Source organism: Jiangella endophytica, assembly GCF_003427025.1.
GTDB classification, from domain to species: domain Bacteria; phylum Actinomycetota; class Actinomycetes; order Jiangellales; family Jiangellaceae; genus Jiangella; species Jiangella endophytica.
In genome coordinates this window covers 1-113786 of the sequence record NZ_QVAI01000003.1, presented here as the reverse complement: position 1 = coordinate 113786, position 113786 = coordinate 1, and the positions used below count along the sequence as shown (strand labels likewise).

108 protein-coding genes and 3 pseudogenes (1 of these 111 running past the window's edge) are annotated in these 113786 nt (G+C 73.2%); 33 read left to right on the top strand and 78 right to left on the bottom strand.

Features of this window, described 5'->3' with window-relative positions; translation table 11 throughout:
* Both DZA62_RS07530 and DZA62_RS07525 read right to left on the bottom strand, forming a co-directional pair.
* A protein-coding gene (locus DZA62_RS07530) for a M55 family metallopeptidase (RefSeq protein ID WP_116948261.1) crosses the window boundary here: on the bottom strand, positions 1-296 show its 5' portion. Its footprint begins 541 nt before the window's first position; the window shows 296 of its 837 coding nt (coding positions 1-296); its start codon is at positions 294-296; its stop codon lies off the left edge, out of view.
* A 6-nt stretch (positions 297-302) separates the two neighbouring features.
* On the bottom strand, positions 303-863 hold the full coding sequence (locus DZA62_RS07525) for a MarR family winged helix-turn-helix transcriptional regulator (protein ID WP_116948260.1): 561 nt from the start codon (positions 861-863) through the stop codon (positions 303-305).
* A 33-nt stretch (positions 864-896) separates the two neighbouring features.
* Between DZA62_RS07525 and DZA62_RS07520 the strand changes: the two genes are divergently transcribed.
* Positions 897-1631 (top strand): SDR family oxidoreductase, encoded by a 735-nt coding sequence (locus tag DZA62_RS07520; protein WP_116948259.1) that lies wholly within the window; start codon positions 897-899, stop codon positions 1629-1631.
* Positions 1632-1745: 114 nt separating this feature from the next.
* Here the strand turns inward: DZA62_RS07520 and DZA62_RS07515 are convergent, their stop codons facing one another.
* The 7 genes from DZA62_RS07515 to rpsB form a co-directional block, all read right to left on the bottom strand.
* Positions 1746-2882, bottom strand: a complete 1137-nt coding sequence (locus tag DZA62_RS07515) for a DivIVA domain-containing protein (protein ID WP_157987534.1) — start codon at positions 2880-2882, stop codon at positions 1746-1748.
* A 128-nt stretch (positions 2883-3010) separates the two neighbouring features.
* Positions 3011-4132: a 23S rRNA (adenine(2503)-C(2))-methyltransferase RlmN gene (gene rlmN / locus DZA62_RS07510; protein WP_116948596.1), complete on the bottom strand. Its 1122-nt coding sequence runs from the start codon at positions 4130-4132 to the stop codon at positions 3011-3013.
* Positions 4133-4359: 227 nt separating this feature from the next.
* On the bottom strand, positions 4360-5205 hold the full coding sequence (locus DZA62_RS07505; RefSeq protein WP_116948257.1) for a phosphatidate cytidylyltransferase: 846 nt from the start codon (positions 5203-5205) through the stop codon (positions 4360-4362).
* Between the two features lie 26 nt (positions 5206-5231).
* On the bottom strand, positions 5232-5789 hold the full coding sequence (frr, locus tag DZA62_RS07500; RefSeq protein WP_116948595.1) for a ribosome recycling factor: 558 nt from the start codon (positions 5787-5789) through the stop codon (positions 5232-5234).
* A 63-nt stretch (positions 5790-5852) separates the two neighbouring features.
* The gene (pyrH, locus tag DZA62_RS07495) at positions 5853-6656 is read right to left on the bottom strand and encodes a UMP kinase (protein WP_269813855.1); all 804 of its coding nucleotides are present in this window, start codon (positions 6654-6656) and stop codon (positions 5853-5855) included.
* A 52-nt stretch (positions 6657-6708) separates the two neighbouring features.
* Positions 6709-7533, bottom strand: coding sequence for a translation elongation factor Ts (gene tsf / locus DZA62_RS07490; protein ID WP_116948255.1), 825 nt, complete (start codon positions 7531-7533; stop codon positions 6709-6711).
* 81 nt (positions 7534-7614) lie between these two features.
* Entirely contained in the window at positions 7615-8619 is a 1005-nt protein-coding gene (rpsB, locus tag DZA62_RS07485; protein WP_116948254.1) for a 30S ribosomal protein S2, read from the bottom strand.
* An 870-nt stretch (positions 8620-9489) separates the two neighbouring features.
* On the opposite strand from rpsB, the gene DZA62_RS07480 reads away from it, so the two are divergent.
* A complete protein-coding gene (locus tag DZA62_RS07480) occupies positions 9490-10107 on the top strand; it encodes a hypothetical protein (RefSeq protein WP_116948253.1) in 618 nt (205 codons plus the stop codon).
* On the opposite strand, the gene DZA62_RS07475 is transcribed toward DZA62_RS07480, so the two are convergent.
* From DZA62_RS07475 to DZA62_RS07455, 5 genes are read right to left on the bottom strand one after another with little or no spacing between them, the layout of a single operon-like run.
* Complete coding sequence (locus DZA62_RS07475; RefSeq protein WP_116948252.1) at positions 10094-11050, bottom strand: ABC transporter ATP-binding protein; 957 nt, start codon at positions 11048-11050, stop codon at positions 10094-10096. The genes DZA62_RS07480 and DZA62_RS07475 overlap by 14 nt on opposite strands.
* Positions 11047-12045: an ABC transporter ATP-binding protein gene (locus DZA62_RS07470; RefSeq protein WP_116948251.1), complete on the bottom strand. Its 999-nt coding sequence runs from the start codon at positions 12043-12045 to the stop codon at positions 11047-11049. Before DZA62_RS07470 ends, DZA62_RS07475 begins: the two co-directional genes overlap by 4 nt.
* A complete protein-coding gene (locus tag DZA62_RS07465; RefSeq protein ID WP_116948250.1) occupies positions 12042-12905 on the bottom strand; it encodes an ABC transporter permease in 864 nt (287 codons plus the stop codon). Before DZA62_RS07465 ends, DZA62_RS07470 begins: the two co-directional genes overlap by 4 nt.
* Positions 12902-13855 (bottom strand): ABC transporter permease, encoded by a 954-nt coding sequence (locus DZA62_RS07460; RefSeq protein ID WP_116948249.1) that lies wholly within the window; start codon positions 13853-13855, stop codon positions 12902-12904. The genes DZA62_RS07465 and DZA62_RS07460 overlap by 4 nt, the downstream gene beginning before the upstream one ends.
* Positions 13852-15429, bottom strand: coding sequence for an ABC transporter substrate-binding protein (locus DZA62_RS07455; protein WP_116948248.1), 1578 nt, complete (start codon positions 15427-15429; stop codon positions 13852-13854). Before DZA62_RS07455 ends, DZA62_RS07460 begins: the two co-directional genes overlap by 4 nt.
* Positions 15430-15699: 270 nt before the next feature.
* Here DZA62_RS07455 and DZA62_RS07450 point away from each other — a divergent pair, with 270 nt between their 5' ends.
* From DZA62_RS07450 to DZA62_RS07440, 4 genes are all read left to right on the top strand, one after another.
* A complete protein-coding gene (locus tag DZA62_RS07450) occupies positions 15700-16734 on the top strand; it encodes a peptidoglycan DD-metalloendopeptidase family protein (RefSeq protein ID WP_116948247.1) in 1035 nt (344 codons plus the stop codon).
* Positions 16731-16958, top strand: coding sequence for a hypothetical protein (locus tag DZA62_RS35560; protein ID WP_157987533.1), 228 nt, complete (start codon positions 16731-16733; stop codon positions 16956-16958). Before DZA62_RS07450 ends, DZA62_RS35560 begins: the two co-directional genes overlap by 4 nt.
* A 5-nt stretch (positions 16959-16963) precedes the next feature.
* Positions 16964-17236, top strand: coding sequence for a hypothetical protein (locus DZA62_RS07445; protein WP_116948594.1), 273 nt, complete (start codon positions 16964-16966; stop codon positions 17234-17236).
* 157 nt (positions 17237-17393) lie between these two features.
* Entirely contained in the window at positions 17394-18686 is a 1293-nt protein-coding gene (locus DZA62_RS07440; RefSeq protein WP_116948593.1) for a pyridoxal phosphate-dependent aminotransferase, read from the top strand.
* A 277-nt stretch (positions 18687-18963) separates the two neighbouring features.
* On the opposite strand, the gene DZA62_RS07435 is transcribed toward DZA62_RS07440, so the two are convergent.
* From DZA62_RS07435 to ffh, 18 genes are all read right to left on the bottom strand, one after another.
* Entirely contained in the window at positions 18964-19893 is a 930-nt protein-coding gene (locus DZA62_RS07435; protein WP_116948246.1) for a tyrosine recombinase XerC, read from the bottom strand.
* 252 nt (positions 19894-20145) lie between these two features.
* Positions 20146-20352: a dodecin family protein gene (locus tag DZA62_RS07430; protein ID WP_116948245.1), complete on the bottom strand. Its 207-nt coding sequence runs from the start codon at positions 20350-20352 to the stop codon at positions 20146-20148.
* A gap of 79 nt (positions 20353-20431) precedes the next feature.
* Positions 20432-21607, bottom strand: a complete 1176-nt coding sequence (gene dprA, locus DZA62_RS07425) for a DNA-processing protein DprA (RefSeq protein WP_116948244.1) — start codon at positions 21605-21607, stop codon at positions 20432-20434.
* Positions 21604-23139 carry a YifB family Mg chelatase-like AAA ATPase gene (locus DZA62_RS07420; RefSeq protein ID WP_116948243.1) on the bottom strand — a complete coding sequence of 512 codons (1536 nt, stop codon included), beginning with the start codon at positions 23137-23139 and terminating at the stop codon, positions 21604-21606. Before DZA62_RS07420 ends, dprA begins: the two co-directional genes overlap by 4 nt.
* Positions 23136-23492 (bottom strand): YraN family protein, encoded by a 357-nt coding sequence (locus tag DZA62_RS07415; protein WP_116948242.1) that lies wholly within the window; start codon positions 23490-23492, stop codon positions 23136-23138. Before DZA62_RS07415 ends, DZA62_RS07420 begins: the two co-directional genes overlap by 4 nt.
* A gap of 757 nt (positions 23493-24249) precedes the next feature.
* Positions 24250-24558, bottom strand: coding sequence for a DUF2469 domain-containing protein (locus DZA62_RS07410; protein ID WP_069113938.1), 309 nt, complete (start codon positions 24556-24558; stop codon positions 24250-24252).
* Positions 24555-25244, bottom strand: a complete 690-nt coding sequence (locus DZA62_RS07405; protein ID WP_116948241.1) for a ribonuclease HII — start codon at positions 25242-25244, stop codon at positions 24555-24557. The genes DZA62_RS07410 and DZA62_RS07405 overlap by 4 nt, the downstream gene beginning before the upstream one ends.
* Before the next feature lie 5 nt (positions 25245-25249).
* On the bottom strand, positions 25250-25987 hold the full coding sequence (lepB, locus tag DZA62_RS07400; RefSeq protein ID WP_157987532.1) for a signal peptidase I: 738 nt from the start codon (positions 25985-25987) through the stop codon (positions 25250-25252).
* Positions 25988-26126: 139 nt separating this feature from the next.
* A complete protein-coding gene (rplS, locus tag DZA62_RS07395; protein ID WP_116948239.1) occupies positions 26127-26480 on the bottom strand; it encodes a 50S ribosomal protein L19 in 354 nt (117 codons plus the stop codon).
* 127 nt (positions 26481-26607) lie between these two features.
* A complete protein-coding gene (trmD, locus tag DZA62_RS07390) occupies positions 26608-27390 on the bottom strand; it encodes a tRNA (guanosine(37)-N1)-methyltransferase TrmD (RefSeq protein WP_116948238.1) in 783 nt (260 codons plus the stop codon).
* A gap of 8 nt (positions 27391-27398) precedes the next feature.
* Complete coding sequence (rimM, locus tag DZA62_RS07385) at positions 27399-27908, bottom strand: ribosome maturation factor RimM (protein WP_116948237.1); 510 nt, start codon at positions 27906-27908, stop codon at positions 27399-27401.
* Positions 27909-27915: 7 nt separating this feature from the next.
* A complete protein-coding gene (locus tag DZA62_RS07380) occupies positions 27916-28155 on the bottom strand; it encodes an RNA-binding protein (RefSeq protein ID WP_092618113.1) in 240 nt (79 codons plus the stop codon).
* Positions 28155-28754 carry a 30S ribosomal protein S16 gene (gene rpsP / locus DZA62_RS07375; protein WP_116948236.1) on the bottom strand — a complete coding sequence of 200 codons (600 nt, stop codon included), beginning with the start codon at positions 28752-28754 and terminating at the stop codon, positions 28155-28157. The genes DZA62_RS07380 and rpsP overlap by 1 nt, the downstream gene beginning before the upstream one ends.
* Positions 28755-28919: 165 nt before the next feature.
* On the bottom strand, positions 28920-30140 hold the full coding sequence (locus tag DZA62_RS07370; protein WP_116948235.1) for an MFS transporter: 1221 nt from the start codon (positions 30138-30140) through the stop codon (positions 28920-28922).
* A 4-nt stretch (positions 30141-30144) separates the two neighbouring features.
* Positions 30145-30345, bottom strand: a complete 201-nt coding sequence (locus DZA62_RS07365) for a hypothetical protein (RefSeq protein ID WP_116948234.1) — start codon at positions 30343-30345, stop codon at positions 30145-30147.
* A 9-nt stretch (positions 30346-30354) separates the two neighbouring features.
* Positions 30355-30969, bottom strand: coding sequence for a winged helix-turn-helix domain-containing protein (locus DZA62_RS07360; RefSeq protein ID WP_116948233.1), 615 nt, complete (start codon positions 30967-30969; stop codon positions 30355-30357).
* 308 nt (positions 30970-31277) lie between these two features.
* Complete coding sequence (locus DZA62_RS07355) at positions 31278-32369, bottom strand: amidohydrolase family protein (protein WP_232827295.1); 1092 nt, start codon at positions 32367-32369, stop codon at positions 31278-31280.
* A complete protein-coding gene (gene ffh / locus DZA62_RS07350; RefSeq protein WP_116948232.1) occupies positions 32366-33976 on the bottom strand; it encodes a signal recognition particle protein in 1611 nt (536 codons plus the stop codon). Before ffh ends, DZA62_RS07355 begins: the two co-directional genes overlap by 4 nt.
* A gap of 95 nt (positions 33977-34071) precedes the next feature.
* Between ffh and DZA62_RS07345 the strand changes: the two genes are divergently transcribed.
* Genes DZA62_RS07345 through DZA62_RS07335 form a run of 3 tightly spaced genes read left to right on the top strand, consistent with a single transcriptional unit; the run spans position 34072 to position 36114 of the window.
* Positions 34072-34698 (top strand): GNAT family N-acetyltransferase, encoded by a 627-nt coding sequence (locus DZA62_RS07345; RefSeq protein WP_116948231.1) that lies wholly within the window; start codon positions 34072-34074, stop codon positions 34696-34698.
* Positions 34679-35527: an alpha/beta hydrolase gene (locus tag DZA62_RS07340; RefSeq protein ID WP_116948230.1), complete on the top strand. Its 849-nt coding sequence runs from the start codon at positions 34679-34681 to the stop codon at positions 35525-35527. The genes DZA62_RS07345 and DZA62_RS07340 overlap by 20 nt, the downstream gene beginning before the upstream one ends.
* Positions 35524-36114 (top strand): histidine phosphatase family protein, encoded by a 591-nt coding sequence (locus DZA62_RS07335; protein WP_116948229.1) that lies wholly within the window; start codon positions 35524-35526, stop codon positions 36112-36114. The genes DZA62_RS07340 and DZA62_RS07335 overlap by 4 nt, the downstream gene beginning before the upstream one ends.
* A gap of 316 nt (positions 36115-36430) precedes the next feature.
* Here the strand turns inward: DZA62_RS07335 and DZA62_RS07325 are convergent, their stop codons facing one another.
* The 4 genes from DZA62_RS07325 to DZA62_RS07310 form a co-directional block, all read right to left on the bottom strand.
* The gene (locus DZA62_RS07325; RefSeq protein WP_198663509.1) at positions 36431-37309 is read right to left on the bottom strand and encodes an aminoglycoside phosphotransferase family protein; all 879 of its coding nucleotides are present in this window, start codon (positions 37307-37309) and stop codon (positions 36431-36433) included.
* Positions 37310-37361: 52 nt separating this feature from the next.
* Positions 37362-38198: an ABC transporter permease subunit gene (locus DZA62_RS07320; protein WP_116948591.1), complete on the bottom strand. Its 837-nt coding sequence runs from the start codon at positions 38196-38198 to the stop codon at positions 37362-37364.
* Positions 38199-38203: 5 nt separating this feature from the next.
* Entirely contained in the window at positions 38204-39133 is a 930-nt protein-coding gene (locus DZA62_RS07315) for an ATP-binding cassette domain-containing protein (protein WP_116948227.1), read from the bottom strand.
* A gap of 109 nt (positions 39134-39242) precedes the next feature.
* Positions 39243-40106 carry a glycerophosphodiester phosphodiesterase gene (locus tag DZA62_RS07310; RefSeq protein ID WP_116948226.1) on the bottom strand — a complete coding sequence of 288 codons (864 nt, stop codon included), beginning with the start codon at positions 40104-40106 and terminating at the stop codon, positions 39243-39245.
* Positions 40107-40234: 128 nt separating this feature from the next.
* Here DZA62_RS07310 and DZA62_RS07305 point away from each other — a divergent pair, with 128 nt between their 5' ends.
* Positions 40235-40495, top strand: coding sequence for a hypothetical protein (locus tag DZA62_RS07305; RefSeq protein WP_116948225.1), 261 nt, complete (start codon positions 40235-40237; stop codon positions 40493-40495).
* Between the two features lie 45 nt (positions 40496-40540).
* Here DZA62_RS07305 and DZA62_RS37170 read toward each other — a convergent pair whose 3' ends face one another.
* Positions 40541-44851, bottom strand: a complete 4311-nt coding sequence (locus DZA62_RS37170) for a S8 family serine peptidase (RefSeq protein WP_198663508.1) — start codon at positions 44849-44851, stop codon at positions 40541-40543.
* 129 nt (positions 44852-44980) lie between these two features.
* Here DZA62_RS37170 and DZA62_RS07290 point away from each other — a divergent pair, with 129 nt between their 5' ends.
* Together DZA62_RS07290 and DZA62_RS07285 are read left to right on the top strand one after the other, a co-directional pair.
* Positions 44981-45979, top strand: coding sequence for a helix-turn-helix domain-containing protein (locus DZA62_RS07290; RefSeq protein ID WP_198663507.1), 999 nt, complete (start codon positions 44981-44983; stop codon positions 45977-45979).
* Between the two features lie 42 nt (positions 45980-46021).
* Positions 46022-46630, top strand: a complete 609-nt coding sequence (locus DZA62_RS07285; protein WP_157987530.1) for a DUF3558 family protein — start codon at positions 46022-46024, stop codon at positions 46628-46630.
* A 27-nt stretch (positions 46631-46657) separates the two neighbouring features.
* Here the strand turns inward: DZA62_RS07285 and DZA62_RS07280 are convergent, their stop codons facing one another.
* The 5 genes from DZA62_RS07280 to DZA62_RS07260 all read right to left on the bottom strand — a co-directional run bounded on the left by DZA62_RS07280 (position 46658) and on the right by DZA62_RS07260 (position 57231).
* Complete coding sequence (locus DZA62_RS07280; RefSeq protein ID WP_116948222.1) at positions 46658-47488, bottom strand: MBL fold metallo-hydrolase; 831 nt, start codon at positions 47486-47488, stop codon at positions 46658-46660.
* A gap of 73 nt (positions 47489-47561) precedes the next feature.
* Entirely contained in the window at positions 47562-48194 is a 633-nt protein-coding gene (locus DZA62_RS07275; RefSeq protein ID WP_116948221.1) for an alpha-ketoglutarate-dependent dioxygenase AlkB, read from the bottom strand.
* A gap of 123 nt (positions 48195-48317) precedes the next feature.
* Positions 48318-51107 carry a hypothetical protein gene (locus tag DZA62_RS07270; RefSeq protein ID WP_198663506.1) on the bottom strand — a complete coding sequence of 930 codons (2790 nt, stop codon included), beginning with the start codon at positions 51105-51107 and terminating at the stop codon, positions 48318-48320.
* The gene (locus tag DZA62_RS07265; protein WP_157987529.1) at positions 51107-53923 is read right to left on the bottom strand and encodes a S8 family serine peptidase; all 2817 of its coding nucleotides are present in this window, start codon (positions 53921-53923) and stop codon (positions 51107-51109) included. Before DZA62_RS07265 ends, DZA62_RS07270 begins: the two co-directional genes overlap by 1 nt.
* A gap of 344 nt (positions 53924-54267) precedes the next feature.
* A complete protein-coding gene (locus DZA62_RS07260) occupies positions 54268-57231 on the bottom strand; it encodes a helix-turn-helix transcriptional regulator (RefSeq protein ID WP_198663505.1) in 2964 nt (987 codons plus the stop codon).
* An 89-nt stretch (positions 57232-57320) separates the two neighbouring features.
* Here DZA62_RS07260 and DZA62_RS37525 point away from each other — a divergent pair.
* Positions 57321-57755 (top strand): annotated as a pseudogene (locus DZA62_RS37525) (DoxX family protein); the annotation flags it as partial.
* 76 nt (positions 57756-57831) lie between these two features.
* Here the strand turns inward: DZA62_RS37525 and DZA62_RS07250 are convergent.
* Positions 57832-58453 (bottom strand): annotated as a pseudogene (locus DZA62_RS07250) (dihydrofolate reductase family protein).
* 139 nt (positions 58454-58592) lie between these two features.
* Here DZA62_RS07250 and DZA62_RS07245 point away from each other — a divergent pair.
* The 10 genes from DZA62_RS07245 (at position 58593) to DZA62_RS07200 (ending at position 68157) form a co-directional block, all read left to right on the top strand.
* Positions 58593-59021 (top strand): VOC family protein, encoded by a 429-nt coding sequence (locus tag DZA62_RS07245; protein ID WP_116948217.1) that lies wholly within the window; start codon positions 58593-58595, stop codon positions 59019-59021.
* 33 nt (positions 59022-59054) lie between these two features.
* Positions 59055-59828 carry a cyclase family protein gene (locus tag DZA62_RS07240; RefSeq protein WP_116948590.1) on the top strand — a complete coding sequence of 258 codons (774 nt, stop codon included), beginning with the start codon at positions 59055-59057 and terminating at the stop codon, positions 59826-59828.
* On the top strand, positions 59828-61447 hold the full coding sequence (locus tag DZA62_RS07235; protein ID WP_116948216.1) for a thiamine pyrophosphate-binding protein: 1620 nt from the start codon (positions 59828-59830) through the stop codon (positions 61445-61447). Before DZA62_RS07240 ends, DZA62_RS07235 begins: the two co-directional genes overlap by 1 nt.
* A 148-nt stretch (positions 61448-61595) precedes the next feature.
* The gene (locus tag DZA62_RS07230; RefSeq protein WP_116948215.1) at positions 61596-63158 is read left to right on the top strand and encodes an MFS transporter; all 1563 of its coding nucleotides are present in this window, start codon (positions 61596-61598) and stop codon (positions 63156-63158) included.
* Positions 63145-63732 (top strand): TetR/AcrR family transcriptional regulator, encoded by a 588-nt coding sequence (locus DZA62_RS07225; protein WP_116948214.1) that lies wholly within the window; start codon positions 63145-63147, stop codon positions 63730-63732. The genes DZA62_RS07230 and DZA62_RS07225 overlap by 14 nt, the downstream gene beginning before the upstream one ends.
* On the top strand, positions 63729-65060 hold the full coding sequence (allB, locus tag DZA62_RS07220; RefSeq protein ID WP_116948213.1) for an allantoinase AllB: 1332 nt from the start codon (positions 63729-63731) through the stop codon (positions 65058-65060). The genes DZA62_RS07225 and allB overlap by 4 nt, the downstream gene beginning before the upstream one ends.
* A 17-nt stretch (positions 65061-65077) precedes the next feature.
* Positions 65078-65599, top strand: coding sequence for a 2-oxo-4-hydroxy-4-carboxy-5-ureidoimidazoline decarboxylase (uraD, locus tag DZA62_RS07215; RefSeq protein ID WP_116948212.1), 522 nt, complete (start codon positions 65078-65080; stop codon positions 65597-65599).
* The gene (gene uraH, locus DZA62_RS07210; protein ID WP_116948211.1) at positions 65596-65922 is read left to right on the top strand and encodes a hydroxyisourate hydrolase; all 327 of its coding nucleotides are present in this window, start codon (positions 65596-65598) and stop codon (positions 65920-65922) included. Before uraD ends, uraH begins: the two co-directional genes overlap by 4 nt.
* Position 65923: 1 nt before the next feature.
* Positions 65924-66805 carry a factor-independent urate hydroxylase gene (gene pucL, locus DZA62_RS07205; RefSeq protein WP_116948210.1) on the top strand — a complete coding sequence of 294 codons (882 nt, stop codon included), beginning with the start codon at positions 65924-65926 and terminating at the stop codon, positions 66803-66805.
* A gap of 2 nt (positions 66806-66807) precedes the next feature.
* A complete protein-coding gene (locus DZA62_RS07200) occupies positions 66808-68157 on the top strand; it encodes an 8-oxoguanine deaminase (RefSeq protein WP_408618431.1) in 1350 nt (449 codons plus the stop codon).
* Between the two features lie 7 nt (positions 68158-68164).
* On the opposite strand, the gene DZA62_RS07195 is transcribed toward DZA62_RS07200, so the two are convergent.
* Entirely contained in the window at positions 68165-69397 is a 1233-nt protein-coding gene (locus DZA62_RS07195) for an allantoate amidohydrolase (protein WP_116948208.1), read from the bottom strand.
* The gene (locus DZA62_RS07190) at positions 69394-70314 is read right to left on the bottom strand and encodes a LysR family transcriptional regulator ArgP (protein WP_116948207.1); all 921 of its coding nucleotides are present in this window, start codon (positions 70312-70314) and stop codon (positions 69394-69396) included. Before DZA62_RS07190 ends, DZA62_RS07195 begins: the two co-directional genes overlap by 4 nt.
* Before the next feature lie 50 nt (positions 70315-70364).
* Between DZA62_RS07190 and DZA62_RS07185 the strand changes: the two genes are divergently transcribed.
* The 3 genes from DZA62_RS07185 to DZA62_RS07175 all read left to right on the top strand — a co-directional run bounded on the left by DZA62_RS07185 (position 70365) and on the right by DZA62_RS07175 (position 74655).
* Positions 70365-70964, top strand: a complete 600-nt coding sequence (locus tag DZA62_RS07185) for a LysE/ArgO family amino acid transporter (protein ID WP_116948206.1) — start codon at positions 70365-70367, stop codon at positions 70962-70964.
* Between the two features lie 83 nt (positions 70965-71047).
* Entirely contained in the window at positions 71048-71938 is an 891-nt protein-coding gene (locus DZA62_RS07180) for an FAD binding domain-containing protein (protein ID WP_116948205.1), read from the top strand.
* Positions 71935-74655 carry a molybdopterin-dependent oxidoreductase gene (locus tag DZA62_RS07175; protein ID WP_116948204.1) on the top strand — a complete coding sequence of 907 codons (2721 nt, stop codon included), beginning with the start codon at positions 71935-71937 and terminating at the stop codon, positions 74653-74655. Before DZA62_RS07180 ends, DZA62_RS07175 begins: the two co-directional genes overlap by 4 nt.
* Positions 74656-74969: 314 nt before the next feature.
* Here DZA62_RS07175 and DZA62_RS37520 read toward each other — a convergent pair whose 3' ends face one another.
* The 4 genes and pseudogenes from DZA62_RS37520 to DZA62_RS07160 form a co-directional block, all read right to left on the bottom strand.
* Positions 74970-75251: a glycerophosphodiester phosphodiesterase gene (locus DZA62_RS37520; RefSeq protein ID WP_408618429.1), complete on the bottom strand. Its 282-nt coding sequence runs from the start codon at positions 75249-75251 to the stop codon at positions 74970-74972.
* A 144-nt stretch (positions 75252-75395) separates the two neighbouring features.
* A pseudogene (locus tag DZA62_RS07170) lies at positions 75396-77003 on the bottom strand (glycerophosphodiester phosphodiesterase family protein); the annotation flags it as partial.
* Between the two features lie 62 nt (positions 77004-77065).
* Positions 77066-77743: a response regulator transcription factor gene (locus tag DZA62_RS07165; protein ID WP_116948202.1), complete on the bottom strand. Its 678-nt coding sequence runs from the start codon at positions 77741-77743 to the stop codon at positions 77066-77068.
* Positions 77740-78936, bottom strand: coding sequence for a sensor histidine kinase (locus DZA62_RS07160; RefSeq protein ID WP_116948201.1), 1197 nt, complete (start codon positions 78934-78936; stop codon positions 77740-77742). Before DZA62_RS07160 ends, DZA62_RS07165 begins: the two co-directional genes overlap by 4 nt.
* A 132-nt stretch (positions 78937-79068) precedes the next feature.
* Here DZA62_RS07160 and DZA62_RS07155 point away from each other — a divergent pair, with 132 nt between their 5' ends.
* Positions 79069-81294 (top strand): MMPL family transporter, encoded by a 2226-nt coding sequence (locus DZA62_RS07155; RefSeq protein ID WP_116948200.1) that lies wholly within the window; start codon positions 79069-79071, stop codon positions 81292-81294.
* Positions 81295-81357: 63 nt separating this feature from the next.
* Here the strand turns inward: DZA62_RS07155 and ftsY are convergent, their stop codons facing one another.
* The 14 genes from ftsY to DZA62_RS07085 all read right to left on the bottom strand — a co-directional run bounded on the left by ftsY (position 81358) and on the right by DZA62_RS07085 (position 96305).
* Entirely contained in the window at positions 81358-82542 is a 1185-nt protein-coding gene (ftsY, locus tag DZA62_RS07150; RefSeq protein WP_116948589.1) for a signal recognition particle-docking protein FtsY, read from the bottom strand.
* 76 nt (positions 82543-82618) lie between these two features.
* Positions 82619-83011, bottom strand: a complete 393-nt coding sequence (locus DZA62_RS07145; RefSeq protein WP_198663502.1) for a hypothetical protein — start codon at positions 83009-83011, stop codon at positions 82619-82621.
* Between the two features lie 171 nt (positions 83012-83182).
* Positions 83183-86734: a chromosome segregation protein SMC gene (smc, locus tag DZA62_RS07140; RefSeq protein WP_116948198.1), complete on the bottom strand. Its 3552-nt coding sequence runs from the start codon at positions 86732-86734 to the stop codon at positions 83183-83185.
* Positions 86735-86779: 45 nt separating this feature from the next.
* Entirely contained in the window at positions 86780-86983 is a 204-nt protein-coding gene (locus DZA62_RS37515; RefSeq protein ID WP_116948197.1) for a hypothetical protein, read from the bottom strand.
* A 156-nt stretch (positions 86984-87139) separates the two neighbouring features.
* The gene (mutM, locus tag DZA62_RS07130; RefSeq protein ID WP_116948196.1) at positions 87140-88000 is read right to left on the bottom strand and encodes a bifunctional DNA-formamidopyrimidine glycosylase/DNA-(apurinic or apyrimidinic site) lyase; all 861 of its coding nucleotides are present in this window, start codon (positions 87998-88000) and stop codon (positions 87140-87142) included.
* Complete coding sequence (rnc, locus tag DZA62_RS07125; RefSeq protein ID WP_116948588.1) at positions 87984-88727, bottom strand: ribonuclease III; 744 nt, start codon at positions 88725-88727, stop codon at positions 87984-87986. Before rnc ends, mutM begins: the two co-directional genes overlap by 17 nt.
* Positions 88728-88746: 19 nt before the next feature.
* The gene (rpmF, locus tag DZA62_RS07120; RefSeq protein WP_116948587.1) at positions 88747-88950 is read right to left on the bottom strand and encodes a 50S ribosomal protein L32; all 204 of its coding nucleotides are present in this window, start codon (positions 88948-88950) and stop codon (positions 88747-88749) included.
* 48 nt (positions 88951-88998) lie between these two features.
* Positions 88999-89613 (bottom strand): YceD family protein, encoded by a 615-nt coding sequence (locus DZA62_RS07115; protein ID WP_116948195.1) that lies wholly within the window; start codon positions 89611-89613, stop codon positions 88999-89001.
* Between the two features lie 61 nt (positions 89614-89674).
* Complete coding sequence (locus DZA62_RS07110) at positions 89675-90334, bottom strand: hypothetical protein (protein ID WP_157987528.1); 660 nt, start codon at positions 90332-90334, stop codon at positions 89675-89677.
* Positions 90335-90370: 36 nt separating this feature from the next.
* Positions 90371-90850: a pantetheine-phosphate adenylyltransferase gene (gene coaD, locus DZA62_RS07105; RefSeq protein ID WP_116948193.1), complete on the bottom strand. Its 480-nt coding sequence runs from the start codon at positions 90848-90850 to the stop codon at positions 90371-90373.
* Positions 90851-90868: 18 nt separating this feature from the next.
* Entirely contained in the window at positions 90869-91426 is a 558-nt protein-coding gene (gene rsmD, locus DZA62_RS07100) for a 16S rRNA (guanine(966)-N(2))-methyltransferase RsmD (RefSeq protein ID WP_116948192.1), read from the bottom strand.
* Between the two features lie 28 nt (positions 91427-91454).
* On the bottom strand, positions 91455-92426 hold the full coding sequence (locus DZA62_RS07095; RefSeq protein ID WP_116948191.1) for a magnesium and cobalt transport protein CorA: 972 nt from the start codon (positions 92424-92426) through the stop codon (positions 91455-91457).
* Between the two features lie 85 nt (positions 92427-92511).
* Entirely contained in the window at positions 92512-94692 is a 2181-nt protein-coding gene (recG, locus tag DZA62_RS07090) for an ATP-dependent DNA helicase RecG (RefSeq protein ID WP_116948190.1), read from the bottom strand.
* Positions 94692-96305, bottom strand: a complete 1614-nt coding sequence (locus tag DZA62_RS07085) for a DAK2 domain-containing protein (protein WP_116948189.1) — start codon at positions 96303-96305, stop codon at positions 94692-94694. Before DZA62_RS07085 ends, recG begins: the two co-directional genes overlap by 1 nt.
* A gap of 129 nt (positions 96306-96434) precedes the next feature.
* Here DZA62_RS07085 and rpmB point away from each other — a divergent pair, with 129 nt between their 5' ends.
* Positions 96435-96623, top strand: a complete 189-nt coding sequence (gene rpmB / locus DZA62_RS07080) for a 50S ribosomal protein L28 (protein ID WP_046771409.1) — start codon at positions 96435-96437, stop codon at positions 96621-96623.
* A gap of 65 nt (positions 96624-96688) precedes the next feature.
* Here the strand turns inward: rpmB and DZA62_RS07075 are convergent, their stop codons facing one another.
* The 3 genes from DZA62_RS07075 to DZA62_RS07065 form a co-directional block, all read right to left on the bottom strand.
* Positions 96689-97834, bottom strand: a complete 1146-nt coding sequence (locus tag DZA62_RS07075; RefSeq protein WP_116948188.1) for an RNA polymerase sigma factor — start codon at positions 97832-97834, stop codon at positions 96689-96691.
* Entirely contained in the window at positions 97831-98238 is a 408-nt protein-coding gene (locus DZA62_RS07070; RefSeq protein WP_116948187.1) for a YciI family protein, read from the bottom strand. Before DZA62_RS07070 ends, DZA62_RS07075 begins: the two co-directional genes overlap by 4 nt.
* 76 nt (positions 98239-98314) lie before the next feature.
* Positions 98315-99262, bottom strand: a complete 948-nt coding sequence (locus DZA62_RS07065) for a thiamine-phosphate kinase (RefSeq protein ID WP_116948186.1) — start codon at positions 99260-99262, stop codon at positions 98315-98317.
* 64 nt (positions 99263-99326) lie between these two features.
* Between DZA62_RS07065 and DZA62_RS07060 the strand changes: the two genes are divergently transcribed.
* Genes DZA62_RS07060 through DZA62_RS07050 form a run of 3 tightly spaced genes read left to right on the top strand, consistent with a single transcriptional unit; the run spans position 99327 to position 100555 of the window.
* Positions 99327-99587 carry an Lrp/AsnC family transcriptional regulator gene (locus DZA62_RS07060; RefSeq protein ID WP_116948185.1) on the top strand — a complete coding sequence of 87 codons (261 nt, stop codon included), beginning with the start codon at positions 99327-99329 and terminating at the stop codon, positions 99585-99587.
* Positions 99566-100027: a DUF3515 domain-containing protein gene (locus DZA62_RS07055; RefSeq protein WP_116948184.1), complete on the top strand. Its 462-nt coding sequence runs from the start codon at positions 99566-99568 to the stop codon at positions 100025-100027. The genes DZA62_RS07060 and DZA62_RS07055 overlap by 22 nt, the downstream gene beginning before the upstream one ends.
* Positions 100028-100036: 9 nt before the next feature.
* A complete protein-coding gene (locus DZA62_RS07050; protein ID WP_116948183.1) occupies positions 100037-100555 on the top strand; it encodes a GNAT family N-acetyltransferase in 519 nt (172 codons plus the stop codon).
* A gap of 8 nt (positions 100556-100563) precedes the next feature.
* On the opposite strand, the gene DZA62_RS07045 is transcribed toward DZA62_RS07050, so the two are convergent.
* From DZA62_RS07045 to DZA62_RS07035, 3 genes are read right to left on the bottom strand one after another with little or no spacing between them, the layout of a single operon-like run.
* The gene (locus tag DZA62_RS07045) at positions 100564-101709 is read right to left on the bottom strand and encodes a D-alanine--D-alanine ligase family protein (protein WP_116948182.1); all 1146 of its coding nucleotides are present in this window, start codon (positions 101707-101709) and stop codon (positions 100564-100566) included.
* Positions 101699-102706 (bottom strand): NAD(P)H-dependent glycerol-3-phosphate dehydrogenase, encoded by a 1008-nt coding sequence (locus DZA62_RS07040; RefSeq protein WP_116948181.1) that lies wholly within the window; start codon positions 102704-102706, stop codon positions 101699-101701. The genes DZA62_RS07045 and DZA62_RS07040 overlap by 11 nt, the downstream gene beginning before the upstream one ends.
* Positions 102703-103491: a lysophospholipid acyltransferase family protein gene (locus tag DZA62_RS07035; protein WP_198663500.1), complete on the bottom strand. Its 789-nt coding sequence runs from the start codon at positions 103489-103491 to the stop codon at positions 102703-102705. The genes DZA62_RS07040 and DZA62_RS07035 overlap by 4 nt, the downstream gene beginning before the upstream one ends.
* A gap of 114 nt (positions 103492-103605) precedes the next feature.
* On the opposite strand from DZA62_RS07035, the gene cofC reads away from it, so the two are divergent.
* Positions 103606-104250 (top strand): 2-phospho-L-lactate guanylyltransferase, encoded by a 645-nt coding sequence (cofC, locus tag DZA62_RS07030; protein WP_116948180.1) that lies wholly within the window; start codon positions 103606-103608, stop codon positions 104248-104250.
* Between the two features lie 86 nt (positions 104251-104336).
* On the opposite strand, the gene DZA62_RS07025 is transcribed toward cofC, so the two are convergent.
* The 3 genes from DZA62_RS07025 to leuC all read right to left on the bottom strand — a co-directional run bounded on the left by DZA62_RS07025 (position 104337) and on the right by leuC (position 107496).
* The gene (locus DZA62_RS07025; RefSeq protein WP_116948179.1) at positions 104337-105341 is read right to left on the bottom strand and encodes an HU family DNA-binding protein; all 1005 of its coding nucleotides are present in this window, start codon (positions 105339-105341) and stop codon (positions 104337-104339) included.
* A gap of 130 nt (positions 105342-105471) precedes the next feature.
* Positions 105472-106062 carry a 3-isopropylmalate dehydratase small subunit gene (gene leuD, locus DZA62_RS07020; RefSeq protein WP_116948178.1) on the bottom strand — a complete coding sequence of 197 codons (591 nt, stop codon included), beginning with the start codon at positions 106060-106062 and terminating at the stop codon, positions 105472-105474.
* Positions 106063-106086: 24 nt separating this feature from the next.
* Positions 106087-107496, bottom strand: coding sequence for a 3-isopropylmalate dehydratase large subunit (leuC, locus tag DZA62_RS07015; RefSeq protein ID WP_116948177.1), 1410 nt, complete (start codon positions 107494-107496; stop codon positions 106087-106089).
* A gap of 83 nt (positions 107497-107579) precedes the next feature.
* Here leuC and DZA62_RS07010 point away from each other — a divergent pair, with 83 nt between their 5' ends.
* Positions 107580-108302: an IclR family transcriptional regulator gene (locus tag DZA62_RS07010; RefSeq protein ID WP_046771421.1), complete on the top strand. Its 723-nt coding sequence runs from the start codon at positions 107580-107582 to the stop codon at positions 108300-108302.
* Here DZA62_RS07010 and DZA62_RS07005 read toward each other — a convergent pair.
* From DZA62_RS07005 to DZA62_RS06980, 6 genes are all read right to left on the bottom strand, one after another.
* Positions 108268-109440, bottom strand: a complete 1173-nt coding sequence (locus DZA62_RS07005; RefSeq protein ID WP_116948585.1) for a Cmx/CmrA family chloramphenicol efflux MFS transporter — start codon at positions 109438-109440, stop codon at positions 108268-108270. The two genes, DZA62_RS07010 and DZA62_RS07005, sit on opposite strands and share 35 nt — an antisense overlap.
* Before the next feature lie 242 nt (positions 109441-109682).
* Entirely contained in the window at positions 109683-110444 is a 762-nt protein-coding gene (locus DZA62_RS07000; protein WP_116948176.1) for an SDR family NAD(P)-dependent oxidoreductase, read from the bottom strand.
* A 69-nt stretch (positions 110445-110513) separates the two neighbouring features.
* On the bottom strand, positions 110514-111515 hold the full coding sequence (locus tag DZA62_RS06995; protein ID WP_116948175.1) for a hypothetical protein: 1002 nt from the start codon (positions 111513-111515) through the stop codon (positions 110514-110516).
* Positions 111516-111558: 43 nt separating this feature from the next.
* Positions 111559-112791 carry an MFS transporter gene (locus DZA62_RS06990; RefSeq protein ID WP_198663499.1) on the bottom strand — a complete coding sequence of 411 codons (1233 nt, stop codon included), beginning with the start codon at positions 112789-112791 and terminating at the stop codon, positions 111559-111561.
* An 8-nt stretch (positions 112792-112799) separates the two neighbouring features.
* A complete protein-coding gene (locus DZA62_RS06985; RefSeq protein ID WP_116948583.1) occupies positions 112800-113210 on the bottom strand; it encodes a VOC family protein in 411 nt (136 codons plus the stop codon).
* Between the two features lie 5 nt (positions 113211-113215).
* On the bottom strand, positions 113216-113665 hold the full coding sequence (locus DZA62_RS06980; protein ID WP_116948174.1) for a helix-turn-helix transcriptional regulator: 450 nt from the start codon (positions 113663-113665) through the stop codon (positions 113216-113218).
* Between the last annotated feature and the right edge of the window lie 121 nt (positions 113666-113786).

Sequence of the window (113786 nt, the reverse complement as noted above, 5' to 3'; positions counted from 1 at the left end):
ACGCCGTCGACGTCGCCGCTCTGGATGCCCTCGACCATCGTCAGCGCCTTGTGCCGCCCGGTGATCATGGTCGCGCGCTCGTCCAGCCGCTCCAGCAGCAGGTTGCGCATGGTCGCGTGCGCCTCGTTGACCAGCACCTCGTCGGCGCCGCCGTCGAACAGGCCGGCGATCGCGCCGTTGACGTCGGACGTGAACATCGCCCGGCAGCGCTGCCACTGCTCCGTCCCCGGCTCGACGTCCGCGGGCCAGGTGACGCCCGTGGCCCCCTCCATGTCTGCCGAGATGAGCACCTTCATAGGGGGCTACGGTAGCCGGTCGGTGTGGTCGAGCGGCGGACGGTCCTGCGCACCGAAGCGCCGTGTCAGGTCGCCCAGCAGCGTCTTGAGCAGCTCGGCCAGTGCCGCGCGCTGCGCGTCGTCGAGGCCGTCGAGCAGCGTCTCCTCGTGCCGCAGCAGGTCGGTGACGACGCGCTCGTTCAGCGCGCGCCCGTCGTCGGTGAGCACGACGACGGCCGAGCGGCCGTCGGAGGCGGACCGCTCGCGGCGCACCAGACCGGCCGCCTCGGCCCGGGCGATGCGCTGTGACACCGCGCCCGCGGTGACGAAGCTGCGCTCGGCGATCTGCCCGGGCGTCAGCCGGTACGGCGCTCCGCTGCGCCGCAGCGTGCTGAGCAGGTCGAGCGTCGCGTTGTCGATGCCCAGCCGCTCGAGCGTGCGGCGGCGCTCGTCGGCGAGCAGCTGGCTCAGCCGCCGGATCCGCGTGATGACGCCGATGGAACCGACGGGGACGCCCGGCAGCTCGCGGCGCCAGCCCGCCTGGATGCGGTCCGAGCCGTCGTCGGCCGGTTCGGGGTACTCTGTCATCGGCAGATACTTTAGCACTAAAGGAGTTTCTCGATGAGCACACGCACGATCGTCGTCACCGGCGGCGGCACCGGCATCGGACGGGCCGTGGCCGCGGGCTTCGCGGCCGCCGGCGACACCGTCGTGGTGACCGGCCGCCGGCGCGAGCGGCTCGACGACGCGGTCGCCGAGCTGGGCCCGAAGGCGAGCGCGGTGGACTTCGACGCGGCCGACCCGGCCGCCGTCACCGAGGCCCTCGACCGGCTGCCCGCCACGGTGGACGTCCTGGTCAACGCGGCCGGCGGCAACACCGGCCTGGACCACCCGGCGCCGGAGCCCGGCGACCTGGGCGCCGAGGCGGCCGCCTGGCGGGCCAACTTCGACGCCAACGTGCTGACCGCGGTGCTGGTGACCACCGCACTGCTGCCACGGATGCCGTCCGGCGGGCGGATCATCACGATCGGCTCCATCGCGGCCCGGCGCGGCGGCGGCGACTACGGCGCGGCCAAGGCGGCCGTCGAGGCGTGGACGGCGTCGCTGGCGGCCGGGATCGGGCCACGCGGCCTCACCGTCAACGTCGTCTCCCCCGGCCTCACGGTCGGCACCGAGTTCTTCCGCGGCCGGCTGAGCGACGCGCGGCGCGACCGCCTGGTGAACGAGACCATGACCAAGCGCGAGGGGACGACGCAGGACGTCGCGGCGGCGGTCCAGTACCTGGCCGCACCCGCCGCCGGGCACGTCACCGGCCAGGTGCTGCACGTCAACGGCGGCGCCTACCTCGGGCGCTGAGGGCGTCACGCCGGTGTACCGGTGCGGATGCCGTCGCCGCCCGCCGCTACCGCAGACGGCATCGCCTCCGGTACACCGCTCGGTCGCGTGGGCGGCCTCGTCGTGCCGCGTCTCTCAGGGGGCGACGACCTCGACCTCGAAGCCGTCGTCGTTCTCCATGTAGGCCGCGTAGTGGTGCGGGCCACCGGCGTGCGGGTGGCGGTCGGCGAACATCAGGTGCCAGCCGTAGGCGGGCGCCTCGGACACGATGCGGTCGACCATCCACTGCTCCGGCACCGCCAGCGCCAGGTGGTTGAGGCCCGGCGCCTTGCGGTCGTAGGCGACCCAGCTGAGGTCGGGCGAGCACTCGATGACGACGTACGGGCCGCCGCCGGGCGCCTGCCAGGACCGGCCGTTCTCCCACGCCTGGAACAGCGTCCAGCCCAGCCGCTCGAACAGCCAGCCGAACGAGCGAGTGGCGGCGTCGAGGTCGCGGACCCAGACCTCGATGTGGTGCAGGCCGGTGGACGGCGTGCTGGACGGCGACAGCGAGGACTCTTCGGCAGCCGGCTCGGGCGCGCGCTGGTACTGCTCCTGCTGCGGCGCCGCGGCGGGCACCGGCGTCTGGCCGTAGTTGGTGTCGAGCGCGCGCAGCACGGGGTCGAGCTCGTTCACCGCGGAGTCGGTCAGCGGGTCGTAGGCCTGGGTGTCGTACTGGCTCGTGCCGTGCGACGTCCCGTGCGAGGTGTCGTAGTAGGCCGCCGGGTAGGACGGGTTCGACGGCGGGCCGGCCGGGCCTGGCGGCGGGCCGTAGCCGCCACCGGCGGGCGGCGGCATGACCGGCGGCGCGGCGGGCGGCTGCGCCACCGGCGGCGCGACCGGAGCGGCGCCCATGGCCGGCGCGCCGGCCGGCAGACCGGGCGTCCCCGGCGGGAGTCCGGCGCCGCCCTGCGGCAGCCCGGGACCCTGCGCGTAGGCGTTGGCCGGCACCTGCTGGTGCTGCTGCGACTGCTGCGCGGCCGCCTTGCGGCGCGTGCGCAGCTCCGTCGCGGACGCGTCGAGCCAGTCGTCGACGTCGTCCATGACGTAGCCCTCACGCATGCGGACGACCTTGAACTCCTCGGCCTCGATCTGCTCGGGCGTCACCGCACGCCCCGAGGGCCGCCCATCCAGCGCATCGATCACCAGATCGACGAAGTCGTCGACGGCGTCCAGGTCATAGCCCTCACGCATACGAGTGGTGCGGAACTCAGGCTCACGACTGACGGCCACCAGGTGTCACTCTCCTCCCGAACACAGAACGGCCGGCTTCGGGCGATTCCTCGTGCAGTGAGTCCAGCCAGCTCACTGCACGAGAAGCCGATATCCCCCGAGACCGGCCGAGCAAAGCGCAATGCATACTAATCACCAACGGTAGCCAACTGACCACATGCCCCGTCGATGTCGCTTCCGCGGGTGTCCCGGATGGTCACCGGAACACCCCGTTCCTGCAGCGCGGCGACGAACGCCGCCTCGTGCTCCGGGCGCGACGCGGTCCACTTCGAACCCGGCGTCGGGTTCAGCGGGATCGGGTTGACGTGCACCCAGCCGCGGCCACGCTCGTTGAGCAGCTTCCCGAGCAGGTCACCGCGCCACGCGTGATCGTTGATCTCGCGGATCAACGCGTATTCGATGGACACCCGGCGCCCGGTCTTCTCGAAGTAGGCCCGGGCGGAGTCGAGCGCCTCGCCGACCTTCCAGCGAGTGTTCACCGGCACCAGCTCGTCGCGCAGTTCGTCGTCGGGCGCGTGCAGCGACAGCGCCAGCCGCACGCCGAGGTTCTCGGCGGCCAGCTTGTCGATGGCCGGCACCAGCCCGACGGTGGACACCGTGACGCCGCGCCGGCCGATGCCCAGCCCTGACGGCGCGGGGTCGGTCATGCGGCGCACGGCGGTGACGACGGCCTTGTAGTTGGCCAGCGGCTCGCCCATGCCCATGAAGACGACGTTGGTGACCCGTCCGGTTCCCCCGGCGATCTCGCCGTCGGCCAGCATGCGTTCCGCCGCCACGACCTGTTCGATGATCTCGGCCGCCGACATGTTCCGCGTCAGGCCCTGCTGCCCGGTGGCGCAGAACGGGCAGTTCATGCCGCAGCCGGCCTGGCTCGACACGCACAGCGTGACGCGCGGCCGGTCGCCGGTGTAGCGCATGAGCACGCTCTCGACCAGCGCGCCGTCGAACAGCCGCCACAGCGTCTTGCGGGTGGTGCCGCCGTCGGTCTCGAGGTGGCGCACCGCGGTGGTCAGCGTCGGCAGCATGGTCGCCGCCAGCGTGTCGCGCACGGCCGCAGGGACGTCCGTCATCTGCGCGGGATCGTTGACGTGGCGGGCGAAGTAATGCCGGGAGAGCTGATCGGCCCGGAAGGGCTGCTCACCGAGCTCGGCGACCGCCTGGCGGCGAGCATCGACATCGAGGTCGGCGAGATGGCGGGGCGGCTTGCCACGCCGGGCGGGAACGAGCGTGAGCTCACCGGGTCTGGGCATGATGGCGACCATTGTCCCACGTTCGGTGCCGTGATGACGTATGTCGAGGTCGGGGTCGGCCGATCGGCCGGTGCGGTCACCGGCCGATCAGCCCGGCTCGGGATCCGGCTGGTGCGGCCCGCGGAACAGGCGAGGCACCGGGACGAGGTCGAACCGCCCTGGAGACGCGCCGAACGTGCGCCGGCCGGGCGATCCGCCCCGCGTCGAGTACTGCGAAGCCCTTGCCGTCAGGCCGTGACGACGTACTCGAGCACCAGCCACACCAGCGGCGCCGTCGGCAGCAGGGAGTCGAGGCGATCCATCAGGCCGCCGTGGCCGGGCAGCAGCTGACTCATGTCCTTGATGCCGAGGTCACGCTTGATCAGCGACTCCCCCAGATCGCCCAGCGTGGCGCCGACGACGCCGGTGACGCCGAGCACGACGCCGGTCCACCAGGGCGCGTCGAACGCGTACACCGCCACCGGGACGGCCACGCCGATGCCGAGGATCAGCGAGCCGCCGAACCCCTCCCACGACTTCTTCGGGCTGACGCTCGGCGCCATGGGATGTCGTCCGGCCAGCACGCCGGCCAGCAGGCCGCCGGTGTCGGACGCCACCACGACGACGAGCAGCGCGAACACCCACCAGGCGCCGTCGTCGGGCCGCAGCATGAGCATGGCGAACCCGGCGAGGAACGGCACGTAGACGGTGGTGAAGATGCCCGCCGACACGTCGCGCAGGTAGCCCGGGCGGGGGTCGCCCAGGCGCCAGGCACAGACCGCGGCCACCGTGAGACCGAGGCCCACCAGCAGCGGCGAGCCGCCGCCGAGGTAGGCGCCGACCAGCATGAGCACGGTGCCCAGCACCACCGGGACCACCGGGACCTGGATCGCCCGCCCGCCCAGCGCCGTCGCCAGCTCCCAGACCGCGACGACCATGACGATGACGACGAACCCGGCGAACGCCTGTTCCAGCAGGAACAGCGTACTGAGCACGACCGCGCCCAGGCCGAGCCCGACCAGCGTCGCGGCCCGCAGGTCGCGACCGGCCCGCCCGTGCCGGCGTGACCTGCTGCCCGGCGCTCCGTCCGTCATCACCACGTGTGTACTCGCCGGCACCCTCAGACCTCGAGGAGCTCGGCTTCCTTGTGCTTGAGCAGGTCGTCGATCTGCTCGACGTAGGTCTTCGTCACCGTCTCCAGCTGCTTCTCGGCGCGCACGGCGTCGTCCTCGCCGACCTCGCCGTCGCGGGCCAGCTTGTCGAGCGTCTCCTTGGCGTGGCGGCGCACGCTGCGGATGGACACCTTGGCGCCCTCGGCCTTCTCACGGGCCAGCTTGATGTACTCGCGGCGCCGCTCCTCGGTGAGCACGGGCAGCACGACGCGCAGGAGGTTGCCGTCGTTGGTGGGGTTGACGCCGAGGTCGGAGTCGCGGATGGCCCGCTCGATGGCCCCGAGCGAGCCCTTGTCGTAGGGCTGCACGGTGATCATGCGGGCGTCGGCGACGTGGAACGACGCGAGCTGGTTGACCGGGGTCGGCGCACCGTAGTAGTCGACCACGATCTTGTTGAACAGCGACGGATGGGCCCGGCCGGTGCGGATGGAGGCGAAGTCCTCCTTGCCGACCGATACGGCCTTCTCCATCTTCTCCTCGGCCTCGAGGAGGGTCTCGTCGATCACCACTACTCCTTCGCTTGCTGTGTGGCGACGATCCTAGAGGACCGCCCGGGCGCTGCCGTGCGTTCAGCCCTCGACGACCGTCTCGATGTTCGACGCGACCAAGGTACCGATCCGCTCGCCGCGGATGGCGCGCGCGATGCCGTTCGGCTCGCCGAGCCCGAACACCACGATCGGCAGCTGGTTGTCCATGCACAGGCTGAAGGCGGCGGGGTCGGCGACGTTGAGCCGCTGCCGCAGGACGTCGGCGTAGGTGATGCTGCTGTACTTGCGGGCCGTGGGGTCCTTGCGGGGGTCGGCCTCGTAGACGCCGTCGACGCCGTTCTTGCCCATCAGAAGCCGATCACAGCCGATCTCCAAGGCCCGCTGCGCGGCGACCGTGTCGGTGGTGAAATACGGCATTCCGGCGCCGGCGCCGAAGATGACGACGCGGCCCTTCTCCAGGTGCCGGGCGGCGCGGCGCGGGATGTACGGCTCCGCGACCTGGCCCATGGTGATGGCCGTCTGCACTCGGGTGTCGACGTCGAGGTGCTCGAGGAAGTCCTGCAGCGCCAGGCAGTTCATGACGGTGCCCAGCATGCCCATGTAGTCGCCGCGGGCGCGGTCCATGCCGTGATGCTGCAGCTCGGCGCCGCGGAAGAAGTTGCCGCCGCCGACGACCACGGCGACCTGGACGCCGTCCTTGACGACGACCTCGGCGATCTGGCCGGCGATGCCCTTGACCACCTCGGGGTCGACGCCGACGGCGCCGCCGCCGAAGACCTCGCCGGACAGCTTCAGCAGCACCCGGGTGGGGCGCGGCGCGGCCGGTTGCCCGGCCTCGGGGGCGCCCGAGGCCGGCACCGGTGCGGTTCCGTCTGTCTCCGTCACGGTGCCGGCCTCCTGTGCGTCGAGATGGGCGTGTCCTGGGATCGCCGGGCCGTCAGGCCTCGAGGCGCACGATCCGCTGGACCGTGACGCCGGCGTCGGCCAGCACCGCGCCGACCGACTTCTTCGACTCCTTCACCGACGGCTGGTCGACCAGCACGGTCTCCTTGAAGAAGCCGTTGACCCGGCCCTCGATGATCTTCGGCAGCGCCTGCTCGGGCTTGCCCTCCTCGCGGGCGGTGGCCTCGGCGATGCGACGCTCGTTCTCGACGACGTCCGTGGGGACCTCGTCGCGGGTGGCGTAGGTGGCCTTCAGCGCGACGACCTGCATGGCGGCGTCGCGGGCGGCCTGCTGGGCGCCCTCGGAGCCGTTGGAGGTGTACACGACGAACGAACCCACCTGCGGCGGCAGGTCGGCGGCGCGCTTGTGCAGGTAGGTGGCGAACTCGCCCTCGACGACGGCCACGCCGCCGATCTCGAGCTTCTCGCCCATGACCGCGGCGGCGGCGTCGACGGCCTCGCCGACCTTGCGGCCGTCGGCCAGCGGGGCGCCCAGCAGCGCGTCGACGTCGGCCGGCTTGGCCTCGGCCGCGGCGGCGACGATGTCGGCCGCGAGCTTCTGGAAGTCCTCGTTCTTCGCGACGAAGTCGGTCTCGCAGGCCAGGACGATCATGGCCGGGCCGTTGGCCGCGACCAGGCCGTTGGCCGTGGTGCGCTCGGCGCTGCGCTTGGCGGCCTTGGCCGCACCCTTGATGCGCAGCGTCTCGATGGCCTGGTCGAAGTCGCCGCCGGTCTCCTCCAGCGCCTTCTTCGCGTCCATCATGCCCGCACCGGTGGCATCGCGCAGCCGCTTGACGTCGGCCGCAGTGACGTTCGGCATCCTCACACTTCTCTCTTCATCGTTCGCTGGCGTGGTCTGGGGTTGGCCCGGGCGGAGGTCCGCCCGGGCCGGGGATGATCGTCAGGCCTGCTGAGCGGCCGGCTCCTCGGCCGGAGCCTCGGCCGGCGCCTCAGCCTCGAGGGCCGTCTCGGCCTCGGGGGCCGTCTCGGCCTCCGGGGCCGGCGCGGTCTCAGGAGCCGGCGCGGCCTCGGCGGCCTCGGGAGCCGGCGCGGCCTCGGCGGCCGGAGCCTCGGCCTCGGCAGCAGCGACCTCGGTGGCCGGAGCCTCGGCGGCAGCGGGCGCCTCGGGCTGCGACTGCAGCAGCTCCTTCTCCCACTCGGCCAGCGGCTCGTCGGAGGCCAGCTCGGCGCCCTCGGGGGCCTCGCCACGCTGCCCGGACCGGCCCAGCAGGCCGTCGGCGACGGAGTCGGCGACGACGCGGGTCAGCAGGCTGACCGCGCGGATGGCGTCGTCGTTGCCCGGGATCGGGTAGTCGACCTCGTCGGGGTCGCAGTTGGTGTCGAGGATGGCCACGATCGGGATGCCGAGCTTGCGCGCCTCGTCGACGGCGAGGTGCTCCTTCTTGGTGTCGACGATCCACACCGCGCTGGGCACCTTGGCCATGTTGCGCACGCCGCCGAGGGTGCGCTCGAGCTTGTCCTTCTCACGCTTGCGCATGAGAAGCTCCTTCTTCGTCAGACCGGAGCCGGCGACGTCGTCGAAGTCGAGCTCCTCGAGCTCCTTGAGCCGCTGCAGCCGCTTGTTGACGGTCTGGAAGTTCGTCAGCATGCCGCCCAGCCACCGCTCGGTGACGAAGGGCATGTTGACGCGGGTGGCCTGCTCGCGCACGGCCTCCTGGGCCTGCTTCTTCGTGCCGACGAAGAGCACCGTGCCACCGTGGGCGACGGTCTCCTTGACGAACTCGTAGGCGCGGTCGATGTAGGACAGCGACTGCTGCAGGTCGATGATGTAGATGCCGTTGCGCTCGGTGAAGATGAAGCGCTTCATCTTCGGGTTCCAGCGGCGGGTCTGGTGCCCGAAGTGCACGCCGCTCTCGAGCAGCTGGCGCATGGTGACGACGGCCATGGCCTCGTCCCCTCCTCTCGCGCCGGCGCGATGACTCGCACTCCGGCACGCTCGTTCCGGTTCATCGCGACGGTGGTCGGCCGCCGCGCCTGGTGCCCACCGGCCTACCGCCACCCGCCGTCCGCTTCTTCTCGCGCAGACGTCAGGACCGACGACGAAGACCGTGCTCAGGGCACGCGAATTTGACCCAGGGAAACTGGGCCGCTCACCAGTGTACGGGACGGCGGCCCTCCGCCTCCAATGACCAGCGGATCGGGCCGCCGGTGCTTGCTCATGCCCCCGATGCCGCGCCCACCGTGCCGGTCGCCACGCTGCCGGCGATCCGACGCCGCCCTCGGCGGACTTCGCGTCGGCGCGGGTGCGGTCGATCGCGCCGACGGGCTGCGGTGTCGGCTCGACCCGCTGGTTGGCTGGGCGGCTCGGTTGGCTGGTGCGCTCGTGTGCCGGGTTCGTGCCGTTCGCCGTCCCCCTGCCGCACGTTTTCTCAGCCGCAACCGCGACCAACCCACGTGCGCCATCGCCCCGATCCGCACAACGCCACTGTCGACACGGCGACGCCCGGCGACCGCGAAATCCACCACTCCAGGGGACGGCACCCGGCGATGATCATCAACCATCGCTCACATCATGAGGCGTTCTCCCGCTGCACGAGGCATGCATGCCTGGTGGAGCGGGAGAACGCCTCATGATGTGGTGTGTGAACCCGTGTTCACGAGCAGTGGGTGTCGTCAGAAGGCACGTCGTGAGCCGTCTCGTGATCACCATGGCGCGCGTCGACGGCAGCGATCGTGCGGCGGATCGGCGAACTGACCCCCGGCTGACTGCTCGGCGTTCACCGCGGGTTCACGGTCGTGCGCTTGGCTGTCGGGCGTGCTCCCCGCCCACCCGTTCGGCCCGCCCCTGGTCGCCACGCTCAGCACCGACGGCGAGCAGGTCACGCTGCAGTGGGTCGCGGCCGAGGACGACTGGGTGTCGCTGGGCGAGCACGTCGGCGCGTTCGACGTGCCCGGCGCGGACACTCTGACCGGGGCCGAGCTGCTGGCCCGCTCCCCCGGCGTCGCCGACTACCTGCTCGAGCGCCTGACGGTCGGCCAGGACGGGGCGGCCTGCGCGGGCCGGGTCGACGCCGTCGACCCGCTGGGCGAGGGCGCTCGGCTGGTGTACGAGTGCGCCGGGCCGGTCACCGAGGTGGAGCTGACGGTGTCGGCGCTGACGGACATCAACGAGAGCTACCGGACCGTGGTGTCGACGGAGGGGTCGTCGGCGCAGACGCTGTTCACCGCCGACACCGCGACGCAGCCATGGGACTTCACGGCCGGCGACGGGACGTCGTCGGCGCTGCCGCTGCTGGTCGCGGTCGGGGCGCTGGTGCTCGTCGGCGCCGTCGCCGGACTGCTGTGGTGGCGGCGCACGGCGGCCCGCGCGGCCGCGACCGGAGGCGACGCCGCCGCTCACTCCGTCGAGCCGGAGCCCGTCACCGGTCCGTGACGCCGTGCAGGTGGCAGGCCGCGGCCTGCTCCGGCCCGGTCGGCTGCAGCACGGGGTCGTGGTCCGGGCACGCCTCGAACGCCTTCGGGCAGCGGGTCCGGAACCGGCAGCCCGACGGCGGATCGGCCGGGCTGGGCACGTCGCCGCTCAGCACGATCCGCTGCCGCGTCCGCTCCCGGGTCGGGTCCGGCACCGGGACGGCCGACACCAGCGCCTCCGTGTAGGGGTGCGCCGGCGTGCCGGACACCGACGTCCCGGCGCCGAGCTCGACGACCCGGCCCAGGTACATGACGGCGACACGGTCGGCCACCTGCCGCACGGCCGCGAGGTCGTGCGAGACGAACAGGTAGGTGAGCCCGAACTCGCGCTGCAGCCGGACCAGCAGATTCACCACCTGCGCCTGCACGGACACGTCGAGCGAGGCGATCGGCTCGTCGCACACGACGAACTCTGGCTCGCCCGCCAGCGCCCGCGCGATGCCGACCCGCTGCCGCTGCCCGCCGGAGAACTCGTGCGGGTACCGGGCGCCGTGGTCCGGGTTCAGCCCGACGACCTCCATCAGCTCGCCGACGCGGGCCCGCCGCGCCGCTCGCCCCTTGTGCAGGCCGTGGATGGCCAGCGGCTCGCCGATCGACTCGGCGACGGTGCGCCGCGGATCCAGCGACGCGTACGGGTCCTGGAAGATCATCGCCGTACGCCGGCGCAGCGCCCGCAGCTCGCGCCGTCCGGCCGCCGTCACATCCAGGCCGTCGAACTCCACCAGCCCGTCCGTCGGCTCGACCAGCCGCAGCAGTGCGTTCCCGAGCGTCGACTTGCCACACCCGGACTCGCCCACCAGCCCCAGTGTCTCGCCGCGGCGGACCTCGAGATCGACGCCGTCGACGGCGCGCACCGGGCCGAACCGCACCTGCAGCCCGGACGCCCGCACCAGCACGTCGCTCATCGCGCCACCTCCTCCGCGTAGAACGTGGCCGCTCGGTGCTCGGCGGCGCTGCCCGGCACCGGGGCCAGCTGCGGCGGCTCGGTCGCGCAGCGAGCGTCGGCGCGGACCGGGCAGCGCGGGTGGAACGCACAACCGGGCGGCAGAGCGGCCGGATCCGGCGGCAGGCCCGGCATCGTCACCAACTCGTCGCGTTCGCGCGCCGGCCGCGGGTCGTCGACCACCGGCAGCGCCCCGAGCAGACCTCGCGTGTACGGGTGCGCGGGCCGGCCGAAGAGCTCGCCGACGGCGCCCTCCTCGACGCACCGCCCGGCGTACATGACGACGACGTGGTCGGCGATGCCGGCGACGACGCCGAGGTCGTGGGTGATCCACACGACGCCCATGCCGTGCTCGTCCTGCAGCCGCTCGATCAGCTCCAGGATCTGCGCCTGGACGGTGACGTCGAGCGCCGTCGTGGCCTCGTCGGCGATCAGCACCTTCGGGTTGCCGGCCAGCGCGATCGCGATCATCACCCGCTGGCGCATGCCGCCGGACAGCTGGTGCGGGTATGCGCGCAGGCGGCCGGCCGCGTCGGGGATGCCGACCTCGGTGAGCAGCTCCGCGGCGCGAGAACGGACGCCGTCGTCGGACACCTTCTCGTGCGCCCGCAGCGCCTCGCCGATCTGCCGCTCGATGGTCAGCACGGGGTTGAGCGAGGTCATCGGGTCCTGGAAGACCACGCCGATGCCGGCACCGCGGATCCGTCGCAGCTCCTCCTCGGAGCGGCCGATCAGCTCGGCGCCGTCGAAGGTCGCGCTGCCGCGGACGTCGGCGGTGCCGGGCAGCAGGCCGAGCAGCGCGAGCGAGCTGACGCTCTTGCCCGAGCCGGACTCGCCGACGACGGCGAGCGTGCGGCCCGGGTGCAGCTCGAACGAGAGCCCGTTGACGACGCGGGCCGGGCGGCGGCGGGTGCGGAAGGCGACGTGCAGGTCGTCGACGGTGAGCAGCGCACTCATGCCGTCACCCCCGTTCCGGCCATCGCCTGGCGTTGCCGCGGGTCGAGCACGTCGCGCAGCGCGTCGCCGAGCACGTTGAACGCGAGCACCGTCACGAAGATCGCGAGGCCCGGGAAGACCGCCATCCACCAGGCCTGTTCGACGAAGCCGCGACCCTCGGCGAGCATCCGGCCCCACGACGGGTCCGGCGGCTGCGTGCCGAGGCCGACGAAGCTCAGCGCCGCCTCGGAGAGGATCGCGAACGCCAGGCTGATCGACGTCTGGACGATGATCGGCGCGGTCACGTTCGGCAGCACGTGCCGGCCGATGATGCGCAGGTCGCCGGCGCCGGCCGAGCGGGCCGCCTTCACGTAGACCTCCTCGCGGACGCTGAGCACGCTGGCCCGCGTGATGCGGGCGAAGATCGGGGTGTAGACGATGCCGATCGCGATCATCGCGTTGGTCGAGCCGGGGCCGAGGATCGCCAGGACGGCGATCGCCATGAGCATCGCCGGGAATGCGAACAGCACGTCCGACAGCCGCATGAGCACGTCGTCGACCCAGCGGCCGTAGTAGCCCGCCAGCAGGCCGATCAGCACGCCGGCGACCAGCGAGATCCCGACGGCGACGGCACCGACGCGCAGCGAGACCTCCGCGCCCAGGATCACCCGCGACAGCACGTCGCGGCCCAGTTCGTCCGTGCCGAACCAGTGGTCCGCGCTCGGCGCCTGCAGGCGGTTGGAGACGTCGGTGCCGGTCGCGTCGTGGGGGGCGAGCTGCTCACCGAGGAACGCCGTCACGATCAGGACGAGCAGCACGGCCGCCGCCACGATCGCCGTCGGGCCGCGGAACAGCAGCCGCAGCGTCTCACCGGCCCTCATCGTGCGCTCCTGTAGGTGATGCGCGGATCCAGCCGCGCGTATGCGAGGTCCACCACCAGGTTGACCAGCAGGAAGATGACGGCGAACAGCAGTACGGCGCCCTGCAGCACCGGGTAGTCGCGCGACTCGACCGCCTGGAACGCCAGCTGCCCGAGCCCCGGCCAGGCGAACACGTACTCGACGACGACCACGCCGGACAGCAGGTAGGCCAGCTGCACGCCGCCCACCGTCACCAGCGGAACCAGCGCGTTGCGCAGCACGTGCCACGTCAGCACGTCGCGGGCGCGCATGCCCTTCGCCCGGGCGGTCCGCACGTGGTCCTGGCCGAGCGACTCCAGGACCGACGAGCGGACGAACCGGGTGAGGATCGCACCGCTGGACACGCCCGCCGTGATCGCCGGGAGGATGAGGTGCCGGGCCCACTCGACCGGGTCCTCCGTCAGCGGGACGTAGCCGGCCGACGGCAGCCAGCCCAGCGTCCCGGCGAACACCAGGATCAGCATGATGCCCAGCCAGAAGTCCGGGACACTCAGCCCCGCCTGGCTGGACAGGCTGGCGAACCAGTCGACCGGCTTGCGCGGGTTGAGCGCGGACAGGGTACCCAGCGGGATGGCGATCAGCAGCGCCACGATGATCGCGGCGACGGCGAGACTCAGCGTCGCGGGGACGCGCTCCAGGATCAGCGACAGCACCGTCTCGCCGCTGCGGAAGCTGACCCCGAAGTCGCCGACGGCCGCGTTGCCGATCCAGGTGACGAACTGCACCGGCACCGGGTCGTCCAGGCCGGCGCGGTCGCGCAGCGCCTGGTACGTCTCCGGGTCGGCCTGCTGGCCGAGCGCGGCGCGGATCGGGTCGCCCGGCACCAGCTGCATGATCGCGAAGACCAGCACGCTGACGCCGAGCAGCACCGCGACCGACTGCGCCAGCCGTCGCAGCGCGTACCGTGTCACTCCGGCAGCCTCACGGTCTCGAAGTTGATCGCCTTGTCCGCGCGGATCTCGTAGCCCTCGATGCCCGGCGCCCACGCCTGCACGACGTCGGGGTTGTACAGGTACAGGTAGCTGACGTCGTCGACGATCAGCTCCGCCGCCTGGTCGTACAGCGCCTTGCGGGCGTCCTGGTCGGTCTCGCCCGCCGCGCTCTGCAGCAGCGAGTCGACCTCGGGGTTGCAGTAACCCTGGAAGTTCGACGTGCCCTCGCAGACGTGCTGCGCGTGATAGAAGCCGAACGGGTCCAGGTTGCCCAGCCAGCCGAGCAGGAACGCGTCGTAGTCGCCGGCGGCCTGGCGGTCCAGCCAGGTGGCGAACGCCTCCTGCTCGATGCCGATCTCGACGCCGACCTCGGCCAGCTGCGCCTGGATGACCTGCGCCGCCTGGACGGTCTCCGGGTACTCGTCGGTGACCATGAGGGCCATGGGCTGGGGGCTCTGGGCCGCCGTCTGTTCGATGAGCTGGGTGGCCTGATCGGGGTCGTGCTCGAACGGGGCGTACTCGTGGAACCAGCGGCTCTGCTCCGGGATCGCCGTCTGGTTCGTCGTCGCCGCGCCGAAGCGGGCCGCCTCCGTCACCTCGTCGCGGTCGATGCCGAACGCGACGCCGCGGCGGAAGTCGCGGTTGTCGAACGGCGGCTTCGTCTGGTTCATCGCGAGGTACCAGTAGTCGACGCTCGGGGTGACGCCCAGCTCGACCTGCTCGTCGTCCCGCAGGCCCTCGATGTCCTGCGGCGGGACGTTGTCCGTCCAGTGCACGTCGCCGGAGCGCAGCGCCGTCAGCGCCGCGGCCGGTTCGCTGACGTACTGGAACTCGACGCCGTCGACGAGGGCCGGGTCGCCCCAGTAGTCGTCGTAGCGGGCCAGCGTGACGCCGTTGGCGCCGGCGTCCTCGAGGGTGAACGGGCCGGTGCCGACGGCCGTGGTCGCCAGGTCGGTGGCTTCGGCGGCGCCCTCGGGGATGATCGACATGCCCTTGAAGCCGCCGATGTTGTCCAGCAGCGCGGGCGTGGGTTCGGTGAGCGTGATCGTCACCGTCTGCGGATCGGTCGCCTCGACGCTCGCCACGCTGGCGAACCGGTAGGCGTTCGCCAGCTGCTCGTCGATGATGCGGTTGTACGAGTAGACGACGTCGGCGGAGTCGAACGCGCTGCCGTCGTGGAACGTGACGCCCTCGCGGAGGGTGAACGTCCAGGTGAGGCCGTCGTCGCTGGTGGTCCACTCGGTCGCGAGGCTGGGCTGGAACTCCCCCTCCGCGTCCGGGACGACGAGGGTGTCGTAGACGTTCTCGAGCACCTGGAAGCTGGCGTAGGCCTGAGTCTTGTGCGGGTCGAACTGGTCCGGCTGCGCCGAGATCGCGGCGACGAGGGTGCCCCCGTCGCCGCTTTGGCCGTCGCCTTGATCGTCACCGCCCTGGCCGCCGCCGGAGCCCTGCGGATCGTCCAGATCGACGTCGTCCCCGCCACCACATCCCGCGCTGACCAGCGCGATCGCCGCGAGAGCGACCGCATGACCACGGACCTTTCCACGATTCATATCAGCACCCATACCCGTCTGCTCGCATCATTCACGTCGCTCTTCGTCACACCCGTCTCACCCTCGACCCTTCCGGCCCGGGGGGTGGGGTCGTCCAGTCGAGCCCCGCGCGGCCCCTCCTTCGTTGCGACTTCGTGATGCACCTGTGAGCGGATCGCCCGGCGTGTCGGTTTCGCTGGCTTGTCCACAGGCCCGGGCACTTCGCCGGCTTGTCCCCAAATCGGCTCCGCCCCGCTGACCCGCCTCGATCCGGCGCGTTGGCTCGCAGACATGAGCCCTCTTCTCGCCGCCCTCCTCCTGATCGGCCTCCTCCACGGAGCCCCGGTCGCGCCTCCCTCGACCCTCGCCAGCGCACCCCTTGCCGGAGCGGCTCTCGCACCCGACGGCTGGGTCTACCCCGTCGGCCCACCCGGCGGGCCGGTGGACGTCGTCAACGGGTTCGATCCACCCGAGCAACTCTGGTCAGCCGGCCACCGCGGCGTCGACCTGGCCGCGACCGCGGGCACGGAGGTCCGCGCCGCCGGCACCGGCACCGTCACCTACGCGGCGCTGCTCGCCGGCCGCGGAGTCGTCGTCATCGACCACGGATCACTGCGCACGACCTACGAGCCGGTCGCTCCATCCGTCTCCGTCGGCGACGAGGTCGGCGCCGGCCGGCCCATCGGCACACTGGAGTCCACCGGGAGCCACTGCGCGCCGGCGACCTGTCTCCACTGGGGCGCGCGCGAGGGCGAGCGCTACACCGACCCACTCGCACTCGTCGGCGATGGACCGGTGCGCCTGCTTCCATTGGGCCCACGGACCCTCACCGGCGCCCCACCCCCACCGCCGTCGAAGCCGCCCGCGTCAGGCGGTCTCGCATGGCCCGTCGCCACGCCGCGGATCACGTCGCCCTACGGCATGCGGGTCCATCCGATCACCGGTGAACACAAGCTGCACGACGGCACCGACCTCGCGGCTGCCTGCGGTGCGCCGATCCGAGCAGCCGCCGCCGGCCGCGTCACCGACGCCGGCGACCGCGGGGCGTACGGGCTCCAGCTCAGCATCGACCACGGCCGGATCCGCGGCGCCCCGCTCACCACGTCCTACAGCCACCTGTCGGCGTTCTCGGCGACGGCCGGCCGGTCGGTCCGGGCGGGCCAGGTGATCGGACGGGCCGGATCCACGGGCCTCTCGACCGGCTGCCACCTGCACTTCATGCTCTACGCCGCCGGCAGGGTCGCCGACCCGGTTCCATGGCTGCCCAGACCCTCGACCGCGACAAGTTATCTTGCGAAGGCAACCCGCGAAGGGTACCGTCGTTGACAGACCCCTACATCGCATCCAGCGCCCGCAAACACGGGGTCGCCGATGCCGACATGCTTCACGCCTACCGCTGTGTCATCAGCACCAGCGAGCAGGACGAGCAGATCGTCCTGCTGATCGGGCCCGATCGCTCGGCTCGACTGCTGGAACTGGCCATTCTCCGAACCACCAGTGGACCATTGATCATTCACGCGATGGCTGCCCGACCCAAGCATTTGCGGTGATGCCCATGCCCATGTCCCTCCAGGAAGCACTGGACCATGCCGACGAACTCGCGCGCCGTATCGAGGAGCGCGAGCCCGATCCGCGCAACTTCAAGGACGCCCGGCCGCTGGCTGCCATCTACCGAGCGGTCCAGGCACGCGCCAAGGCCGATCGCGACATCGTCGAGGCCGTGAGCGAGGCGCGGAGGTCCGGACAGCCGTGGTGGCTGATCGGGTCGTACTTGGGCACGTCTGGTGAGGCCGCCCGGCAGCGCTACAGCAAGCTCATCACCGTTTGAGGAGGTGTCGGCGGCGTTTCGGCGTCGTCACGTTGGGACGCATCGAGCGGAATCGGTTGTGCTGCAGATCACTACTGGGCACTCTGGAGTGATCCATTGATCTTCGCGGGGCATGTCCGTGTCCCCCGAACTGTCGCGTCCGGAGCTGACGTCCGCCATGTCCGTCCCTGTGCCCCCGACCCTGGCCCTCAACGAAGCCCTGGCGGAGAAGCGGCGCCATGGCCTGCCGGTCCTGCCGCTCGGATTCGGTGAGGCGGGACTGCCGGTGCACCCGGCGCTGCGCGAGGCGCTGGCCATCGGGAGCAGCCGGAACGCATACGGGCCGGTTGCGGGTACGGCCGAGCTGCGTGAGGCGGCGGCCGGCTACTGGGCGCGCCGCGGGCTGCCCAGCGACCCGGAACTCGTCGTCGCCGGACCGGGCAGCAAGCCGCTGCTGTACGGGCTCCTGCTCGCGCTCGGCGGCGACATCGTCGCGCCGTCGCCGGGCTGGGTGAGCTACCGGGCGCAGTCGCGACTGACCGGCCACCGGCCGATCCACGTGCCGACGGTGCCGGGCCAGGGCGGCGTGCCACGACCCGACCTCGTCGCCGACGCGGTCCTCGCGGCGCGGGCGGCCGGCCGAACCGTCCGCAGCGTCGTCGTCACGACGCCGGACAACCCGACCGGCGACGTCGCGTCGCGCAGCAGCGTCGAGCAGATCGCTCACGTGGCCCGCGAACTGGACCTCGCCATCGTCTCGAACGAGATCTACCGCGACCTCGTCCACGACCCCACCACGTTCGTGCACAGCCCGGCCGAGTTCGCGCCGGAACGGACGATCGTCACGACCAGCCTCTCCAAGAGCCTGGCTCTCTGCGGCTGGCGACTCGGCGTCATGCGGCTGCCGGACAGCCCACTCGGCCGCTCGCTGCTGACCGACGTGCTGGGCGTGGCCAGCGAGATGTGGTCCAGCCCGGCGGCACCGGTCCAGTACGCCGCCGCGTACGCGTTCGGCGAGCCGGAGGAGCTGACCGAGCGGATCGAGCGCAGCCGCCGCCTGCACGGCGCCGTGGTCAGGGCTCTTGCCGATCGCCTGCAGCGCGCCGGCGCCGCTCTCCCGACGCCGCGGGCCGGGTTCTACCTCTATCCGGACTTCGGCGGCTGGAGCGGCTACCTCGAACGCGAGCACGGCATCACCACCGGTCGTCAGCTGGCGGCGCACCTGCTGGACGTGTACGGCCTCGGCGGTCTGCCCGCGGCCGACTTCGAAGGCGGCCACGACGCCCTGCGGCTGCGCCTGGCGACGAGCCTCCTGTACGGCGACACCGACGTGCAGCGCTACGCCGCCCTCGCCGCCGACGATCCGACGCGGCTGCCGTGGATCCGGGCGCACCTCGACCGGCTCGACGAGATCTTCACCGACCTCGCCCGCCACGCCGATCCGGTCGAGGCCCGCCGCTTGGCCTGCTGACGCTGACGGATCGCCCCTTCAGCGCACGCGGCAACAGGCCGTTGGCTCCGGCCTGCGCCTCGTACGATCCGAGACGCTTCCGGCCGGCCGGTCGCTGCGGCCCTTCGCCGACCAGCCGGGGCCGGCCAGACGTCCGTTGCGACCACGAGCCGACGTGGAGCTCGGCGTCCTGCCCGCGAACGGACCTCCTCGTGCGGGGTCTGGCGCCGCGGCGAACACCCCGATACGCAGGCCCAGCGCCAGTCCGTGGCGGGCCCGCCCGGCACGCGCGTTGGCCCTATGCGCGCGGATGAGCTTGCTTGTACGCCTGACGCAGCCGGTCGACCGAGACGTGCGTGTAGATCTGTGTCGTGCCGAGTGAGGCGTGGCCGAGCAGCTCCTGGACGCTGCGCAGGTCAGCGCCGCCCTCCAGCAGGTGGGTCGCCGCGGTGTGGCGGAGGCCGTGAGGACCGAGGTCGGGCGCACCCGGCACCGCGCGCAGACGCCGGTGTACGACGGTGCGAGCGGCGCGCTGATCGAGCCGGCCGCCGCGGACGCCGACGAACAGGGCTGGACCAGCAGCCGGCGTCGCCAGCTTCGGCCGGCCGGCACGCAGCCAGACGTCCAGCGCCTCGGCAGCGGGAACGCCGTAGGGCACGGTCCGCTCCTTGCTGCCCTTGCCGAGCACACGAACCACCCGCCGCCCGTCGTCGAGGTCGTCGATGTCGAGGCCGACCAGCTCGCCGACCCGGATGCCGGTCGCGTAGAGCAGCTCCAGCAGCGCGTGGTCGCGCAGGTTCACCGGATCGCCGTCCGAAGCATCGTCGGCTGCCGCGTCCATCAGCGTCGAGGCCTCGCCGGCCCGCAGCACCTCGGGCAGCGCCCGGCGTGCCTTCGGGGTCGCGAGCACGGCGGCGACATCCTCGTTCAGCAGCCCGGTGCGGTGCGCCCACGCCGTGAACACCCGCGCCGCCGACGCACGCCTGGCCAGCGTGGCGCGCGAGCGGCCGAGGGTGCTCTGGCGCGCGAGCCAGCTGCGCAGCGTGGCGAGGTCGAGCTGCCCGACCTCGGTGCGTCCCAGCCTGGCCAGGTGATCCAACAGCGCGGCGACATCGCCGGTGTACGCGCGGATCGTGTGCTCGGACCGGTTCCGCTCCGCCGCCAGATGCCGGGCGAACTCCACGACCGCGCCGGCCAGCGCTTCGGGCAGCTCCTCGTCGGCGTCCATACCTCCAGGATCACCCGGCGACGGCGCCGACAGGAGCCGCCACGCTGACGACGCACGGGGCGGAGCCCGGTCTGCGTTCCTGCGGACACGATCGAGCGGTGTGCTCGGACCAGCGCATTCGGGGCGGCGATGCGGCGTCAGCCGAGCACACCCATGGCGTTCTCCGGCGAGCCCCTCACACGGATCAGCCGAACACCACCGCACCCGCGAGGCCGGCTCACGGAGGGCGGCGCCTCCGCCCGAGCCGTGACGTCAGTCGTCGAGGACGAAGGTGACTTCCATGGCCACCTGGTAGGCGACGATCTGGCCGTCGCTGACCTCGACCTTCTGGTCCTTGATCCAGGCGCCGGAGACGTTGCGCAGCGTCTGGCTGGCCCGGGCGATGCCCACGCGGACCGCGTCGTCGAAGCTCGTCTCGGAGCGAGCGCTGATGTTGGTGATGCGTGCGACAGAGCCCATGAGCGGTTCCCCTCTCCCTGTCGGCGCCACCGGTTGGAGTGGCGCCCCCTTGCGTCTATGCATACTCCTTCCGGCCTGGTCATGTGCGGGTTTCCAGTGGACTGATCGTCGATCCGAGCCGCCAGCCACCGTCTTCTCGGGTCACCCAGCCGGCTGCGGCCAACTCGCGCAGCACGGTCGCGACGCTCCGGTCGGGCAGGCCGGTGCGCAGTGCGAGGGCCGCGACGGTCTCGAGGGCGCCGGCGTGCATACACTCGCGGACCATCGTGTGAGCCGGCAGCAGGTCGTCGATGGGCCGCGAGTCGCGCTCGGGATCGGGCGGGGTGTGGTCGCCGAGTCGGCCGATCGCCTCGAGAACGTCGGCGACCCCGGTGACCAGCATGCCGGCACCGTCGCGGACGAGCTTGTGACAACCGGCGGAGAGCTCGGACGTGATCGGCCCGGGGACGACCAGCGTCTCGCGGCTGAGCTTCTGCGTCCATGACGCCGTGCTGAGCGCACCCGAGCGCGGCGCCGCCTCGACCACGACGGTGCCGGCGCTCAGCGCGGCGATGATGCGATTGCGAGCGAGGAACCAGGCACGCATCGGCCCGCTGCCCGGCGGCACCTCGCTGAGGATCAGGCCGTCGGCAGCGATGCGCTCGAGCAGTTGCGCGTGCATGCGCGGGTACGGCACGTCGACGCCGCACGCGAGGACCGCGATGGTCTGACCGCCGACGCCGAGGGCACCCCGATGAGCAGCGGCGTCGATGCCGTACGCGGCGCCGGAGACCACCGTCCGGCCGGCGAGAGCGAGATCGGTCGCCAGATCGGAGGCGACCCGCTCGCCATAGCGGGAGCAGGCGCGCGACCCGACCATCGCCACGGCCGACTCGGCCAACGCCGCGAGGTCGCCGTCGCCGGACAACCACAGGCCGAGCGGAGGCGGGACCTTGTCGGCGTAGTCGAGCGTGGCCGCCATGTCGTCGAGCGGGGCCGGCCAGCCCGGTTCGCCGGGACACAGGTACCGGATGCCGAGCGCCTCGGCCCGTTCCAGCACCTCCGCGCCGTCGATGTGCTCGGCGCGACGTCGCAGCACCCGGGAGCGGTCGAGGGTGTCGTCGCCGCCGAGAATCGTCCGCCAGGTCGCCTCGGCGCCGGTGTGGCGGACCAGCAGGGCGATCCGCTCGTCGCCGGGCTCGGTGACGGCGGACAGCGCGGCCCGGGCGGCGCGATCGGCCGACGACGCGGCGACCTGTATCGGTTCGGCGCTCATGCCGCCTCCCCCAGCCGGAGCCGGAGCGCCGTGTGCACGTCCGCTGCAGTAGGCCGGTCGCGGGCGGCGAGGTCAGCGACCGTCCAGGCGACCCGCAGCACGCGGTCGACCCCGCGCAGGGTCAGGCTGCCCTTGCGGACCTTCGCGAACGCCGGCGCGGTGACGTCGGCGGGGAGTTTCAACTCGCGCCGCAGGTACGGCCCGGGCAACTCGCCGTTGCATCGCCAGGGTGTGCCACGCAGCCGTCGTTGCTGCCGGGCGCGGGCCTCGGCGACGCGGTCGGCGACCACCTTGCTGGGCTCGGCGACGGTGTCGAGCTCGGCCATGGTGGGAGCGTCGACGCCGACCCGGATGTCGACGCGGTCGCGGACCGGCCCGGACAGCCGCTGACCGTACCGGCGCACGGTGTCGGGTTTGCAGGTGCACTCGCGCACCCTGCTGCCGAAATTGCCGCACGGGCACGGGTTCTGGGCCATCACCAGCAGAAACCGGGCCGGGAACACCGACGTCGCCTCGGAGCGGGCCAGGGTGAGCGTGCCGCTCTCGAGCGGTTGTCGCAACGAATCGAGCACCCGCGCCTGGAACTCCGGCACCTCGTCGAGGAAGAGGATGCCGCGGTGCGCCAGGCTGGCCGCGCCGGGGAGCGGCACCCGCGGCCCACCGCCGACGATCGCGACGAGCGATGACGTGTGGTGCGGGTCGACGAATGGCGGCCGGATGATCAGCGGCCGGCCCGGTGGCAGCACGCCGGCGATGGAGTGGATGGACGTGACCTCGAGCGACTGGTCGATCGGCAGGTCGGGCAGCAGCGATGGCAGCCGCTGCGCCAGCATGGTCTTGCCGGAACCCGGCGTGCCGGAGAGCAGCAGGTGATGATGCCCCGCAGCGGCGATCTCGACCGCCTCCTTGGCGGCCTTGTGGCCGGCCACGTCGGCGAGGTCGAGGGCCTCCTCGTCGCCGGCCGGCGCCAGCATGTCGGACGTCGCGTCGAGCTCGTCGCTCACCTCGTCGGGGATCTCGGTGTCGCGGAGATGCGCGAGCACCTGCCGCAGCGACTGAGCGCCGAAGACCCGCATCCCGGGGATCAGCCGTGCCTCGGCCGCGTTGGACTCGGGGACGACGGCACGGCTCAGGCCGGCGCGCTCGGCGGCCAGGACGGCGGGAAGCACACCGCGGACCGGCCGCAGCCGCCCGTCGAGCGCCAGCTCGCCGAGGAACAGCACGCCGTCGAGCGCGGCGAGCGGCACCTCATCGGCCGCCGACAGGATGGCGATGGCGACACCGAGGTCGAAGTGGCTGCCGCGCTTGGGCAGCGCCGCCGGCGACAGGCTGACGGTGATGCGCTGCAGCGGCCACGACTCGCGGGTGGACAGGATGGCGGCGCGGACCCGGTCGCGCGACTCGTACAACGACGCATCGGGCAGCCCCACCAGCGAGAACCCGGGCATGCCGCCGATGTGCACGTCGATGTCGATGACCGTGCCCCGTACGCCGACGATCGCCACGCTGCGGCAGCGGGCCAGGCGGGTCATTGGGCACCTCGCACGTGGACGATCTCTGGCCCGCCGTGCGGGCGCCGGTGGACGGCGATGACGTCGACTCGCAGTTCGGCGCCCGCACGGCCGGACCCGTCGCGCCAGCGGAGCGCGAGACGGTACAGCCGGGCCAGCTTCTGCGGTGTGACGGCGTCGAGGCCCGAGCCGAACCCCAGGCCGCTACGCGTCTTGACCTCGCACACGACGACCGTGGCGCCGTCGAGCGCGACGATGTCGATCTCGCCGATGTCGCAGCGCCAGTTGCGCTCGAGCACGACGAACCCGGCTTGCTGCAGATGCTCCACGGCGACCTGTTCGCCGTAGATGCCGATGGTGTCTTTGACTCGCACCGGCCTCACCTCCCGCCACGAGCTTCGCCGGATCGGGCGGCCGGTACGACCGCGAAATCGCGAAATGTGGACAACGGGAAGGACTGCTCTGGCCTGTGGACGACGGGGGCGACGAGGCAGCCGCCGACGCGCGACGGAAGCGCTGAGGGACGGGTCTGCGGGACGGATCGGCGGGACGGGTCTGCGGGACGGATCGACGGGACGGGTCTGGTGCTGGTTCGTGATTCGGTCTGACGGTGAATGGGACGTGAGCCGCACGACCGGGAACGGGCGGACGGGGTACATGACCGGGACCGGGCGCGGCGACGACGGTTCTGGGCATGCTCACGGCGGCGACGGTGACGGTCACGTGCCGGCGCGGCGGGGAGGAGGCACCGTCGCGGGTGTCGGGTGGACCGAGACACGGCGATTGCACGACTGAATCTGATGGCAGTGCGGGATACGGCAACGGCGCCGGAGCCGCACGAGCCGACGATCAGCGAACAGCGCCCAGAGGGCAGAAGAGCGGCCCCGACGCCGGAACTGCGGCCGACGTCGATGCCGCCCACATCGACGGCTGGCGAACCGTCCTCCCAGGAGCAGACGGCGGGCTGGAACCTGGGGCGCCCGGCGCCTGCAGCCTCGGTCCTGGAGCCTCCGGCCGGAAGCCTCCGGCCGGAAGCCAAGGGAATTCGGCTCTGAGCCCGGGTCGCCGGACGCCGGCGCAAACCCGAGGCCGCGGCACCAGCAGGTGCTCGGCCCCGGGCAGGTGACGCCGTCAGGACTTGGGGATCTCGAGGTCGCTCTTCGCGAGCTCCTCGACGTTGACGTCCTTGAAGGTGACGACCTTGACGTTCTTGACGAAGCGGGCCGGGCGGTACATGTCCCACACCCAGGCGTCGCTCATGGTGACTTCGAAGTAGACGTCGCCGCCTTCGCCGCGCACCTGGAAATCGACGTTGTTGGTGAGGTAGAACCGCCGTTCGGTCTCCACGACGTACGAGAACAGGCCGACCACGTCGCGGTACTCGCGGTAGAGCGAGAGCTCCATCTCGGTCTCGTACTTCTCGAGATCCTCAGCACTCATAGGTCGGGTTCCCCTTTCCAGCCTTCGTCTCCAAGGGATACCACGCGCGCGACGTTGGCGTAGGACCGACGGTGAACCGGACTTGGCCCATGCGCGGTCAGCGCCTGCTGATGCTCGTCGGTCACATACCCCTTGTGCCCGTCGAAGCCGTAGGCGGGCCACTGTTCGTGCAGCTCACACATGATGCGGTCGCGGGTGACCTTGGCGATGACGGACGCGGCCGCGATGCACGCGGCCACCTGGTCGCCCTTCCACATGGCGAGCCCGGGCACGCCGAGGCCGGTGACGGGGAAACCGTCGGTCAGCACGTACGACGGTGCGGGGTCGAGGCGGGCCAGCGCGCGGCGCATGGCGATGATGTTGCTGCGGTGCAGCCCGACGCGGTCGACCTCGTCGGGCGGGACGATGATGACGGACCAGGCAACGGCGCGGGCGACGACCTGGTCGTAGGCGCGTTCGCGGGCGGCCGGCGTCAGCAGCTTGGAGTCGGCCAGCCCGGGGATCTCCCCTCGCTTGCCGGGCGCGAGGAGCGCGGCCCCGACGACCAGCGGCCCCGCGCACGCACCCCGCCCGGCCTCGTCGGCGCCGGCGACCGGCGCGAACCCGGACCGGGCCAGCGTCCGCTCGTAGGCATAGAGTCCGGCGTCACGCCGGACCAGGATGCGTCGTCGGGCGAGGGTGGGCATGAGCGTCAAGGCGCGGGGACGTTGTCGAACGCGCCGTTGCTGCCGACGCCGCCCCACCGCGACAGCGGCCAGGCGATGGCGAACGCCCGCCCCACGACGAGGTCCTCGGAGAACGTCCCGTGGATGCGGGAGTCGCCGGAGTTGGAGCGGTGGTCGCCCATGACGAACAACTCGCCGTCGGGGACGGTGCGCTCGAACTCGTTCAGCGACGGCGAGTCGCCCGGGTAGAGGTACGAGGTCTCGTCGATGGACGTGCCGTTGACGGTGAGGTGCCCGGAGTCGTCGCAGCAGGCGACGGTGTCGCCGCCGACGCCGATGACCCGCTTGATCAGGTGCTCCTCGGAGTCGTCGGGCAGCACGCCGACGAACTCGAAGACGTCCTTGATGGCGCCGCCGACACCGGAGCCGCCGGACGGTGCTTGGTCGCCGAGCCAGCGGTCGGGATCTTCGAACACGACGACGTCGCCGCGGTGGATCTCGCCGAACTGCAGGCTGATCTTCGACACGAGCACGCGGTCGCCGACGAGCAAGGTGTCTTCCATCGACCCGGACGGGATGAGGAAGGCCTGAACGAGGAAGATCCGCACGACGGTCGCGATGATCAGGGAGAGCGCCACTACGATGGCGGTCTCCTTGAAGAAGGCGGCCAACCCGTTCCGAGTGCCGCGGCCGGCTGTCTCGGTGCCGTCGCCACCGCGACGCGGGCTCCCGTCGCCTTCCCGAGGCAGGTTCTCCTCGGTCACGGCATCTCCCTGGGGTGTCCGGGGCGAGCCCGGCGAAGAGTCGAACGCTTCCGGTGGCACGTGAGCAACAATACGTGCCCCTGGCACGCTACCCGGTGGCGGTGCCGTGCCGTGCCACCGGGTTCCCCTCGGGGGAGCGTCAGGCCGTCTCGCGCTTCTCGCGGATCTTGGCGGCCTTGCCGCGCAGGTTGCGCAGGTAGTAGAGCTTCGCGCGGCGGACGTCGCCGCGGGTGACCAGCTCGATCTTCTCGATGACCGGCGTGTGCACCGGGAAGGTGCGCTCGACGCCGACGCCGAAGCTCACCTTGCGGACGGTGAACGTCTCGCGGATGCCGGAGCCCTGGCGGCGGATGACGACGCCCTGGAAGATCTGGATACGGGAGCGGTTGCCCTCGACCACGCGGACGTGGACCTTGAGGTTGTCGCCGGCGCGGAAGGCCGGGATGTCGTCGCGCAGCTGCGCGGAGTCGACGGAGTCGAGCAGGTGCATGATCGTGTTCGCTCTCTCGCGGGCGCCACAGGTCGCCGACGGATTCAGGTGCTGTCAGGGTCGACGTGCCCGGACCTTCGCGTGAGCGCTCCCCCTGTGGCAGGGGCGTCGCGAGCCGGGCACCAGCGGATTAGTCTGCCACAGACGGCGGCGGAACCGGAAACCCGGCCTGGTCCAGGATCTCGCGGTCGCGCGCGTCCAGCACCGAGGGATCCAGCCGGGCGACGAGGTCCGGACGGCGCTCGGCGGTGCGCCGCAGCGCCTGGTCGCGCCGCCACCGGGCGACGTTGCCGTGGTGGCCGGAGAGCAGCACCTCGGGGACGTCCAACCCGCGCCACGTCGGCGGCTTGGTGTAGACGGGGTACTCGAGCAGGCCGTCGGCGCCGTGCGACTCCTCGACCAGCGACTCCGGGTTCCCGACGACGCCGGGCAGCAGCCGGGCGACCGCCTCGACGACGACGAGCGCGGCGACCTCGCCGCCATTGAGCACGTAGTCGCCCAGGGAGAGCTCGGTGACGGGCATCCGGCTCGCGGCGTCCTCGACCAGGCGTGCGTCGATGCCCTCGTACCGACCGCAGGCGAACACCAGCCACGGCTCGGCGGCCAGTTCGTGCGCGACGTCCTGGGTGAACGGCCGGCCCGACGGCGTCGGCACCAGCAGGCGCGGCACGCGACCGGCCGAGCCGGAGCCGATGACGTCGTCGAGCGCCGCGCCCCACACGTCAGGCTTCATCACCATGCCGGCGCCGCCGCCGTACGGGGTGTCGTCGACGGTGCGGTGCCGGTCGGTGGCCCAGTCGCGCAGGTCGTGGACGCGCAGGTCCAGGACGCCGGCCTCTCGCGCCTTGCCCACCAGCGACAGGTCCAGCGGCGTGAGGTAGTCGGGGAAGATCGTGACGACGTCGATCCTCATGCGGGCAATCAGTCCTCGAACAGTCCGGGTGGCGGGTCGACGACCAGCCGGGACGCGGCGACGTCGACCTCCGGCACGATCGCGGCGACGAACGGTACCAGCGCCTCGCCGCCGCCGGTGCGCGTGACGGCGAGGATGTCCTGGCTGGGTGCGTGGATGATCTCGCGCACGAGTCCCAGCTCTTCGCCGTCGACCCCGACGACCTTCAGCCCCACCAGCTGGTGGTCGAAGAACTCGTCGGGGTCGCCAGTGGTCTCGTCGTCGGCGATCTCGGCCAGCAGCAGCGTGCCGCGCAGGCCCTCGGCGACCGTGCGGTCGGCGACGCCGTCGAACGCCACCAGCAGCCGCCCGCTGTGCCAGCGGGACCCGAGGATCTTCAGCGGGCCCCGCCGGACGGGGTCGGTGGCGAGAACGGCGCCGTCGGCGAACCGCTCGTCGGGTGTGTCGGTACGGACGTCGACGGAGACCTCACCGCGGACGCCGTGCGCGCGCCCGATGCGCCCGACGGTGACGATCACCGTGGAGTCAGCGCCCGTCGACGTCGACGAAGTCGATGCGGACACCGCCGTCGTTGGACAACGCCGCGACGACGGTGCGGAACGACGTGGCCGTGCGGCCGCCGCGGCCGATGACCTTGCCGAGGTCGTCGGGGTGGACCCGGACCTCGAGCAGCCGGCCGCGACGGAGCTGACGCGTGCGCACGCTGACGTCGTCGGGGTGGTCGACCACCCCGGCGACCAGGTGCTCCAGCGCCTCGGCCAGCATCAGGACTCGTCCGTGCTCGCCTCGGCGGCCGGCGCGTCGTCGGCCTTGGCCTCGGCGGCGGGCGCCTCGTCGGCCTTGGCCTGCTCAGCCTTGGGCTCCTCGGCCTTCGGCTCCTCGGCCTTCGCCTCCTGAGCCTTCGCCTCGTCGGCCTTCGCCTCGTCGGCCTTGACGTCCTCGGCCTTGGCCTCGGCCTTCTTGGCGGCGGACTTCTTGGCCGGCTTCTTCTTCGGCGTGGTGGCCTCGGACTTCGGCTCGCCGTGCACCTCGGCCAGCGCGGCGTCGAACGCGGCGCGCTTCTCGGCCTTCGGCTCGGCGACCCTCAGCGTGCCCTCGGCGCCCGGAAGGCCCTTGTGCTTCTGCCAGTCACCCGTGACCTTGAGGATCGCCAGCACCGGCTCGGTCGGCTGCGCGCCGACGCCCAGCCAGTACTGCGCGCGCTCGGAGTCGACCTTGATGAGGCTCGGCTCGAGCTTGGGGTTGTACAGGCCGATCTCCTCGATGGCCCGGCCGTCGCGCTTGGTGCGCGAGTCGGCCACGACGATGCGGTAGTGCGGCGCGCGGATCTTGCCCATCCGCTTCAGCTTGATCTTGACAGCCACTGGGGTGGAGTCTCCTTGGAATGTTCACGCACGGGTGAGCCGTCGTCACCTGAGTGGGGCACCGGTCACGACGGTTCGATGGATCCGGTGTTCGAGGGTGAGAGGGCCGCACGACCGCCGGTTCAGCAGGTCATTGTGCCAGATCGTGGCGCACGGACCCAACTCCTACGCCGTGTGGGCGGCCGTCTCGTCCTCCTGGACGGGCTCAGGCGCGGCGACGCGGCGGGCGAGCACCACGATCGCGCAGGTCAGGATCGTGACCGCCATGGCGGCGACGAGCACGCGATAGTCGACGACGGCGATCAGCGCCGCGCCCGTGGCGGTGCCGGCCACCTGCGGGCCGTTGAGCGCCATGTTCGTCGCGGCGGACGTCCGCCCCTGCAACCGCGGCGGGGTGAGCCGCTGCCGCAGCGTCACCGTGGCGACGACCGCCCAGACCACGCCGACGCCCAGCACCGCCGCACCAGCCGACACGACGACGACCCACGGCGTCAGCGCGGCGGCAATGCCGGCGGCCAGCACCGCGAGCCCGATGCCCACCGCCGTCCGCTCCCCCGTCCTGCTGATCAACAGCGCCGCCGTCAGCCCGCCGACGATCGATCCGCCACCCTGGATGCTGGCGATGACCCCGAAGAACTCACTCGGCATGCCCAGCGTCTCGACGACCGCGAACGTCGCGGAGTTGGCGAAGCCCGTGATCGCGACGGCGATGCCCAGCAACAGAATCAGGTCGGCCAGCTGCGGCGTCGAGCGCAGGTGCCGGAAGCCGGCGGTCAGCTCGCGCCGGAACCCCTCGCGCTCGTCGGCGGGGGTGGGCGGGCTCTCGTCGACGCGGACGGTCAGCAGCACCAGCGCGGCGATGACCAGCATGGACGCCGTCAGCACAGCGACCGCCCCACCGCCGTAGAGCGCGTAGACGCCCGCGCCGGCCAGCGGCGTCAGCAGCCGCAGCCCTTGGTCGAGTGTCGTGAGCAGCCCGTTGGCGCCGGCCAGCTGGTCGTCGTCGAGCAGGTCGCGCAGCAGCCCCGACTGCGCCGCCGACGTGACGTAGCCGACCCAGCCGTACCCGAACGTGACCAGGTAGATCAGCCACATGTCCGCGGCGTCGTCGACGGCGAGCAGCGCCAGCACCCCGGCCGCCGCGATGACGTTGACCGCGGCGACCAGCGGCCTGCGCGGGAGACGGTCGGCCAGCTGCCCCGCCAGCGGCGCGAGGAACACGGGCAGGCCGAGCATCAGGAAGACGAGGCCGGCGGCCGCGTTGCTGCCGGTCAGGTCCTTGGCCCAGATGGCGACAGTCAGGTAGAGCGCGCTGTCGCCGAAGTTGCTGAACGTCCAGGCGACAGTGAGCCGGCGGAACGGCCGGTGCGCCAGCGCGGACGGCACCGGCTCAGGCCGCGTTGCTCAGCCGGGTGACGGCGGGCCGGCGCTCACTGGCACGGCGGTCGAGCTGCGCCGCCAGCCGGGCGGACCGGGCGGCCCAGCGGCGTAACCGGCGCGTGCGGACGAGGGCGCGGCGGGTGCGGCCGCCGGCGGCGGTCGCCCGGCGCTCGGCGTGCTGGTCGAAGTGGACGCTGAGGTCGATGAACATGGCGGTCTCCTACTGCTGGTCAGGAGCGGCTGCGGTGTGGGCGTCGAGATCGGGGTCAGGGCTCAGCGCGCCGAGGAAATGCACGACGCGGGCGCCGTCGGGCCGGACGGACCGGTCGTCGCGACGCTGCCCGAACCGCGCCACGAGGTCGTCGGCGAACTCGCTGAGCCGGTCGATGACCTCTTCCAGCTCGTCGCGCGTCATCCAGAACGCGGAGGTGTTGATGACCATGGACTGGAGCCAGTCGGGTCCGAGCTCCGCGGCCCGGCCGATGGTGCGCACGAGCCGGTCGGCCTCGCGCTCGACGACGACCCGCGCGACCGCCGACGCCTCGCGGACGGACTCGGGGTCGTCGACGTCGGGCCCGACTGTGCGGCTGCGGCTGACCAGACGCCACGGCTTCTCGCGCCCGCGCGGCTCGCCCGGCTCGACGTAGCCGTACTTGGCCAGCATGCGCAGATGGAACGAGCAGCTGGCGACGCTCTCGCCGGTGCGCTCGGCGCACTCGGTGGCGGTCAGCTCGGGTTCGAGACCCAGCAGGTCCATGAGCTGGAGGCGCAGCGGATGCGTGAGGGCACGCATCGACTGGGGGTCGGTGATCCGCTGCTGTTCCTCGTGGGCCATGACCTAAAGGTAGCTTGCTAAAGAGTTCTTTAGCAAGGGTTCTTGAGCAAGAAGTCTTGTTCAAGCGTTCGCTGGGCTGCCTTGGGCGATGTTGGGTGAGGTTGGCCGGGTGTTCGGGTGGCGGGCTCTCGTCAGCTGAGCCTGCCGCGTTGACCGGCCCCTGCTGCTCTCGATGGTCGGGGCGCGCCGAAGATAGGCCCGACTCCCCCGCTGGCCACCTGCTTCCATGATCATCAACGATCCGGCCCTCTATAGGTGGTTGGATCGTTGATGATCATGGAACGGCGCGATGGGGCGGGCGCGCGGGTTCAGCGAACGACGCGACCCCGGAGGACGATCCGCACGGGGTCGAGCAGCGTCTCGGGCGAGACGCGCGGATCGTCGGCGTACACGCACAGGTCGGCCGTCGCGCCCTCGTCGAGCAGGCCGGTGCCGCCCAGCAGGTAGGACCGCGCCTTCCACGAGGCGGCCGCTACCGCGGCTTCCGCCGGGATGCCGGCCGCCACGAACTCCAGCACCTCGCGCGCGACGAGTCCGTGCGGCAGCTGGCCACCGGCGTCGGTGCCGGCGAACAGCGGGACGCCGGCGTCGAACGCGTCGCGGGCGTTCTGGTGGCGCCGCTCGTGCAGGGCCCGCATGTGGGCGGCGTAGCCGGGGAACTTCACCTCACCCTGCGAGGCGAACTTCGGGAAGTTGTCGACCAGCACCAGCGTCGGCACCAGCGCCACGCCGCGCTCCGCCATCAGCGACAGCAGGTCGTCGGACAGGCCGGTCCCGTGCTCGATGCCGTCGATGCCGGCGCCGATGAGGTCGGGCAGGGCGTCCTCGCCGAAGACGTGCGCCGTCACGCGGGCGCCGAGTTCGTGGGCGCGGGCGATCGCCGCGTCGAGGGCCCAGCGCGGCCAGCACGGCGAGAGGTCGCCCTTGTCGCGGTCGATCCAGTCGCCCACGAGTTTGACCCAGCCGTCGCTGCGCCGGGCCTCCTGCTCGACGTAGGCGACGAGGTCCTCGGGTTCGATCTCCCAGCCGAAGTTGCGCAGGTAGCGCTTGGTGCGGGCGATGTGCCGGCCGGCGCGGACGATCCTCGGCAGGTCGTCGCGGGCGTCGATCCAGCGGGTGTCGGCCGCCGAGCCGGCGTCGCGGATGAGGAGGACGCCGGTGTCGCGGTCGGTGAGCGCCTGCTGCTCGGCGACGTCGTCGGGGACGGCGCCGTCGGCGGCCAGGCCGACATGGCAGTGGAGGTCGACCAGGCCGGGCAGGATCCACCCCGACCCGACCGTCGGCGCGCCGGGGACGGGTTCGTAGGTGACGACGCCGTCGCGCACCCAGAGGTCGCGGTGCTCGGCCTCGGGCAGCACCACCCCACGCAGGTGCAGCGCGGGCGCCGGCGTCGGCGTCACCGCCGCTTGAGGAACTGGGCGATGTCGTCGGGCAGCTCGAAGTTGCCGTCGCCGTCGGCGGCCTCGCCGCCGAACGCGGACGGCACCTGGCCGGGCTGCGGCTCGGCCGCGCGCTTCTCGTCGGCGGCCGCCAGCTGCGCCGCCCGCTTGGCCGGGTTGCCCGACCGGGCGCCGCGCTTGCCCTTCTTGCCCTGCTTGGGCTGCTTGCCCTTGCTCTTCTTACCGCCCATGCCGGGGAGTCCGGGGATGCCGCCGGCCATCCCGGGCATGCCGGGCATGCCGCCGAGGCCGCCGAGCTTGCCCCGCGCGGCCTGGCTCATCATCTCGCGGGCCATGAAGAACCGCTCGATGAGCTGGTTGACCTCGCTCACCTGGCGACCCGAACCGCGCGCGATGCGGGCCCGGCGCGAACCGTTGATGATCTTCGGGTTCGCCCGTTCGCCCGGCGTCATGGAGTGGACGATGGCCTGGACGCGATCGAGCTCGCGCTCGTCGAAGGCGTCGAGCGCCTCGCGCATCTGGCCGGCGCCGGGGAGCATGCCGAGCAGGCTCTTGAACGAGCCCATCTTCTTGATCGCCTGCATCTGCTGCAGGAAGTCGTCGAAGGTGAAGTCCTTGCCGCCCTTGGCCTGCAGCTTGCGGGCCATCTCTTCGGCCTGCTCGGCGTCGAACGCCTTCTGCGCCGACTCGATGAGCGTGAGCATGTCGCCGAGGTCGAGGATGCGCGAGGCCATGCGCTCGGGATGGAACACGTCGAAGTCGGTGAGCTTCTCGCCCGCCGACGCGAACATGACCGGTTTGCCCGTGACCGACGCGACCGACAGCGCGGCGCCGCCTCGGGCGTCGCCGTCGAGCTTGGTGAGGACGACGCCGTCGAAGCCGACGCCGTCCTGGAACGCCAGAGCGGTGTTGACGGCGTCCTGGCCGATCATGGCGTCGACGACGAACAGCGTCTCGTCGGGCTTGACGGCGTCGCGGATGTCCGCGGCCTGTTTCATCAGCTCCTGGTCGACACCCAGGCGGCCGGCGGTGTCGACGACGACGACGTCGTAGAGCTTGCTGTTGGCGTGCTCGATGCTGGACTTCGCGACGGAGACGGGGTCGCCCACGCCGTTGCCCGGCTCGGGAGCCCACACGGCCACGCCGGCCCGCTCGCCGACCACCTGCAGCTGGGTGACGGCGTTGGGGCGCTGCAGGTCGGCGGCGACGAGCAGCGGCTGCTTGCCCTGGTCCTTCAGCCAGAGGGCGAGCTTGCCCGCCAGCGTCGTCTTGCCGGCACCCTGCAGACCCGCGAGCATGATGACCGTCGGCGGCTGCTTGGCGAAGCGCACCCGGCGGGTCTCGCCGCCCAGGATGCGGACCAGCTCGTCGTTGACGATCTTGATGATCTGCTGGGCCGGGTTGAGTGCCTGCGAGACCTCTTCGCCTCGGGCGCGCTCGCGCACCGCCGCGATGAAGTCCTTGACCACCGGCAGCGCGACGTCGGCCTCGAGCAGCGCGACGCGGATCTCGCGGGCGGTGGCGTCGATGTCGGCGTCGGAGAGACGACCCTGGCCGCGCAGGTTCTTGAACGTCGCGGTCAGGCGGTCGGTGAGCGTGGCGAACACGTCTGCTGAAGTCCTCAGGGTCGTCGGCAGGGTACGGGAGTCCTCCGCAAGCCTAACGCGCTGCCCTCCCCCGCGGCATGCGCCAGACTGCCGGTATGGCTGCCGAGGTCGCACCGATCGTGCGGATCCACCCCGCGACTGCTCAGCGATGGGACGATCTACGCGTCCTGCTCGCGCCGCGCGGCGACGGATCCGACGCATGCTGGTGCCTGTCCTGGCGGCTGCCGTCGGGCGCGTTCGGGCGCATGCCGGGCCCCGACCGCGAGGACCGGCTGCGCGAGCTGGTCGCCGGTGAGGTGCCGCCCGGTCTCATCGCCTACGTCGACGACGAACCGGCCGGCTGGTGCAACGTCGGGCCGCGGACGACGATGGAACGGCTGGTGCGCTCGACGACCATCCGGCCGGTCGACGACCTCCCCGTCTGGTCGGTCGTGTGCTTCGTGGTGCGGACGGGATACCGGCGGCAGGGTCTGGCGGAGGAGCTGCTGCACGAGGCGGTCGCGTTCGCGACGGAGCACGGGGCGCCGGCCGTCGAGGGCTACCCGGTCGAGACCGGCGGGGCGCGCCTCAGCACGTCGCTGGCCTACGTCGGAACGACCGGGATGTTCGAGCGGGCCGGGTTCAGGCGGGTCGCCGGCACGGACGCGACCAGCGCGCGGAGGCCGCGCTGGATCATGCGCCGCGACCTGGACGGGGCCTCGGGTGGCGCGGCGAAGGCGTGACCCGCGGGAGGTGCTGACCCGCGCCGCTCCCCCGCCGCGGCTGACCGTCGCCTACGGCGATCTGCCCGACCAGGTGGCCGACGTGTGGTTGCCCGTGGGGCACCCGGGCGGGCCGCGCACGGGTGCGCCGCTCGTGGTCGTGGTGCACGGCGGGTTCTGGCGGGCCGAGTACGACCGGACGCACGCGCGGCCGCAGTGTGCGGGACTCGCGTCCGCCGGGTACACCGTGGCAGCGATCGAGTACCGGCGGATCGGGGCGGGCGGCGGCTGGCCGGCGACGTTCGACGACGTGGCGCTGGCGCTGGACACGGTGCCGGGGTTGGTGGCGGCCGCCGCACCGGGCGCGGTCGACCACACGCGGGTCGTGCACGTGGGGCACTCGGCCGGCGCCCACCTCGCCGTCTGGGCGGCGTCGCGGCACCACTTGCGGGCGGGCTCCCGCTGGGCCACCGCCGCGGGCCGGCCCACAGCACCCGCCGGGGTCGTCGCGCTGGCCGGCGTGCTCGACCTCGTCGCGGCGGCCGAGCTGCAGCTCGACCACAGCGCGGCGCTGGAGCTGCTCGACGGCGACCCCGTGACCCGAGCGCGCCGGTACGCCGTCGCCGACCCGATGGCGCTCGTCCCGCCGGGTGTCCCCGTCGCGCTGCTGCACGGCACGGAGGACCGCCAGGTCCCGCCCGCGTTCAGCCGCCGCTACGGCGCCGCGGCCGGGCCGGACGCCACGCTGCGGGAACTGACCGGCGTGGAACACTTCGGCCTCATCGATCCCGAGTCGACGGCCTGGCCGGCCGTCCTCGACGCCGTCAACGACCTGCTGAGGAGAGCATGACCGCCACCCGCTACCTCTACCTCGCCCGGCACGCCGAGGCCACGCCCGACGAGACCGGGCTGACGCCGGCCGGCCGGCGCCAGGCCGAGCTGCTCGGGCACCGCCTGCGTGACGGCGGCCGACGGCTCGACGCCGTCTGGCATGGACCGCTGCCCCGCGCGGCCGAGACCGCGCGCATCGTCGCGGCGCTCGTGGGAGTCGTGCCGGCCGAGGCCGCGGAGGCGGGCGACTACGTGCCGTCCCGCGACCAACTGCCCGCGGCCTACCAGGGCTTCGTCGACCAGTTCGGCGACGACGACGGCGACCGGCTGGCGGAGCGGGCGATCGAGCGGTTCACCGGCCCGGCCGGCGGCGACGCCGAGCGGCACGAGCTGGTGGTCACGCACGCCTTCACCGTCGGCTGGCTGCTGCGGCACGCGCTCGACGCGGCGCCGTGGCGCTGGCTGACGGTGAACCAGGGCAACGCCGCGCTGAGCGTGATCCGGTACGCGCCGGACCGCCCGCCGTCCGTGCTCGTGCACAACGACACCCGGCACCTGCCCGACGAGCTGCGCTGGACCGGGTTCCCCGACGCCCTCCGGGTGTAGGCGCATGACGATCACGGTGCTGCCGGCGAACGACGCGAGCTGGGCCGACCCGCGGGCGGTGTTCGGCACGCGCGGCCCGGCGTCGCGATGCTGGTGCCAGCGGTACAAGCGGCGACGGCGCTGGCGCGGGCCGCGGCCGGGATCGCCCGCGAGCGGGGCGCGCGAGCCGTCGAGGGCTACCCGATCACGACGACGAAGGTGATCGTCGAGGAGCTGCACGTCGGCACCGTCTGCATGTTCGTGGCGGCCGGCTTCACCGAGGTCAGCCACCCGACCCCGCGCCGGGTCGTCATGCGGGTCGGGTTCTGGCCTCGGGTCAGGGCGCCAGCCGGACCGCGACGTCGTACAGGCCGTCCCACTCGGGCGACTCCTGGACGCAGCGGGCGAACAACCACAGCCGCAGCCGCAGCGGGTCGAGGTCGAGCAGCCCGGCCATGCGGTCGGAGAGCGCGCCGGGGTCGGACATGAGGCGGTCCATGTTGAACATGTGCTGCGTGGCGTCGTAGGTGCGGTCGCCGACGTACGGCTTGGGGTCGATGACCAGCCACGGCTCGCGCTGCGCGGCGACGATGTTCTCGGGGTGCAGATCGGTGCAGAGGAGGACGTCGTCGTCGCTGCTCAGGGGCAGTTCGCGGTAGAACGTGAGCCCCTCGCGGAGCAGTCCGCGGTCGTACTCGGGCGGCGCGGACTCGACCCGCCGCTCGAAGTCGCGGGCCCAGAACTCGCACATCGACGCCAGCGTCCGGAACGGGTGACCCTCGGGCGGGCGGCGCCAGAGCCGGCGCAGCAGGCCGGCCAGGACGACGTCCTGCTCGAGCGCCGGCAGCGACCGGGCCAGCAGCGTGCCCGGCACGGCCCGCTCGAGCAGCAGCGCGCTGGTGGCGTCGGACGTCTCGTCGGCGAGCACCCGCACGGCGCCGTCGCCGGCCCAGAACCGCAGGCCCTCGGCCTCGTGCTCGGCCTCGGCGTGCCGGTAGCCGACCTTCAGCACGACGGGTTCACCGGCGGCCGTCGTGGCCGGCGCGACCCACGAGCACTGCCCGCCCGGCTCGTAGGGTTCCGCGACCGTGAGCCCCCACCGCTCCAGGAGGTCGGGCACCACCGACGGCAGCGTCGCCGCCCACGCCGTCAGCCCGGGTTCCTGGCCACCGGCGGCGAACTCGGACAGTTTCGTGGGCAGGCGGAAGGCGGTCACGCCGGTCATTGAAACCGACGCGACCGCCCGGCCGCACGCGAGTTTCCCGCTCCTACGCGTCCCGCCTGGAGAACAGCCAGCCCGCGACCAGCAGCAGCAACGCCGTCTCGCCGGCGAACACGCCGAAGCCGGTCCACGGCCCCAGCAGGTCGGGGTTGAAGGACTCGACGGTGGCCAGCGTCGTCCCGGCGTTGCCCGGCATCAGCTTCGTCAGCCACTCGCCGGTCGCGCCGGGGATGAGGCCGACCAGGTTGCCGACGATGAAGATCAGCGCGATGCCGACGGTGACCGCGCCGGCCGTGTGCCGCATCAGCAGGCCGAGCGCCAGGCCGAACACGCCCAGCACCGCGAGGTAGAGGCCGCCGCCGACCATCGTCCGCAGCACGTCGGGGTCGGTGAGCGAGAACCCGATCCCCTCGCGGTCGAGGAAGAAGTTGCCGGCCAGGATCGCGACGGTCGACGTGATCGCGCCCAGGACCAGCAGCACGGCGGTGAGCACCGTCGTCTTGGCGGCCAGCACCGGCCAGCGGCGTGGCGCCGCGGCGAGTGTGGTGCGGATCATGCCGCTGGAGTACTCGGCGCTCGCCACCAGGATGCCCAGCACGAGGGCGGCGATCTGGCCGAACATCAGGCCCCAGGTGACGAACGCGCCGACCGGCTCGCCGGCGGTGTCGTCGGCGAGTTCGCCGGCGACGCCCCAGCAGATCAGCGCCGTCAGGCCGACGCTGAGGACGAACAGCGAGGCGAGCGTCCAGACGGTGGAGCGGACGGTGCGGATCTTCGTCCACTCGGCGTCGAGGAGGCGGCCGAACGTGAGCCGGGGCCGGCCGACGTCGGCACGGGGGGCCGGCGCCGCCGCGGGCGGGCTGAGGGTGGTTGGCGTGGTCATGGCGGTCACACTCCGGCGGGAACGGGCTGGTCGGTACGGGCGTGGTACTCGACGCTGTCGGCGGTGAGGCGCATGAACGCCTCCTCGAGCGAGGCGTTGACGACGCTCAGCTCGTGCAGGTAGAGGCCGCGGGACCCGGCGACGTCGCCGACCTGCTCGGAGGTGGCGCCGTCGACGAGCAGCGCGCCGTCGTCGTCGCGGCGGATCGCCCAGCCGCGCTCGCGCAGCGCCTCGGCCAGCACGCCGCCCTGCGGGGACCGCACCCGGACGTGGGCGGCCGAGTTGCGCGCGATGAAGTCGGACATGTCGGTGTCGGCGAGGATCGCGCCGCGCCCGATCACCAGCAGGTGGTCGGCGGTCAGCGCCATCTCCGACATCAGGTGGCTGGACACGAACACGGTCCGGCCCTCGGCGGCCAGCGACCGGATGAGGTTCCGGATCCACCGGATGCCCTCCGGGTCCAGGCCGTTGACCGGCTCGTCGAACAGCAGCACGCCAGGGTCGCCGAGCAGCGCGGCGGCGATGCCGAGCCGCTGGCCCATGCCGAGCGAGAACCCGCCGGAGCGCTTGCGCGCGACGGCGTCCAGCCCGACCATGCCGATGACCTCGTCGACGCGGCGGCGCGGGATGCCGTTCGTCTTCGCCAGCCACAGCAGGTGGTTGTAGGCCGTCCGGCCGCCGTGGATCGCCTTCGCCTCCAGCAGCGCGCCGACCTCGTGCAGCGGCGCGGGGAGATCGCGGTAGGCGCGGCCGTTGACGGTGACGCGGCCGCCGGACGGGTGGTCGAGGCCCATCACCATGCGCATGGTCGTGGACTTCCCGGCGCCGTTCGGGCCGAGGAAGCCGGTGACCGCGCCGGGCCGGACCGTGAAGTCGATCGCGTCGACCGCGGTCTTGTCTCCGTAGCGTTTCGTCAGCCGTTCCGCTGTGATCATGGCGGCAACGCTACGACTGTCGCCGGCGACGAAACAGCAGTTCAAGGGTGGTTTCAGGGCCGTCTCAGGGACATCTCGGGGTGGTCCCTGAGCCGGCCCCCGAGACGCCTCAGCCGCGCTGGGTGAGCGACTGCGGAAAGTCGGTGATGATCCCGTCGACGCTCAGGTCGCGCATCCGCCGCATGGCGCCCGGCTCGTTCACCGTCCACACGTTGATCTCCATGCCCAGCTCGTGCACGCGGTCGATCAGAGCCTGGTCGGTGACGGTGAACTGCGGGTTGACCTGGTCCGCCCACGTCGACAGCTCCAGCAGCTCCGTCTCCGTGGGCCGTTCGGCGTCGAGCAGGCCGATCGGCACCTCCGGCAGCGCGGCGTGGAACGCGCGCCCGTCCGCGACCTCGAACGACTGCACGCCGAGCCGGCCGCCGGCCAGGGCCGCGTCGACGTAGCCGGGGATCGCGCTCAGCTCCACGGCCAGCTGCTCCGGCAGGCCGGTGCCGGCGTAGTGCCCGCACGGGCTGATCTCGGCGAGCAGGCCGGTGCGCCGGCCGAGCTGCCGGATCACCTCCCGGACGGTGATGATCGGCTCGCCCGCGAAGCTCTCGTCGAACCACGAGCCCGCGTCGAGGGTGCGAAGCTCGGCCCAGGTGAAGTCGGACACGCGGTACGACGCCCGGCCCGGGAACCGCTCCTCCACGTCGGTGGTGCGCTCCAGTGTGCAGTCGTGGAAGTTGACCAGCCGCCCGTCGCTGGTCCGCTGGACGTCGATCTCGACGACGTCCGCTCGCTGCCGGACGGCAGCCCGGACGGCCGCGGCGGTGTTCTCCGGCGCGATGCCGGACGAGCCGCGGTGGGCGATGACGACCGGGCCGTCCTCGCCGCCCGGCTGGCCCGCGGCTGCGACCCCTGGGGAAACGATCAGCACGGTGGCGACGACGAGCCCGGCGAGTCTTGCGATCCTGGCGATCCGCACGAGAATCCTCCGATTCGGATGGGTTGCGCCAGGTTGACCGACCGACGTTACGAGGAGTCGGACCAGGGTTGACAGGTCGGTGAAGACCACCGCGTGGTGTGTGGGTGGTGGGTGCTTGGATGTCCTCCATGGACAGCGACCCCGATTCGATCGGCGACGAGCGCGTGCCGGTCGCTCAGGTGCTCACCGGCCTCGAGGTGCATCCGCTCGCGCAGGGCGAGACGGCCATCGAGGCGTTCGTGCTCATCAAGGTCCTCGACGCCGACGGCCGGCCCGCGTGGTCGTACCGCACCACCAATCGGCTGAACCGCGAGGAACTGCTCGGCGCACTGATGGTGCAGGTCGACGTGTTGCGCAAGGAACTGCGCGACGAGTGGGACGACGCCTGAGGGGCCCGTCCCACTCGCCGCGCGCTGCGGTCTACCTGGTGCGGTCTACCTGGTGCGGATGCGGTGCACACCGCCCAGCTGGGTGCCGGCGTAGAGCCAGCGTCCGTCCGGGCTGATCTCCAGCGACACCACGTTGAGGTTCTGCAGGCCGTTGGACACGTTCACCCAGGTGCGACCGCCGTCGGTGCTGCGCAGCACCCCGCGGCCGCCCTTGATCAGGCCGTTCGCGCTGAACTGGCTGGTCGCGGCGTACCAGGTGTCCGCGTCGGCCGGCGAGACGATCAGGTCGCCGACGAGCATCGGCACGCCGCCCGCGTCGGCGGCGCCGAACGTCTGCCCGCCGTCGTCGCTGACCTGGATGGCGGTGCCGCCGGCCACGATCCGCTCGCCGTCGGCCACGACGGAGCTCACCTGGCCGTCGGCGACCTTCCGCACCGTCCGCCCGAAGTCGTCGGAGCGGTACAGGCCGGACGCGCTGCCCAGCCAGAGCCCGTCCGGGTCGGCCGGGTCCAGGGCGACGGTGGTGAACATCTCGTCGTGGAACTGCTTGCGCCAGGTCTGGCCGCCGTCGGCGGTGACGTAGAGCCCGACGCCGCCGAGGCTCCAGAACGGGATCACGACGCGGCCGGCATCGGCCGGTGAGACGGCGAGGTCGAACGGCACCTCGTTGGTCCGGCTGAGGAACTCCCACTCCTGGCCGCCGTCGGTGCTGCGGTACACCCAGAACTGCGACAGCGCGTCCTTGCGGATCTTCCACACCGTCCGCGGGTCCTGCGGGTCGACGGCGATCTGTGCGACCCGGGTGCCGATGTACGCCTCGTAGCCCGACAGCCCCCACTCGGTACCGCCGGCCTGCAGCTTGGGCCGGGTGGGCAGGTCCGTGGCGTAGACGTCGTAGTCCGTGCCGGCGAGCAGCGTCGGCGTGCCGCGGTCGACGATCTCCAGGTCGTAGGGCGTGGCCGCCTGGACGCCGATGCGCTGCGGGTTGGAGCCGTCGTCCTCGGCGGTGAACAGCCCGGCGTTCGGCGACGACCACAGCAGGCCACCGGCCCATGGGACGAGGTCGTCCTCGACGGCGCCGGCCACCGGCTGGGGCAGCTGCGTCCAGGTCGTCCCGCCGTCGCGGCTGACGTGCTGCACCGGTCGGTAGGTGGTGACCATCAGCAGCTCGCCGCTCAGGACGATGTCGAGCGCACCGCCATTGGGGATCTCGTAGTTCACGTCCCAGCTGCGGCCGCCGTCGTGCGAGCCGATGACGACGTCGTCGACGAGGAGCGCGAGCAGGTCGTCGTCGGCGGCGATGCCCTCGACGTACCCCTCGTCGACCTTGTAGATCTGCTCGGTGCCGGTCGGGTCGCCGGTGAGCAGCCCGCGGACCGCCCAGACCCCGTCGAGGTTCGCCACGAACAGGTCGTCGCCCGAGACGGCGGCGCCGGTCAGCTCGCTGCCGGCCAGGTTGGCGTGACTGACCCAGGTGTCGCCGCGGTCGTGGCTGACCAGCAGCGCGGCAGCGGTGACGGCCACCAGCACCTGCGTCTGCGGGTCGCTGACCAGCGCGATCGTGGAGACGTCGGGAACGTCGAGCTGCTCCCAGGTGTCGCCGCCGTCCTCGGTGCGCAGGATGCGTCCCCGGTAGGCCGGGTCGGCGACGGTGTCGAGGAACCCGCCGGTGGAGCCGTTGACCGCGTACCACATGACATCGGGGTCGTCGGCGGCGACGACGAGGTTGCCGTTGCCGGTGCCGCCGGCGACGGGCAGCCGGTTGTGCTGGCGCCAGGTCTCGCCGCCGTCGTCGGTGGTCCACGGCCCGGCCTTCATGTACTGCGTGACGGCGGCGACGTCCGGGTCGGCGGGAGTCGTCGCGATGGGCCCGGAGCCGGAGTTCGGGCCGATCGGCTGCCAGGCGGCCGGGTTGTTCGAGTTGCCGACCGGAGCGGTGACCTCGAACGTCGCCGAGCCGATGAGCCCGGCGCCGGACTCCGTCGTCGCGGCGACGTCGACGGCGTAGGCCCCGACACGCGGCCCGGTCAGGGCGGCGCGGTACCAGCTGCCGTGGTCGTGCTCGGCCTGGACGGTGACCGGGCGGCCGCGCGGCGGGGTCACCGTCACGGTCGGCGGCTCGCTCAGCGGGCCGGGCGTCCAGATGAACGCCTCGCTCGCGCCGTCGCTGGGGTCGGGCGACGTCTGCACGACGAGGCCGCGCGCGGCCAGCAGGTAGGGCACCCGGACCTCGGTGCCGTCGCCGGCGGTGGCGACGATCCATCCGGCCAGGTCGGCGTCCTGCTCCGGCCGGTCCGCCGAGACGGCGACCTCGACGTCGAGCTCGCCGCCGGCCGGGATGGTCGCCTGGGCCGGCGTGACGGTGGCCGTGCCGGCGCTGCCGGGTGCGGAACGCGCCGTCAACGCGACCGTGACGTCGGCGCCGGACGTGTTGCGCAGCGTGGTGCTGCCGGTGTCGCCGATGGTCGTCGTGGTGAGGTCGGCCAGGCCGAGCGACACCGAGGCCGGCGAGGCGATCAGGTCGGCGGCCGCGGCCGCGGCGACGTCGAGCCGTCCAGCACCGGCGATGGTGGGCCCCGCCTCGACCGGCGCCGACGATCCGGTGAGCCGGGCGTTCACGTCGCCGACGACGTCGTCGGGCCGCAACTGGCGCAGGAGCGCCGCGGCGCCCGCGACGTGCGGGGCGGCCATGCTGGTGCCGGAGAGCCGGTACTGGCCGGGCTCCCACCAGGCCGTCGGGATGGCCGACATGATCTCGAAGCCCGGCGCGACGAGGTCGGGCTCGATCGAGTAGTCCGGCGACGGGCCGCGCGAGCTGAACGCGAGCACCTGGTCGGTGACGTCCTCACCGGAGATCTCGACGCTGACCGGGCCGGCCGCGAGGTCGCGCTTCAGCACGTCCCACTGCGACTCGAGCAGGCTCATGACGACGAGCCGGTCCAGCCGGAAGTCGTCGCCGGAGATCGCGTTGCTGGGCAGCGGGACGTCGACGACGCCGGGCTCGGCCGCGGCGCTCTCGAGGGCCGACGGTGCGCCCGGGTCCTCGCCCATCAGCACCGGGCCGCCGAAGTTGTCGATGTAGGCCAGCAGCGCGATCGCGCCGCGCTCCTCGGCCAGCCGGGCCTGCTCGATCATCCACGGCGCGACGTCGGTGACGTTGGCCGGGAGGTTCTGCCGGTAGGCGACCACCTTGCCGGTGACGTCACCGACGCGGTCGTAGTCCTCCTCGTCGCCGTCGCCGACGTCGACCAGCTCGCCGACGGCCGGCGTCGTGGGCGCCGACGCGGAGAACGGCACCCGGTAGGTGGCGATCGGCTCCTCGCGCGGCGCCGCCAGCCGAGCCGTCGGCAGCACGAGGGCGCTCGCGGACGCGCCGACCGACAGGACGCCGTCGGCCAGCGCCGGGCTGCCCATGGTGTGCGCGCCGGGGCCGGAGTTGCCGGCCGACGCGACCACGACGACGCCGGCCTCGGTCGCGGCGGTCGCCGCGAGGCCGAGCGGGTCGGTGCCGTCGCCGGGGCCGCCGAGGCTCATGTTGACCACGTCGGCCCGGTAGGGGTTGTCCGGGTCGGTGGCGGCCTCGAGCCCGGCGATGATGTCGGACTCCCAGCCCTCGCCGCGCGCGTTCATCACCTTGTAGGCGGTCAGCTGCGCGCCCGGCGCGACGCCGGTGACGGGAGCGGCGGAGTCGCCGGTGCCGGCGATGATGCCGGCGACGTGCGTGCCATGGCCGTTGTCGTCCATGGGGTCGTCGTCGCCGTTGGCGAAGTCGTGGCCGGCGACGACCTTGTGGCCCTCGCCGAACCCGCCGCCCAGCGACGGGTGGGTGTAGTCGACGCCGGAGTCGAGGACGGCGACGATGGTGCCGGTGCCGTCGGCGGGGCCGCCGGCCGGCGCTTCCTGCTCCCACACCTCGGGGGCGCCGACGAGCGGGACGCTCACGTCCGTCGTGGCCTTGACCCGCTCGTCCGGGACGACCTCGGCGACCCCGGGCAGCCGGCGCAGCGCGTCGACGTCGTCGGCCTGGACGGTGAGCGCGACGGCGTGGACCAGGCCGGTGAACTCGTGCTCGACCTGAGCCTCGATGCCCCGCGCGTCCGCGGCGGCGAGCATGGTGCCCTGGGCGCGGGCGGCCGCGGTCGCCGCCTGGGCGCTGTCCAGCTGCGCGGCGAGCTCGGCAGGCGCTCCGGGCTCGCCGTCGGGGCCGGCCATGAGGACGATGACACGGGTCTCCTGGTCGGCCGCCGGGTCGGTCTCGGCGGCCGCGCCGGCGGCGAAGGGGGTCAGGCCCGCTGCGGCGAGGGCGACGGCAAGGGCGGCGCCGGATCCGGCGCGGAGTCGTCGAGCAATCATCATGCTCCCGAGGTCAGACCGCGGCCGGGGGTTGCCGCGGTTGTGCCACATTCGTAACGGCTGTGACTCCGTGTATCAATGGCTGTAGCTGGCCGGTTGCGGCCGGTGGCACAGTTCGGCCAGATTGGGGCGATGACGACGGACGACGCCTCCTCGCTCGCACCCGTGGGCCTCGGCCCGTTCGACGAGGAGGTCTACCGAGCCCTCCTGACCTGCGTCGACGCGACGCCCGCCGCGCTCGCCGAGCAACTGGGCCAGCCCGAGAACCGGGTCGACCGCGCGTGCGGCCGGCTGCGCGCGCTCGGCCTGGTCATCCGGATGTCCGGACGACGGCGGCGCTACACCGCCGTCGACCCCGAGGCCGCGCTCGACGCTCTGGTGCGCGAGCGCACCGGTGAGCTGGACCAGGTGCGCGGCTCCGCCCTCGCGCTCTCCTCGATGTTCCACGCCGCCCGCCGCCAGGCCGGCGACGGCAGCACGATCGAGCTGCTCAACGGTCCTGAGGAGCAGGGCCGCTGGTTCGTCCGCCTGCAGCACCAGGTGCGCTCGGAGATGATGGTGCTGGACCGCCCGCCGTACGTGCTGGCCGCCGTCAACCCGGTCGAGCCGGTACGACTCGACAGCGGCGTGCACTGGAGGGCCATCTACGCGCCCGAGGCGCTGGAGATCCCCGGCGCGATGGACGAGATCGACGACCTCACGCGGCGCGGCGAACAGGGCCGCGTCCTGCCCGGGCTGCCGCTGAAGCTGGCGATCGCCGACCGCCGCATCGCGCTGCTGCCGCTCTCGATGGAGGTGGGGCACGCCCAGGGGCTGGTGATCCGCGAGTCCACCCTGCTCGACGCGCTGGTGGAGCTGTTCGAGGTGTACTGGGCGCGGGCGACCCCGCTGGCATCGCCGTCCGCGCCGGGGCTCACCCGCGAGGCCGGCGACGCCGCCGGCGAGGTGCCGGACGAGGACCGGCAGCTGGTGCAGCTGCTGGCGGCCGGGCTGACGGACAACGCCATCGCGCGGCAGCTGGGGCTGTCGACGCGGACGATGCGGCGGCGCACCCGGCGGCTGTTCGACCAGTTGCAGGCGACGAACCGGTTCCAGGCCGGGATCCAGGCCGCTCGGCGCGGCTGGTGGTGAACGGACCGCGAGTGTCGCGGCCGCATGCCAGGATGGTGCGCCGTGCCACGGAATCGAGTCACCGCCCGCCGGGCCGCCGTCGTCGTCGCGGGACTGGTGCTGCTGACCGGCTGCGGCGGTGACGACGACGGCCCGCCCACGGCGGCGAGCGAGTCGCCGTCGACCGACCCGACGCCCGGCCCGACCCTGGAGCCGACCCAGGAGCCGACCTCGGCGCCGACCTCGGCCGCGCCCGCGGAGACCGGACCGGCGGGCGATGCCGGCCTCGCGGCGCTGGACCCGTGCGCGATGGTCGACGCGGCCGGTGCCGGGTCGCTCGGGCTGACCGGCGGCGAGGCCGAGACCCTCGGCGAGGCGCGGGTCTGCCGGTACCGGTTCGAGGGGCCGACGCTCAACGAGAGCTTCACCGTGTCGGTCGAGCTGTTCGAGACGTACGGGCCCGCCGACATCGTCGCGACGGACGTCCAGGCGCTGGCGCCGATCGGGGACCACGAGGCCGTCACGTTCACCGGCACCACCGGGGGCTGCGTGGTCAGCCTCGGCGTCAGCGAGACGTCGCGCCTCGACGCCACCGCCGTCGGCGGCGACCCGGCGCTGGCCTGCGAGCACGCGACCCAGCTGGCCGCGCTGGCCGAACCGGCGCTGCCCTGACGGGTCGCCCTGGTCGCGACCGCGGACCTACTCGGGCGTCCCGTTCGGCTCGCCTCGCCGGGCGAGGCTCTGGCGCTGCCCCGTGTGCACGTCGGCCACCCATTCCCAGCCGGGCTCGGCCGCCGGGCCGATTCTCGGGTCGTCGGGTTCCCGGCCGTCGCGCAGGGCGTGCACGTACGCGCGGTCCAGGTCGATGCGCGCGCGCAGCTGATCGGCCGTGCCGACGGATCCGTGACCCGGGACCACGACCTCGACGTCGTCTGCCACGTCCTCGAGCAGCCGCAGCCCGGCGAGGTAGTCGTCGATCGGGTCGGCGGTGCCGACGTCGAGCATGGGAACCAGGACATCGGACAGCATGTCGCCGGCGGCGAGCACTCCGCGCCCCTCGATCAGCAGCGCCGCATGGCCTGGAGCATGCGCGGGGTGCTCGATGATCCGGGCACGCGGGCCGTCCCACGGAACCTCCGCGGCTCCGGCGGGCAGGCCGGAGATGCGGCCGAAGGGGTCGAGCGGGATCTCGTCGGCGATCTCAGGCGGCAGCCCTTCGGCGAGGCGGTCCTGCCAGTCCGCGTTCGACAGCAGCTCTCGCAGGGAGGCCGCGCAGCGGGCGGTGCCGTAACGAGGCGCGTCGCCGAGGTCGGTGTGCCAGAGCGCGTGGTCCCAGTCAGGATGCGTCGCGAAGCCCGCCACGACCGGCTGGCCCAGTTCACGAAGGTCGTTCGCGAGGCAGGCCATCTCGTCGCCCGTGATGCCGGCGTCGACCACCAACACCCCGTCCCGTCCTTGCACGACAACGGTGTTGTTCCGGATGAGCTCGCTCTGGTGGACCAGCACACCCTCCGCGACCTGCGTCAACATGGGCTCGCCTCTCCCTCGTGGGTTGCCGCCGTTCGTCGGAGCGTAGTACCCCGTGGCGCGTCTCGGCCGTCGGCTAACGCACGCCCGTGGGCCGGAACTGGACGCTGATGCGCGGCCCCACCGGCTTGGCCGTCTTCGGGACGGCGTGCTCCCACGTGCGCTGGCAGGACCCGCCCATGACCAGGAGGTCGCCGTGGCCGACGGCGAAGCGGAGCGTGGCGCTGCCGCCGCCGCGCCGACGCAGCAGCAGCGCCCGCGGCGCGCCGAGCGAGACGATGGCGACCATGGTGTCCTCGGTGCGGCTGCGCCCGATGGTGTCGCCGTGCCAGGCGACGCTGTCGCGGCCGTCGCGGTAGAAGCACATGCCGGCGGTGGTGAACGGCTCGCCCAGTTCGGCCGCGTAGTGCCGGCTCAGCGCCGTGCGCGCCTCGGTGAGCAGGGGGTCGGGCAGCGGCTCGCCGTCGCCGTAGAAGCGCACCAGCCGCGGCACGTCGACCACCCGCTCGTACATGGTGCGCCGCTCGGCCCGCCACGGCACCGACTCGACCAGCCCGGTGAACAGCTGGTCGGACCCGCCGACCCACGCTCGCCGGACGTCGACCCAGGCGCCCTGGGTAAGCACCGTGCGCTCGACCAGCCCGCCGAGCGGACCCAGCGTGGCGCCGCCGGGGTCGTCGAGCAGGGAGGCTTGAAAAGCAACACTCATGCCTCGACACTAGCGGAACTCGAACGAATGTTCTACGCGCGCTCGATGCGCCGCCGCTTCCTGACGCGCATCGGCCGGTGGACCCTGAGGGTGATGGGTCCACCGGCCGGCGCCTGACGCGACCTAGCGCAAGGCGTACGCCTCCCACAACGTCTGGATAGTGGAGTTGCCCTCCACGTCGTCGGCGGCGGTCCGCAGTGCCACGAACCCGTTGGTCCGTGCCAGCGGCGGCACGGTGAAGCGCACCTGCCAGCCGCCCCGGGTGCCCTTCAGGACCCGCGTGTCGTGCCAGGTCGTGCCGCCGTCGAAACTCACCTGCACGGACGGACGGTTGATCTGCGGCGCGCCCGGCGCCTGGTGGAACGCGACGATCTCGACGGTGTGCCGCGTGCCGGCCGCGGCAGTGTTCTCGATGTCCACCGGCGTGACGTGGCGCAGGTAGATCATCGGCACGGGTTCGCCGCACGGCGCCGCGAAATACAGCTCGGGGATGCAGGTGACGCCGGGCGGCCGGTTGTCGCCGGCGGTACCGGACGTGAACGTCCATTCGTACTCGTTGCCGGAGGAGTCGGAGCCGGTGAGCGTGTACTGCCGGCTCTGCGCTGGCAGGACGTAGGCCCGGACCCGGTTCACGGTGGACGCGGGTATCACGTCGCCCACGGAGTCGGTGAGGACACCGTCCGGCATGGTCACGGTGCCGGCGGTGTGCTGCGGTTCCGCCCCGGGTGTGCGCTCCCCGAAGGAGTACAGGACGTCGCCCGCCCGGCAGAAGCTGCACCACCCGGTGGACTCGGCCGGACCGATGGCCCGCGGGCTGGTGAACCAGTGCTCCCCACGCCGCGACGGCGCCTCGAGAACGGTTGCGCCGCTGTCCTCCTTCGCGCGCTCGGTCTGCCAGCCCCGAGTCCATATGATGTCGGGCGAGACCGGTCCGATGTATTCGGTGAGGTTCACCGACTCATCGGCGATGCCGAGGTTGTCGAAGAGGCTACCTCCGATGATGTTCATCACGTCGGTACGTGCGACCGATTCCAACGAGATCACGGGTCCGAACTGCGCGGACCCCGTCCACGATCCCAGTCCGGCCGTGTCGTGCAGCCGCGACTCACGGACAGTGAGGTCACGGTCGGTGACCGTCTGGTCGATGTCGTCGGGGATCCCGCCGTAGAAGTGCTGAGCGAGCGTGTAGACGTACTCCATCCGCTGGTTCCGCGGACTGTCCACCTCGACCATCACACGGTCCCGCTCAAGGAGATCCCGCAGGTCAGCGGCGTTCTCAGCGGTCACCGACAGGTCGGGCAGCCCACCCGGCGCGCCGCTTTGGGCAGCGTAGCAGCGCCCGGCGTCGATGAAGTAGTCGTCGTGCGGGTCGAAGACGAGCGCCACAACGCCGGCATCGGCGGCCCGCTCGTACAGCTCGGGCTCGGTCGCACATCCGGTGACGGCGTTGAACGGCGCGACCAGAGCGAGCTTCCCCCGGGCGTCGATCCGCGAGAAATCGGCCGGCGACCCGGCTCCGACGTCCACGAGCTCGAACGTGTCTCCCTCGGCGGCCAGGTAGTCCTCCGCGACCAGCTTGGGCCCGTACTCCGTGCGCAGGTCGAGGCCCACCTTCGGCTGGGTCACCGCCATGGAGATCCGGGGCTGCTGGCGTTGCTGGGTGAGCAACGCATTGAACGCGCCGGTGGTTGCGGGCCACCGCGTGGGAGCCAGCCACATACCGGTGGTCAAGCCATCTCCTGCCAGGAAGTGGAGGTTCGTGAACCGCGTTCCGTCCGGCCGGATGCGCTGCTTGGTGACGGCCAGGTGCGCCAGTTCGGTGGGCCTGGGTGTGTCCGGTTCGATCCACGTCGCGTCGTCCACGTAGAGGTCGATCGTGGTGTCACCGTCCACGACCACCTCTGGTTCCACGAACCAGGTGTAACCCCCGCGCGAGTCCTTGAACTCGACAGCGTGGCCGTCGAGGAACCAGGTCCCTTCGGGCAGGTCGACGACGACGTCGCGCACCACGCACGACGGGTCCGCACAACCCTCGCCGCCAGAAGCCAGGGCCCGCGTGGCTCCACCGAGTCCGGTGACCGACGACAGGTAGAACTCGGCGTACGCGGTGGCCCAGCCCTGCGGAGCGATGGAGCGGGTTCCCGGACGGTGGTACCACCGTGACTGGTCCTGGCTGCCGTGGACCCGGATGGTCAGCCGTGCCGTGGGCACGGTCGCGTTCGGCTCGACGGCATCGGGCCGGGCCGCTCCGTCGAGCGTGATGGCGGCGACGCCGTCGGCCAACTCACGCGGCGCGTACGGCTGGTCGTCCGGGTCCTCGGTGACGGCATCCCAGAATGTCTCGCCCGACCCCGCCGCCACGGTGACCGTGGCCCGGTCTTCGGTGACCGTCCCCGGTACCGGCTCCGACCCGGGGAGCGCTTCGGCCCTGGCCGAGACGTCGGCGACGCCGACGGCACCGTTGAAGTACACCGTGACCGGGGTCGGGGCGCCGGTGTAGCCGTGCTCGATGAGGTAGCTGAGGTCGAAGAGGTGCGGATCGACTCTGCCCTCGTCGACCAGGCGCACGGTACCCGCCGGGTCGGCGACGAGGGCTGGTGCCTGACCCGGGGCCTCCTCGGCTCGGACCTGGAGGTCCGCGGCGGGCGCACCGTCAGGCGTTCCCGGCACCGAGACCTGATATTCACCGGCCGGCGTGGTGGTGACGTGGACCTCGTGACCGGTGATCAGGTGGATCACGCTGCTGGACGGTGCTCCGTCCGCGACCGGTTCGGTGTCCAGGGCCGGCAGGATCGTGCCGGCTTGCTGCCCCGCCGCGAACGCCGTGGCCGCCATCGGCAGCACCACCGCCGCCGTCAGCGCGGTCAAGGCCGCTCGCGATGCCCGTCGTCGTCGCACGTGTCCGATCCGCATCACAGGCTCCTGTCCAGGCCGGCCGGCGCGGCGCCGGTCAACGCGATGTCGTGGTGAGTGATGGCGTGCGGTGTCACGCTGAGGTCCGAGGCGTACGGCTCGTATCCGGTGACCTGCGCCTCGATCCGGTCGATGCCGTCCCCGGCGGCAAACAGCCAGAACGGTGCGCCGGTCACCCCCTGGTCGTCCAACTGCTGGCTCCAGACCACCGACTCCGGCGCCGAGCCCACGCGGATCCGCACGTTGGCCAGGCCTTCCCCGGTGGTGGCGTCGCGCACGCCACCGACGACCAGTCCGCCGTCCAACGGCACGCAGTCCCACGTGCCGAGGAACAGGTTGTCGAAGCCCCAGTAGCGGGAGTCGTCGCTGCCGGTGAAGGAGAACCGCACCCGTACGGCGTGCTGACCCGCCGCGCCCGGCAACTCGATGCTCTGCGTGCCGATCACGGTCTCCGTGCTCGCCGACCACACCGTGCTCCAGGTCCGCCCGTCGATCGAGTACTCGATCTCGGCGGACTGGCGCCGGGGTGCCCCCAGGTAGCGCATGTCCACGCGCAGCACCGGTGCGGAGTGATCGCTCAGATCGAACGCCGGAGAGGTCAGGGTGGCGTCGACGCGTCCCCGGGGCGCGGCGGCCGGATCGGCGATCGGAAACGCCCCTTGACCACCGGGCGGCTGTGGGCGCTGCCGCGGGTTGTCGAAGCGCCACGATCCGGCGAGGCCACCGACCAGCCACCCGTCTCGCGGCGCGTCACCGCTCCACCCGGTGAAGGCGCTCCGGTGGCCGGTTCTTCCGTATCCCGGCGCGGTGCACGCGTCCATGTCGGCGGCGATGATGTGATCGACCCGCACGGCGGTGTCGCCCACCGCGACGGACTCGAGGGTCGCCGGGTATCCCGGGTACACCGGGTCGACGGTCACGGAGTACTCCGCCTGCGCGGGCAGCGTCACCGTGTACTCGCCGGTGATCTGATCGGTGAAGAGCGACCCCTGCGGGACGCCCGCGACGGTGACCTCGGCGTGAACGGGCCAGCCGTGACCGGAACCGTCGGCGACTCGTCCGGTGACCGTCGTCATCGGCGCCGGGTCCAACGGCACGTCGACGGTCGTGACCTCACTCTCGACCACCGTCGCGGCCGCCGTGTCCTCGACATAGCCGTAGGCCGACGCGGTGATCTGGTACTCCCCAGCGGGCAGGCCGGCGCGATACTGCCCGGACGCGTCCGCGGCGACGGTGCGGTCGATCGGGTGCGTGGCCGGGCCCCCGACCACACGCACGCGCGCCGCGGCGACCGGGGCGCCCGTCACGCGGTCGGTGACGGTTCCGGTCAACACTCCCACCGTCCGCCCGGTGACCATGGCGAGCGCGTCGAGGCGCCCCTCGCCGTAGACGTTGTTGTCCTCGCCGTCACCGCCGCACTGGGCGTCCTCGGTGTTCACGGCGGTCGTGTCCAGCAGGTCCCGGGTCGCCTGGAGGTCACCGACCAGGTCCGGTGCGGCCGACCACAGCAGCGCGACGGCACCGGCCACATGCGGGGCCGCCATCGACGTGCCGCTCGCCAGAGCGTAACGGCCGCCGGGGTAGGCCGATCTCACGTTCACGCCGGGGGCGGACAGATTCGGCTTGATCTCACCGTCCTGGCCCGCGCCCCGGGAGGAGAACGAGGCGATCGTGTTCTGGACGTCGTAGGCGCCGACCGAGTAGTTCGCGGTCCTCCCACCCGGCGCGGTGGACGTCCGGCAGGCTGGTCCGCTGTTGCCGTTCGACCAGACCCCGAAGATTCCCGCGGCGGCCCACGCGGCCGTCACGTTGTCGTACCAGGAGTCGGCGGACGATCCACCACCCCACGAGTTGTTGATGATGTCGGGCCGCATCGACGGGTCGGCGCCCGTGCCGTCGATCCTGGTCGGTGCCAGCATCCACTGACCGGCCGCCATCAGGTGCTCTCCCCCGCACGAGTCGGTCATGCAGCCCTTCGCCGCGATCCAGGTGGCCCCGGGTGCCACGCCGACCTGGTTGGCTCCGCCATCGGCGCCCACCATCGTGCCCATCGTGTGAGTCCCGTGACCCTGGTTGTCGCACGCGGCGCTCACGCAGGTGCCGGTGGGATCGAACCAGGCATAGTCGTGGTCGAACGAACCCGCACCCCGGTTGCCGCGATACTGGTTCACCAACACCGGGTGGTCGAACTGGACGCCGGTGTCGATGTTGCCCACGACGATGCCGCTGCCGTCGATGCCGTCGGCCCAGACGTCGTCGGCGTTGATGTCGGCGATCCCCCACTCGACCGCGTTCGTCCGGAAGGCGCCGTCGTCGAGCGTCACCTCCGGCTCCGGAAGGTCGAAGGTCTCCGGTGCCGAGAGCTCGCCGACCTCCGGTCGCACGGCCACCTCCGACGCCACCTCGTACGGGGCGCCGGTGACGCGGATCGTGTTCGAGATCCAGTAGGACTCGTACTCCACGCCGCGGGCGTCGAGCAGGTCGGCGACGCCCGCCTGAGTCGTGGCCGCGGTCTCCTGGAGCCGCCGGACGACGAACTCGCCGCGCTCGGCCCAGTCCTCGATGTCATAGGCGGCGGAGAGATCGGCGTGCTCCTCGAAGCGCACCCAGAACTCCTGCGGCTTCTCCTCGGCGCCCTCGAACCGCTCCCGCAGTTCGGTGGTGAGCTTCTGGTCGGCCTGCGTGGCGGCCGACGTGGCCGGCTGCGCCGCGGCTGCCGGCGGGAGTGACGACAACGCCGCGAGGAGCATTGCCAGCAGCGTCAGTGCGAGTATCGCGTGCGGGCGACGGCGCCGCGCGCTGGTATCCACATCCATGGAGTAACGCCTGCCTTTCGGGCCCGGAACGGGGTCGCTGGGAGGTGGGGACGGGAGGGGCGAAAGCTCACAGAAGCACCCACCCTTCCGGCTCGGGACCTGGGTCGCCGGACGGTGCGGCCGCGTCGTGGAAGGACTCGTCTGCGCCCGCAACCGCCCCTGGGTCCCGGTCGTGCTCGGGTGGTGCATCGATCACCGCCGCGGGCGGGTCACGGGTCACGGGATCGCGCTCGTTCACGTGGTTCAGCGTCGCCGCAAGGATCCGGCGCTACCTATAGGGTGTTCGCCCTAGAATGCGGTCGCCGCAGCTCTGCGACGCGGCCGGCAGTCGCGATGGACACGGTTCAATTCGTCGCCACATCGGACTCGAACGAGATCAGCCCGGCGTCGTTCGCTGCCATGGCCGCGCCCGTGCGGGTGTTGACGCCGAGCTTGCGCATCGCGGTGCCGAGGTGGATGCCCACCGTCTTGGGCGACAGGAACAGCGCCTGTGCCGCCTCCCGGTTGGTCATTCCTTGCGCGACGAGTGTCAGGACGTCCTTCTCTCGCGGCGTGAGCGCGTCGCCGTACCCATGTGGTCCACCCTTCCAGGCCCGCGACACTCCGACGCCGTGCCGACGCAACACGCGAGCGATCCGGTCGGCGTCCCATCGGGCGCCGAGTTCGCGTAGCTGCCGCTCGGCCTGTGTCAGTCCCGCCACACCCTCGTCGGGCCTGCCCGCGTCCATCAGGCTCAGCCCCTGACGCTCGCGCGCGAGCAGGCCGTCGTAGGGCCGGGGCAGCTGTGCCCATCGTCGCGCCGCGTCGTCGAACAGGCCGGCCGCCCGGTCGTGGTCGCCGTGAGCACGGGCCATCAGCCCGGCGCACACGAGGAACGAGGCCGCCGGCGCGGGGGCGTCGCGGCCGACCAGCCCGCCGGCGTAGCGGGACACGAGATCCTCGGCCTGCGTGGTCCGTCCGATCGCGATCAGCGCCTCCACGTGGACCGGTGCGACATCCGCCGCCCACAGCCAGACCCCCTTGCGGCCCACCGCGTCCATGACCGGAGCGGTCAACGCCAGCGCACCATCCGGCGACTCGTCGGCCAGCCGGATCCGCGCCAGCGCCGCCGGGGCGACCATGTTGTCCGGGTAGATCGTGCCGGATCGAGCATTCTGCTCGGCCAAGGCGTCGAGCAGAGTCTCGGAGGCGGTCCGGTTACCGGCGGCCAGGTGGAGAAGAGCGGCGACCAACTGAACTCGCACGAGGGTAGGGTCGCGACGCACATCGGCGTCCACCAGCTCCTCCGTGGCGGTGAGCAGGCCATCCCAACGGCCCCTGTGCCAATCGAGTTGAAGCTGTAGCGAACAGGCCTGCGTCGCCAGCCGCCGATAGCCTGTCGCGTCGACGAAGCGCGAGGCCTGGGCCAGTCGCTCGTGTGACTCTACGTATCGGCCCCAGTGCAGCGAGGTCATCACGACGTTCAACAGACCCGAGGCGATCGCCCCCTGCTCGGCCCTGCTCGTCGTCGCGTCGACCGTCACCTCCTCCTGCTCCCAGCCCGCCTCCTCACCGACCAGCAGGAGCACGGTCTCTCGAAGGCGGGGCACACTTCGCGCCGGTTCCGGGCCGAGCGTGCGGGCCAGCTCCGTCGACCGGTCGAGCCACTGCAGGTGCCGGCCGATCGGCCAGTCAGGATGCATGGGCAGAGCGAGGTTGGCCATGGCCTTGACCGCGAGGCCCGGGCGATCGGTCAGGTCGGGGACGGCCGCCTGCCACTCCTCGAAGGCCTCCTGGTCACGATCGAGAATCCACAGCACATCTCCCAGTACGAGCCGCAGCTCACCTCGGTCGGCGGGCTCGCACCCGCCGGAGGCGAGCGCGGTGCGCAGGACCGCGACGACCTGGCCGGCGAACTCGCCCTGTGCGTCGCGCGCAACCGGCCAGGTCTCGCCGAGCAGGCGAGCGAGCCGGACCCGTCGGTCGGGGGGATGCTCGATCGAGGTGAGGAGCTCCAGCAACGTGACGAGCGCCATGCGGTCCTGTCCCGACTCCAGGAGCAGGCCGGCACTCGCCTCGACGTACCGGCACCAGGCATCGTCGTCGCCCGCTTCGCGGCAGTGCCGGGCAAGGCGCACCACCGGAGGTGGGTCGGCCCGGCGGAGAACCTCCGCGGCCCGGACGTGCATGCGGCGCCACTGCGGGGCGGCGATCGCCTCACCGATCGCCTGAGCATCCAGCGCATGTCGAAAGACGTACTGTCCGGGTCGCTGCACCTGCAGGATCCCGGAGGCCAGCGCGGCGGCGATGCCGGCATCGGCCTCCGCCTCGGTCAGACCGGCGACGGCGGACAGCATGGACTCATCGACCGGCTCGGCCAGCACCGCGGCGGCTTCGAGGACGAGCCGAGCGGGCGGCGGAAGACGTGCTGCCCTCTCCAGCACGGAGTCCCGCACGGTCGGCGGCACGTCGAGATCGTCGAGGACGCGGCGGATCCAGTGCCCTCCGTGCCACACGATGTCGTTCCGGTCGCGGAGGAGGCGGACGCATTCCTCGATGGCCAGCGGAATGCCGTCCGTATGGTCGCGGAGGAACGCGGCGAACTCCTCCGACACCTCGCCGCTGCCGAGCATCGCGCCGACCATGCGTCGAGTCTGTTCCACATCGAGCGGCTCGAGACGTTCGCGTCTGAACTTCATGCCCGGCCTGGGCCGCGACGTCAGGACCCGCAGCACCGACTGCGGCGGCACGTCGTTGGGTCGGTACGTGATGACGGTCGATGGGCCATGACCCTGGCCGCTCGTCACCGATATGAGCCACTCCAGCGTGGCGTTGTCCGCCCAGTGCGCATCCTCGACGACCACGATCTCGATGCCGAGTCGCTCCACGAGTTCGGTGATGGCCCGCAGAAGGCGATGCCGGGTCTCCTTCGGATCGTCCAGATGCTCCGGCGACGGCGGCAGAAACTCGGACCACTCCGGAAACAGCGGGCGCAGAGCTCCACCGAGCGCCGTCAGCTCGGCGGCCCGGACGCGGTCACCGTGCCGGCGCAACGCGTCCACCACGGGACCCAGCGGAAAGGGCTCGCGCAGAGGCGGACAGGTCACGACGAGAAGGCCGCGACGTGCGACGGACTCCGAGCGCACCATTTCGACCACGAGCCGTGACTTACCGATCCCCGGCTCGCCTTCGATGAGAACCATCGCGCGTTGGGTGCTCAGTGCGTCATTCGCCCAGGCGAGCACGGACTCTCGGCCGATCAGTTCCCGCACCGCGGGAGTGCCGAGCGCCGCCGCATCCTGCCGGTTCCGAGCCTGACTGGCGTCCACTGGGACCTCCCGCAGTTCGTCGTTGCGCGGTGACACGGGACACACAGGTGCGGAATCCGGGCAACGCACCGTGAACGGTGGCGGACATTATGGCGCATTTCGACGTCGCGCCGGTTTCGGACCGCCGGCGGCCGGGCGGGTCCGGCCGGTCACACTTTCGTCCCACCATCCGTCAGGAGAAGAACGTGCCGCTCCCGTCCGGGACGCGGCGAGAGGACCGTGACCCGGAGGCAACACTCATGCAGACCCTGACTCCGGCGTGGCGACAACGGCTGCTCGCCGGCGTGTGCGCCTGGATGGTCGCGTCGTTCACCGTCGGAGCGTTGACCAAGTTCTACTCCGGCGAAACGTTCTTCGGCCCGGCCTACTCGGTGAAGTTCGTGGAGTGGGGCTACCCGTCGTGGTTCCGGTTCGTCGTCGGCGCCGGCGAGCTCGTCGGCGCGGCGCTGCCGGTCTCGCCGCGACGTCGTTTCCTGGGCGCCGCGCCCCTCCTGGTCATCACCGCCGGAGCCACCGTGACCCATCTGGCCCATCAGGACCCGATCGGCGAGGCGGCGTCGGCGCCCGTGCACATGGTGCTGGCAGGGATCGTGGCCTGGGTCAACCGACCTCGTGATCGGAGCGATCTGTGGCCGCGTCCGGAGCGGGACGGCGCCCGTCGCCGGCGTACCGCGGCCGGACCGGCCGGACGGTAGACCTGCGCGGTGATGCCGCCGGGGAACGTGCGCGCCTCGGCGAGCTCGAGCGCCACGTCCGGGCCGTCGTCAGGGAACAGCCGGGTGCCCCGGCCGACGACGACCGGATAGGTGAGCAGCGTCAGCTCGTCGACCAGCCGCTGCTCGAGCAGCCAGCGGATCAGCGCGCCGCTGCCGTGCACCTGCAGCTCGCCGCCCTGCGCGGCCTTCAGCTCCCGCACCGCGGCCGCGAGGTCGCCGGACAGCACGGTGGTGTCCGCGCACGACGCGCCGGCGAGGGTCGACGAGGCGACGTACTTCGGCCGCGGGTTCAGCGCCGTCCAGATGGGGCTGTCGCCCGGGTCGGCCCACGTCCCCCACGAGGCGGCGAAGATCTCGTAGGTGCGCCGGACGAACAGGAACGCGCCGGCGCGCGCGTACACGGCGCCGAGGAACGCCTCGGCCTCGCCCTCGAACAGCGGCAACGCCCAGCCGCCGCGGTCGAACCCGTCGCGGCGGTCCTCGTCGGCCCCGCCGAGCCCCTGCATCACGCCGTCGACGGACACGCTGGTGACGGTGGTCAGCTTTGTGATCGCCCTCCTCCGGGACGCCGCTGGCGGGCGGCCTCACCCCTGCCACGAACGCCGCGGCCCGGTTTCGACGCCGCCCCCGGATATTCTTCGCGACGTGCCCCATGACGTCGTCTGGTGGGAGATCGAGACGCCCGACCCCGCCGGTACGCAGGCGTTCTACGGGGCGTTGTTCGGCTGGACCTTCGAGCGCGCCTTCGACGGCCCGGAGTCCGAGCTCGGCCGCGACTACTGGATCGTGCGGCACGACGACGCCGGCATCGGCGGACTACAGCGCGCCGCCACCGGTCAGCCCGCGCCGGCCGCGGGCGTGCGGCTCTACGTCGAGGTCGACGACCTGGAGGCGACTCTCACGCGGGCGAACGATCTGGGAGCGACGGTCGAGCGTGGCCGCATGCTGCTCGGCGGCGACGACTTCTGGTGCGCCACCGTCCGCGACCCGCAGGGGGTCTCGCTCGGCCTCTGGACGTCGCGCCCCGCCGTCGAACGGCCTCTGGACGGGGCGCGCCCGGCCCGGCCAGGATGAGCGCGACCCGTGGACCGCCGCGAAGGAGCCGACATGACCGTTCTCGCCGACCTGCTCGACGCCGTCGCCGGCGGCCGCATCGAGGTGCTCGACCTCACCGCGCCGCTCAGCGACCAGACGCCCATCCTGCAGCTGCCCGAGCCGTTCGGCCAGACCGTCCCGTTCCAGCTGCACGAGATCAGCCGCTACGACGACCGCGGCCCGGCCTGGTATTGGAACAACATCACCACCGGCGAGCACACCGGAACGCATTTCGACGCGCCCGTGCACTGGGTCACGGGACGCGACGGCGAGGACGTCGCGCAGGTGCCGCTCCCCCGGCTGATCGCGCCGGCCGCCGTCGTCGACGTCGCGGAGCAGGCGGCGGCCGACCCCGACTTCCTGCTGGAGATCGAGCACGTCAAGGCGTGGGAGGCCGACCACGGCCCGCTGCCCGACGGCGGCTGGCTGCTGCTGCGCACCGGCTGGGACGCGCGGTCCGCCGACCAGGACGCGTTCCTCAACGCGAACGAGACCGGCCCGCACACGCCCGGTGTCAGCGTCGACTGCGCCCGCTGGCTGGCCGACGTCGCGCCGATCCTCGGCCTCGGCGTCGAGACCGTCGGCACCGACGCCGGCGCGGCCCACTCGTTCGACCCGGCGTTCCCGTGTCACTCCTTCCTGCTCGGCGCCGGCAAGTACGGGCTGACCCAGCTGCAGAACCTCGACCGGCTGCCGCCGACCGGCGCGGTCGTGGTCGCGGCGCCGCTGCCGATCGCCGGCGGGTCCGGCAGCCCGGCGCGCGTGCTGGCGCTGGTCGAGCGCTGATGCTGGTCGGCGAGGCGGTCGGCCGGGCGCTCGCTCAGCTCGGCGTCCGGCAGGCGTTCGGCGTGGTCGGCAGCGGCAACTTCCACGTCACGAACGCGCTGGCCGACGGCGGCACGCGGTTCGTCGCGACCCGGCACGAGGGCGGCGCGGCGACCATGGCCGACGCCTACGCGCGGATGAGCGGCGAGGTCGCCGCCGTGACCGTCCACCAGGGCTGCGGGCTCACCAACGCGCTGACCGGTATCGCCGAGGCGGCCAAGAGCCGCACGCCGCTGCTGGTGCTGGCCGCCGAGGCCACCGTCCCCGGCTCGAACTTCTTCGTCGACCAGCCCTCCCTCGCCTCCGCCGTGGGGGCGGCGACGGTGCGCGTGGCCTCAGCCGAGACCGCGCTCGGCGACGTCGCCCGGGCGTACGCGCTGGCCCGCCACGAGCGCCGCACGGTCGTCGTCAATCTCCCGCTCGACGTGCAGGGGCTGCCGGTCGACGACGGCGCCCACGTGCGACCCGTCGCGGCGCCCGCTCCCCCGCCGCCGCCCGACGTGACCGAGCTGGCCGCACTGCTCGCGTCCGCCCGGCGGCCCGTGCTGATCGCCGGACGGGGCGCGCGGCACGCCCGCGCGGAGCTGCTGGCGCTGGCCGACGCGTGCGGCGCGCTGGTGGCCACGTCCGCCGTCGCGAAGGGGCTGTTCCACGGCAGCCCGTGGTCGCTGGACGTGTCCGGCGGATTCGCGTCGCCGCTGGCCGCGTCGCTGATCACCGGCGCCGACGTCGTCGTCGGGTTCGGCTGCGCACTGAACATGTGGACGCTGCGGCACGGCCGGCTGATCGGGCCGTCCGCCCGGGTCGCCCAGGTGGACGTCGACGCCGACGCGATCGGCCGCCACCAGGCCGTCGAGGTGGGCGTCGCCGGCGACAGCGCCGTGGTGGCGTCCGCGCTGACGGTGGCGCTGGACGGCCCGCGCCCCGGCTACCGCGACGACGAGCTGCGGACCCGGCTGGCCGCACAGGTCCGCTGGCGCGACGTCGCGTACGACGACTGGGGCGGCGGCGGGCGGATCGACCCGCGCACGCTGACCATCGCGTTGGACGACCTGCTGCCGGACGAACGCGTCGTCGCCGTCGACTCCGGCAACTTCATGGGCTACCCGAGCATGTTCCTGTCCGTCCCGGACGAGCACGGGTTCTGCTTCACGCAGGCGTTCCAGTCGATCGGACTCGGCTTGGCGACGGCGATCGGCGCCGCGCTGGCCCGGCCGGACCGGCTGCCGGTCGCCGCACTGGGCGACGGCGGCGCGCTGATGGCGGCGGCCGAGCTGGACACCGCCCGGCGGCTCGGCCTGCCCATGGTGGTCGTGGTCTACAACGACGACGCGTACGGCGCCGAGGTGCACCACTTCGCCGGCGGCGAGCCGCTGGACGCCGTCACGTTCCCGGACACCGACATCGCCGCGGTCGGCGCCGGCTACGGGTTCGACGCGGTGACGGTCCGGTCGCCCGCCGACCTCGGCGGGGTCCGGTCCTGGCTGGACGGCGACCGCGGCCGGCCCCTGCTGGTCGACGCGAAGGTCGCCGCGCCGCGCGGCGCCTGGTGGCTGGAGGAGGCCTTCCGCGGCCACTGACCGCCGCCGGGACGAGCTCCGACGGCATGGGACCACGCCGCGAACACCGTGACCGAGCCCACGCCCGATCCGGGTTCAATTACGAGACTGCCGGGTCTAGTATCTAGTTCCGGAACTCATCAGTCTCGGAAAGCCCACCGGAGTCGTCATGACCCTCGCATCGCCCGACACCGAGTCCGCCACCTCGACCAAGCACCGGCGCCGCTGGGCGACGCTCGCCGTGCTGTCGCTGAGCCTCGTCCTCATCGGCATGGACACCACCGTCCTCAACACCGCCATCCCGACCATGCAGCGCGACCTCGGCGCGAGCGCCAGCGAGCTGCAGTGGATCATCGACGCCTACACGCTCGCGTTCGCCGGGTTGCTGCTGACCGCCGGCGCGTGGGGCGACAAGTACGGCCGCAAGGTCGCGCTGGCCGCCGGCCTGGTCGTCTTCGGCGCGGCCAGCGTCTGGGGCGCGACTGCGGGCGACGCGGGCACCGTCATCGCGGCCCGGACGGTGATGGGCCTCGGCGGCGCACTGATCATGCCGAGCACGCTGTCGATCCTCATCGACGTGTTCCGCGACCCGATGGAGCGCAAGCGGGCCATCGGCGTCTGGGCGGCGATGGCCGGCATCGGCATCGCCGGCGGCCCGGCCGTCGGCGGCTGGCTGCTGGAGCACTTCTGGTGGGGTTCCGCGCTGATGATCAACGTCCCGGTCGTCGCCGTCGCGCTGCTGCTCGGGCTCTGGCTGGTGCCGGAGTCGCGCGACCGCAGGTCGCCGCGGCTGGACCTGGTCGGTGCCGCACTGTCGTGCGCCGGGCTGGTCGCGCTGGTGTGGGCGCTGATCGAGGCGCCGGAGCGGGGCTGGACGAGCGGCGTCACGCTGGGCGCCGTCGCGGCGTCGCTGGCGATCCTGGCCGGTTTCGTGCTCTGGGAGCGCCGGCACCCGCACCCGATGCTCCCGGTCGGGTTCTTCCTGAACCGCCGCTTCAGCGTGCCCGCGATCTCCATCACGCTGGTCTTCTTCGCGATGATGGGCGCTGCGTTCTTCCTCTCCGTCTACCTGCAGACGGTGCTCGGCTACACGCCGCTCGAGGCGGGCCTGCGGATCCTGCCGCTGGCCATCGGGCTGGTCCTCGGCGCCCCGGCGGCCATGGCCGTCGCGCAGCGGGTCGGTGAGAAGTGGCCGACGGTGGTCGGGCTGGCGCTGCTCGCGGTGTCGTTCTGGGTCTTCAGCGGGACGACGGTCGACAGCGGCTACGCGCCGCGCGGCCTCACCGCGACGATCGTCATGGGCTTCGGCATGGCCTTCGCGATGGGACCGGCGACGGAGTCGGTCATGGGCGCCGTGCCGCGGGCCAAGGCCGGCGTCGGCTCGGCCGTCAACGACACCGTGCGCCAGGTCGGCGGCGCGCTCGGCGTCGCGGTGCTGATCTCCGTGCTGAACTCGGTCTACGCTGCGCAGGTGGACGATGCCGCCGCCCAGCTGCCCGCCGACGCCGCGCATGCGGCCGAGGACAGCATCCAGGGCGCCTACGCCATCGCCGGAGAGCTGCCCGCCGAGTCCGCCGCCGCCCTCGTCCACGCCGCCGACGCCGCCTTCGTCGACGCCATGACCACGACGACCGCCGTCGCCGGCGTCGTCGTCCTGATCGGCGCGCTGGTCGCGCTGCTCTGGCTGCCCAGCCACGCCCGCGACGAACGCGCCTCGGATGAGCCGCACTGAGCCTCGTCGTGGCCGGCCGCGCGACCCGGAGGCGGACCGCCGCATCCGGGAGGCCGCGGCCGGCCTGCTGCTGGAGCGCGGCATCGACGGCATGACGGTCGACGCGGTCGCGGAGCGGGCCGGCGTCGGCAAGGCGACGCTGTACCGGCGCTGGTCCGGCAAGGACGAGCTGGTGCTGGCCGCCGCCGAGGCGCTGTTCGCCCTGGAGGTGCGGGTCCCCGACACCGGCACGCTGCTCGGCGACCTGACCGAGGTCTACACCGACCTGCTCCGGCTGGCCGGCAGCGACGAGGGCCGGGCGTTCTTCCGGCTGGCCGCGACGGAGGCCGGCCGCGACCCCCGGATGGGCGAGCTGTACCGCATCTCACTGGCCGGCCGGCTGGCCGAGGTCAGCGAGATCTTCGACCGAGCGATCGGCCGTGGCGAGCTGCCGCCCGACGTCGACCGCCAGCTGATGTTCGACTGGCCGGCCGGTGTGATCGTCATGCGCATCCTCACCGATATGCCGCTCCCCGGGGTGGACGAGGCGGCCGCGATGGCCCACGCGACGGTCCACGGTTTCGGCGCACGATGACCGCCACGCTCGTCGTCCGCGCCCGCCGGGCCCTGGTCGGCGACGAGCTGCGGCCGGCCACCGTCGTGGTGCGCGACGGCGTCGTGGCCGCGGTGGCGCCCCTCGACGCGCGGCTCGCTCCCGACGTCGAGCTGGCCCCCGACGAGGTCCTCCTCCCCGGGCTGGTCGACACGCACGTGCACGTCGACGAGCCCGGCCGCACGGAGTGGGAGGGGTTCGAGACGGCGACGGCCGCGGCCCTGGCGGCCGGCGTGACCACGCTCGTCGACATGCCGCTCAACTCGCTGCCGCCGACGCTGACGGCGGACGCGCTCGCGGCGAAGCGGCGGGCCGCGGCCGGGCGGTGCCGGGTCGACGTCGGGTTCTGGGGCGGGGTGACGCCGGACAGCCTCGGCGCGCTGCCGGACCTGCTCGACGCCGGCGTGCCCGGGGTGAAGTGCTTCCTCAGCGACTCCGGCGTGCCGGAGTTCCCGCCGCTGTCGCTCGCGGACCTGGAGCGGGCGGCGGCGATCGTCGCCAGCCGGAGCGGGCTGCTGCTGGTACACGCCGAGGACCCGGACCTGCTGGCGTCCGCCCCCGCGCCGCGCGGCCCCGGCTATGCCGCGTTCGTCGCGTCGCGCCCGGCCGCTGCCGAGGCCACGGCGATCGAGAACGTCGTCGCGGCCGCCGGGCGCACCGGCTGCCGCGTCCATGTCGTGCACGTGTCGTCGGCCGCCGGGGCCGGCGTGGTCCGCGCCGCCAAGGCCGCCGGTGTCGCCGTCACCGCCGAGACCTGCCCGCACTACCTCTTCTTCGCCGCCGAGAAGATCCCCGACGGCGCGCCGCTCTTCAAATGCTGTCCGCCGATCCGCGGGCGCGCCGACCAGGACGCGTTGTGGGCCGCCCTGCTCGACGGCACCCTCGACGCCGTGGTCAGCGACCACTCCCCGGCGCCGCCGGAGCTGAAGGAGCTGGTCACCGGCGACCTCGGCCGCGCGTGGGGCGGCATCGCGTCGCTGCAGTTCGCCTTCGCCGCCACGCTGACGGCCGCGGCGGAGCGGGGCGTGCCGACGGCCCGCGTGGTCCGGTGGATGGCGAGCGCTCCCGCGGACCTCGCCGGGCTGCGGGCCAAGGGCCGGATCGCCCCGGGCGCCGACGCCGACCTCGTCGTCCTCGCCCCGGACGAGACCTTCGTCGTGCGCCCGGATCTCGTCCGGCACCGCCATCCGCTGACGCCGTATGAGGGGCGCCGGCTGCGCGGCGTCGTGCGCCGGGTGTGGCTGCGCGGCGCCGAGCCGGGCTCCGAGGTCAGCACCGGCCGGCTGCTGGGGGCGACGGACCAGCGCTGATGCGCCATGATGCGGAGATGACCTCCGGCCTGGCGGTCCTGAACGAGCTGGCCCGGCCCGCGGCGCTCGACGTGCTGCGGCAGTGCTGCGCGGCCCGGGCGTGGGCCGGCGCCGTCGTCGCCGGCCGGCCGTACGACACCACCGGCGCGCTGCTCGCCGCGTCCGACGCCACCGTCGCGACCCTCGGCCCGGCCGCGCTGGACGAGGCTCTCGCCGGGCATCCGCGCATCGGCGAACGCACGGCCCACGGGTCGTGGTCGGCGGCCGAGCAGAGCGGCCTGAGCGGCGCCGGCGACGACGTCCAGCGGCGGCTCTCGACCGGCAACCACGCCTACGAGGAGCGCTTCGGCCACGTCTACCTGGTGCGCGCGGCGGGCCGGTCGGCCGCGGAGCTGCTGGCCCTGCTCGAGTCCCGGCTCGGCAACGACCCGGACACCGAGCGCGAGGTCGTGCGGGGCCAGCTGGCCGAGATCACCCGGCTCCGGCTGGCGGCGCTGCTGGACCGGCTGACCACCGAGGGAGACGATCGGACGACATGAGCGCGACGGTGAGCACGCACGTCCTGGACGCCGCCGCCGGGCGGCCCGCCATCGGAGTCCCGGTGGTGCTCACCCGCTGGGACGGCACCGTCCTGGCCAACGGCGTCACCGACGCCGACGGCCGGGTGCCCGCGCTGGCCGACGCCGTCGTCCACGCGGGCGACCACCGCATCACCTTCGCCACCGGGGTGTGGTTCGCGCGCACGGGGTGCACCGGCTTCTACCCCGAGGTGGTCGTCGCGTTCACCGTCGCCGACGGCGAGCACCACCACGTCCCGCTGCTGCTCGCCCCGTACGCGTACTCGACCTACCGCGGGAGCTGACATGGCGATCGTCCTCGGCCCCAGCCAGTACGGCAAGGCGGAGAACCGCATCGTGCGGATCTACCGCGACACGCCGCGGCACGAGATCAAGGACGTGACGGTGTCGACGACGCTGCGCGGCGACTTCGCCGAGGCGTACACGGTCGGCGACCAGTCGCGCGTGCTGCCCACGGACTCGCAGAAGCAGACCTGCTATGCCTTCGCCAAATCGCACGGCATCGACCAGATCGAGACGTACGCGCTCGCGCTGGCCCGGCACTTCGTCGACACGATCGGCCCGGTCGAGCTGGCCCGCGTCACCGTCGACGAGCACGCCTGGGTCCGCGTCGGCGATCACGACCACACCTGGGTGCGGGCCGGCCAGGAGACCAGGACGACCACGGTGACGGCGGACGGGTCCGGCGCGTGGGTGCTGTCCGGGTTCCGCGACCTGGTGCTGCTGAAGTCGACGGGGTCGCGGTTCGAGGGCTTCCTCGAGGACGAGTACACGGTGCTCGAGCCGACCACGGACCGGGTGATGGCGACGTCGCTGGCGGCGTGGTGGCGGCCGGCGCAGTCCCCCGCCGACTTCGGCGCCGTCTACGACGGGGTCAGGGCGGTCATGACGCGCACGTACGCGGAGCTGGAGTCGCTGGCGCTGCAGCAGACGCTGTTCGCCATGGGCCGGGCCGCGCTGGAGGCGTACCCGGCGCTCGCCGAGGTGCGGCTGTCGGCGCCGAACAGGCACCACTTCCTGTACGACCTGGCGCCGTTCGGCCTGGAGAACCGCGGCGAGGTGTTCCACGCCGACGACCGCCCGTACGGCCTGATCCAGGCGACGGCCGCCCGCGACGACGCCCCGCCCGCCGGCCCGGCCTGGCACGACTTCCCGGACCTGCCGTGACCGTGACCGTCGTCGACCGCGCCCACGTCGTCACCGTCGACGCGGCCGGCACGGAGCACGAGGTGGGCCACGTGGTCGTCGAGGGCGGCCGCATCGCCGCCGTGGGCCCGGGCAGCGCGCCGGCCGCCGCCCGGGAGGCGGCCGGCCGCTACGTCGACGCGGGCGGCTGCCTGCTGACTCCGGGCCTGGTGAACACCCACCACCACCTGTACCAGTGGGCGACCCGGGGCTGGGCGGTCGACGACCCGCTGTTCGGCTGGCTGACCACGCTGTACCCGGTGTGGGCACGGCTCGACGAGGACCTCGTGTCGGTGGCGGCGACGGCGGCGCTGGTCCGGCTCGCCGCCACCGGGTGCACCATGACCGCCGACCACCACTACGTCTTCCCGCGCGACGGCGGCGACGTCCTCGGCGCGACGATCGACGCCGCCCGCCGCGTGGGGCTGCGGTTCCACGCCAACCGGGGGTCGATGGACCTCGGGCGGAGCAGCGGCGGGCTGCCGCCCGACACCGTCGTGGAGGACCTCGACCGGATCCTGGCCGCCAGCCACGACGCGATCGACCGCTGGCACGACCCCGCGCCGGACGCGATGACCCGCGTCGGCCTGGCACCGTGCTCGCCGTTCTCCGTCACCGGCGACCTCATGCGCGAGTCGGCCGGTCTGGCCCGCGCGGACGGCGTCCTCCTGCACACGCACCTGGCGGAGACGGCGGACGAGGACGCGTTCTGCGCCGAGCGGTACGGCTGCCGCCCCTTGGAGTACGCCGAGTCGCTGGGCTGGGCCGGCCCGGACGTCTGGTACGCGCACGGCGTCCACCTCACCGACGACGAGGTCACCCGCATCGGCCGCGACGGCACCGGAGTCGCGCACTGCCCCACGTCGAACGCCCGGCTCGGCGCCGGCATCGCTCCAGTGCCCGCCCTGCTCGGCGCGGACGCCCGGGTGGGTCTCGGCGTCGACGGCGCCGCCAGCAACGAGTCCGGCGACCTGTGGGAGGAACTGCACCACGCCGCGCTGTTCGCCCGGGCCCGCGGCGGGCCGCGGGCGCTCACCGTTCGTGCCGCGCTCCGGCTGGCCACCGTCGGCGGCGCCGAGGTACTCGGCCGCGCCGCCGACACCGGCTCGATCGAAGTGGGCAAACTCGCCGACCTCGCGCTGTGGCGGCTGGACGGGCTCCCCCACGCCGGCGTCGCCGACCCGGTGGCCGGGCTGGTGCTCGGCAGCCGCCCGCCGCTGGAGCTGCTGACGGTGGGCGGCGAGGTCGTGGTCGACGGCGGGGTCGTCACGACGGTGGACGAGGCCGCGCTCGCTCGCGCCGCCGAGCGCGTCCACCGCACGCTGACCTCGTGAGCTCGGGTTACGCGAGGGCGAGCACCGCGGCCTCCAGCGCGTCGACGGCGGCGGCGACGTCCTCGAGGCGCACGGACTCGGCGGGCTGGTGGCTGATGCCGTCGTGGCAGCGGATGAACAGCATCGCGACCTCGGTGACGGCCGCCAGCGCCATGGCGTCGTGGCCGGCGCCGCTGAACAGCACCATCGGCTCGGCGTCGCCGGTGCCGCGGATGCCGGCGGCGACGGCGGCACGCAGCCGGTCCGAGCAGTGCACGGCCGGCGCCGCGTGCAGCAGCGTGGTCGCGAACGTGACGCCGCGCCGCTCCCCGACCTCGGCCATGCACGCCTCGATCGCGGACCACAGCCGGTCGCGGACGGCGTCGGCGGCGGCGCGCAGGTCGAGGCTGAACGCCACCCGGCCGGGGATGACGTTGACCGCTCCGGGCCACACGCTGAGCCGCCCGACGGTCGCGATGCCTCCGGTCTCGCGGGCCAGCCGCTCGGCCGCGACCACCACCTCGCTCGCCGCCACGAGGGCGTCGCGCCGGTGCTCGTACGCCGTGCCGCCGGCGTGCCCGGCCCGGCCGGTCGCGGTGACCGCGATCCGCAGCGCGCCGGCGATCGAGCCGACGACGCCGAGAGCACGGCCGGCCGCCTCGAGCGACGGGCCCTGCTCGATGTGCGCCTCGAGGTAGGCGACGAGGTCGCCGGGTGCCCGGGCCGCCGTCGCGATGCGGGCGGGGTCGAGGCCGAACGCCTCGAACGCCGCTGCCAGGGTGACGCCGTCGCCGTCGCACAGCTCCCACCAGGTCTCGTCCCACGTGCCCGCGAGCGCGCGACTGCCCAGCAGGGCCGCGCCGAACCGGGTGCCCTCCTCGTCGCCGAACGCGGCCACCTCGACGGCGAACGGCAGCGGGCGGCCGGACGCGGCCAACCGGCGCACGACCTCGATCGCGACGACGACGCCGAGGATGCCGTCGTAGCGGCCGGCGTCGGGGACGGTGTCGAGATGCGAGCCGAGCAGGACGGCGGGCAGCCCGGGCCGCACGCCCTCGAGCCGGCCGCACCGGCTGCCCGCCGCGTCGATCCAGGTACTCAGGCCCGCCTCGGCCAGCCACCGTCCGGCCAGCGCGTTGGCCCGCGCGTGCTCGGGGGTCAGGGACAGCCGCGTCAGCCGCGGCGGATCGGCCGTGACGGCGGCCAGCTCGTCGCAGCGGGCCAGCACGCGGCGGGCGTCGGCGAGTCCCGCGGCACTCACGCCGCCACCTCCGCGGCCAGTGCCGCCGCGGCCGCCGACCGCACCGACGCCGTCAGGGCGGCCAGCGCGGGTGAGTCCAGCCGCCAGCGCTGCCAGTACAGGGCGACGTCGAGGTGCCGGCCGGGGGCGAGATCGACCAGCCGGCCGTCGCGCAGGTACGGCCCGGCCAGCTGCACCGGGACCATGCACCACGCCAGCCCCAGCGCCGCCGCCTCGGCGAACCCGGTCGACGACGGCAGCACGGTGACCGGCGGCTGCGTGCCGGGCGGCCCGGCCAGCAGTTCGGCGAACCGTGACTGCAGGCGGTCCTTGTCGTTGTAGCTCAGCACCGGCGCGGCGGCCAGCGCGCGGGCGGTGAGACCGTCGGGGAAGTACCGCCGCCGGAACTCCTGCGACGCGACCGCCACGTATCGCATGGCGCCCAGCATCCGCACGCTGCAGCCCCGCACCGCCTGTGCGTCGGCCGTCACCGCCGCCATGACCGACCCGTCGCGCAGCAGCGCCGCCGAGTGGTCCTGGTCCTCCTGGTGGATCTCGAAGCAGGCCGCGTGGTCGCGCGCCAGCCCGGCCAGCGCCGGCAGGAACCAGGTGGCCAGCGAATCGGCGTTGACCGCCACCGGCAGCCGCGGCTCGGCGGCGCCCCCACCGCGCAGGGCGCCCAGGGCCTCGGCCTCCAGCAGCCGGACCTGTCCGGCGAACCGAAGCAGGACGCGGCCCGCCTCGGTGGGGCCGGCCGGACGGCTGCGCCGGACCAGCACCTGCCCCAGCCGCCCCTCCAGCGCCTTCACCCGCTGACTGACCGCCGACGGGGTGACGTGCAGCCGGCGCGCGGCGGCGTCGAAGCTGCCCTCCTCGACGACGGCGGCGAAGGCGGCCAGCTGGGCGCGATCGATGTCTGAAGCAGAGCTAACGGACATGAAGAAACTTTAGCTGGACCGGCTAATCCGCCGCACCTAGCGTCACCAGGGTGTCCACCGCACTCCTCGGGTTCGCCACGTCGCTGTCGCTCATCGTCGCCATCGGCGCGCAGAACGCGTTCGTCCTGCGTCAGGGCGTCAGCCGCCGGCACGTCCTGCCGGTCGTGCTGGTCTGCGCCGTCGCCGACGCGGCGCTGATCGGCGCCGGGATCGCCGGGCTCGGCGCCGCGCTGACCGACCGGCCGTGGGCCGTCGCCCTGGCCCGCTACGGCGGCGCCGCGTTCGTCCTGGGTTACGCGGTGCTCGCCGCCCGGCGGGCGCTGCGACCAGGTGCGATGACGGCCGCCGGGCGGGTGGCGCCGACCCTGCGGGCGGCCGTCCTCACCTGCCTCGGCTTCACCTTCCTCAACCCGCACGTCTACCTCGACACCGTCGTGCTGCTCGGCGCCCTGGCGAACCAGCACGGCGACGACGGCCGCTGGCTCTACGGCCTGGGCGCGGCGACCGCGAGCGTCACCTGGTTCACCGGCCTGGGCCTCGGCGCCAGGGCGCTGAGCCGCGTGTTCGAGCAACCGCGCGCCTGGCGGCTGCTGGACGGCGTCATCGCCCTGGTGATGGCGGCGATCGGCGTACGGCTGCTCCTCGGCTGAGCGGCGGTACTGTGAAGCTGCGCGTGCGGCGGCCGGCGGCACCGGGTCCCGGCCGGGGGGACCACGCGTGAACGAGGCGTTCGGTGGATCTGACGACCGTGCGAGAGTTCCGCCGGCTCGCCGGCCGCGACGACGTCGGGTCCTGGCGAACCGGCGACGCCTACCTGGCCGGCGGCACCTGGCTGCTCTCCGAACCCCAGCCGTCGGTGCGGCGACTCGTCGACGTCACGGCGCCGGACTGGCCGGCGCTCGAGGTGTCGCCTGACGGCCTCGAGATCTCCGCCACCTGCACCCTCGCCCGGCTGGCCGCCGCCGCGGGCGACCCCGCCCCGTCCCTGCGCGGCCCGGGCCGCACCGGCGGCGACGGCGCCGCTCCGGCCGCGTTGCCCGCCGGCTGGACCGTCGCCCCGCTGATCCGCGACTGCGTCGACGCGCTCGTCGCCTCGTTCAAGATCTGGCACCTCGCGACCGTCGGCGGGAACGTGTGCCTGGCGCTGCCCGCCGGCTCGATGATCTCGCTGCTCACCGCCCTGGACGCGACGACGCTGGTGTGGCGGGCGGGTGGCGTGGACGAACGCGTGCCGGTCGCCGGTCTCGTCACCGGATACGGCGTCACGGCGCTCGGACCCGGCGACCTGGTCCGGTCCTTCCACATCGGTGTTGCGGCGCTGCGGGCCACGACGGCGTTCGCGCGGGCGTCGCTGTCGCCGCGGGGCCGCTCCGCCGCCGTGGTCATCGCCCGCCGCGACGAGGACGGCTCGGTGACGGTCTCGGTGACGGCAGCGACCCCGCACCCCTACGTGCTGCGCTTCGACCGGCCGCCCGGCGAGCGGGAGTTCGCCGCGGCCGCCCGGTCGGCCATCGGCGACGACTACACCGACGACGTGTACGGCGCTCCGGACTGGCGGCGGCACCTGGTCGCGGTCCTCGGCGCGCGGGCGCTGACCCGGCTCGCGAGGCGGCCGGCGCCATGAAGGCCGAGATCAACGGTGTGCCGGTCGCCGCCGACGCAGTGCCCGGTCAGTGCCTGCGTGGCCTGTTGCGCGAGCTGGGCCACGTCGAGGTGAAGACCGGCTGCGACGCCGGCGACTGCGGGGCCTGCACGGTGCTCGTCGACGGCGTCCCGGTGCACTCGTGCCTCTACCCCGCCGCCAGGGCCGCCGGCCGCCGGATCGTCACCGTCGCGGGCCTGCCCGGCGGCGTCGCCGGCCGGTTCCTCGACGCGCAGGGCTTCCAGTGCGGGTTCTGCACCGCCGGGATGATCGTGACCGCGAGCTGCCTGCCGGAGGGCCTCGACGGCGACGAGACCGGCCGGCTGCTCAAGGGGAACATCTGCCGGTGCACCGGCTACCGGTCGATCCGTGACGCGCTGGCCGGCAAGGTCAACGTCGAGCCGGCCTCACCCGCGGGCACCGTGGCGGCCGGCCGCAGCGTCGCCGCGCCGGCCGGACCGCGCATCGTCGCCGGCACCGAGCGGTTCACCCTCGACGAGCCGCGGCCCGGGACGCTGCACGCGGCCGTCCTGCGCTCGCCGCACCCGCACGCCGTCGTCGACCGCATCGACACGACCGCCGCCGAGGCGCTGGACGGTGTCGAGCTGGTGCTGACCCATCGCGACGTGCCGCGGGTGTACTTCTCCACCGCGCGGCACCATCATCGCGAGGACGACCCGCGCGACACGCTGATCCTGGACCGCGAACTGCGCCACGCCGGCCAGCGCGTCGCCGTCGTCGTCGCCTCCTCGGCCGCGGTCGCCCGCGAGGCCTGCCGTCTGATCGACGTCGACTACCGGGTCCTGCCCGCCCTCCTCGACGCCGAGCGGGCCCGCGACCCGGGCGCCCCGCTGGTGCACGGCGACAAGGGCCCCGAGGCCGCCATCGCCGACCCGGCCCGCAACGTCGTCGCGGAGATCTCCGCCCGCGTCGGAGACGTCGAGGAGGGGCTCGCGGCGGCGGCCGCGGTGTACGAGGGCGAGTTCCGCACCCACCGCGTGCAGGCCGCGCACCTCGAGACGCACGGCGCGGCCGGCTGGCTGGACGACGACGGGCGGCTGATCGTGCGGACCAGCTCGCAGGTGCCGTACCTCACCCGCGACGAGCTGTGCCGGCTGCTCGGCCTGCCGCGTGACCGGGTCCGGGTGGTCACCGCGCGGATCGGCGGCGGCTTCGGCGCGAAGCAGGAGCTGCTGGTCGAGGACGTCGTCGCGCTCGCCGTCCTGCGCACCGGCCGGCCCGTTCAGCTGGAGCTGACCCGGTCCGAGCAGTTCACCGCCACGCCCAGCCGGCACCCCATGCGGATCCGGATCAAGGCCGGCGCGGACGCCCGCGGCCGGCTCACCGCGCTCGCCGTCGACGTCCTCTCCGACACCGGCGCGTACGGCAACCACGGGCCCGGCGTGCTCCTGCACGGCTGCAACGAGTCGCTGGCCATGTACCGCTGCCCGAACAAGGCGGTCGACGCCGCCGCCGTCTACACGCACACGCTGCCGGCCGGAGCGTTCCGCGGCTACGGGCTGGGGCAGCTGTTCTTCGCCGTCGAGTCCGCCGTCGACGAGCTCGGCCGGCGGCTCGGCGTCGACCCGTACACGATGCGCCGGCGCAACGTCGTCCGCGCCGGCGACCCGATGGTGTCCTATGCGGCCGACGACCCGGACGACATCGAGTACGGCAGCCACGGCCTGGACGAGTGCCTCGACCTCGTGCGGTCGCGGCTCGCCGCCGGCGCCGGCGCCGCGGCACCGCCCGCGTGGCGGACGGGGACCGGCATCGCCGTCGCCATGATCGACACCGTCCCGCCGCACGGCCACCGCGGCGAGGCGTCGATCGAGCTGCTCCCGGACGGCACCTACGCGCTGAGCACCGGGACCGCCGACTTCGGCAACGGCTCGACCACGACACACGTGCAACTCGCCGCCACCTGCCTGGCGACGTCGACGGCACGCGTGCGGCTGCGCACGGGCAGCACCGACACCGTCGGCTACGACACCGGCGCGTTCGGCTCGACCGGCGTGGTCGTCGCCGGGAAGGCCGTCGTCATGGCGGCGTCGCGGCTCAGGCACGCACTGGTCGCCGCGGGTGCCGCGGCACTGGGCGCGGACCCCGGTGACTGCTCGCTGCGCGCCGACGGCGTGCACGCGCCCGGCGGCGCGTCGGTCGGCCTGGCCGCGCTCGCCACCGCGGCCGGGCCGGCCGGGTGGCAGGCCACCGCGGCCGACGACGGCTCGCCCCGGTCCGTCGCCTTCAACGTGCAGGGCTTCCGGGTCGCCGTCGACGAGACCACCGGCGAGGTCCGCATCCTCGAGTCCGTCCACGCCGCCGACGCGGGGACGGTGCTCAACCCCGAGCAGTGCCGCGGCCAGGTCGAGGGCGGCGTCGCCCAGGGCATCGGATCGGCGCTGTACGAGGAACTGGTCATCGGGCCCGACGGGGTCGTGGTCACCGACACGCTGCGCAAGTACCACGTCCCGCTCGAGGCCGACGTCCCCGCGACGACCGTCCTGTTCGCCTCGACCTACGACGAGATCGGCCCGCTGGGCGCGAAGTCGATGAGCGAGTCGCCGTGCAACCCGGTGGCCGCGGCCCTGGCCAACGCCGTCCGCGACGCGACGGGGGTGCGGCTCGCCGAGCTGCCGATGAGCCGCGACCGCGTCTGGCGCGCCCTCAGCGGTCGCCCTCGCACCACTCGTGGGTAGCCCTAGCGGTATACACCCGAGAGAATCGCTACCCGCGCACGGCGTGAAGAGGTCACCTTGGCCCGGGCGATCGAACACGCTCTCGACGAGGCCGATGAACGGGAGTTCTGGCTGGCCGTGCGCACCGAACACGCCGCGATGACCGCTGACGAGCGGCGTGCGTACGTGTCGAACCCTGCCCTCGGCGACCATCTCGCGGACGCCAGCGACGTGCACCTCGTCGGGTGGGACGTCGGTTCGGACGAGCCGACGACACCGTCCTCTTCGAGATCGACCTCATCCTCCGGCGTCTGCTCGCGCTCCGAGTGCTCCCGTCAGCGCAGGCCGTTGAGTGTCGCCACCTCGATCAGCAGGCTCGGGTCGTCGGTGATGATGCCGTCGACGCCGAGATCGATGAGGCGCTGCATGATCCCCGCGTCGTTGACGGTGTACGGGATCACCTTGACGCCCTGCCGGTGCAGCCGGTCGATCTGCGGGCCGTGGAAGTAGGCCGGGTCCTCGCGCAGGTACCAGTCAGCCGACTCGACGACGCCCTGCGAGGGATCGTGGACCTGCCAGTTGGCCGACACCGTCGAGGCGCCCGCCCGGCGGGTCATCCGGCCGAGGTCGCGGACGCGCCACCAGTCGATGCCGTCGGTCCACGGGCTCGTCACCGCGGGGTCGCCGTACTTCGCCTGCAGCGAGCACTCGTCGGCCGGCGAGGCGCATTCGGCCGGTCCGTACTGCCAGACCAGCGCGACGGTCTCGATGTCGCGGTCGAGGCGGCGGGCGTAGCGGATGGTGCGCCAGTCGAACGACTGGATCGTGGCGCGGCCGACCAGGCCCGCGTCCTGGAGGGCGTCGACCAGCTCGCGGGTGAACTCGCGGTACGGCGCGGTGTCGTCGACCAGCGGGCTGATCTTCGTCTCGATGTTGAGCCGGACGTCGTCGCGGCCGCTGGCCTCGACGAGGTCGAACACCTCGTCCAGCGTCGGGATGCGCGCGCCCGGCGCCGGCACCTGCTCGGGCAGCTCCGGCAGCGTCCTCGTCCCGCAGTCGATCGTCCTGAGCTGGGCCAGCGTGAGGTCGCGGACGAGGTCGCCGACGTACGGGAAGTCGGGGTCGCCGGGGGTGGCGGGCGCGGTGTCGACGCAGTGCGAGCCGTTGACCGCACGGTCGTGGCTGACCACCAGCACGCCGTCCTCGGTCACGCCGGTGTCCAGTTCCAGCGTCGAGACGCCGTCGTTCGCCAGCGCGTGCTCGAACGCGGGCAGCGTGTTCTCCGGCCGGTCCCAGCGCCCGCCGCGGTGCGCCTGGACGTCGAACGGCGAGGCGATCGGCTCGGGCAGCCGGAACCCGCGCCCGGCCAGGACGGCGCGCAGCCGGTCCGGGTAGTCGGTGATGATGCCGTCGACGCCGTCGTCGATGAGCTTCTCCATCGTGGCGGGGTCGTCGATGGTCCACGGGATGACCTCGATGCCGGCCCGGTGCGCCGAGCGGACCATCTCGCGGGTCACGTACGGGACGTAGTCCGGGTCGTCGACGGAGCCGCCCTGCGGGAAGCCGTGCACCGGCGAGAACGCGTCGGCGCCGAAGGACCGGATCGCCGCGATCGGGTCGCCGCCGAAGTCGTCGATGTCGATGCCGCCCAGCCACGGCGAGGCGCCCGGCCTGCCGGTCTGCAGGAAGTCGTGGTTGGTGAGTGCGACCAGCGGCAGCCGCGGCGCGACCTCGCCCATGCGCATCAGCGCGCCCCAGTCGAAGGACTGGATGGTCACCTGCCGCTCCATCCGGGCCTCGCGGATCTCGCGGGCGACGACCTGGACGAACTGCTCGCGCGGCGCCGTCTCGTGCGGCGCGCCGGCCTCGACCTTCGTCTCGATGTTCAGCATGACGTCGTCGGCGTCGTACCGCTCGACCAGGTCGAACACCTCGCTGAGCAGCGGCATGCCGGCGCCCGGCACGACCTGCTGCTGCGGGTACCCGGCCAGCTGCCTGCTGCCGCAGTCCAGCGTGCGCAGCTGGGCCAGCGTGAGGTCCTTGATGTAGTTGCCCTGGGCGTACGGGAACCGCGGGTCGCCGGGCGTGACAGGCTGGGTGTCGGCGCACTTGGCCGGGTTGATCCGGCGGTCGTGCGTCACGACGGCGTAGCCGTCGGCGGTGATCTGGATATCCAGCTCCAGCGTCGTCACGCCCAGCTGCAAGGCATGGCCGAACGAGGCGAGCGTGCTCTCGGGCCGCAGCCCCAGACCGCCACGATGGGCCTGCAGGTCGAACTCGGGGGCCGGCGTCGCCTGCGCCGGCGCGGCGAGCAGACCGGCGCCCAGCACGGCGGCCGCGACGGCGGTACGCACGATTGGCATCGACATGGCGCCGATCGTGTCCACGCCGGTTGAACACCGCGGGGTGCCCAGGTGACGGGCAGCCGACATCAGGTCGGCGGGCGGGCGCTGACCAGACCGGTCTGGTAGGCGACGACGACCAGCTGGGCGCGGTCGCGCGCGCCGAGCTTGATCATGGCCCGGCTGACGTGCGTCTTGGCGGTCGCCGGGCTGAGCGAGAGGGCGGCGCCGATCTCGGCGTTGGACAGGCCGGTGCCGACCAGCGCCAGCACCTCGCGCTCGCGCTGGGTGAGCACGCCGAGGCGGTCCTCGGCCACCTGGTACGCCGACCGGACCGCCGTGAACTGGGCGATCAGCCGCCGCGTGATCTTCGGGGCGAGCAGCGCCTCGCCCGCGGCGACAACGCGGATGGCGTGCAGCAGCTCCTGCGGCCCGGCGTCCTTGAGCAGGAACCCGCTGGCGCCGGCCTCGAGCGCGTCGAACACGTACTCCTCGGTGTCGTACGTGGTGAGGATCAGCACCTTCACCCGTTCCAGGCCGGGAATGGCGGCGATGCGGCGGGTCGCCTCGATGCCGTCGAGGGTGGGCATGCGGATGTCCATCAACACGACGTCGGGGCGCGACTCGCGGCACCGCTCGATCGCCTCGGCGCCGGTGGCCGCCTCGCCGACGACGTCGATGTCGTCCTCGACGTCGAGCAGCACCCGGAAGCCGGCGCGGACCAGCACCTGGTCGTCGGCGAGCAGGACCTTCACCGGCTCGGTCATCGGGCAGCGGCCTCGACGCGGTTCAGCGGCAGCCGGGCGCACACCCGGAAGCCGTCGCCGTCGGGACCGGACTCGAACGTGCCGCCCAGCAACTCGCACCGCTCGCGCATGCCGGCCAGGCCGCGGCCGGGCTCGACCGGCGGGCCGGCCGGTCCGCTCAGGTCGCCGCCGTCGTCGGCGACGACGACCCGCAGCTCGCCGTCGCGCCGTTCGAGGCCGATGGTGACCCGGGCCGGCCCGGCGTGCCGGATGACGTTCGTGATGCCCTCCTGGACGATGCGGTAGGCGGCGCGGTCGACGGCGTCGGGCAACGCCCCGGCCGGCACCGACCCGGTGACCGTGACGTCGAGACCGGCCCGCCGCGCCACCGCGACCAGCTCGTCCAGCGCGCCGAGGCTCGGGCCGGGCGAGCCGTCGTCGTCGCCGCGCAACACGCCCAGGACGGAGCGCATCTCGCGCAGCGCCCGGGCGCTGGTCTGCTCGATGGTCAGCAGCGTCTCGCGGGCCCGCTCCGGCCGCTTGTCCAGCACGTGCGCCGTGACCCCGGCCTGCACGTTGATGATCGCGATGGCGTGCGCGACGGTGTCGTGCACCTCGCGGGCGATGCGCAGCCGCTCGGCGTCGACCCGGCGGCGGGCGACCTCGTCGCGGGTCCGCTCGGCCACCTCGGCCCGCTGGACGGCGTCGGCGGCGATGACGCGGCGCGAGCGCACCGACTCGCCCAGCGCGGCCGCCATGATGGTCGCACCGATCCGGAACGCCAGCCAGCCGATCCCCGCGGCCTCGGTGTCCGCCGTCGCGATCCAGACGATGGCCAGCACCGTCAGTCCGTTCGCGACGACCACCAGCGAGCGCCGGCCGTCGCCGTGCGCCGTCACCGTGTAGATCGCCACGAACAGCGACAACCAGCCCGGGCCGTCGGGGAACCCGGATCCGAAGTAGGCGACGCTGACCAGGCCGGTCACGATGAAGACGGGGACCGGCCAGCGCCGCCGAACCAGCAGCGCCAGGCCGCTGATCAGCAGCAGCGCGTTGCCGGGGATGCCGAGCGCCTCGGCCGGACCGCCCAGCTCGGGTTCGCGCTCGATCGCCGAGTGCGTGCCCTGCACCTGCAGCAGCGTGACGAAGCCGGCGATCAGCACGTCCTGCGTGCGCACCGACAGCGTCGGGAGGCGCCGTACCAACCGCTCCATGGCAAGTGATCGTAGCCAGGTGCGCCGACGCCCCGCGTCGTCCATGCGGCGCACGGGCCTACTCCCAGGGGCGTAGCGGGCCGCGCTCCGCGGCGGACGACGGCGACCGGGCCGGGCTTCGAGGATCGCGGTATGACGACTACACCGACACACAGGCCGGGGCCGCTGGGGCGGCTGGCCGGCGTGGCGTTCCGGCATCGCCGGCGGGTGCTGATCGGCTGGGCGGCGGCGCTGGCCGTCGCCGCCGGGCTGGTCGCGGCGTTCGGCGGCGACTACGAGGTGGACTACTCCAGCCCCGGCAGCGACTCGCAGCAAGCCCAGCGGCTGCTCACCGACCGGTTCCCCGCGCAGGCCGGCGAGCCGGTCGACGTGGTGGTCCGCTCCGACGCGCCGGTGACCGACCCGTCGGTCCGGGCCGAGGTCGGTGCGCTGCTGGACGAGTTGCGCACGCTGCCACACGTCACCGCCGTCGACGACCCGTACACGGCACCCGGAGGGCTGGCGCCGGACGGCCGGACGCTGACGGCGCGGCTGAACCTCGGCGTCGACGCGCCGGAGAACATGCCGGTCGAGGACACCGAGCGGCTGCTGGCCGCGGCCGACGCGGCCTCGCGGCCGGGGCTCGATGTCGTCATGGGCGGCGACACCATCCGGATCGCCGAGTCCGGCGAGTTCGGCGGCGAGCTGGTCGGGCTGGTGGCCGCGGCCGTGATCCTGCTGGTGACGTTCGGGACCGTGGTCGCGGCCGGGCTGCCGATCGGGGTCGCCGTCGCCGGGCTGGCGGTCAGCTCGACGCTGGCCGGCCTGGTCGCGGCCGTGATGGAGGTGCCGGACTGGGCGCCGATCCTGGCGTCGCTGCTGGGTATCGCGCTGGGCATCGACTACGTGCTGCTCATGGTGACGCGGTTCCGCGAGTGGCGGTCGGCCGGGCTCGCGCCGGAGCGAGCCGCCGTCGCCACGCTGGACACCGCCGGGCGCGCGGTCATGGTGGCCGGCGGCACGGTGATGATCAGCATGTTCGGGCTGTTCGCGATGGGGCTGTCGTTCATGCGCGGCGCGGCCGTGGTGACGATGGTCGCCGTCCTCGTCGTCATGGCGGCCGCGGCGACGCTGTTCCCGGCGCTGCTCGGGTTCTTCGGGCACCGGATCGAGCGGTGGCGGCTGCCGATCGGGCGGCGGCGCGCTGCGGTGACGGTGGCCGAGGGCGGGCATCTGGCGCCGTCGAGGGCCTGGCTGCGGTGGAGCCGGCTGATCGAGCGCCGCAACGTCCTCGCGGTCGTGCTGGGCGGCGGGCTGATGCTGGCGCTGGCGGCGCCGTTCCTGGGCACCCGGTTCGGTTTCCCCGACGCCGGGAACGACCCCGCCGAGCACTCGGCGCGGCAGGCGTACGACCTGCTCGCCGACGGGTTCGGCGCCGGCGCGAACGGGCCGTTGCTGCTGGTCGCGGAGCTGCCCGACGCCGGCGACGCGGACGTCCTGCCGGCGCTGGGTGAGGCGGTCGCCGCTGCGTCGGGCGTCGCCGCCGTGCTGCCACCGGTGGTCACCGAGGCCGGCGACGCCGCGCTGCTCACCGTCCTCCCCTCGACCGGCCCGCAGGACGCCGCGACCGAGGACCTCGTGCACGTGCTGCGCGACGAGGTGCTCCCGGGCGCGGCCGTCGACGTGCACGTCGGCGGCGTGACGGCCGCGGCGATCGACGTCAACGAGTCGATGGCCGACGGGCTGCCGCTGCTGATCGGCGGCGTCGTGACGGTGTCGATGGTGCTGCTGCTGGTGTCCTTCCGCAGCATCGTCGTCATGCTGACCGCCGCGGTGATGAACCTGCTCTCCGTCGCCGCCGCCTACGGTGTCGTCGCGCTGGTGCTGGACGGCGGCTGGGTCGGCCGGCTGATCGGCGTCGAGACCGAGACGCCGATGCCGGCCTACGTGCCGGTGGTGATGTTCGCCGTGCTGTTCGGGCTGTCGATGGACTACGAGGTGTTCCTGATCAGCCGGATGCGCGAGTCGTGGCTGCGCACCCGCGACAACGCCCGCGCGATCGTCGACGGGCTGGCCGGGACCGGACGGGTCATCACCGCCGCTGCGGCGATCATGGTGACGGTGTTCGCCGCGCTCGTGCCGAACCCCGACGTCGTGCTGAAGTCGCTCGGCGTCGGCATGGCGGCGGCGATCCTCATCGACGCGACCATCGTGCGGATGCTGCTGGTGCCGGCCGTCATGCACGTGCTCGGCCGGGCCAACTGGTGGTCGCCGCGGTGGCTGGACCGCCGGATGCCGCAGCTCTACGTCGAGGGCCGGCCGGAGCTCTTCCTCCCGGCGACCACGGAGCGTGAGCGGGAGCCCGCGGGCGCGGCGTAGGCCTCCGCGAAGGACGCGGCGAGGAACGAACGGGGACCGGCGAGCGCCGGTCCCCGTCGTGCGTCAGGACTCGCCCAGGATGCCGTCGACGAAGGCTTCGGGGTCGAAGGGGGCGAGGTCGTCGGGACCCTCGCCGAGGCCGACCAGCTTGACCGGGACGCCCAGCTCCCGCTGGACGGCGACGACGATGCCGCCCTTGGCGGTGCCGTCGAGCTTGGTGAGGACGATGCCGGAGACGTCGACCACCTCGCCGAACACCCGGGCCTGCACCAGGCCGTTCTGCCCGGTGGTGGCGTCGAGGACGAGTAGGACCTCGTCGACCGGGCCGTGCTTCTCGATGACCCGCTTGACCTTGCCCAGCTCGTCCATCAGGCCGACCTTGGTCTGCAGCCGGCCGGCGGTGTCGACGAGCACGACGTCGGCCTCCTGCTCGATGCCGGCCCTGACGGCGTCGAACGCGACGCTGGCGGGGTCGCCGCCCTCGGGACCGCGGACGGTGACCACGCCGACGCGATCGCCCCAGGTGGTGAGCTGGTCGGCGGCCGCGGCCCGGAACGTGTCGGCCGCGCCGAGGACGACGTCGCGGTCCTCGGCGACCAGGACGCGGGCCAGCTTGCCGACCGTCGTCGTCTTGCCGGTGCCGTTGACGCCGACCACCAGGACGACGGCGGGCCGGCCGTCCTCGACGTGCCGCTCCGTGCGCAGCGCGCGGTCGAGCGTGGGGTCGACGAGGGCGAGCAGCTCCTCGCGCAGCAGGGTGCGGGCGGCCTCGGGGCTCTGGATGCCCTCGACGCGGGCCCGGGTGCGCAGCCGCTCGACCAGCTCCTGCGACGGCGCGACGCCGAGGTCGGCGGTGAGGAGGGTGTCCTCGATCTCTTCCCACGTCTCGTCGTCGAGCCGCTCGCGCGACAGCAGGCTGAGCAGCCCCTTGCCGAGGCTGGACTGCGAGCGGGCCAGCCGCGAGCGCAGCCGCGTCAGGCGTCCGGCCGCGGGCTCGGGACGCTCGATCGGCGCGACCTCGGGCTCGACGGGCTCCTCGAGCGTCTCGGGCAGCTGGACGTCGGCGATCGGCGTGTGCGGCGCCTCGGCCGGCGCGGTGGCGTCGTCGCCGACCCCGGGCTGGTAGTCGACCCCCGGCCGCGGCGGCGGCGCCTCGACCTGCCCCCGGCGGCGACGAGGGATCAGGAACGCCGCCAGGGCGATGCCAAGAACGACCACGACGGCTACGACGATGACGATGTACTCCACGGCCGCCATCCTCGCACGTCGCTACGGCAAGCCCACACCAACGCCCGGACCACATCGGGTCCGGGCGGGTCCGCGGTCAGGCGGCCCGGTGGCGCACCTCGGCCGCTCCCGCGATGCGGGGCAACGCCGACGGCGCGGCGGCCGGCCGCACCTCCGCCTCCGGTATGACCGGCTCCGGCATGACCGGCGCCGCCGGCTCCGCCATGGCCACCTCCGGCGCCGCCGGCTCCGGCGTCGCCACCCGCGCCGGGCGGGTCAGCCGCCGGGCGATGCCTCGGCGGGCGACGCGCAGGGCGTGGAACGTCGTCTCGCGCGAGTCGTCCAGGCGGGCTAACGCAAGAAATCGCCAGCGGCGCAGCCTGCGCCGCACCACCGCCGATCCCGCCAGATGGTAGTAGGCCCCGACGGCGGCCAGTACGACCGTCGCCACCATCACGATCACCAGCATTGCCACGACCACTGCCGTCATGTGACACCCCCGTTGGTCACAGCAGTAACATCATTCACTTCCGCACCACCGACGGTAGCGTAGGAGTGAGCCCCTCTCCCGAATGACGCGCGGCGTGTCCGCGTGGTTGCCCGCGCGTCACAGGGACCGTTCCACTACCCACGGACGCGCGACCTACTCCCCGCCGCGGTGTCAGACCGGCTCGGACTCCCGGATGCGCTGCGAGATGACCGCCGTGACGCCGTCGCCGCGCATGGAGACGCCGTAGAGGGCGTCGGCGATCTCCATGGTGCGCTTCTGGTGGGTGATGACGATGAGCTGGCTGCGCTCGCGGAGCTCCTCGTAGATGTTCAGCAGCCGGCCGAGGTTGGTGTCGTCGAGCGCCGCCTCGACCTCGTCGAGGATGTAGAACGGGCTCGGCCGGGCCTTGAACAGCGCCACCAGAAACGCGACGGCGACCAGCGACCGCTCGCCGCCGGAGAGCAGCGACAGCCGCTTGACCTTCTTGCCCGGCGGCCGGGCCTCGACCTCGATGCCGGTGGTGAGCATGTCGTCGGGCTCGGTGAGTACCAGCTTGCCCTCGCCGCCGGGGAACAGCCGCGAGAAGACGTCGGCGAACTCGCGCGCGGTGTCCTCGAACGCCGACGCGAACACCTGCTGGACGCGGTCGTCGACCTCCTTGACGATGTCGAGCAGGTCGCGGCGGGTGTTCTTGAGGTCCTCGAGCTGCTCGGTGAGGAACGCGTGCCGCTCTTCCAGCGCCGCGAACTCCTCGAGCGCCAGCGGGTTCACCTTGCCCAGCGCGGAGAGTCCGCGCTCGGCCGCCTTGAGCCGCTTGAGCTGCTGCTCGCGGACGTACGGGATCGGCTCGCGGGGCTCGCCGTCGTCGCCGGGCGGGACGGGGACCGGCAGGTGCGGGCCGTACTCGTCAACGAGGGTCGCCCCGTCTACGCCAAGATCCTCCAGCGCCTTGGACTCCAGCGCCTCGACCCGCATGCGGTGCTCGGCGCGGGCCAGCTCGTCGCGGTGGACGGTGGACGTGATCTCGTCGAGCTCGGTGGACACCTCGCGCACGCGCACGCGCTCCGCCGACAGCGCCTCCTCGCGCGACGCCCGCAGCTCCTGCACCTCGTCGCGCTCGGCGGCTGCCAGCTCCAGCGAGCGCTCCAGGTGCCGCAGCACGAGCACGGCGCCGCGGCCGACCGCGTCGGCGACCCGGGCCTCCGCGGCGCGCCGGCGGGCGGCGGCGACGGCGGCCTCACGAGCGGCCCGCTCCTGCCGGGCGGCCCGCTCGAGGCCCTCGGCCCGGCCGGTCAGCGCACGAGCCCGCTCCTCACCGGTGCGCAGCGCCAGCCGCGCCTCGGTCTCGGCCTGCCGTGCGGCGCGGGACTGCTCGGCGAGGCGGTCGCGCTCGTCGGTGGACGGCTCGACGTCGTCGTCGCCGGACTCCTCGGCGGCGGCGAGCCGCTCCTCCATCTCCTCCAGCGCGCCGAGGTCGCGGTCGCGCGCCTCCTCGGCCCGGGCGACGGAGTCGGCCAGCCGCTCGGCCTCCTCGGCGGCGGCGCGCGCCGTGCCGCTGAGCCGGCCCAGCTGCTCGGCGACGGAGGACAGCTCGGCGTCGGACTCGCGCAGCTTCGTCAGCGCGGCCGACTCGGCGGCGGCCGACTCGGCCCGGGCCCGCTCGGCGGCGGCCAGCTTGCGCCCGAGGTCCTCGGCCTTGCCGGTGGCGAGGGCGAGGCGGTCGGCGGCTTCGTCGACGGCGGCCTGCACCTCCAGCAGGCTCGGCGCGCTGCTGGACCCGCCGTAGGCACGGTCGCGGCCGAGCAGGTCGCCGTCGCGGGTGACGGCCACGAGGTCGGGCAGCTCGGCGACCAGCGCCCGAGCCGCGGCGAGGTCGTCGACGGCGGCCATGCCGCGCAACAGGTGGGTGAGCGCGGGCCGCAGCTCGGCCGGCGCGGTGACGAGGTCGACGATGTAGCGCAGTCCACCCGGCAACGGCTGCCAGGCGCCGGGGTCGTCGTACGCCGCGCCACCGACCAGCAGCCCGGCCCGGCCGAGGTCCTCGTCGCGGAGCAGCCGCAGCGCGGCGACGGCGTCGTCGACGGTGCCGACGGCGACGGCGTCGGAGGCGGCGCCCAACGCGGTGGCCACCGCGGCCTCCCAGCCGGCCTCGACGGTGAGCAGCGCGGCCACCGACCCGAGCACGCCGGACAGGCGGTCCGACGCCGCCAGCAGCGCCTCGGAACCGTCGCGGCGGGCCAACCCCATCTGCAGCGCCTCGTGCCGCGCCACCAGCGCCGCCCGCTCGCCCTCGGCGGCCCGCTCCTGCTCGCGCAGCTTGGTCAGGACGCCGTCGGCGGCGGCCAACGCGGCGGCGGCTCGCTCGTGCTCGCTGTCGAGGCCGTCCTCGCCGACGGACAGCCCGGCGATGGTGGTCTCGAGCGCGGTGTACTCGTGCTCGGCCGCGGTGGCGCGGCGCAGCGCCTCCTCGCGGGCGGCGGTCAGCCGGGTCAGCTCGGCCTCGGCCGCGGCGGCGCGGCGGCGGGCGCCGTCGAGCTGGCCGGACAGGCGGGCCATGCCCTCGCGGCGGTCGGCGCTGGCCCGGACGGCGGCGGCCAGCCGGCGTTCCTCGGCCTCGGCCGCCTCCTCGGCGGCGCGGCGGGTCTCCAGCGCGTCGTCGAGCGCCTCGCGGGCGGCGGCGATCTGCTCCTCGAGCTCGGCCTCCTGCTCGCGGACCGCGGCCGCCTCCTGCTCCAGCTGGTCGGGGTCGCGGCCGGACCGCGGCGCTTCGCCGGCGGCGGACAGGTGCCGGGCTCGCTCGGAGGCCAGCGACGCGGTGCCGCGGACCCGCTCGCGCAGCCCGGACAGCTGGTACCAGGCGTCGGAGGCCTGTGCCAGCCGTGGCGCCACCTGAGCGACCTCGGCCTCCAGCCGGGACTCTGCAGCGCGGGCCTGCTCCAGCGCGCGGGCCAGCTCGGCCTGCCGGGACCGCAGCGCGGTCTCGTCGGCGACCTCCTGCTCGAGGCTGGCCCTGGCCTGCACCAGCTCGTCGGCGAGCACCCGCAGCCGGGAGTCGCGCAGGTCGGACTGGATGGTGGCGGCCTTGCGGGCCAGCTCGGCCTGCCGGCCCAGCGGCCCCAGCTGGCGGCGCAGCTCCGCGGTGAGGTCCTGCACGCGGGTGAGGTTGGCCTGCATCGCCTCCAGCTTCCGCAGCGCCTTCTCCTTGCGCTTGCGGTGCTTGAGGACGCCGGCCGCCTCCTCGATGAAGCCGCGGCGGTCCTCGGGCGTGGCGGACAGGACGGCGTCGAGCTGGCCCTGGCCGACGATGACGTGCATCTCGCGGCCGATACCGGAGTCGGACAGCAGCTCCTGCACGTCCAGCAGCCGGCAGGCCTGGCCGTTGATGGCGTACTCGGAGCCGCCGTTGCGGAACATCGTCCGCGAGATGGTGACCTCGGCGTACTCGATCGGCAACGCACCGTCGGTGTTGTCGATGGTGAGGACGACCTCGGCACGGCCGAGCGCGGGGCGCCCGGCGGTGCCGGCGAAGATGACGTCTTCCATCTTGCCGCCGCGCAGGCTCTTGGCGCCCTGCTCGCCCATGACCCAGGCCAGGGCGTCGACAACGTTCGACTTACCCGAACCGTTGGGACCGACGACACAGGTGATGCCCGGTTCCAGACGCAGCGTCGTCGAGGACGCGAAGGACTTGAATCCCCGTAACGTCAAGCTCTTCAGGTGCAATAGACCGACTCCCCTGGTGTGGGGGCCAGCCTACAGCCGCGACCGTCAGGTCAAGGCTGGTTGCGGCACCTGAGTGTCGTCGAGCGTGAGTCGGCTGTGGTCCACCGCTGCCTCGGCGAGCTGGTCGTTCTCGACCTGGAGCCGCAGTACCTGCGCCTCGAGATCGGTCACCCGCCTACGCAAGCGCTGTACCTCGGTAGCGAGCCTTGGATCAGTTCCCCCGACATAACCCAACAGCGCCTTCGCCATTGTCGAAGCCCTCCAGAAGGCCTGAGAATGTGATGATCAATTTTCGTGTGTGACGCGGCACCCGTCTGACCGTAGACGCACAGGCCGCAACGCATACCAGCATCGCACCGGACCTGCCTCTCGGTCAACCTGTTCCGGTGTTTCGGTCATCACCTCTCACCAGCGCGCATGCCGCGGACGGGGCTGGCAGCGAGGGCAGGTGTATGACGACCGGTTCATGAACGGGTCACGCCTGATCGGGGTGCCGCAGCGGTGGCACGGACGCCCCTCCTGGCCGTAGGCGTCCAGCGAGCGGTCGAAGTAGCCGCTCTCGCCGTTGACGTTGACGTAGAGGCTGTCGAACGACGTGCCGCCCTGTCGCAGCGCGGCCGCCATGACCTCGCGCACCGACTGCAGCAGCCGGGTCACGTCGGGCCGGCGCAGCGTGTCGGTGGGCCGCGCGAAGTGCAGTTTCGCCCGCCACAGCGCCTCGTCGGCGTAGATGTTGCCGACGCCGGAGATCAGCGACTGGTCCAGCAACGCCCGCTTGACGCCCGTACGGCGGCGGACCAGCGCCTGCCGGAACGTCTCGTCGTCGAACGCGGGATCCAGCGGGTCGGGCGCGATGTGCGCGATGGGCACGGGCACGCCGTCCGGCCCGAGCCCGGCGACGGCCAGGCCGCCGAACGTGCGCTGGTCGACGAAGCGCAGCTCGGGGTCGCCGTCGGCGAAGACGAACCGCACCCGCAGGTGCGTCTCGTCGGGGACGGCCGCCGCCTGGACGAGCAGCTGGCCGCTCATGCCGAGGTGACCCACGACCGCGCGGACGCCGTCGTCGAGCGGCAGCCACAGGTACTTGCCGCGCCGCCGCGCGTCGGTGAAGGCGGACTCGACCAGCGAGCCGGCGAAGTCGGCGGGGCCGGCGACGTGCCGGCGGACGGCGCGGTGGTGCGCCACCTCGACGTGGTCGATGACACGGCCGACGACGTGAGCGGCGAGGCCGCGGCGGACGACCTCGACCTCAGGTAGTTCGGGCACCGGAGTCGCCGGCCGGGGCCTGCTCCGCCTCGGCGGCCTCGCTGAGCGCCTTCCAGGCCAGCTCGGCGGCGCGCGCCTCGGCCTCCTTCTTGCTGCGGCCCGTACCGGTGCCGCGCACCTCGCCGTTGACCACGACGTCGGCGGTGAATGTCTTCGCGTGGTCCGGGCCGTCTTCGGCGATGCGGTACTCGGGAACGCCGAGCGCGTGCCGCGAGGTGAGCTCCTGCAGCGACGTCTTCCAGTCCAGCCCGGCGCCGAGCAGCGCGGACGCCTCGATGAGGTCGTCGACCAGGCGGTGCACCAGCGCGGAGGTCTCGACCAGCCCGCGGTCGAGATAGACGGCGCCGATCAGCGCCTCGACGGTGTCGGCGAGGATGGACGACTTGTCGCGCCCGCCGGTGGTCTCCTCGCCGCGGCCGAGCCGGACGAACCGGCCCAGCTCGAGCTCGCGGGCGACGGACGCGAGCGCGCGCATGTTGACCACGGCGGCCCGCAGCTTCGCCAGCTGCCCCTCGGACAGATCAGGGTGCAGCCCGTACAGCGCGTCGGTGACGACGAGGCCGAGCACGGCGTCGCCCAGGAACTCCAGTCGCTCGTTCGTGGGCAACCCGCCGTTCTCGTACGCGTACGAGCGGTGGGTCAGCGCCAGCTGCAGCAACTGGGGGGCGATGGGCACGCCGAGACGCCCCTCCAGCACGGACAGGGGTGGGGGCTCGGCCGTCACCAGGGGGCTCCTACGCGAGCCCTCAGATGTCGCCGACCTGGCGGCCGTTGTACTCCAGGAACAGCGGCGTGCCCTGGGAGTCCTCGACCACGGTGGCGCGGTGCGCGACGACCCAGGTGGTGCGCCCGTTGACGGTGCGCTTCTGGACCTGGGGCAGCTTCGCCTTCCACTGCGCGCGGCGGTGGCGGGTGTTGCTGCGCGACATCTTCCGCTTCGGGACGGCCACAGTTTTTCCTTTCCCATGTGAGACTCACCCGGACCTGGGACCTCGCGGTCAGCGGTCGGGGAGGCTCTCTTCCGTCGGGCCGGCCCTGTTCGAGCCGGTCTCGTTCGTGTCGTCGGTGAGCAACCCGGCCAGGGCCGCCCACCGTGGATCGGTGGTGTCGTGCGTGTGGTCCGGGTGGTCGGCCAGCCGGATTCCGCAGTCCGGGCACAGGCCCGGGCAGTCGTCCCGACAGACCGGCGACTGCGGCAGTGCGAGCACCACCGCGTCCCGGACCGGTTGTTCGAGGTCGACGAGGTCGTCCTCGACGCGCATCTCCTCGTCGTCGGTCTCGGTGTCGGGGTCGTCGACCCGTTCCGGGTAGACGTACAGTTCCTGGACCTCGGCGACGACTTCGCCGTCGACGGGCTCCAGGCAGCGCACGCACTCGCCCGAGTACGGGGCCCGGACGGTGCCGGACACCAACACGCCCTCCATGACCGACTCGAGCCGCAGGTCCAACTCGATGCCGGCCCCTTCGGGCACCCCGACCACTTCGCCCAGTCCGAGATCGGCAGGCGCCGGAACCGTGAGAGTGAGCCGCTGGGTCGACCCCGGCCGTCGTCCGAGCTCGTGCGTAGCGAGAACGAACGGGGCGCGCGGATCGAGCGTGCTCAGCGTAGTCAACTCTCGTGCTGGTTCGGGCATGCAGATCTCGGCCTCGGCGTGAGGCCGACGACGAATACTACTAGACGCCCGGCCGCTGACCCAAACTCGACGTGAGCTTGTCGGACTGGGAGTCACGGTCGCCCGATGGAGGGGCGTCCAGCGACTCGTCGGCATCCGGCCCGAACCGCTCCGCCTTGCCGTCGGAGCCCGCGCTGAAGTCGTCGGCGGGGTCGTGGGCGCCGTCGAGCTGCGGGACGACGACCGGGTGGCCGTTGCGCCGCTGCGACAGCTCCTCGTAGGCGGTGGGGTGCCGCAGCTGCTCGCGGCCGTCGCGGACGGTCTCGACGATGCGCGCCGCCGAGATCTCCAGCCTGGCCAGCTTGGCGTCGACGTAGTCGTCGGCGTCGCTGCGGATGTTCTCGGCCTGCTCGCGGGCCTGCCGCAGGATCTCCTCGGCCTCGAGCCGGGCCGTCTGGGTGACGGTGTGGTCGGCCACCAGGCGAGCCTGTTCGGCGTTGGCGCCGGCCAGGATGCGCTCGGCGTTGCCGCGCGCCTCGATCAGCAGGGCCTCACGTTGCCCCAGGACCGCCTCGGCCGCCTGCAGGTTGGCAGGCAGCCCTTCGCGGACCTCGTCGAGCAGAGTGAGCAACTGTTGTTTGTTCACCATTGCGGTGGACGACATAGGCATCGTCCGGGCCGAGTCGACGAGTGCGACGATCTCGGCGATCTTGTCATGCACTTCCACGACCATCCCCCCATGTGTGCCGGAGCGGGATCACCGGCGTCCCAATCTCTCATGAAGCCGCTGGAGCACCACGTCGGGCACCAGTCCAGCGACGTCACCGCCATAGGACGCTACCTCTTTGACCAAAGAGGACGAAAGGAACGAGTAATCGGGATTGGTCGCCACGAACAACGTCTCCAATCCCGTCAGGCGGTAGTTCATCTGCGCCATCTGTAGTTCATAGTCGAAATCGGTGACCGCGCGCAGCCCTTTGACGACAGCAGGGATACCGCGTTCACGGGCGAAATCGACCAAGAGCCCCTCGAAGCTCTCGACTCGGACCGAGGGCAGATGCGCACACGCCTTCTCGATGAGGTCGATGCGCTCGTCGAGGGAGAACAGGCCCTTCTTCGACTCGTTGGCCCCGATGCCGACGACCACCTCGTCGAACAGGCTCGCGGCCCGCTCGATGACGTCGAGATGACCGTTCGTGACCGGGTCGAACGAGCCGGGGCACAGACAGCGGCGCACGGGTCCTCCTGTGTCATTTCATCGGGCGTGACCGTACCAGAGCACGGTCTCGCCGTACCGCCGTTCCCGCCCACCCACGATGTCGTCGGGCCAGGTCACCGGCGCGCTGCGGCGGTCTCGCTCGACGACGACCAGCGCCTCGGGGGCGAGCCAGCCGGCCGTCAGGAACACGAGTACCCCGCTCAGCTCGGCGTCAACCATCGCGTACGGCGGATCGGCCAGCACGACGTCGTACGGGGCGTCCGGCGGCGTGGCCAGCACCCGCTCGACCGCCGACGCCGCGACGACCGCGCCCGGCAGCCCCACCGCCTTGACGTTCGCCCTGATCACGGCGGCTGCGCGGGCGTCGGACTCGACCATCAGGCAGTGCTCCGCGCCCCGGGACAACGCCTCCAGGCCCAGCGCGCCGCTGCCCGCGTAGAGGTCGAGCACGCGCAACCCGGTCAGCCCGCCCAGAGCCGACTCCAGCGACGCGAACAGCGCCTCGCGCACGCGGTCGGACGTGGGCCGGGTGCGGTTGCCGGGCGGGACGGACAGCCGCCGGCCGCCCGCGGTGCCGGCCACGATCCGCGTCATCGGCGGACCGGGCCGGGTGGTACGGACCTCAGAGCCAGCCGCTGCGGCGTAGCTTGCGATAGAGCAACAGACACGCACCTATCATGACGCCCACGACCAGCGGATAGCCGAAGGACCAGTGCAGTTCGGGCATGTGGTCGAAGTTCATGCCGTAGATCCCGGCGATCATCGTCGGCACGGCGACGATCGCGGCCCAGGCCGAGATCTTGCGCAGGTCGACGTTCTGCTGCATGGTCACCAGCGACAGGTTGGCCGCCAGGGCGCCGGTGAGCAGCTCGTTCTGCGCCTCCACCATGCGGTCGACGCGCAGCAGGTGGTCGAGGATGTCGCGGAAGTACTCGCTCAGCCCGGCGCACAGCGCGACGCGGCCCTGGGTGAGGTCCTCCATGACCGGGACCAGCGGGTCGACGGCGATCCGGAACTGCAGCACCTGGCGCTTCAGCGAGTAGATGGCCTCGGTCGCGTCCGCCACGCCCGGCTGGAACACCAGCCGCTCGGTCTCGATGACGTCCGCCTCGACCTGCCGGGCCAGCCGCGTGTAGCTGTCGGCGACGAGGTCGCACACGGCGTACAGCACCCCGGCCGGACCGGCGTCGAGCAGCCATTTCTCGGACTCGACGCGGTCGCGGACGGTGTCCAGCGGGTTGATCGCGCCGTGCCGGACGGTGATGACGAAGTCGTCGCCGATGAACAGCATGATCTCGCCGACGTCGAGCTTGGCGGCGTCGTCGTGGTGCTTGAGCGTCTTGAGCACGGCGAACACGGTGTCGCCGTACAGCTCCAGTTTGGGCCGCTGATGGGCGTTGACGGCGTCGTCGACGGCCAGCGGGTGCAGCTTCAGCTCGTCGACGATGAGGTCGAACTCCTCATGCGTCGGCTCGAACAGGCCGATCCACAGGAAGCAGTCGCCGCGCGCCTTGGCCCGCTCGAACGCCTCGCTGATGTCGCCGCCGATCTCCTCGCGCTCGCCGTCGCGATAGACGGCCTTGTCCACGATCACGCCGTCGATTCCAGCACGGCGGCGGGCCCGGAACGAGCCGATCGGGTGTCAAGAAACCGTTGAGATTCGCCCGCGACGACCGGCCTCAGGCCTTGTCGAGGTAGTCCGCCTCCTGCTCGGCCAGCACGGCCTCGACGGCGCCCAGCAGTGCCGGGTGCCGGGCGAGATCGGGGTCGGCCTCGACGACGGCGGAGGCGTCCTCGCGGGCCTGCTCGATGATCTCGACGTCGCGGATCACCCTGAGCAGCTTGAGGCTCGACCGGTGGCCGGACTGCGACGCGCCGAGCACGTCACCCTCGCGGCGGTGCTCGAGGTCGACCTGGGAGAGCTCGAAGCCGTCGCGGGTCCGGGCCACGGCGTCCAGCCGCTCGCGCGCCGGCGTGCCCGGCGGCGCCTCCGTGACCAGCAGGCACACGCCCGGGATCGAGCCACGGCCGATGCGGCCGCGCAGCTGGTGCAGCTGCGACACGCCGAACCGGTCGGCGTCCATGACCACCATCATCGCCGCCGTCGGCACGTCGATGCCGACCTCGATGACGGTGGTCGCGACGACGACCGGCGTCGTGCCGGCCGCGAACGCCGCCATGACCGCGTCCTTCGTCTCCGCCGGCAGCCGCCCGTGCAGGACTTCGAGGCCGACGCCCTGCAGCGGGCCGGTGCGCAGGTACTCGGCCAGCTCGAGGACGGCGACGGGGCGGCGCTTGTCGTCGTCGGCCGGAGGCGGCTCCTCCTCGTCGGCGCCGCCGTCGTCGCCGATGCGAGGGCACACGACGTAGACGCGGTGGCCGGCCTCGACCTCCTCACGCACCCGCAGCCAGGCACGGTCGAGGAAGTGCGGCTTCTCGTCGACCGGGACGACGTGCGTGGCGACGTCGGCGCGCCCGCGCGGGACGTCGGAGAGCGTGGAGATCTCCAGGTCGCCGAAGACCGTCATCGCGACCGTCCGCGGAATCGGCGTCGCGGTCATGACCAGCACGTGCGGCCGCGTGCCGTCGCGGCTCTTGGCCGCCAGCGCGGCCCGCTGCTCGACGCCGAACCGGTGCTGCTCGTCGACGACCACGAGGCCGAGGTCGAAGAACTGGACGTTCTCCTCCAGCAGGGCGTGCGTGCCGACGACGATGCCGGCGTCGCCGCTGACGATCTCGGAGAGTGCGACCTTGCGCTGTGCCGTCGACATCGAGCCGGTGAGCAGCGCGACCCGGGTGCCCTGCTCGGCGCCGCCGAGCATGCCGGCCTGCGCGAGCTCGCCGAGCATCGCCGTCAGCGACCGGTGGTGCTGCTGCGCCAGCACCTCGGTGGGCGCCAGGAGCGCGGCCTGTCCCCCGGCGTCGACGACGGCCAGCATGGCCCGCAACGCGACGACGGTCTTGCCGGCGCCGACCTCGCCCTGCAGCAGCCGGTGCATCGGGTGCGGGGTGTCGAGCTCGGCGGCGAGCCGGTCACCGACCTCCCGCTGGCCCTCCGTCAGCTCGAACGGCAGCCGATCGTCCAGCGCGTCGACCAGCCCGCCCGCGGCGGCCCGGCGCGGCGTCGCCGGCATGGCGGCCGTGGACAGCCGCCGACGGGCCAGCTCCGTCTGCAGGACGAACGCCTCCTCGAACCGCAGCCGCCGCTGGGCCCGCCGGGCGCCGTCGATGGACTGCGGCTTGTGGACGGCCTGCAGCGCCTCGCCCAGCCCCGGGAACCGGTGCTTGCGCAGCACCTCGTCGGGCAGCGGGTCGAGCGGGTCGCCGAGCTGCTGCAGCGTGACCTCGACCGACTTGGCGACCAGCCAGGACGGCAGCTTCACGCTGGCCGGGTAGACCGGGATGACCTCGTCGGCGTACTTCTCCGCCGCCTCCCGGAAGTCGGTGACGTCCTCGGGGAACATCTCGTAGTCCGGATGCGCGAGCTGGCGCTGCTGCCGGAACGTGCCCACCTTGCCGGCGAACAGGCCGATGCGCTCGGGCCGCAGGTCGCGCTCGCGCCACGCCTGGTTGAAGAAGGTCAGCCTCAGCTCGCCGGTGCCGTCGGTGACGACCGCCTCCAGGATCGAGCCGCGGCGGTTCTTCATACTCCGCTTCGAGACGCTCTTCACCATGGCGACGACGGTGACCAGTTCGTCCTCGCGCAGCGAGCTGAGCTCGGTCAGCTCTCCGCGCTGCACGTACCGGCGCGGGTAGTGGCGCATGAGGTCGCCGACGGTGCGCAGGTCCAGCGTGTTCGCCAGCGCCTTCGCGGTCTTGTCGCCGACCACGGCGGTCAGCTGTGTGTCGAATCCGACCATCACTCGACTCCGAGCAGTAGCGGGTAGCGGGGCTGTCCACCCCGGTAGATGACGGTGTCGGCCTCAGGGTGGCCGCGGCGGACGGCGCGGGCGACGCCGTCGGCGAGGCCCGGTCCGGCGCCGTCGCCGGTGACGACGGTGACCAGCTCGCCCCCTGCCGCGAGCATACGGGCGACCACCTCGATGGCGACGTCCAGCAGGTCCGCGCCGATGACCGCGAAGTCGCCGTCGACCACCCCGAGCACGTCGCCCGGCTCGCACACCCCGGCCATGGTGACGGCCGCCCGGGCGGCGATCGTGACGGCGCCGTGGCGGGTCTGGCCGGCGGCGGCCGTCATCGCGACGACGTCGGCGTCGAAGGCCCGGTGCGGCTCGTGGACGGCGAGCGCGGCCAGGCCCTGCACCTGCGCGACGGCGGGGACGACGGCGGCCCGCCGCCCGTGGGTGCGCAGCTCGGCCGCGGCGGCCTCGGCGACCGGGACGGCGTCGCGCTCGTTCGGCAGGATGACGACGTCGCCGGTGCGGCCGGGGTCGCCGCGGTCGGCGGCGGCCAGCATCTCGCCCGTGGACGGCCGGTGCCCGGTGGCCGTGGCGACCACGACGGCGCCGGCCTCGGCGAACAGTTCGGCCAGCCCGTCGCCGGCGGCGAACGCCACGACGACCCGCCGCTGTGCCTCGGCGGGCGCCTGGTGCTGGACCGGCAGGTACGTCACGCTGATGCGGTGCGGCCGGCCCGCGGCGATGCCCGCCTCGATGGCCGCGCCGGCGTCGTCGGTGTGGACATGCACGTTCCACTGCTCGCCGGCGCCGCTGACGACCAGCGAGTCGCCCAGCCCGGCCAGCGTCGCCCGCAGTGCGTCGACCTCCGGCCGCGCCGCGTCGAGCAGGTACATGACCTCGTAGGACGAGCCCACGACCGCGGCCGGCACGTGCTCCAGATCCGGCGCCGGGACGGTGTGCGTGCCGACGGTGCGCGGCCTCGGCAGCGGGCGCCGCCCGGTGAGCACCGTGTCGAAGGCGTCGAGCAGCACCGTCAGCCCCCGGCCGCCCGCGTCGACGACGCCCGCGCGGCGCAGGACGTCGAGCTGGCTCGGCGTGCGGTCGAGGGCCTCGTGCGCGGCCGCGGCCGCGGCGAGGGCCACGGCGGGGAGCGTCGGGTCCGGCGCCTGGGCGCGGTTCAGGGCCGCGTCGGCGGCGGCCCGGGCGACGCTGAGGATGGTGCCCTCGACCGGCTCGGCAACGGCGCGGCGCGCCTCGTCGGCCGCGTGGCCGAGGCCGTCGGCCAGCGCGGTGCCGTCGGCGAGCGTCGTCCCCGGCCGGCCCAGCACGTCCGCGACCCCGCGCAGCATCTGCGCGACGATGATCCCGGAGTTGCCGCGCGCCCCGAGCAACGCGCCGCGCGCCACCGCGTCGGCCGTCGCCGCGAGCTCTGTCGGGGCGGCCTCGGCCTGCTGGACCGCCGCCTCCATGGTGAGGTACAGGTTGGTCCCGGTGTCGCCGTCGGGCACCGGGTACACGTTCAGCGCGTCGATCTCCTCGCGGGCCGCCGCGAGCGCGTCGAGGCCGGCACGGCACCAGCGCAACACGATCTCAGCGTCGGGAACCGGTGGCACCCGGCGAGACTATCCCGCGCCGGTTTGGGATGTGCGGTGCCGACCCGGTACTCTGGGGCGGTTGTTCGGACCGGGTTCCCGGTGCGAGCACCACCTGTCGTCTTCCAATCCGTCTCAGTAGGAGTCTCCGTGGCTGCCACCTGCGATGTCTGCGGCAAGGGCCCGGGCTTCGGCAACTCGATCTCGCACTCGCACCGCCGGACCCCGCGTCGCTGGAACCCGAACATCCAGACCGTGCGAACGGTCGTCGGGGGCACCCCGAAGCGGCTGAACGTCTGCACGTCGTGCCTCAAGGCCGGCAAGGTCGCCCGCCGCTGACGCATTCCTGAACGACCATGAGGCGCTCCCTTCGGGGGGCGCCTCATGGTCGTTCGGTGCTGCGTTCAGGCCTGCAGGCGCTGCCGCACCCGGGCGGCCTCGCGGGTGAGGTGGTGCTGCTCCGGCACGCTGGTCGCCGCGCCGGCCGCCTCGGCGTACAGCTGCGCGGCCCGCTCGACGTGGCCGGCCCGCTCGTGCAGGTACGCCGCCACCGCGGCGTAGCGGGGCACGCCGGGGTCGACGTCGGCCAGTGCCGCGAGCCCGGCGCGTGCGCCGTCCGCCTCGCCCAGCGCGACCGCGCGGTTGAGCCGCACCACCGGGCTGCCGGTGAGGCGCAGCAGCTCGTCGTACCACTCGACGATCTGCACCCAGTCCGTCTCGGCGGTCGAGGGTGCGTCCGCGTGCAGGGCGGCGATGGCGGCCTGCGCCTGGTACTCGCCGAGCCGGTCGCGCGCCAGCGCGGTCTGCAGGATCGTCACGCCCTCGGCGATGAGAACGGTGTCCCAGAGCGACCGGTCCTGCTCGCGCAGCGGCACCAGGCGGCCGCCCGGCCCGGTGCGCGACGCGCGGCGGGCGTGATGCAGCAGCATCAGCGCGAGCAGCCCCGCGACCTCGGGCTCGTCGGTCAGCGCGACCAGCTGACGAGTCAGCCGGATCGCCTCGGCCGCGAGGTCGACGTCGCCGCCGTAGCCCTCGTTGTAGACGAGGTAGAGCACCCGCAGCAGCGTCGCGAGATCGCCGGGCTGGTCCAGCGGCAGCCCCGCGATCCGCCGCTTGGCCCGGCTGATCCGCTGCGCCATGGTCGCCTCGGGAACGAGGTACGCGGCGGCGATCTGCCGCGTCGTCAGGCCGCCGACCGCACGCAGCGTCAGCGCGACGGCCGAGGCCGGCGGCAACGTGGGATGCGCGCACAGGAAGTACAGCCGCAGCGTGTCGTCGGTGGCGGGCGCCGGCCCGGCGGGCGGCTCGGCCTCGACGGCCAGCTCCCGCCCGCGCCTCGACGCCTCGGAACGCGTGGCGTCGAGGAACTTGCGCCATGCCACCGCGACGAGCCAGCCCTTCGCGTCGCGCGGCGGATCGTCCGGCCAGGTGTCCAGCGCCCGGATCAGGGCCTCCTGGACGGCGTCCTCGGCCGACGCGAAGTCCGCTCCGCGCCGGACGAGGACACCGATGACCGCGGGCACGAGCTCCCGCAGCAGCGACTCGTTCACTCGGTGACCGTGGCGGCCTCGGTGAGGAACGGCCTGATCTCCAGCCACTCGTCGGTGGGCACGCCTCCGGCACCGGGCGCGGCGGACAACTCCGCGGCCAGCTCGAGCGCGCGATCCCACGACTCGACGTCGATGACCATCCAGCCGGCGATGAGGTCCTTGGTCTCGGCGAACGGGCCGTCGGTCACCGGTGGGCGCCCTTCGCCGCCGGACCGGACGAACGTGCCCTCGGGCGCCAGCGCCTGGGCGTCGACGAACTCGCCGGTCTCCTCCAGGCGGGCGGCGAAGTCACGCATGTACTGCATGTGCGCGTCGACATCGGCCGGCGTCCAGCGGTCGATCGGCTCCATGTCGGCGACCGGCGCCGGGCCACCGCGGTAGTGCTTCAGCAGCAGGTACTTCATGGTCGTTCCCCTTCGTCACGCGGCCCGTCCCAGCCGCTCGTACCCCAGGGACGGAGCCGGCACCGCCTTCTCGACATCAGCCGGCGAAGTGGTCGTGACCCGCCGGGGCGTCGTACGCCGCTCCGCCGACCGTCACGCCGGAGCCGCCGGACACCGAGCCGATCACCGTCCATCGCTCAGGCAGCTCGACGGCCGCCGGGTACGTCGCCACCAGGGCGTTGTCGTCGCCGCCGGTGAGGACCCAGGCGAGCGGGTCGGCGCCCAGCGCCGACGCGACCTCGCGCAGCGGGCCGGCCACCTCCAGCCGCGACGGGTCGACGTCGACGGCGACGCCGCTCGCGGCGGCCACGTGGCCGAGGTCGCCGAGCAGGCCGTCGCTGACGTCGCACATCGCGGTCGCGCCCAGGGCCGCCGCCTCGGCGCCCGCCCCGTACGGAACCCGCGGCCGGCGGTGCGCCTCGACGACGGCGCGCGGCGTCCGGAAGCCGCGGCTGAGCACCTGATAGCCGGCCTCCGCCCAGCCCAGCCGCCCGCAGACGGCGACGACGTCGCCGGGCCGCGCACCCGACCGGGTCACCGGCTCCGCACCGGCCAGCGTGCCCAAGGCCGTCACGGACACCACGACGAGCGGCGAGCGCACGACGTCGCCGCCGACCACCGAGGCGCCGACCAGCGCCGCCTCCTCCCCCAGTCCCTCCGACAACGCGATCGCCCATGACGCCGGCAGGTCGGCCGGCACACCCAGCCCGACCACCAGAGAGGTGGGCCGGGCGCCCATGGCCTCGATGTCGGACAGGTTCTGCGCGGCCGCCTTGTGGCCGACGTCGGCGGCCTCGGACCAGTCGCGGCGGAAGTGCCGGTTCTCGACCAGGAGGTCGGTCGTCACCACCACGCGGCCGTCGGGCACCGCGACCACGGCGGAGTCGTCGCCGGGGCCGAGGAGGACGTCGCGGCCCTGCGGCAGCCGCGCGGTCACGGCGCCGATGAGGCCGAACTCTCCCAGCTCGCCCACGCTGTCGGGCATTCTCTACGCTCCCTCTTCTCCGCACGATCCCTCGACCAGGTAGGTTGACCGTTCCGCACACTTCATGCACGCGTGGGAGGGCAAACCCGTGGTCGTACAGGCTTACATCCTGATCCAGACCGAGGTGGGCAAGGCCGCCGAGGTCGCCCGGAAGATCGCCGAGATCGACGGTGTCACGCTCGCCGAGGACGTCACCGGCCCGTACGACGTCATCGTGCGCGCCGAAGCGGGCAACGTCGACGACCTGGGGAAGCTCGTGGTCGCCAAGGTGCAGACGGTCGACGGCATCACCCGCACGCTCACGTGCCCCGTCGTCCACATCTGACGCTGGGCGCCATCCTCCTCGCGACGGGGTTGGCCGGCTGCGGGTACGGCGCGGTCGACGTCACGCCCCACGAGCCCGAGCCCGGCAGCGCCGGCGTCTGCGCCGCCCTCCAGGACGCCCTCCCCGACACCGTCGACGACGCGGTCCGGCGCGACGTCGACCCGTCCTCGGAGTACGTGGCCGCTTGGGGCCAGCCGCCGATCGTCCTGCGCTGCGGCGTCGCGATGCCCGCCTCGTACCGGCCCGACGCCCAGCTGTACGACGTCGACGGCGTCGGCTGGCTGGCCGACGAGGGCGAGGGCGGGACGTTCTTCACCGCCGTCGACCGCGAGGTCCTGGTCGAGGTCGCCGTCCCCGACGACTACGCGCCCGAGGCGAACGTACTGGCCGACCTCGCGACCGCGATCCTCGACACCGATCCGGAGCGCGGGCTGCGCTAACGTCGGGCGGTGCCCACCACCCAGCCCACCCTCCTGGTGACCGACCGCCTGACCCTGCGCCCGATCGAGCCCGGCGACGCCGACGCGTTCGCCGCCATGAACGCCGACCCGGCCGTCATGGAGCACTTCACCACCGGCCCGCTGGACCGCGCCGCGTCCGACTCCATGCTGGCGAAGATGCGCGAGCAGCACCTGCGCGACGGCTACGGCCTGGCCGCCGTGGAGCGGACCACCGACGGCGCGTTCCTCGGCTTCACCGGCATCCACCGCCACCACTGGTACCCCGACGACGTCGAGATCGGCTGGCGGCTCGCGCCACACGCGTGGGGGCACGGCTACGCCTCCGAAGCGGCGACGGCCTGGATCACGCACGCTTTCGGCGAGCTGCGCCTGCCGCGGCTGATCTCCATCACGATCTCGGCGAACACCCGCTCGATCGCCGTCATGCGCCGGCTCGGTTTCTCCCTCTGGGAGGAGACGACGCACGACGGCCTGGACGTCGTCGTGTACGCGCGCGACGCCGCCTGACGCAGCGTTCAGCGCAGCCCCGTCGGCCGCCGCAGCGCGGTGTCGACGAGGCGGTCGACCAGCGACGAGTAGTCGATGCCGGTCTTCGCCCACAGCTGCGGGAACATCGACGTCGGGGTGAAACCCGGCATCGTGTTCAGCTCGTTCACCAGCAGCGAGCCGTCGTCGCGGAGGAAGAAGTCGACGCGGGCGAGGCTCTCGCAGGACAGCGCCTGGAACGCCTCGACGGACATGCGGCGGACCCGCTCGGCGACGTCGGCCGGCAGGTCGGCGGGGATATCGAGGGCGACGTCGTCGCCGGGCAGGTACTTGGCCTCGAAGTCGTACAGCTCGTGACCGGCGCCGAGGCGGATCTCGCCGACGACACTGGCCTCGGGCTCACCGCCGCCCTGGCCCTCGAGCACGCCGCACTCGACCTCACGGCCGACGACGGCCTCCTCGATCAGCACCTTCGGGTCGTGCTCGCGGGCGGCCAGCACGGCCGCCTCCAGCTCGGCGGCGTCGCGCGCCTTGCTGACGCCCATGCTCGACCCGGCGCGGGCCGGCTTGACGAAGACCGGCCAGCCCAGCGTCCGCTCGACCTCGGCGACGACGCGGTCGCGCTGCGGCTCCCACGCCGACGGACGCACCAGCACGTACTCGGCCACGGGCAGCCCGGCGCCGGCCAGCAGCAGCTTCATGACGTGCTTGTCCATGCCGACGGCGGAGGCCAGGACGCCGGAGCCGACGTAGCGGACGTCGGCCAGCTCGAGCAGCCCCTGGATGGTGCCGTCCTCGCCGTAGGGGCCGTGCAGCAGCGGGAACACGACGTCGACCGTGCCGAGTGCGCGCGGCACCTCGCCCGGCGACTGCACCGCCAGCTCGCCCCGCCCGGGCAGCACGACGGTGCCGCCTTCGTCGTCGACGCGCGGCATGGTGCTGCCGTGGATGGCCAGGTGGTCCGGATCGGCGCTGGTCAGCACCCAGCGACCGGACGTCGTGATGCCGATGGGCAGCACCTCGTACCGGCGCGGGTCGAGTGCGGCGAGCACTCCACCAGCGGTGACGCACGAGATCTCGTGCTCGGAGCTTCGGCCGCCGAAGACGACGGCGACCTTGATGCGGCGGTCCTGCGACGTGAACACCTCGTCGACCCTACCGTCCTCAATGTCCATGACGTTCAGGCTTCGCCGAGCGGGACAGCAGCGACCCCACCATCTCGGCCGGGGTGAAGTCGCCCCGGACCACGCCGGTGACGTGCTGGACGATCGGCATGTCGACGTCGTGGCGCCCGGCGAGGTCGAGGATCGACTCGCACGACTTGACCCCCTCGGCGATCTGGCGGGTGCCGGCGACGATCTCGGCGACCGTCATGCCACGGCCCAGCTGCTCGCCGAACGAGCGGTTACGCGACAGCGGCGACATGCACGTGGCGGCGAGGTCGCCGAGCCCGGCCAGCCCGGAGAACGTGTACGCGTCGGCGCCCAGCGCCGCGCCCAGCCGCGCGGTCTCGGCCAGCCCGCGGGTGATGACGCTGGCGCGGGCGTTGTCGCCGAACCCGAGCCCGGCGGCGATGCCGACGGCGAGCGCGATGACGTTCTTCACCGCGCCGCCGAGCTCGGCGCCGACGAGGTCGTGGTTGGTGTACGGGCGGAAGTGCGGCGAGTGGCAGGCCCGCTGGATGCGCTTGGCGAGGTCGTCGTCGGCGGCCGCGACGACGCTCGCGGCGGGCTGCCGCTGCGCGATCTCGCGTGCGAGGTTCGGCCCGGAGACGGCGGCGATGCGAGCCGGGCCGGCGCCGGTGACGTCGTCGATGACCTCGCTCATCCGCTTCGCCGTGCCGAGCTCGACCCCCTTCATCAGGCTGACCAGCGCCGCCGACGACGGCAGCGCCGGCGCCCACTCCGTGAGGTTGTCGCGCAGCGACTGCGACGGCACCGCCAGCACGACGAGGTCGGCCCGGCCGGCCGCCTCCTCGGGATCGTGGGTGGCCCGGATGGCCGGCGGCAGCGCGACGCCGGGGAGGTAGTCGGGGTTGGTGTGCGTGGCGTTGATGGCGTCGCACAGCTCGGCGCGGCGGCCCCACATCGTCACCTCGGCGCCGGCGTCGGCGAGCACGAGCGCGAACGCCGTCCCCCACGAGCCGGCGCCGAAGACGGCGGCGCGGGTCACGGCTGCTCCTCCGGCTGTGGCTCGTCGGGCTGCTCGTCGCGACGCTGCTTCGGGTCGCCGACCGGTGGCAGCCCGACCGCCTTCGGGTCGAACCGCTCGACCGGCGCGGCCTCGCCGCGGATCTGCGCGAGCTGGTCGGTGATGGCGGCCATGATGCGGTCGGTGGCGATGCGCAGCACGGCGGAGTCGACCGGCTTGCCGCGCAGGTCGTCGAGCGGGATCGGCGGACCGGCGATGACGGAGATGGTCTTGCGCGGCAGCAGCCGGATGCGCTTGGAGTACGGCGCCAGCACCTGGTTAGCCCCCCACTGCGCGACCGGGACGACGTCGCAGCCGGTCTCCAGCGCGACCCGAGCGGCGCCGGTCTTGCCGACCATCGGCCACAGGTCGGGGTCGCGCGAGATGGTGCCCTCGGGGTAGATGGCGACCAGCTCACCGCCCCGCACGGCGGCGACGGCGGCGCGGTAGGCCTGCGACGCGTCGCGGGACTCGCGGTACACCGGGATCTGCCCCGCGGCCGTGATGAGCCGGCCGAAGACCGGGACGCGGAACACCCCGGACTTGGCGAGGTACCTGGTGGCGCGGCCGTTGTCCCACAGGAAGTGCGCGAACGTCAGCGGGTCGAAGTGCGAGATGTGGTTGCCCGCGACGATGACGCCGGTGCCGGCCGGCGGAATGTACTGCCCGCCGCGCCAGTTCTGCCGGGTGAACGCCATGAGGAACGGACGGAGCAGGACCGCGATGAACCTGAACGCGAACCCGACCCCCGGCCTACGCACCACCACGTACCTCTCCCTCCGCCCACGTGAATGCCCGGACACAGTGTCGCTCCCCCGGGCCGCGCACGTCGAACCGGCCGCCGGCGCGCCGCGCGAGCCGATGCGCCAGACTGGATCCCGATGACGACACCGCAGCTCTGGACGGTCGTGATTCCCGTCAAGCGACCCGAGCACGCCAAGACCCGCTTGGCCGACGCCGTCGGCGAGCAACGCCCGCGGTTCGCCCGTGCGTTCGCCGCCGACACCGTCCAGGCCGCCCTGGAGTGTCCCGCGGTCGCCCGGGTGATCGTGGTGACCGACGACGACGCGGCGGCCGGCGAGGCGCGAGCGCTGGGCGCCGACGTCGTGGCCGACGCGCCCGACGCCGGGCTGAACGCGGCGCTGCGGCACGGCGCGGCGTCGGCGCGGGCCGAGGACGCGTCGGCGGCCGTGGCGTCGCTCTCCGCCGACCTCCCCGCGCTGCGCCCGGCCGAACTGGCACTGGTGCTGGCCGCCGCAGGCGAGCATCCGCGCTCGTTCGTCGCCGACACCGCCGGGGTCGGGACCACCAGCTACGCCGCCGCGTCCGGCGCGGCGTTCGAGCCGGCCTTCGGCGGCCGGTCGCGGGCGGCGCACCGGCTGGCCGGCGCCGTCGAGCTGGAGCTCGACGGCATCGCGTCGGTCCGCCGCGACGTCGACACCGCCGTGGACCTCTGGGACGCCCGCCGGCTCGGGGTGGGCCCGCGCACGGCCGCGCTGCTGGCCGAGCTGGACGTCGCGCTGTAGGGCCGGTGCGGCGCCGCCGGACATGACGGAGCCGGGCGGCGTGCTCGCGGCAGCCGCCCGGCTCCGGTCGTCCGCGTGGACCCGGGTCAGTTGCTCGACGACGGCGGCGTGGGAGTGCTCGCGGCCGGCGTGGTGGTGCCGGTCGACGGCGCAGCGGTCTTCTTCGCCGGCGTCGCGGCGGTCTTCTTCGCCGGCGTCGCGGCGGTCTTCTTCGCCGGCGTGGTGGTCTTGCGGGTCGCCGTGGTCTTCTTGGCCGCGGTCGTCGTCTTCTTGGCGGCGGTCGTCGCCGTCTTCTTCGCGGCGGTGGTGGTGGTCTTGCGCGCAGCCGGCGCGGCCGGCGCGGCCGTCTTCTTCGCGGCGGTCGTCGTGGTCTTCTTGGCCGCGGTGGTGGTCTTGCTCGCAGCCGGCGCCGCCGTCTTCTTCGCGGCGGTCGTCGTGGTCTTCTTGGCCGCGGTGGTGGTCTTGCGCGCAGCCGGAGCGGCCGTCTTCTTCGCCGCGCCGGCCGCCGGCGCCGCCGTCTTCTTCGCGGCGGTCGTCGTCTTCTTCGCGGCGGTCGTGGTCCTCTTGGCGGCGGTCTTCTTCGCCGCCGTCGTGGACGTGGTGGTCTTGCGGGCCGGACCGGCCGCCTTCTTCGGCGCCGCCGGGCGGCTGACCGGGACCTTGCGCGCCGTCGACGCCGCCTTCTTGGCCGGCGCGGGCGCAGCTTCGTCCTTGTCGCCGCGGACCGCGTCGGCCACCTGCTTGGCGGCCGACGACACCGAGCGGCTCGCCGACTCCGCCACCGCGGCGGCCTGGGCCGGCACCAGCGAGAGCGACTCCCTGACCCGCGTGCTCGCCTTCTTCACGCCCGCGACGACGTCCTTCAACTCTTCGGCCGGGCTGAAGGTCGGCACCGTGCGCTTCTTGGACTTCTTCTTGGCGGACTTGTCCTTGTCGCGATCGAAGACGCCGAGCCCCTTGACGGCGACCTTCTCACCCGCGGCCAGCGAACGCTGGATGCCCTCGACGACGGAGTCGAGCGCGTGCTGCGCCACTTCGCGGTTGCCGTCGAAACCGTCGGCAATGCGGTCGATCAGTTTCTTCTTCCCCACCGTTGCTCCTCAGCCGTCCCGCCCGGCGGGCGAGTCTCAGTCATCCACCATAGACGGCAGACGGCGAGGAGTACGGTAAGTGGCCGCATGCACAACGCCGGATGAACGACGCAGGTCCGGACGAACTCGATCAGACCAACGTGCGCGGCTTGTGCGACGCGCGGGCCGTCTCGAAGTCGTCGATGGCGTCGGTGTGCCGCAGCGTGAGCCCGATGTCGTCGAGGCCCTCCATGAGCCGCCAGCGGGTGTAGTCGTCGACCTGCATGGGGGCGACGATCTCGCCGCACGTGACGACGCGCTGGTCGAGGTCGACCGTCACCTCGGTGCCGGGCACGTTCTCGAGCGCCTTCCAGATCAGCTCGATGTCGTCCTGGCTGAGCTGACCGGTGAGCAGGCCCTGCTTGCCGGAGTTGCCGCGGAAGATGTCGGCGAACCGCGACGACAGCACCGCCTTGAAGCCGTAGTCCTTGAGCGCCCAGACGGCGTGCTCGCGCGACGAGCCGGTGCCGAAGTCGGGGCCGGCGACGAGCACCGAGCCCGACGCGAACGCCTCGTTGTTCAGCACGAACGTCTCGTCGCCGCGCCACGCCGCGAACAGGCCGTCCTCGAAGCCGGTGCGGGTGACCCGCTTGAGGTACACCGCCGGGATGATCTGGTCGGTGTCGACGTTGCTGCGCCGCAGCGGGACACCGACACCGGTGTGCCGGATGAACTTCTCCATTGCCATGTCTCCTTGTGCGGGCGCTCAGCCGGCCGGCTCGAGGTCGGCGGGCGACGACAGCGTGCCGCGCACGCTCGTCGCGGCCGCCACGAGCGGGCTGACCAGGTGGGTGCGGCCGCCCTTGCCCTGACGGCCCTCGAAGTTGCGGTTCGACGTGGACGCGCTGCGCTCGCCCGGCGCCAGCTGGTCGGGGTTCATGCCCAGACACATCGAACAGCCGGCGTGCCGCCACTCGGCGCCGAACGCGGTGAAGACCTCGTCGAGGCCCTCCTGCTCGGCCTGCAGCCGGACCTTCGCCGAGCCGGGCACGACGAGCACGCGCACGGTGTCGGCCTTCTTGCGGCCCTTGACGACGGCGGCCGCGGCCCGGAGGTCCTCGATGCGGCCGTTGGTGCACGAGCCGATGAAGACGGTGTCGACCGCGATGTCGCGCAGCGGTGTGCCGGCCTCGAGCGCCATGTACTCCAGCGCCCGCCGGGCGGCCGCCTTCTCGCTCTCGTCGGCGAAGCTGTCCGGGTCGGGCACGGACGCCGACAGCGGCAGCCCCTGCCCCGGGTTGGTGCCCCACGTGACGAACGGCTCGAGCGCGTCGGCGTCGATGCTCACCTCGGCGTCGAACACGGCGTCGTCGTCGGTGTAGAGCGTGCGCCAGTACTCCAGCGCGGCGTCCCACTCCTTGCCCTTCGGCGCGTGCGGACGGCCGTCGATGTAGGCGAACGTCGTGTCGTCGGGCGCGATCATGCCGGCGCGGGCACCGGCCTCGATGGACATGTTGCAGATCGTCATCCGGGCTTCCATGGACAGCCCGGCCAGCGCACTTCCTCGGTACTCCAGGACATAGCCCTGACCACCGCCGGTGCCGATCTTGGCGATGACCGCGAGGATGATGTCCTTCGCGGTCACGCCCGGCCCCAGCGTTCCCTCGACATTGATCGCCATCGTCTTGAACGGCCGCAGCGGCAGCGTCTGGGTGGCGAGCACGTGCTCGACCTCAGAGGTGCCGATGCCGAACGCGAGTGCACCGAAGGCCCCGTGCGTCGACGTGTGCGAGTCGCCGCAGACCACCGTCAGGCCCGGCTGCGTCAGGCCCAGCTGCGGGCCGACGACGTGCACGATGCCCTGCTCGGCGTCACCGAGCGAATGCAGCCTCACACCGAATTCTTGACAGTTGCGCCGCAGCGTCTCGATCTGCGTGCGGCTGGTGAGGTCGGCGATCGGCTGGTCGATGTCGACGGTCGGGGTGTTGTGGTCCTCGGTGGCCAGCGTGAGGTCCGGACGGCGGACCGGGCGGCCGGCCAGTCGCAGGCCGTCGAAGGCTTGCGGACTGGTCACTTCGTGGACAAGATGAAGATCGATGTAGAGGAGGTCAGGCTCACCCTCGGCTCGACGCACGACATGCGCGTCCCACACCTTCTCCGCCAGGGTCTTGCCCATCACCTGCTCCGTTCGTCGGTCGCATGATCTCGGTGGATACACACCACTTGCGATCTCGCATGTTGAGATGGCAATATCGAGTCATGGACAACTCTAGCGGAGTCGGCGTTCTAGACAAGGCGGCACTCGTCCTGTCCGCCCTCGAGGCAGGCCCGGCCACCCTTGCCAACCTGGTGGCGTCGACCGGACTGGCCCGGCCGACGGCCCACCGTCTCGCCGTAGCGCTGGAGCACCACCGGCTCGTCTCCCGCGACCTGCACGGCAGATTCGTGCTCGGACCGCGGCTCGGCGAACTGGCCACGGCGGCCGGCGAGGACCGCCTGCTGGCCGCCGCCGGCCCCGTCCTCGCCCGGCTGCGCGAGGCGACCGGCGAGAGCACACAGCTCTTCCGCCGCCAGGGCGACCAACGCATCTGCGTCGCCGCCGCCGAACGGCCCAGCGGCCTGCGCGACACCATCCCCGTCGGCGCGACCGTCACCATGCTGGCCGGGTCCGCCGCCCAGGTGCTGCTGGCCTGGGAAGAGCCCGAGCGGATGCACCGCGGCCTGCAAGGCGCCCGGTTCACGGCCACCATGCTGGCCGCGGTCCGCCGGCGCGGCTGGGCGCAGAGCGTCGGCGAGCGCGAGCCCGGCGTCGCGTCGGTGTCCGCGCCCATCCGCTCCTCCAGCGGCCGCGTCGTCGCCGCCGTCTCGGTCTCCGGGCCGATCGAGCGGCTCACCCGGCAGCCCGGGCGGGTGCACGCACCCGCCGTCCTGGCCGCCGCCGAGCACCTCACCGGCGTGCTGCGCAGCGCGGAGGACGGCTGAGTCGTTGCCGGCCCGCGGCGGTCGCGACGGCCGCCGCCACCAGCGCGGCGCTCACCCACAGGGGCGACCGGTCCCCGGCGGTGAGCGCGGCGCCGGCCAGCCACGGCCCGGCGGCGGCACCGACGTTCATCGCCGCCGTCGCATAGGCGCCCGCCAGCCGTGGCGCGCCCGTCGCGGCCTGCAGCGAGCGGGCGATCAGCGCCGACCCGACGGCGAACGACAGTGCCCCTTGCACGGCGACGCCCGCGAGGAGGACGGCCGGCCGGTGCGCCAGCAGCGCCGTCAGCACCCAGCCGGTCAGCAGCGCCGTCGTCAGGGCGGCCAGGGTGCGGCCCGCTCCCGGCCGGTCGGCGATCCGGCCGCCGGCCGTCACGCCGGCGCACGCGCCGAGCCCGAACAACGCCAGCACGGGCGGCACCCAGCCCTCCCCCAGTCCCGCGACGTCGGTCACGATCGGCGCGAGGTAGGTGAACGCCCCGAACGTCGCGGCATTGAGGAGCGCGCCGAGCAGCAGGATCAGCCGCAGCCGAGGGCGGCGCAGCACCGCCAGCTCCGCCCGCGCGGACGTCGGCGCCTCCTCCGGCCGGTCCGCCGCCCGGCGCGGGACGGTGCGGGCGATCGCGACCAGCGCCGGCACGCACGCGACGGCCACGGCCCAGAACGGCGCCCGCCAGCCCCACAGCTGCCCGAGCCACGCGCCGCCCGGCACGCCGGCGATGCAGGCCACCGTCACGCCGCCCAACACGACCGACGTCGCCCGTCCGGTCGCTCGCGGCCCGGCCAGCGCGGCGACCGTCCCCAGCGCGACGGCCAGGAACCCGGCGTTCGCCAGTGCCGCGACCACGCGGGTGCCGGCCAGCACCGCGTACGTCCCCGTCGTCGCGGCGATGACGTGTGCCAGCAGGAACGCCGTCAGGAACCCCAGCAGCGCCGCACGCGGTGACCAGCGGCGGCTGAGCAGCGCCATCGCGGGCGCCCCGACGATCATGCCGACGGCGTAGGCGGAGGTCAGCGAACCGGCGGCGGGGACGGACACGGACAGGCCGGCGGCGATCTCCGGCACCAGACCGGCCAGCATGAATTCGGACGTGCCCTGGGCGAACACGGCCAGGGCGAGCAGGTAGACGACGACAGGCATGACGGACTCCACGAGACCCGGAACGGCGATGGACGCATGGGCCGGTCCGGTGGAGTCAGCGCGCTCGAGCGCGCGAGCGGGTCAGGCGCGCCGCTGCCGCGGTGCACCCGCACGCGGGCAGCGTCGAGCCGGCCACCGGTCGGCCGGTGGCTGCGATCTGGACGCTTCCGGGCTGCGCACAGGCCGAGCCTACGGTGCCGCTCCGCCCCCGCGCGACGGGTTTCCGCGCCGCCGGGCCCGGGCTACTCGAACGGCTTCGGGTCGAGGAGGTCCGGCTCGCGCCCGCCGCGCAGGACGAGCACGCGGCCGGAGAGGTCGTCGGCCGTGGCGAGATGCACGACCGACGCGGCGACGCGCTCCGGCGGCACCAACGGCGGCGCGTGGGCCCGCCGGGCCGCCGGCATGGCGGCGAGCTGTGCGTGCGCGCGATCGAGCCCGATCCAGCCGGGTACCAGGCAGTTCACCCGGACCCCATGGGTCTCGCGCAGCCGTGCGACCGCTGCGGTGAACCGGATCAGCCCCGCCTTGGCCGCCCCGTACTCGGGTGACTCGTACGGCGACAGCTCCAGTCCCGCGCCCGACGCCACGTTGACCACCGCTCCGCCGCCGGCCGCTCGCAGCGGCGCCAGCACGGCCTGGGTGAGCCGCATGGGCGCACCCAGATTGAGCTCCAGAACCCGGCCCCACTCGTCAGGCGTGGCGTCGGGGAACCGCCGCCCCGCGTCGCCCCAGCCGCCGGCGTTGTTGACCAGGAGCCCGAGCCGGCCCAGCCGCAGCGCCGCGTCGACGAGCGCGTCACCGGCAGCGTCGTCGCAGAGGTCGGCCACCACCGAGGCGGCCCGCCCGCCGGAGAGCTCGACCGCCGCCACGGTCTCGGCGCATCGCGGGCCGTCGGCGTCGGCGACCAGGACGATGGCACCGCGCCCGGCCAGCGCCGACACGACGACCCGGCCGGCGCCGGCCGCCCCGCCGGTGACGACGGCCACCCGGTCACGAAGATCCATGTCCCCGACCGTAGCCGTCGCCTCCGACAACCCCGGCCCGTCCGCTGGGCGGCTTCCGGCCGCGGAGGCCTACCTCGCCCGCGTCGAGGAGACGTGGCGCTGGTCCAACGCCGCCCAGCTCGCCTCGTCCGCCCACACCGAGCCCGGGTCGACGTACGGGCTGAGCAGGCCGGCCAGCTCGGGATCGTGCGAGCCGGCCAGCTCGTCCTCGGCGATGCGCCGGGCCACGCCGGCGAGGAAGTCGGCGACCTGCACCCGCGGCTCGACGATCGAGTCGGCGAACCGCAGCCCGGCCAGCCGCCCGTGCAGCGTCCCGGCCGCCGCGATGCGCTCCGGCGTGAGGATGCGCTGCTCGTCGTGGAGCACCCGGACCGGCCGTCCGCCGTCGCTCCAGTGTTCGACGACGCGGGCGAACGCGGGGACCAGCGGGTCCAGCGACGGGACGGCGCCCGGCGCGCGGTCGATCTCGTCGCGCAGCTGCGCGGCCCGCTCCCGTCCGGCCCGCAGGGCATCGACGACCGCGACGGCGTCAGCCCCGGCAGCGGCCCCGGCGCCCACTACGTCGAGTCCGTCCACCGCGAGTGCGTCCACCGCGACCGCGAACGCCGCCGCCGGATCGTCCGGCACCGGGCGCCGCCCGGCCGCCCGCAGCAGGTCGTTGGACGCCGTCAGGAACGCCGTCCACCCCTGCGTCCCGAAGGCGCGCGGCCCGGCCCGGTACAGTGCGGCCGCCGCCGTGGCGGGACCGCCCGCCACCTCTGCCACGACCCGGGTGACCAGCAGGAACGGCTTGTCGACGAGGTAGACGTGGGCCTGCCCGACGATGGGGCCGTCGGCGCCGAGGAACCAGGCCAGCGCGTCGCGGTGCTTGCTGCGCAGCAGGTGGTTGGCCTTGTACTCGACGGCGGGCGAGCGGATGCGCAGGCGCAGCTCGGCCACGCACGCGGCGGCCGCGGCGGCGTCGATGCGGACGCTGCCGTAGCCGAAGACGTCGGTGTTGCCGCCGGCGAGCCGCTCACCCTCGGAGCCGGACTCGTCGCAAGCGATCTCCACCGCGGTGGACCCGTCCATGCGCACCGATCCTCCGCCGTCCGGGCCCCGGGCACAAACCCGTTCACCGTCTGCCGAGCACCGCGACGGCGGCGATCGGCAGCAGGAGCAGCGTCAACGCGCCCGACAGCACCAGCCCGCCGGTGACCCCGGCCAGCTCGACCAGCGGCCCGCCGGCGAGCAGGCCGAGCGGCGCGGCCACCGTCGCGCCGGTCGTCCAGAGCGTGACGACCGGCTGGTGCTCGTCCGGTCCCAGCCCGGACTGCACGAAGCTGTACGCGACCGGCGTGAACGGCGCCCACACGAGGCCACCCAGGCCGAACACGATCATCGCGACGGTGAGGTCGCCGGTGGCGGAGAGCGCGATCGGGCACAGCCCCCACAGCGCGATGATCGCGATCAGGACGTGGCGCTGCGGCAGGTTGCGCAACTGGTTCACCAGGGCCGCGCCGACGAACGCCCCGGCGCCCAGCGCGCCCCACAGCAGGCCGAGCGCGGACGCCCCGGCGTCCAGCGTCCCGCGGACGTACAGCGGCAGCGCGACCTCGATCGGCATGTAGAGGAAGTTGAAGAAGAACACGACGACCAGCAGCCGGGCCGCGACCGGCCGGCGGCGCAGGATGCGCCAGCCCGACTCTCCCGCGAGGAGGCGCCGCCCCGCGTCGCGCGGCGCCCGGTCGCGCGGAACCGACACCAGGACGGCGACCAGCAGGATCAGCGCCCCGACCGCGTCGGCCAGCAGTGCCACCCCCGCACCGGCGGACGCGACGATGATGCCGCCCAGCACCGGCCCCACGACGTACAGCGCGACGGACGTGTTCAGGCCGAGCAGCCCGTTGACGGCGAAGCGTCCCTCGTCGCCGGCCATCGACGTGGCCAGCAGACGGCGGCTGCTGGACCCGGCCAGCCGGAACACCGACCCGACGAGCAGACCGGCGAGCAGCACCGGCAGCGTCAGCCGGTCGGTGACGGCCAGCACACCGAGCGTCGTGAACGTCACCGCCCGCAGCACGCAGTCGGCGACCAGCAGGGTCCGCGGCGACACCCCGGCCCGGCCCAGCCCGATGACCGACGCCAGGATCGTCGACAGGATGAACGGCGCGGCCGCGACGAGCCCGATGGCGACCGCGCGCGGCATGCTCCCGTGGATCGAGAGCGTCTGCACGGGCATCGCGACCAGCAGCATGCCGGTGCCCGCCCCCGCCAGCAGGTCGCCCGCCAGCAGACCGGCCACGCCGCGATGCCGCAGCACCTCGCGGTAGGACCGGTTGGTCCCGGTCGCCGCGGCGCCGCTCATCGCCCGGTTCAGGCCACTTCGTTGATGCGGATGACGTTGCCCGAAGGGTCGCGGAAGGCGCAGTCGCGCACGCCGTAGGGCTGGTCCATCGGCTCCTGCAGCACCTCGGCGCCGCTGGACTGCAGCCGGTCGAAGACACCGTCGAGGTCGGGCGTGGCCAGCGTCAGCGCGCCGTAGGTGCCCTTGGCGATCAGCTCGAGGATGGTGCGGCGCTCGTCGTCGGTGATGCCGGGGTCGGCGGCCGGCGGATGCAGCACGATGGACGTGCCCGGCTGGTTCGGCGGCCCGACCGTGAGCCAGCGCATCCCCTCGTAGCCCACGTCCATGCGCAGCTCGAAGCCCAGGGTGTCGCGGTAGAAGGCCAGCGCGGCGTCGGGGTCGGTCTGCGGGAGGAAGGTGTTGTGGATGGTGATGTCCATGGACGTCACGCTAGTTGCGCCTCGGCCGTGGGCGCTTCTCGTTTCCTGATCGGTCGCGTCACCTGCTTGGTGATGCACGACGGCATCTCCGGCGCCGGCTGGGCGGCGCGGGACCGGTAGGTGCTCGGCGGCACGCCGACCAGCTCGGTGAAGCGGGTGCTGAACGTGCCCAACGACTGGCAGCCGACCGCGAAACACACCTCGGTGACGCTCAGGTCGCCGCGCCGCAGCAGCATCATGGCCCGCTCGATGCGCCGCGTCATCAGGTACGCGTACGGCGACTCGCCGTAGGCGCGCTTGAACTCGCGGCTGAGGTGACCGGCGGACATGCTCGCGCCCCGCGCCAACGCCTCGACGTCCAGCGGCTGGGCGTACTCGCGGTCGATGCGGTCGCGGACGCGCCGCAACCGGGCGAGATCGCGCAGGCGCTGGGCCTCGTCGGGGCTGCTGGTCACCTTCAGAATCCTGCCACGCCCTGCCGACACCGGCCAACGATGGGACGTCCGGTGCAGCTGGCCGCGGGTGGCTGGAGGCGGCCGAGTTGATCTTGGCGATCTGGCGGAGTAAGATCATCTA

Bases quoted from the DNA above. Each gene is read 5' to 3' on its own strand.
- DZA62_RS07525 (WP_116948260.1), bottom strand. From the start codon at position 863: ATGACAGAGTACCCCGAACCGGCCGACGACGGCTCGGACCGCATCCAG.
- DZA62_RS07520 (WP_116948259.1), top strand. From the start codon at position 897: ATGAGCACACGCACGATCGTCGTCACCGGCGGCGGCACCGGCATCGGA.
- rlmN (WP_116948596.1), bottom strand. From the start codon at position 4,132: ATGCCCAGACCCGGTGAGCTCACGCTCGTTCCCGCCCGGCGTGGCAAG.
- DZA62_RS07505 (WP_116948257.1), bottom strand. From the start codon at position 5,205: ATGACGGACGGAGCGCCGGGCAGCAGGTCACGCCGGCACGGGCGGGCC.
- tsf (WP_116948255.1), bottom strand. From the start codon at position 7,533: ATGCCGAACGTCACTGCGGCCGACGTCAAGCGGCTGCGCGATGCCACC.
- rpsB (WP_116948254.1), bottom strand. From the start codon at position 8,619: ATGGCCGTCGTCACCATGCGCCAGCTGCTCGAGAGCGGCGTGCACTTC.
- DZA62_RS07475 (WP_116948252.1), bottom strand. From the start codon at position 11,050: ATGAGCGACGTGCTGGTGCGGGCGTCCGGGCTGCAGGTGCGGTTCGGC.
- DZA62_RS07470 (WP_116948251.1), bottom strand. From the start codon at position 12,045: ATGAGTGCGCTGCTCACCGTCGACGACCTGCACGTCGCCTTCCGCACC.
- DZA62_RS07465 (WP_116948250.1), bottom strand. From the start codon at position 12,905: ATGAGGGCCGGTGAGACGCTGCGGCTGCTGTTCCGCGGCCCGACGGCG.
- DZA62_RS07455 (WP_116948248.1), bottom strand. From the start codon at position 15,429: ATGAATCGTGGAAAGGTCCGTGGTCATGCGGTCGCTCTCGCGGCGATC.
- DZA62_RS07450 (WP_116948247.1), top strand. From the start codon at position 15,700: ATGAGCCCTCTTCTCGCCGCCCTCCTCCTGATCGGCCTCCTCCACGGA.
- DZA62_RS07445 (WP_116948594.1), top strand. From the start codon at position 16,964: ATGCCCATGTCCCTCCAGGAAGCACTGGACCATGCCGACGAACTCGCG.
- DZA62_RS07440 (WP_116948593.1), top strand. From the start codon at position 17,394: ATGTCCGTCCCTGTGCCCCCGACCCTGGCCCTCAACGAAGCCCTGGCG.
- DZA62_RS07435 (WP_116948246.1), bottom strand. From the start codon at position 19,893: ATGGACGCCGACGAGGAGCTGCCCGAAGCGCTGGCCGGCGCGGTCGTG.
- DZA62_RS07430 (WP_116948245.1), bottom strand. From the start codon at position 20,352: ATGGGCTCTGTCGCACGCATCACCAACATCAGCGCTCGCTCCGAGACG.
- dprA (WP_116948244.1), bottom strand. From the start codon at position 21,607: ATGAGCGCCGAACCGATACAGGTCGCCGCGTCGTCGGCCGATCGCGCC.
- DZA62_RS07420 (WP_116948243.1), bottom strand. From the start codon at position 23,139: ATGACCCGCCTGGCCCGCTGCCGCAGCGTGGCGATCGTCGGCGTACGG.
- DZA62_RS07410 (WP_069113938.1), bottom strand. From the start codon at position 24,558: ATGAGTGCTGAGGATCTCGAGAAGTACGAGACCGAGATGGAGCTCTCG.
- DZA62_RS07405 (WP_116948241.1), bottom strand. From the start codon at position 25,244: ATGCCCACCCTCGCCCGACGACGCATCCTGGTCCGGCGTGACGCCGGA.
- trmD (WP_116948238.1), bottom strand. From the start codon at position 27,390: ATGAGGATCGACGTCGTCACGATCTTCCCCGACTACCTCACGCCGCTG.
- DZA62_RS07380 (WP_092618113.1), bottom strand. From the start codon at position 28,155: ATGCTGGCCGAGGCGCTGGAGCACCTGGTCGCCGGGGTGGTCGACCAC.
- DZA62_RS07365 (WP_116948234.1), bottom strand. From the start codon at position 30,345: ATGTTCATCGACCTCAGCGTCCACTTCGACCAGCACGCCGAGCGCCGG.
- DZA62_RS07360 (WP_116948233.1), bottom strand. From the start codon at position 30,969: ATGGCCCACGAGGAACAGCAGCGGATCACCGACCCCCAGTCGATGCGT.
- DZA62_RS07345 (WP_116948231.1), top strand. From the start codon at position 34,072: ATGGCTGCCGAGGTCGCACCGATCGTGCGGATCCACCCCGCGACTGCT.
- DZA62_RS07335 (WP_116948229.1), top strand. From the start codon at position 35,524: ATGACCGCCACCCGCTACCTCTACCTCGCCCGGCACGCCGAGGCCACG.
- DZA62_RS07320 (WP_116948591.1), bottom strand. From the start codon at position 38,198: ATGACCACGCCAACCACCCTCAGCCCGCCCGCGGCGGCGCCGGCCCCC.
- DZA62_RS07315 (WP_116948227.1), bottom strand. From the start codon at position 39,133: ATGATCACAGCGGAACGGCTGACGAAACGCTACGGAGACAAGACCGCG.
- DZA62_RS07305 (WP_116948225.1), top strand. From the start codon at position 40,235: ATGGACAGCGACCCCGATTCGATCGGCGACGAGCGCGTGCCGGTCGCT.
- DZA62_RS37170 (WP_198663508.1), bottom strand. From the start codon at position 44,851: ATGATGATTGCTCGACGACTCCGCGCCGGATCCGGCGCCGCCCTTGCC.
- DZA62_RS07290 (WP_198663507.1), top strand. From the start codon at position 44,981: ATGACGACGGACGACGCCTCCTCGCTCGCACCCGTGGGCCTCGGCCCG.
- DZA62_RS07280 (WP_116948222.1), bottom strand. From the start codon at position 47,488: ATGTTGACGCAGGTCGCGGAGGGTGTGCTGGTCCACCAGAGCGAGCTC.
- DZA62_RS07275 (WP_116948221.1), bottom strand. From the start codon at position 48,194: ATGAGTGTTGCTTTTCAAGCCTCCCTGCTCGACGACCCCGGCGGCGCC.
- DZA62_RS07270 (WP_198663506.1), bottom strand. From the start codon at position 51,107: ATGCGGATCGGACACGTGCGACGACGACGGGCATCGCGAGCGGCCTTG.
- DZA62_RS07265 (WP_157987529.1), bottom strand. From the start codon at position 53,923: ATGGATGTGGATACCAGCGCGCGGCGCCGTCGCCCGCACGCGATACTC.
- DZA62_RS07240 (WP_116948590.1), top strand. From the start codon at position 59,055: ATGACCGTTCTCGCCGACCTGCTCGACGCCGTCGCCGGCGGCCGCATC.
- DZA62_RS07235 (WP_116948216.1), top strand. From the start codon at position 59,828: ATGCTGGTCGGCGAGGCGGTCGGCCGGGCGCTCGCTCAGCTCGGCGTC.
- DZA62_RS07230 (WP_116948215.1), top strand. From the start codon at position 61,596: ATGACCCTCGCATCGCCCGACACCGAGTCCGCCACCTCGACCAAGCAC.
- DZA62_RS07225 (WP_116948214.1), top strand. From the start codon at position 63,145: ATGAGCCGCACTGAGCCTCGTCGTGGCCGGCCGCGCGACCCGGAGGCG.
- allB (WP_116948213.1), top strand. From the start codon at position 63,729: ATGACCGCCACGCTCGTCGTCCGCGCCCGCCGGGCCCTGGTCGGCGAC.
- uraD (WP_116948212.1), top strand. From the start codon at position 65,078: ATGACCTCCGGCCTGGCGGTCCTGAACGAGCTGGCCCGGCCCGCGGCG.
- uraH (WP_116948211.1), top strand. From the start codon at position 65,596: ATGAGCGCGACGGTGAGCACGCACGTCCTGGACGCCGCCGCCGGGCGG.
- pucL (WP_116948210.1), top strand. From the start codon at position 65,924: ATGGCGATCGTCCTCGGCCCCAGCCAGTACGGCAAGGCGGAGAACCGC.
- DZA62_RS07190 (WP_116948207.1), bottom strand. From the start codon at position 70,314: ATGTCCGTTAGCTCTGCTTCAGACATCGATCGCGCCCAGCTGGCCGCC.
- DZA62_RS07175 (WP_116948204.1), top strand. From the start codon at position 71,935: ATGAAGGCCGAGATCAACGGTGTGCCGGTCGCCGCCGACGCAGTGCCC.
- DZA62_RS37520 (WP_408618429.1), bottom strand. From the start codon at position 75,251: ATGACCCGCCGGGCGGGCGCCTCGACGGTGTCGGCCAACTGGCAGGTC.
- DZA62_RS07165 (WP_116948202.1), bottom strand. From the start codon at position 77,743: ATGACCGAGCCGGTGAAGGTCCTGCTCGCCGACGACCAGGTGCTGGTC.
- DZA62_RS07160 (WP_116948201.1), bottom strand. From the start codon at position 78,936: ATGGAGCGGTTGGTACGGCGCCTCCCGACGCTGTCGGTGCGCACGCAG.
- DZA62_RS07155 (WP_116948200.1), top strand. From the start codon at position 79,069: ATGACGACTACACCGACACACAGGCCGGGGCCGCTGGGGCGGCTGGCC.
- DZA62_RS07145 (WP_198663502.1), bottom strand. From the start codon at position 83,011: ATGACGGCAGTGGTCGTGGCAATGCTGGTGATCGTGATGGTGGCGACG.
- DZA62_RS37515 (WP_116948197.1), bottom strand. From the start codon at position 86,983: ATGGCGAAGGCGCTGTTGGGTTATGTCGGGGGAACTGATCCAAGGCTC.
- rsmD (WP_116948192.1), bottom strand. From the start codon at position 91,426: ATGACGCGGATCGTGGCCGGCACCGCGGGCGGCCGGCGGCTGTCCGTC.
- recG (WP_116948190.1), bottom strand. From the start codon at position 94,692: ATGGTCGGATTCGACACACAGCTGACCGCCGTGGTCGGCGACAAGACC.
- DZA62_RS07070 (WP_116948187.1), bottom strand. From the start codon at position 98,238: ATGAAGTACCTGCTGCTGAAGCACTACCGCGGTGGCCCGGCGCCGGTC.
- DZA62_RS07065 (WP_116948186.1), bottom strand. From the start codon at position 99,262: ATGCCCGACAGCGTGGGCGAGCTGGGAGAGTTCGGCCTCATCGGCGCC.
- DZA62_RS07060 (WP_116948185.1), top strand. From the start codon at position 99,327: ATGCACGCGTGGGAGGGCAAACCCGTGGTCGTACAGGCTTACATCCTG.
- DZA62_RS07045 (WP_116948182.1), bottom strand. From the start codon at position 101,709: ATGGACATTGAGGACGGTAGGGTCGACGAGGTGTTCACGTCGCAGGAC.
- cofC (WP_116948180.1), top strand. From the start codon at position 103,606: ATGACGACACCGCAGCTCTGGACGGTCGTGATTCCCGTCAAGCGACCC.
- leuD (WP_116948178.1), bottom strand. From the start codon at position 106,062: ATGGAGAAGTTCATCCGGCACACCGGTGTCGGTGTCCCGCTGCGGCGC.
- leuC (WP_116948177.1), bottom strand. From the start codon at position 107,496: ATGGGCAAGACCCTGGCGGAGAAGGTGTGGGACGCGCATGTCGTGCGT.
- DZA62_RS07010 (WP_046771421.1), top strand. From the start codon at position 107,580: ATGGACAACTCTAGCGGAGTCGGCGTTCTAGACAAGGCGGCACTCGTC.
- DZA62_RS07005 (WP_116948585.1), bottom strand. From the start codon at position 109,440: ATGCCTGTCGTCGTCTACCTGCTCGCCCTGGCCGTGTTCGCCCAGGGC.
- DZA62_RS07000 (WP_116948176.1), bottom strand. From the start codon at position 110,444: ATGGATCTTCGTGACCGGGTGGCCGTCGTCACCGGCGGGGCGGCCGGC.
- DZA62_RS06995 (WP_116948175.1), bottom strand. From the start codon at position 111,515: ATGGACGGGTCCACCGCGGTGGAGATCGCTTGCGACGAGTCCGGCTCC.
- DZA62_RS06990 (WP_198663499.1), bottom strand. From the start codon at position 112,791: ATGAGCGGCGCCGCGGCGACCGGGACCAACCGGTCCTACCGCGAGGTG.
- DZA62_RS06985 (WP_116948583.1), bottom strand. From the start codon at position 113,210: ATGGACATCACCATCCACAACACCTTCCTCCCGCAGACCGACCCCGAC.